The sequence below is a fragment of the Streptomyces sp. NPDC057280 genome (assembly GCF_042668605.1).
GTDB lineage: Bacteria > Actinomycetota > Actinomycetes > Streptomycetales > Streptomycetaceae > Streptomyces.
In genome coordinates this window covers 1-115,343 of record NZ_JBHUYR010000012.1, presented here as the reverse complement: position 1 = coordinate 115,343, position 115,343 = coordinate 1, and the positions used below count along the sequence as shown (strand labels likewise).

Annotated in this window: 53 protein-coding genes and 7 pseudogenes (1 of these 60 running past the window's edge); 41 read left to right on the top strand and 19 right to left on the bottom strand. The window is 71.1% G+C overall.

What is annotated here, in order from left to right; all coding sequences use genetic code 11:
* The 3 genes in view from ACFUO4_RS40255 to ACFUO4_RS40245 are tightly spaced (at most 34 nt apart) and all read left to right on the top strand, a layout consistent with a single transcriptional unit that may run on beyond the window.
* A protein-coding gene (locus tag ACFUO4_RS40255) for a hypothetical protein (protein WP_383494708.1) crosses the window boundary here: on the top strand, positions 1-5,227 show its 3' portion. 2,270 nt of this gene lie to the left of the window's left edge; the window shows 5,227 of its 7,497 coding nt (coding positions 2,271-7,497); its start codon lies off the left edge, out of view; it ends in the stop codon at positions 5,225-5,227.
* 34 nt (positions 5,228-5,261) lie between these two features.
* A complete protein-coding gene (locus tag ACFUO4_RS40250) occupies positions 5,262-8,468 on the top strand; it encodes a hypothetical protein (protein WP_383494705.1) in 3,207 nt (1,068 codons plus the stop codon).
* Complete coding sequence (locus tag ACFUO4_RS40245; RefSeq protein WP_383494702.1) at positions 8,468-11,590, top strand: hypothetical protein; 3,123 nt, start codon at positions 8,468-8,470, stop codon at positions 11,588-11,590. The genes ACFUO4_RS40250 and ACFUO4_RS40245 overlap by 1 nt, the downstream gene beginning before the upstream one ends.
* Before the next feature lie 7 nt (positions 11,591-11,597).
* On the opposite strand, the gene ACFUO4_RS40240 is transcribed toward ACFUO4_RS40245, so the two are convergent.
* The gene (locus tag ACFUO4_RS40240) at positions 11,598-11,867 is read right to left on the bottom strand and encodes a hypothetical protein (protein WP_383494699.1); all 270 of its coding nucleotides are present in this window, start codon (positions 11,865-11,867) and stop codon (positions 11,598-11,600) included.
* Between the two features lie 414 nt (positions 11,868-12,281).
* On the opposite strand from ACFUO4_RS40240, the gene ACFUO4_RS40235 reads away from it, so the two are divergent.
* The 3 genes and pseudogenes from ACFUO4_RS40235 to ACFUO4_RS40225 form a co-directional block, all read left to right on the top strand.
* Positions 12,282-15,926 carry a hypothetical protein gene (locus ACFUO4_RS40235; RefSeq protein ID WP_383494696.1) on the top strand — a complete coding sequence of 1,215 codons (3,645 nt, stop codon included), beginning with the start codon at positions 12,282-12,284 and terminating at the stop codon, positions 15,924-15,926.
* A complete protein-coding gene (locus ACFUO4_RS40230; RefSeq protein WP_383494693.1) occupies positions 15,916-21,921 on the top strand; it encodes a toxin TcdB middle/N-terminal domain-containing protein in 6,006 nt (2,001 codons plus the stop codon). The genes ACFUO4_RS40235 and ACFUO4_RS40230 overlap by 11 nt, the downstream gene beginning before the upstream one ends.
* Positions 21,922-22,035: 114 nt before the next feature.
* Positions 22,036-22,652, top strand: a pseudogene (locus tag ACFUO4_RS40225) (transposase family protein); the annotation flags it as partial.
* Here ACFUO4_RS40225 and ACFUO4_RS40220 read toward each other — a convergent pair.
* Positions 22,589-23,059, bottom strand: a pseudogene (locus ACFUO4_RS40220) (cytochrome P450); the annotation flags it as partial. The pseudogenes ACFUO4_RS40225 and ACFUO4_RS40220 sit on opposite strands and share 64 nt — an antisense overlap.
* Positions 23,060-23,924: 865 nt before the next feature.
* On the opposite strand from ACFUO4_RS40220, the gene ACFUO4_RS40215 reads away from it, so the two are divergent.
* Positions 23,925-24,086, top strand: a complete 162-nt coding sequence (locus ACFUO4_RS40215; protein WP_383494689.1) for a hypothetical protein — start codon at positions 23,925-23,927, stop codon at positions 24,084-24,086.
* A gap of 104 nt (positions 24,087-24,190) precedes the next feature.
* Here the strand turns inward: ACFUO4_RS40215 and ACFUO4_RS40210 are convergent, their stop codons facing one another.
* The gene (locus tag ACFUO4_RS40210) at positions 24,191-26,083 is read right to left on the bottom strand and encodes a hypothetical protein (protein WP_383494686.1); all 1,893 of its coding nucleotides are present in this window, start codon (positions 26,081-26,083) and stop codon (positions 24,191-24,193) included.
* 106 nt (positions 26,084-26,189) lie between these two features.
* Positions 26,190-26,330 (bottom strand): hypothetical protein, encoded by a 141-nt coding sequence (locus ACFUO4_RS40205; RefSeq protein ID WP_383494683.1) that lies wholly within the window; start codon positions 26,328-26,330, stop codon positions 26,190-26,192.
* Between the two features lie 119 nt (positions 26,331-26,449).
* On the opposite strand from ACFUO4_RS40205, the gene ACFUO4_RS40200 reads away from it, so the two are divergent.
* Positions 26,450-26,614 carry a hypothetical protein gene (locus ACFUO4_RS40200; RefSeq protein ID WP_383494680.1) on the top strand — a complete coding sequence of 55 codons (165 nt, stop codon included), beginning with the start codon at positions 26,450-26,452 and terminating at the stop codon, positions 26,612-26,614.
* A gap of 577 nt (positions 26,615-27,191) precedes the next feature.
* On the opposite strand, the gene ACFUO4_RS40195 is transcribed toward ACFUO4_RS40200, so the two are convergent.
* Positions 27,192-27,839, bottom strand: coding sequence for a winged helix-turn-helix transcriptional regulator (locus tag ACFUO4_RS40195; RefSeq protein ID WP_383494677.1), 648 nt, complete (start codon positions 27,837-27,839; stop codon positions 27,192-27,194).
* Between the two features lie 128 nt (positions 27,840-27,967).
* On the opposite strand from ACFUO4_RS40195, the gene ACFUO4_RS40190 reads away from it, so the two are divergent.
* The 3 genes from ACFUO4_RS40190 to fxsT (ACFUO4_RS40180) all read left to right on the top strand — a co-directional run bounded on the left by ACFUO4_RS40190 (position 27,968) and on the right by fxsT (ACFUO4_RS40180) (position 31,731).
* Positions 27,968-28,633 (top strand): DUF998 domain-containing protein, encoded by a 666-nt coding sequence (locus tag ACFUO4_RS40190; protein ID WP_383494674.1) that lies wholly within the window; start codon positions 27,968-27,970, stop codon positions 28,631-28,633.
* Positions 28,634-28,726: 93 nt separating this feature from the next.
* On the top strand, positions 28,727-28,936 hold the full coding sequence (locus tag ACFUO4_RS40185; protein WP_383494671.1) for a DUF4287 domain-containing protein: 210 nt from the start codon (positions 28,727-28,729) through the stop codon (positions 28,934-28,936).
* A gap of 221 nt (positions 28,937-29,157) precedes the next feature.
* Positions 29,158-31,731, top strand: a complete 2,574-nt coding sequence (fxsT, locus tag ACFUO4_RS40180) for an FxSxx-COOH system tetratricopeptide repeat protein (protein ID WP_383495014.1) — start codon at positions 29,158-29,160, stop codon at positions 31,729-31,731.
* 86 nt (positions 31,732-31,817) lie between these two features.
* On the opposite strand, the gene ACFUO4_RS40175 is transcribed toward fxsT (ACFUO4_RS40180), so the two are convergent.
* The 5 genes and pseudogenes from ACFUO4_RS40175 to ACFUO4_RS40155 all read right to left on the bottom strand — a co-directional run.
* On the bottom strand, positions 31,818-32,045 hold the full coding sequence (locus ACFUO4_RS40175; RefSeq protein WP_383494668.1) for a helicase associated domain-containing protein: 228 nt from the start codon (positions 32,043-32,045) through the stop codon (positions 31,818-31,820).
* A 517-nt stretch (positions 32,046-32,562) separates the two neighbouring features.
* A complete protein-coding gene (locus ACFUO4_RS40170) occupies positions 32,563-34,119 on the bottom strand; it encodes a hypothetical protein (protein ID WP_383494665.1) in 1,557 nt (518 codons plus the stop codon).
* 224 nt (positions 34,120-34,343) lie between these two features.
* Entirely contained in the window at positions 34,344-34,949 is a 606-nt protein-coding gene (locus tag ACFUO4_RS40165) for a hypothetical protein (protein WP_383494662.1), read from the bottom strand.
* Positions 34,950-35,352: 403 nt separating this feature from the next.
* Positions 35,353-36,009, bottom strand: a complete 657-nt coding sequence (locus ACFUO4_RS40160) for a hypothetical protein (RefSeq protein WP_383494658.1) — start codon at positions 36,007-36,009, stop codon at positions 35,353-35,355.
* A 669-nt stretch (positions 36,010-36,678) separates the two neighbouring features.
* A pseudogene (locus tag ACFUO4_RS40155) lies at positions 36,679-36,843 on the bottom strand (transposase); the annotation flags it as partial.
* A 627-nt stretch (positions 36,844-37,470) separates the two neighbouring features.
* Between ACFUO4_RS40155 and ACFUO4_RS40150 the strand changes: the two are divergent.
* A complete protein-coding gene (locus ACFUO4_RS40150; RefSeq protein WP_383494655.1) occupies positions 37,471-38,319 on the top strand; it encodes a hypothetical protein in 849 nt (282 codons plus the stop codon).
* A 305-nt stretch (positions 38,320-38,624) separates the two neighbouring features.
* Here the strand turns inward: ACFUO4_RS40150 and ACFUO4_RS40145 are convergent, their stop codons facing one another.
* On the bottom strand, positions 38,625-39,131 hold the full coding sequence (locus ACFUO4_RS40145) for a hypothetical protein (protein WP_383495030.1): 507 nt from the start codon (positions 39,129-39,131) through the stop codon (positions 38,625-38,627).
* Between ACFUO4_RS40145 and ACFUO4_RS40140 the strand changes: the two are divergent.
* The 5 genes and pseudogenes from ACFUO4_RS40140 to ACFUO4_RS40120 all read left to right on the top strand — a co-directional run bounded on the left by ACFUO4_RS40140 (position 39,055) and on the right by ACFUO4_RS40120 (position 45,421).
* Positions 39,055-40,310 (top strand): annotated as a pseudogene (locus ACFUO4_RS40140) (IS701 family transposase). The gene ACFUO4_RS40145 and the pseudogene ACFUO4_RS40140 sit on opposite strands and share 77 nt — an antisense overlap.
* Before the next feature lie 2,073 nt (positions 40,311-42,383).
* Positions 42,384-42,950, top strand: a complete 567-nt coding sequence (locus ACFUO4_RS40135; protein WP_383494652.1) for a hypothetical protein — start codon at positions 42,384-42,386, stop codon at positions 42,948-42,950.
* Positions 42,884-43,324 carry a hypothetical protein gene (locus ACFUO4_RS40130; RefSeq protein WP_383495011.1) on the top strand — a complete coding sequence of 147 codons (441 nt, stop codon included), beginning with the start codon at positions 42,884-42,886 and terminating at the stop codon, positions 43,322-43,324. The genes ACFUO4_RS40135 and ACFUO4_RS40130 overlap by 67 nt, the downstream gene beginning before the upstream one ends.
* Before the next feature lie 121 nt (positions 43,325-43,445).
* Positions 43,446-44,195, top strand: coding sequence for a transposase family protein (locus ACFUO4_RS40125; protein WP_383494649.1), 750 nt, complete (start codon positions 43,446-43,448; stop codon positions 44,193-44,195).
* 683 nt (positions 44,196-44,878) lie between these two features.
* Positions 44,879-45,421 carry a hypothetical protein gene (locus tag ACFUO4_RS40120; protein ID WP_383495027.1) on the top strand — a complete coding sequence of 181 codons (543 nt, stop codon included), beginning with the start codon at positions 44,879-44,881 and terminating at the stop codon, positions 45,419-45,421.
* Here the strand turns inward: ACFUO4_RS40120 and ACFUO4_RS40115 are convergent.
* Positions 45,327-45,902 (bottom strand): pyridoxamine 5'-phosphate oxidase family protein, encoded by a 576-nt coding sequence (locus tag ACFUO4_RS40115; RefSeq protein WP_383494646.1) that lies wholly within the window; start codon positions 45,900-45,902, stop codon positions 45,327-45,329. The two genes, ACFUO4_RS40120 and ACFUO4_RS40115, sit on opposite strands and share 95 nt — an antisense overlap.
* Before the next feature lie 155 nt (positions 45,903-46,057).
* Here ACFUO4_RS40115 and ACFUO4_RS40110 point away from each other — a divergent pair, with 155 nt between their 5' ends.
* Complete coding sequence (locus tag ACFUO4_RS40110) at positions 46,058-46,450, top strand: winged helix-turn-helix transcriptional regulator (protein ID WP_383494643.1); 393 nt, start codon at positions 46,058-46,060, stop codon at positions 46,448-46,450.
* A gap of 82 nt (positions 46,451-46,532) precedes the next feature.
* Here the strand turns inward: ACFUO4_RS40110 and ACFUO4_RS40105 are convergent, their stop codons facing one another.
* Positions 46,533-47,285 (bottom strand): SDR family oxidoreductase, encoded by a 753-nt coding sequence (locus ACFUO4_RS40105; protein WP_383494640.1) that lies wholly within the window; start codon positions 47,283-47,285, stop codon positions 46,533-46,535.
* A 475-nt stretch (positions 47,286-47,760) separates the two neighbouring features.
* Here ACFUO4_RS40105 and ACFUO4_RS40100 point away from each other — a divergent pair, with 475 nt between their 5' ends.
* Positions 47,761-47,946 carry a hypothetical protein gene (locus ACFUO4_RS40100; protein WP_383494637.1) on the top strand — a complete coding sequence of 62 codons (186 nt, stop codon included), beginning with the start codon at positions 47,761-47,763 and terminating at the stop codon, positions 47,944-47,946.
* Positions 47,947-48,553: 607 nt separating this feature from the next.
* Here ACFUO4_RS40100 and ACFUO4_RS40095 read toward each other — a convergent pair.
* A pseudogene (locus ACFUO4_RS40095) lies at positions 48,554-48,877 on the bottom strand (calcium-binding protein); the annotation flags it as partial.
* A gap of 310 nt (positions 48,878-49,187) precedes the next feature.
* Between ACFUO4_RS40095 and ACFUO4_RS40090 the strand changes: the two are divergent.
* The 3 genes and pseudogenes from ACFUO4_RS40090 to ACFUO4_RS40080 all read left to right on the top strand — a co-directional run bounded on the left by ACFUO4_RS40090 (position 49,188) and on the right by ACFUO4_RS40080 (position 51,229).
* Positions 49,188-49,385 (top strand): toxin-antitoxin system HicB family antitoxin, encoded by a 198-nt coding sequence (locus ACFUO4_RS40090; RefSeq protein WP_383494634.1) that lies wholly within the window; start codon positions 49,188-49,190, stop codon positions 49,383-49,385.
* Positions 49,382-49,678 (top strand): hypothetical protein, encoded by a 297-nt coding sequence (locus ACFUO4_RS40085; protein ID WP_383494631.1) that lies wholly within the window; start codon positions 49,382-49,384, stop codon positions 49,676-49,678. The genes ACFUO4_RS40090 and ACFUO4_RS40085 overlap by 4 nt, the downstream gene beginning before the upstream one ends.
* 357 nt (positions 49,679-50,035) lie before the next feature.
* Positions 50,036-51,229: pseudogene (locus ACFUO4_RS40080) on the top strand (IS30 family transposase).
* Positions 51,230-51,398: 169 nt separating this feature from the next.
* Here ACFUO4_RS40080 and ACFUO4_RS40075 read toward each other — a convergent pair.
* Positions 51,399-53,231: a BTAD domain-containing putative transcriptional regulator gene (locus ACFUO4_RS40075; RefSeq protein ID WP_383494628.1), complete on the bottom strand. Its 1,833-nt coding sequence runs from the start codon at positions 53,229-53,231 to the stop codon at positions 51,399-51,401.
* Between the two features lie 322 nt (positions 53,232-53,553).
* Between ACFUO4_RS40075 and ACFUO4_RS40070 the strand changes: the two genes are divergently transcribed.
* The 7 genes from ACFUO4_RS40070 to ACFUO4_RS40040 all read left to right on the top strand — a co-directional run bounded on the left by ACFUO4_RS40070 (position 53,554) and on the right by ACFUO4_RS40040 (position 96,852).
* Positions 53,554-54,072 (top strand): hypothetical protein, encoded by a 519-nt coding sequence (locus tag ACFUO4_RS40070; RefSeq protein ID WP_383494626.1) that lies wholly within the window; start codon positions 53,554-53,556, stop codon positions 54,070-54,072.
* Positions 54,069-56,198: a PfaD family polyunsaturated fatty acid/polyketide biosynthesis protein gene (locus tag ACFUO4_RS40065; RefSeq protein ID WP_383494623.1), complete on the top strand. Its 2,130-nt coding sequence runs from the start codon at positions 54,069-54,071 to the stop codon at positions 56,196-56,198. The genes ACFUO4_RS40070 and ACFUO4_RS40065 overlap by 4 nt, the downstream gene beginning before the upstream one ends.
* A gap of 75 nt (positions 56,199-56,273) precedes the next feature.
* The gene (gene fabD, locus ACFUO4_RS40060; RefSeq protein WP_383494620.1) at positions 56,274-57,134 is read left to right on the top strand and encodes an ACP S-malonyltransferase; all 861 of its coding nucleotides are present in this window, start codon (positions 56,274-56,276) and stop codon (positions 57,132-57,134) included.
* A gap of 5 nt (positions 57,135-57,139) precedes the next feature.
* Positions 57,140-69,541 (top strand): SDR family NAD(P)-dependent oxidoreductase, encoded by a 12,402-nt coding sequence (locus tag ACFUO4_RS40055; protein WP_383494617.1) that lies wholly within the window; start codon positions 57,140-57,142, stop codon positions 69,539-69,541.
* Between the two features lie 3 nt (positions 69,542-69,544).
* Positions 69,545-81,748, top strand: a complete 12,204-nt coding sequence (locus ACFUO4_RS40050) for an SDR family NAD(P)-dependent oxidoreductase (protein WP_383494614.1) — start codon at positions 69,545-69,547, stop codon at positions 81,746-81,748.
* Entirely contained in the window at positions 81,745-95,769 is a 14,025-nt protein-coding gene (locus tag ACFUO4_RS40045) for an SDR family NAD(P)-dependent oxidoreductase (protein ID WP_383494611.1), read from the top strand. Before ACFUO4_RS40050 ends, ACFUO4_RS40045 begins: the two co-directional genes overlap by 4 nt.
* A gap of 3 nt (positions 95,770-95,772) precedes the next feature.
* Positions 95,773-96,852, top strand: a complete 1,080-nt coding sequence (locus tag ACFUO4_RS40040; protein ID WP_383494608.1) for a MupA/Atu3671 family FMN-dependent luciferase-like monooxygenase — start codon at positions 95,773-95,775, stop codon at positions 96,850-96,852.
* Positions 96,853-96,912: 60 nt separating this feature from the next.
* On the opposite strand, the gene ACFUO4_RS40035 is transcribed toward ACFUO4_RS40040, so the two are convergent.
* Positions 96,913-97,668 carry a thioesterase II family protein gene (locus tag ACFUO4_RS40035; RefSeq protein ID WP_383494605.1) on the bottom strand — a complete coding sequence of 252 codons (756 nt, stop codon included), beginning with the start codon at positions 97,666-97,668 and terminating at the stop codon, positions 96,913-96,915.
* A gap of 216 nt (positions 97,669-97,884) precedes the next feature.
* Here ACFUO4_RS40035 and ACFUO4_RS40030 point away from each other — a divergent pair, with 216 nt between their 5' ends.
* From ACFUO4_RS40030 to ACFUO4_RS40000, 7 genes are all read left to right on the top strand, one after another.
* Positions 97,885-99,708, top strand: coding sequence for a non-ribosomal peptide synthetase (locus ACFUO4_RS40030; protein ID WP_383494602.1), 1,824 nt, complete (start codon positions 97,885-97,887; stop codon positions 99,706-99,708).
* A gap of 36 nt (positions 99,709-99,744) precedes the next feature.
* On the top strand, positions 99,745-100,227 hold the full coding sequence (locus tag ACFUO4_RS40025) for a hypothetical protein (protein WP_079312434.1): 483 nt from the start codon (positions 99,745-99,747) through the stop codon (positions 100,225-100,227).
* Between the two features lie 51 nt (positions 100,228-100,278).
* Entirely contained in the window at positions 100,279-101,064 is a 786-nt protein-coding gene (locus ACFUO4_RS40020; protein ID WP_079312436.1) for a thioesterase II family protein, read from the top strand.
* Between the two features lie 74 nt (positions 101,065-101,138).
* Positions 101,139-101,624 carry a GbsR/MarR family transcriptional regulator gene (locus ACFUO4_RS40015; protein WP_059193297.1) on the top strand — a complete coding sequence of 162 codons (486 nt, stop codon included), beginning with the start codon at positions 101,139-101,141 and terminating at the stop codon, positions 101,622-101,624.
* Positions 101,621-102,529 carry an ABC transporter ATP-binding protein gene (locus ACFUO4_RS40010; protein ID WP_079312438.1) on the top strand — a complete coding sequence of 303 codons (909 nt, stop codon included), beginning with the start codon at positions 101,621-101,623 and terminating at the stop codon, positions 102,527-102,529. Before ACFUO4_RS40015 ends, ACFUO4_RS40010 begins: the two co-directional genes overlap by 4 nt.
* Positions 102,519-103,310, top strand: a complete 792-nt coding sequence (locus tag ACFUO4_RS40005; RefSeq protein WP_383494596.1) for an ABC transporter permease subunit — start codon at positions 102,519-102,521, stop codon at positions 103,308-103,310. The genes ACFUO4_RS40010 and ACFUO4_RS40005 overlap by 11 nt, the downstream gene beginning before the upstream one ends.
* Positions 103,311-103,443: 133 nt before the next feature.
* Positions 103,444-104,106: a YitT family protein gene (locus ACFUO4_RS40000; RefSeq protein WP_079312442.1), complete on the top strand. Its 663-nt coding sequence runs from the start codon at positions 103,444-103,446 to the stop codon at positions 104,104-104,106.
* 105 nt (positions 104,107-104,211) lie between these two features.
* Here ACFUO4_RS40000 and ACFUO4_RS39995 read toward each other — a convergent pair.
* A pseudogene (locus ACFUO4_RS39995) lies at positions 104,212-105,144 on the bottom strand (IS256 family transposase); the annotation flags it as partial.
* 374 nt (positions 105,145-105,518) lie between these two features.
* Between ACFUO4_RS39995 and ACFUO4_RS39990 the strand changes: the two are divergent.
* The 5 genes from ACFUO4_RS39990 to fxsT (ACFUO4_RS39970) all read left to right on the top strand — a co-directional run bounded on the left by ACFUO4_RS39990 (position 105,519) and on the right by fxsT (ACFUO4_RS39970) (position 112,057).
* Complete coding sequence (locus ACFUO4_RS39990; RefSeq protein WP_128112382.1) at positions 105,519-105,821, top strand: hypothetical protein; 303 nt, start codon at positions 105,519-105,521, stop codon at positions 105,819-105,821.
* A gap of 618 nt (positions 105,822-106,439) precedes the next feature.
* A complete protein-coding gene (locus ACFUO4_RS39985) occupies positions 106,440-107,204 on the top strand; it encodes an IS5 family transposase (protein ID WP_383494592.1) in 765 nt (254 codons plus the stop codon).
* Positions 107,205-107,594: 390 nt separating this feature from the next.
* Positions 107,595-108,329, top strand: a complete 735-nt coding sequence (locus ACFUO4_RS39980; RefSeq protein ID WP_383494589.1) for a Crp/Fnr family transcriptional regulator — start codon at positions 107,595-107,597, stop codon at positions 108,327-108,329.
* Between the two features lie 148 nt (positions 108,330-108,477).
* On the top strand, positions 108,478-108,996 hold the full coding sequence (locus tag ACFUO4_RS39975; RefSeq protein ID WP_383494586.1) for a hypothetical protein: 519 nt from the start codon (positions 108,478-108,480) through the stop codon (positions 108,994-108,996).
* Positions 108,997-109,210: 214 nt separating this feature from the next.
* Complete coding sequence (gene fxsT / locus ACFUO4_RS39970) at positions 109,211-112,057, top strand: FxSxx-COOH system tetratricopeptide repeat protein (protein ID WP_383494582.1); 2,847 nt, start codon at positions 109,211-109,213, stop codon at positions 112,055-112,057.
* A gap of 45 nt (positions 112,058-112,102) precedes the next feature.
* Here the strand turns inward: fxsT (ACFUO4_RS39970) and ACFUO4_RS39965 are convergent, their stop codons facing one another.
* Entirely contained in the window at positions 112,103-114,592 is a 2,490-nt protein-coding gene (locus ACFUO4_RS39965; RefSeq protein ID WP_383494580.1) for a Helicase associated domain protein, read from the bottom strand.
* A 120-nt stretch (positions 114,593-114,712) separates the two neighbouring features.
* On the bottom strand, positions 114,713-114,904 hold the full coding sequence (locus tag ACFUO4_RS39960) for a hypothetical protein (RefSeq protein ID WP_079310428.1): 192 nt from the start codon (positions 114,902-114,904) through the stop codon (positions 114,713-114,715).
* Positions 114,905-115,343: the final 439 nt, after the last annotated feature.

Below are 115,343 nucleotides of genomic sequence, written 5' to 3'. Positions count from 1 at the left end.
CGCGCTGCGCCAGCAGACGGGCTCGGCGACCGGCGACCTCGGCCTCGCCCCAACCACGGCCGCGGTGAACGAGAACCCTGAGGACGGCGTCGTCGACTTCCTCCTCAGCGTCACCTACGACCCAGCCACGCACCAGCTCGCCGAACGTCTCTCGATCGGTGCCGCGCCCGAGGACCGTAACGGCCTGCTGCAGATGACCAACTCTCGCAGCGGCTCCGGCAGCAGCGCGGAGAACGTCTTCAAGGACACCTTCGGCGCCCTGCTGGTGATGGCGCCGGTGATCAACACCGCCGCGGCCGCCGTTGACCCCGGCAGCGCCGGCGACTGGGTCGCGGTCGGCGTCAGCCTCGCGGTTCCTGCGGCGGTCGGCGCACTCGGCGTCTTCAAGACCGACAAGGTCACGCTGTACGGCGGGGAGCTCAAGCTCCGCCAGAATGTCCCACCCGATGAGGCCGTCGCGTTCACCGACGCGGGCGTGACCTTCGACTACAGCGTCGAGTTCGGGATCGAGATCGAGCAGCTCGACATCGCGACCACCAAGCCGCTGAAAGTCCGCTACCGCGCCGTCGGGTTCAACCTGCGCTTCGCCGACGGCATCCGCTACCAGCCGATCTTTGACACCTCCAAGGGCTACGAACTCGACCTGTCCGACCCCGGCCTGTTCCGCCTCCCATCGCCGCTCGGCGACCTGCTGAAGATCCTCAGCGCACGAATCGCGCGCGTAAACCCGCTGACGCTCGAAGTCGACCTCGGCCTGAAAGTCGATCTCGGTGTCGTCACCGTTGACCGCTTCAAGGTCCGCTGGCCGCTGGACCCGCTGGGGCCTCCCTCGATACTGCCGAGCGGTGTCAAACTCGACATCTCCAATGTGCTCGTCGGCTCGGGCTACGTGAACATCATCGAGCCAGCGCCGAACGAGACCGGCGAGCTGTCCGGAGGAGGTTTCGAGGGCACCGCCGACGTCAGCCTCGTCCCGCTGAAGCTGCGCATCAGCGCGAGCCTGGGTGTGCGGATGCTGAACATCGGCCAGCGCAAGGCCGTCGCGGTGTTTGCCGGGCTGATCGTGGAGCTGCCAGCGCCGATCCCACTCGCCCAGTCGGGGCTCGGCATCTTCGGATTCAGCGGCCTGTTCGCAATGCACTACAAGCGCGACGAGCGCCCACCGGACGGTACGGCAGTCGGCCCCGCGCTCCGATGGTTGATCCGGGCCGAGGGCGAGCCAGCAAGGCTCGTCGTCGAGGGCGACACCCTGTGGGTGCCAGAGCTGGACCGCTGGAGCGTCGGCGCCGGAATGATCCTCGGCACGACCGATGGGTTTGTGCTCAATCTGCGCGGGATGCTCGTGCTGGAGCTGCCGGGCCCGCGCATCCTGATCTTCATCAAGCTGCAGATCGTCGCCGAGGTTCCCAGTCTCGGCGAGGGCGGGCTCGATGTCGGGATCCTCGGCGTGATCGACCTCGACTTCGCGCGCAAGCAGCTGACGGTCGGGTTGATCGCCGACCTCGGTCTCGGCGAGGTCCTGCGCGTAACCGTGCCGACGGAACTCTTCGTCAAGCTCGACGACCCGCGCATCTGGCACTTCTACCTAGGCAAGCACACTGCACCGGCGACCGCGCTGGTGCTTAACCTCGTGCGCGCCTCTGGCTACTTCATGATCGAGGGCGACCGGATTGAGGACTGGCAGGGCACCGACCCGCCGACCGACCTGCCCGGCCTGGCGCTCGCCGCAGGGCTGGAAGCCTCGATCGTACTCGGCGACGAGAGCGTCGGCCTGTACCTGCGGGTGGCTGCGGGAGCGCACCTCGGGATCTCCTTCTCGCCCGTCCTGTTCCTGGCTGGTCGCGTTTTCCTCGAGGGCGAGCTGCGGTTGTTCATCGTGAGCATCGAGGCACGCGGCGATCTACAGGCGCAGGTGCTGGTCGAGTCGCCGGATCACGCGCGGACATTCATCGACGGCAGGATCTGCGGCAAGGTCTCATTCTTCTTCTTCAGCGTCGAGGGCTGCGTCCGGCACTCGATCGGTGTACCGGTGACCGATCCACCGGCCGCCGACCTGGTCAAGAACGTCTTCCTGCAGAGCCACGCGCCGGTGCTCACTGCGGGACAGGGCGGCGACCGGCCGATCGACGCCAGTCTCGGCGACGCTGCGCGAGACGCATCGTCCGGTCCGACCGTGCCGATCGACACCGTGCCGGTGATCCAGTTCGGTGCCTCGCCGCTGGTAGCCGGCGCGACAAGCTTCACGACCGCGATCCCGGGCTCGCCGCAACAGACCGCCGACGGCTTCATCTCAGTCGGCGGCGACCGCGAGGTGCGCTACGACCTGCGGCAGATCTCCCTCTCGCCGCCACTGCCCACCGCGCCAGGGCTGCCGCCTGCCACTTGGCGGACCGAGCGCGCACCCAACCCGAACAGCGCGGACACCTCGATCGACCTCGCCCTGATGTCGCGCGCCCCCACCGTCGCGGAGCGTGCGCTCGAGCGCTCCACCGACCTCGACGCCTCGATCACGCGGCGCTGGAGCGCGCTGTGCGACCCCGTCGCGCCACCGACGTGCATCCTGTTCACATTCTGCGGCCAGCCGCTCGGACCGTCCGGCGAATCCGGCGAAGGCTGGACGCTGCACGGCACCCCCGCACCCGACCCACCGGGCACGAGCCGGAGCGCGCCCCCGGACACGCGGCTCGAGGTGGACGAACCCACTCCAGCCCCGGCCAGCCACCTACTCGGCGTCGTGCTGGCCGACGCCGGCCTCGGGATGACCGTCCCCGCCGAGATCATCGGGCCCAACGTCGAGGTCACCCCGCCGGACGACCCACCACCGGAAGACCGCACCTGCATCACATTCCCACGCAGGCCCCCACAGCCGGGCGCCAACCCACTAGTGAACCCCGGCGCACGCTTCACCGTGTTCGACCACGCCGGCGCACTGGAGCCGGACACGCACATCCAGACGATCGCGGGCATCACCGGACTGCGGGTCGGCTTTCGCACCGACATCGCGCTGGACGAGCCGAGCCCTCTGGTGGAGCTCGAACTCGTACACTTCAGCTCACCGGCCAAGGTGACCGCGATCGGCGCTGGCGGAATGTCGCTGGTGACCATGGCAATGACGCCCGACCAAGCGACGCTGCAGACACTCGTGCTGCGGACCAGGATCACGACGCCAATCGCACGCGTCCGCATCGACGCTCCGCAGAACGAAGCACTGCTCCTGCGCGTCTGCTTCGCGACGCCGCCGCAGGGCCTGAAACCGTCGAACGGCCGCTCACCCGCGCTGCGCACTCGGCGGGTGCGCCGCGATGCGCGCGCGGCCCGGCTCGCGGCCGAGTTCCGGTCACGCCAGGCGGCGCGGCAAGCGCTGGAGGCGGCTCTGCTAAGCGAGCGCCGCGCCGCCGCCGCGCTCGCTGCGCCGCCGGGACTGGCCCGCGCCGCGGCGCCCAGGGCGGTGGGAACCACGACACCCGATACCCGCCACTGCTTCCGCGCGCTCAAACTGCCCCTGCGGGTGGAGACCAAGCGCCAGGACCCACTCAAGCCGGAACGCGAAGCGCGTAAGCAGGCCAAACGGCTCGGCGACGACCGCTGGATCGTGCTGCGCACGGGCCGCGCCGTCGCCGTGACGCTGCTGCTCGCCGTCGAGAAATCCCTGCTCACACAGAGGGGTCTGCTCCTGGAACAACTTGCCCCTGACGGGGCGGTACTCGACTCGCGGCCGGCCTCCGGCCTCGGCCCCACATTTGTGACCGGGACGACGACCGGCCTGCCCGCCGACTGGCTAGACCCATCTGGGACCTGGCTTTCCCATGTGGAGCCGGTCGCGGCGTTCCTTGCCGACCCCGCCTTCGCCGGTCTCATCCGCGTCGTAGTCACCGTCAAGCCTTTGGAGGAGTGCGACCGGCTGCGCTTGCGCGTCCCTGCCAAAGCTCCTGTGGTACCGCCGCCCGGCGTGCTCGTCGGAGTCGTCCAGGTGTGCCCACTCGCCGAACAGGAGCGCGTCGCGACCGACACCGAGATCCGCAGCGGTCAGATCAAGACGCTCGTCGACTACCTCACGGCGGGTACGCCGGTGCCGCTGCTCAAACCGGACACGCCGTACACGCTCAGCGTCCGCTACGACGTCAGCGCCCGGCTTGCTGGCGGCTCACCCTCCAGCCAAGGGCAGCGCACACAGTCTTTCCGTTTCCGCACCGACGGGAATCCGCCGCCACGGCTGGACCCCTGGGTCCTCGGGACCACGCCCGACGACGAGGAGCGCTTCCACTTCACGGATGACCCGCTGAAGCTCGTCTTCAACGATCTGGCCGTCGTGCAGCTCTACGCCGCCTACGGCCGAAAGCTGCGCTTCGTCCTGCGTTCCGCCGATGGCGTGCCGATCCCCACTCACGAGATCGCCGCGCTCGACCCCGTCGAGGCGGGGCTCAGCTCGCCCTACCGTGAATTCCTCGAGGGCATGGTCGCGGCCGGCGAACTGCCGTGCGGGGGAAAGGCCACGGCGCAGGCGCACGGGGCGTGGACGGCACCAGTCCCGCTGCGCCCGCTCATGGACTACACCCTCGACGTCGAGCTTGACCCCCAGCCGCCCGCCCCGCCGGCCACGCAGGCGAGCACACCGCTGTTCCGCCGCACCTTCACCACGTCACGCTTCGCGTCGGTCGCAGCACTCGCCGACGATCTGCGCGGGCGGCGCATCCGCCATCGCGCGCTCACAGCGCGGATTGCCGGACTGCCGACCGACGCCGTGGCCGTGGCGAGCGACGAGGAGCTGCAGGCGGCGCTGATGGCTGCGGGCGAGCAGGCGCTGCCGGCCCCAGCCGAGGGTGGCATCGTCGTCTACTGGGCGCAGCGAGCGAGCAAGACCCGTTTCACTCCGCACGCGATCCTGATCGACGCCGCCGAGCCGCTGTGGCGAACCCGCCAGGAGCCACGGCTGGAGACCGTCCCGGACCAGCTCGACCCGGCCTACAAGCGCGTCGTGCCGACGGAGGTCGACGCCCTGCGACTGGTCGAGCAGGGTTCGGCGGCGGTCGCTAGCTTCGTGCACTCGCCCGGGGGCGCACGCACGCTGGCGGTTCTTGCCGACGCGGCCGTCGGCACCTCGGACACGCTCGTCTCCATCGCCGCTGAGCGCCCGGCGTCGACGCTTTTCGGACTCGCCCAACGGACCACGACGGTGCTCACGCTCACTCTCGGTCCCCAAGCCCCGTGGGAGACTGACGATGCGTAGGGTTTTGCCCAGCCTGTTCGTACTCCGCGGGGGCGTGCTCGACGGTACCCGCGAGACGGGACGCGCGCAGAAGGCCATCAAGGTCCAGCAGGCGCACCAGAGGGGGGCGGACCGGCCTGACATCGCTGGTGAACCGGTCGCGCTCCGCTGGACTACGCACCCTGACCTCGGCTTTCCGCGGCGCCCGTTCGAGGTCTGGCGCCGCCCGCGCAACGAGAAGACGTCGACGCGCCTGGGTTCGGGCAGGCCCATCAACGTCTCGAGCACGCCCCAGCTGATCACGTGGACTCAGGGCGAGATGTATGATGTACAGTTCGACGCCAACCCGCTCGCGGGGTCCGCGTTGGTCGTCGAGGCGCTCGACCTGGCCTTCCATGTGATCCCCGGCCAGCGGATCGAGTTCACAGGCGCAGCTCGTGGCGCGTTCCGCTGCCCGGGCATCGCGGCGCTGCGCGTGAGCGGCAGCGGCGCGGTCGCCGACGTGCGTGGGAACACGCAGCACGCTGTTGCTAACGCAGCCGACTGGGAGCGCCGCCAGGTCGTCGGGCTGCCCTTCGACAAGGGCGAGATCGCCCTGCCGGACTACGACGCGCTCGACCAGGGTTATGAGACGCCGTCGCTGAACGGGCTGGAGGCAGCGCTGATGCGGCTCGACATCGCGCGCACGTTGCGGCTGCCGCTGCCGCCCACCGGCGTTGCCGACATCCCGACGCCCACGTGGGACGGGCCGGACCCGGCCGGGTTCCTGAATTCGCTGCGCACCCTGTCGCCTGCCCTCGTCCGGCTGATCGGCGACTGCCTGGCCGGGGCCGACGACACGGACCCGCTGCGCATGCAGGTTCTCTTCGAGGTCCAGGCGACGCTGCCGGGCATCCGGCAGATGGACATCCCGGGCGGCAGGGGAACCGACCCGACGGTGATGGAGCTGCCCGTTGTCGCGATTAGCATGCTGAGCGCGGGCAGCGACTCCGAGGCCGCCAGCGCGCTCGGCTATGGCACGGTCGAATTCTGGGAGCACAGCGAGGTCGGCCAGAGCGAACTCGTCTATCCGCCCGGCGCGGTACGCACGCGCTTCGACTACATGGTCACGGCGTCGTACATGGTGCCGTTCCAGGGCTCGCTCGATCTTGCTGCGCTCACGCAGCTTTTGCCGCCCCCGGCGCCCCCCAGCGCTCTGCAGACCGCGCACCTGCAGCGTAACCGAGCGCCAGCGATCGACAAGGCGGCCACCGAAGCGGTGCAGGTCTCATGGGCGCTGTCGGAGCTTCCGGCCGGCTTCGGCGTCCTGCGCAGCCTCGGGCCCGGCGACGCGGCGATCCTCAACGCGCCGCGCAAGGCCGGCGGCCACGACCCGTTCATCCCGCAGCGCCCCGATCCCGTCGACGGTGTCCCGCCAGCTGGCGTACGCACAGTCTTCACCGATCCGGTGTCGGTGCTCCCACTGAACGGGTCGGCCACCACGCGCTACATGGCGCTGGCGCTCGATGTGTTCGCGCGTTGGTCGCCGTGGCGGCTCATCGCGTCGACCGCCTCAGCCGACCCCGTGCAGGTGCCCGGCCTGGTCGCCGCCGACCTGAAGACCGACGTCATGGCGCGCACCGGTCGGATCGTGCCCGGCACGCTGGAGGTCGACGTCGTGTGGGACTGGTCGGACCGCTCCCCTGACCGGCTCCACCTGACCGGGAGCTTCATCGGCGCCGCCGCGCAGCCGCCCGCCTCCGCACCGACATCGGTGCCGTTCGGCCCGGGCGGTCCCGTCGTCATCCGCTTCACCGCTACGGGGGCGCCGTTCATCGACTCCGGCCACACCGGCACGGTCTCTCTGGTGCCGCAACCGACCCCAGGACCAGGGCTGACACCGCCGGAGGGAGACCGGCGCCAATACCACCTGCGGCTGACGGGGCTCTCGTGCGACTTTACGACAGCCGGCGAGGTCGCCTTGGCGGTCTGGGTGCACGGAGCCGAGACCGTGCGACCTACCGAGCTGAGTGCGCAGTCGGACCCGCGCGTGGCTCGCGCGCCCGACCCGATCCCGCCCCCGCCACCGGTACTACCCGCGATCGACCTGCAGTGGACCGCGCTGCCCGACGCGACCGGGCGGGCCCGGGCTGTGCTCACCTGGCCCGATGTCGCCGGCGCAACGGGCTACATCGTGTGGGAGGCGACCGAGGCCGCGCTGCGCCGTGCTGTCGCGCCCGGCGTCGCCGATCCGCCACCGACTGATGACGTGCTCACCCGCGCGGGCGCCCTGCGCGCACTCGTGACCGGCTCGGCCGACGCGCAGGCACGCAGCCTCATCGCGTTTTCCCGAGTGCGTGACCGGCCGTTCGCCGAGACCCGGCTGGAGCTCGCGCTGCCCGGCGCCGCCGATTCGCTCTACGCGTACCGGGTCTCGGCCGTCACGGCCGCCAACGTGGAGTCGGCGCGCTCGGACACCGTCGCACTGGTCGCGGTACCGCGCCGGATCGTGCCCGGCCGGCCGACCCTGATGCTGCGGCCGGCGGTAGGCGGCGGCGTCGATGTGATCGCCGTCCCAGGCCGCGGACCGCGCCTGGCCGGCCTGCGCGTGCACCGGGTGCGGCGTGCGGGACTGGCGCAGGAGACTGGGATGATGGGACCGGCCGCGATCGCCGAGTCCGATCCGGGCTGGCGCGCCGTGACGGTCCCACGACGGCCGGGCGAAACTACCGGCGATAGCGGGCTGGCGGTCACCGATCCGGTCGAGGCCAGCTGGTACCCGTACCACTACCGCGTCGTGGCCGTCGGCCAGGCCGACCCGCCGAACGGCGGCATCCCGGGCGAGTCCGACCCGTCGGCCGTCGCGAGCATCGTGCTCGCGCCCACCGCCGGGCCCATGCTGGACAGTGTCGACGTGGCGGTGAACGCGAACAACCGTGTCGTACGCTTCCGCACCGATCTGCCGGTCCGCGAGAGCCCCGTCGGCCAGGCCCGGATCACCGTGATCCGGATCGCCGCCCCCACGCCGGGCGCACGCCTGGAACGGACGGCTGTCCTCTCGGTCGCACCGCAGGACGTACAGCAGGGCGCACTCCTCGAGCCCCTTCCCTCGCCCACCGCGGCACAGCTCGCGGCCATGCCGGAGATCCGGCGCGGCGCACCGGACGCGCAGGGACGCTGCACCTACTCGGTCCGCGTGCGCACCGACCTGACGGCCGGAGTCGTCGTGGTCTGCGATCCGCTCGGGCGCAGCCTCGAACAGACGCTGCCGGAGGTGACGTGATGGGCGCGCTCGAAGAGACGATCAGCAGCGTCGGGATCGCAGCGTGGGGCAGCTCGATGCCCGTGATGAGCCCGACCTGGACGGACGGGACCCAGCCCACCGCCGACGAGGCCGGGATGGCGCTCACGCTGGGCGGCGGGAGCTGGCGCGCCCCGCTCGCCGGCACGGTGGCCGTTCCAGCCGCTGGGCGTGCACTGCCGCTGACACTGATCGGTCCGGGCGGCGGGCCGCTACCAACCTCGGGCGTAGTGGTGCTGACGTTCGACCGGCGGGCGTATCTGCGGCTCGCGCACCTTTACGCGCAGGTACTCGAAGACCCTGCGGGCGCGCGGGCCGAGCGAGCCCGCGGACTCCCCTTCCGTCCGGTGCCACTGCACGTGTGCTACACCGCCGATGGCGGGACGGGCGGGAACATCGCGGCCGGCGGCGATCTTGGCGTGCGCGGCAGCTGCACGTTCCATGACGCTTCCGGGCTGCCGATCGACCCCCTCGCGGTCGCCGCCGCGTTCACCGTGCTGATGACCGCGCACAACACGCTGCAGGGCCGCCCGCTCGGCGCGGCGTTCGACGCGAGCCACCAGGTGTCCCAGATCGCCGCGCTCGCCGGGACCGCCGATGTCCGGCTTCGGCTGGCCGACCACGCCGGCCGTCCCCACGACGGCACGCAACTGCAAGGAATCACTGGGGTGAACGCGCCGGTCGGGCTGTTTACTCTCGACAGCGGCCTCGCCGGCACCGTGAGCAAGGCCCCCACCAGCGGGGCTTTCCCGGCCGAGGCGCGGCGCCTGCTGCGCCTCGGCCCGGCCGGCACCGGCACCTTGGGAGAACAGTTCACGCCACCCACCGCACCCGCCGGGGTGACACTCACACGAGACTTCTTTTCACTCTGCGTCACTGATCTCGGCGGCTACCTACGCGGCACACCCGACCCCGACTGGGACGGCACCAAGGTGCACCCCCAACCCGAGGTACGGCTCGACGAGGCGCTGACGCTGCTTGTCGACGGCAACGACGTACTGGCGTCTGCCGCCGCCGCGCTCGCCGGCACACCCGTCGAATCGCACGTGGTCGCACAGGTGATCGACGGCGCCTTCCCCGTACCTGCGATGCGCGGAACTGCCGCACACTGGCCGGGGTTCCCGGCCACGACCGGTACCGCGGCGTCCGCCGGCCCCATCCCCGTCGGCCTGCGGACGGGCTTCGCCATGACCGCAGGCTTTCTCTCCGACGGCAACCCGGCGACCGCCGACGTCGATGTCGTGGTGACCCTCTCCCGACTGCCTGAGGAGGCGCACGTACGGCTGTACCCACGCGTTTTTCTACCCGACGCACGCGAGGCGCGCGGCGACGGCGCCGCCGGAATCGCGCGCAGCGGCTCGCTGACGCTTCTGCTGCGCGACCCATTCCGGCTACGCGTGGTGGGCCTCCCCGATTCCGCTGTAGTCCTGCCCTCGCAGGCCCGGCTGGTGGTCGACGTGATCGTCGTCAAGCGAACTGGCGAGGCGCGCATCTTCGGAGCCGTGGCGGTTGATGTCGCGGCGCCGTCGCCCCGCGCCGTCGCCCCCGCGCCCGCCTCGAATCCGTTCGCCGCTGCGCCGCGACGCGGGATCTCCAACGCCGGCGTGCTCGGCCTGCGCGGCCCGGCCATCCCAGCGGGAACAACGGACCTCCTCGGCGTGATCACCGCATTGTCCGGCGAGGGGCAGCCGCGCGACGCGTCGCGCTTGCCGACGATGGCCCATCGCGAGCTCATCGTCGCCGGCCAGACCAGCGGCATCTGGCGCGCCGTGCTCAGCGGCGGCCGACTCGAATCCGAGCTGCACTCGGCCTCGCCGCGGCTCGGCGCCCCGGGCGGCCTCGGCGGACGCGAAACGCAGGCGGTGGGAGTCGCGGCGGACGGCGGACGACTCGCGTGGGATCTCGGGCGCGCTGCCTTCCGGCGTACCACGCGCTTCGACAGGCGCATGGGGGAGATCGCCAACGCGCGCTGGGACCAACCTTCGGTGGCCACCTCGCCCCTCGGAACCATGGCCGGCGTGGCGCTGCAGACGACTGCGCCGAGCTGCGCAACGCCCGAACTTGCGGTACTGCGCGCAAGCGGCGCGATCGACCCCGACTCGACAACACGGCCGCAGAGCTTTGACGATCTCGTCGACTGGCTCGAGGACAACCTCCTTTCGGCCGGCGTGCCTTTCGGCACGCAGATCATCGACGCGCTGAAAGGGCTCAAGGACGATGACACGCTGTCGGAGTCGACACGCGAGAGGCTGTTCGAGGAAGCTGAACGCGAGGTGATGACCTCCGCCTATGGCCGCCGCGACACCCAGTGGGCCCTCCTCGACGCCATCGTCCGGGCCCGTCGGTTTATCTACATCGAGACCCCCGGGTTCGCACCGACGCAACGCGACTACGCCGCCACGGGCGATCCCATACCGCCCTACGCAGCCGACCTCATCGCCGCACTCGCGAGCCGTCTGAATGCCGCGCCCGGCCTGCATGTGGCGATCTGCGTGCCACGCGACCCGGACTTCGCGCCCGGATACGAGCCAGCCGCCGCCTACGAAGCCACCGCCCGCCGGACCGCCATCCTCAGACTGCCCACGGCATCCTCACCCGATACGTCACGCGTCGTCGCGTTCCACCCCGTCGGCTTCCCTGGGCGCCGCAGCCGCCTTGAGTCGACGGTTGTGATCGTCGACGACGTATGGGCTCTCGTCGGCGCCTGCACACTTCGCCGCCGCGGACTCACACTCGACGGCTCGACCGACGTGGCGCTCACCGACATGGAGCTGGAGGAGGGCGTCTGCCCTTCGCTGCGAACCTTCCGCCGCACGCTGGTGGCGGATCGGCTGGGCATCCCGGCCACGTCCGCGAGCACGTTCGGGTTCATGCCCGATCCGCGCTTCGTACGACTCGATGACGGGATCGAGATGATCGGCGTGATCCGCGAGCAACTCCTGGCCGGCGGTCTCGGGCGAATCGAGCGGCTCTGGACAGGCGTCACGCCAGGCACCACCCCCATCACGCCGCTCGACCAGCGCCTCGCCGACCCCGACGGCGAGGAGTTCGACCTCCCAGGAATCCTGGCGCTCGCCACGATCGCCGCCAACTCCGGTTTCTGAACAGCGTTTACCGTCCAGCATCGGAGCCGAATACGCAGGGGTCCAAGTCGAGCCGGAAAAGAGGATGGCGCCGCCGCCGTTCCTCGAATTCCAGGTGCGTCGCGATCGCCCGGATCGGAATCTGCTTGACCCAGGGCAATCGGCAGATCTTCGCTCGGCCCTCTACACAGATCGCCAACGTCTGCTGGAGGGGGCCATTGACCGTGTCGGAGGTGCTCGCGGTGGCATCTTTGGCCGGTGCCGACCCGAGCGAGACCGTGGCCTGCCGCCCGTCCATCCGTAACAGGCACTCTCCGTTGGCTCGATGTTGCATGAAGTGTCAGTTCGCGGGCGGGCCCTCCCGCCGTCCGGAACGGTGCCCCATAGGCAGGCGCGTCTGCCTCGACAAGCTCCGAGTCAGCCGGGACGAGTGCTGCGCCTATGTCTGCCGTCAATTGCGTCCTGCGGTCCAAACCCTGACGGACGCTTCGTGCCGCAGCCCTCCCTCGAATCACCGGCGGTGACCGGTCCGGTCGGGTGAGCCGGCCGTGGCGAGCACCACACGCCGCTCGATGCGCAGGCAGGATGAGGTGCCTCGAATACGTCACCGAGCTGATAGCCGTTGTTGCGCAGCACGAGCAGAATTGCCGGAACTGTCGCTCGCCGCGCTGCGGCGAAGTTTCGCCAAGCCGACATGCACCAGGGGGATTTGATGCCGAACGTCATTGCCGGGGCCGTGCGGTCGATGCCGGTGTTGCGTGAGCGGGAGGTACTGCTCGCCGATGTGGGCCGGCTCGGGTCGGGGCGCGCGTCGGACGCGGCGCGCGCGTCCCTCGCCGAGATCGAGCTGGCCGTGCAGGGCGCGGATGCTGATGCCCAGCGAGGCTCGTACGAGGCAGCCCTGCTGGGATACCAACGGGCACGCGCATTGGTCTATCGGCTGCTGCATCCGCCGTTCGACGTCTCGCAGTGGCTCCGGGATCGGTACGCCGTCGGGCTTCCGACCGGAGCGGAGGTCGAGAAGGCGCTGCTGGTGACCGGCGCGCTGATGCTGCGGACCCTTCAGCCGGAATTCGCGGAGTCTCCCGCTCTGATCAAGGATGCCGTGGCGGCTCCGCTGGGGGAGGCACTGGGCCGGTACACGGAGTCGGGATATCACCGCGAGGCCACCGGGGACGTGCTGCTGGAGGCTGCCGCTCAGCAGACGGTCACGCTGATCGCCGACGGCAAGCCCGAGCAGGCGGTGTCCGTGACAGAGCGGGCGCTGCGGGCGGCGTCCGGGCACAGCACCACGCCGCACGCGCTGTCGAGCACGTACCTGAACCTGGCCGCTGCGCTGCTCCAAGGCGGTGCCCCGGACAAGGCCCGGCAGGTCGCGGCCAAGGCGGCCGAGGGTTTCGGCTCCGTGGGCGACCAGGTCGGTCTGGTACAGGCTTTGCACGCACAGGCCGTCGGCGCGACAGCCGCCGGTGACACCGGCGCCGCCCGAGAACTGTTCGCGCGGATCGACGCCGTGCTTGAGCAGAAGCACGGTGAGCGTTCGGCGGTCCACGGCGAACCGGGTCCCGACGGGCACCACCTGGCGGGCGAGGCGGGCGGCGTCGAGACGCGGTCCGCGGTAGACGATGTCGTCGAGGACCTGACCCAGCTGCGGCTGGGCGCGGACGCGGCGCGGCCCGCGTTTGCCGTACGCCCCGGGTCCGGCCGGGCCGATGTGGTCTCGACGGCGCTGATCGGACGCAATGGCCGCGCGCCCGAGGTGCTCGACCCGGCCCGTTCGCACGACGTACACACCCTCGCGCTACGGCTGCCCGGCCGTGTCGACGGGTGGCAGATCATTCCTGCGGCGAGCCGGGCCGAGCAGACGGTCGCCTCGCAGCCGTGGAAGGTCGCCGTCCCGGTAGGACAGGGGCTGGCCGAGTTCTCCGTGGCCGTCGACACCGACGAGATCGCGACCCGGCTCACCCAGCTGGTCTACGAGCCGCGCGTGGCCGCCGGCGGTCTCCTCGCCCTGCGCCTGGTGGCCGCGGACGCGTCCAGCACCGCCGCCTATCTCACCCACCTCTACTGCTACGCGCTGCCGTTGCGCTGCGCGGACGTCGAGCACGCCCTCGGCCTGTACCGGCAGGCGGAGGAGGGTTATCTGGAGGCCGCCGCCTACAGCTATCTCAACCCCGACACCGAGGCGGTCGCCCTGTGGGTGCGCCTCGCCCGCAACGCGTTGGAATGGGGCCACACCTGTTACCGGGCCGAGGACTTCGCCGGCGCCGAGGCGCAGTACGGCAAGCTGGTCACCGAGGACTCCGCCGTGCCCGATGCCTCACCGCTGTACACCGTGTCAGGCCTGACCGCCCCCGCCGACCTCGCGCGCGGCATCATCGCGCACCTGGGCGACCGGCCGCTGCCCGAGAAGCAGTCGGAGATCACGCAACTCCTGCTCAACGCCCTGTCATACCTGGGCCAGCTGGCTGGCGGACTGGATTTCTACGGCCTGCTGCTCTCGCCGATTCACACCTTCGAGTACCTCCAGAGCGTCGCCCGCGGCTTCGCCCAGGAGGCCGTCCAGGCCGAGCGGGAGTACGTCAACTTCCGCAGCCGGGAGCAGCTCGAGGCGGCTACCCGGCGGGACCTGGAGACGACCCGGGCGATGGCGCGCGCCGAGGCCCAGGGACGCCAGGAGCAGTACCGCGCCGCCCAGGCCGACACGACAGCCGCGCAGCGCGCACTTGAGCTGGCGATCCGGCGTCGCGACGACTCCGTCGCACAGCGCGCGGACTACGCCGCCGCCAGCTGGACCCAGATCTGGTCACAGGCCGCCGCTACCGCCCAGGGCATGGGCTCGGACTCATGGTTCAACGAGATCAGCGAGCTGGCCGACAAGCTCGACCGCGGCGAGTCGATCAGCGGCCCGCGCGGCAAACTCGCGGCCGCCCACACCTTCCAGGCCGGCCGCCGCAATCGTGAGTACGAGCTGGCCAAGATGGCTGACGGCATCACCGAACTGAACGCCGCGATCCCAGTCGCCCAGGCCCAGGTCGATTCGGCGCAGCACGCGGCCAAGGCGGCCGAGATCGCCTGGCAGGCGGCACTGCAACGGGCGCAGCTGGCCGACGCGGCGCTGGCCGCCTTCGACGCCAACGAGTTCACACCCGAGGCCTGGTCAGCGATGGCAGACATCATGCGTGACATCTCCCGGGACTATCTGTGGCGGGCGATCCGGATCGCCAAACTGATGGAACGCGCCTACAACTTCGAGCACGACACCACGCTGCTCGTCATCAAGGACCAGTACGGATTCGCCGTGGCAAACGCGGCCGGTGCCGACGCGGTCCTCCTCGGCGGCGACGGGCTGCTCGCCGACATTGACTCCTTCACCTACACGGCCATCACCACGACCCGGCGCAAGCGCAGCAGGATCAAGGACGTCATCTCGCTGGCGACAGAGTTCCCGGCGCACTTCGAGCAGTTCCGGCGCACCGGTCTGCTCTCGTTCGAATCCGACCTGTATGAGTTCGACCGGCTGCACCCGGGCTTCCACCAGCAGCGCATCGAGGCAGTGGAGCTGGGGTTCGTCGGCCTCGTACCGGAAGAGGGACTCAACGGCACCTTCTCCGCGGGCGGGGTGACCCGCTACCGGCAACGCGACGGCGGCACCGGTGCGCGCGTGCACGTGGTCGACACCATGGCCCTGTCGGACTTCGAGCTGCGCAACGACCTGTTCCTGTACGGCGCGGACACCGGCGTGCGCGGGCTGTTCCAGGGCCTGGGGCTGGGCACCACCTGGGAGCTGCGGCTGCCGCGACGCAGCAACGACTTCGACTTCGCCCGGATCGTCGACGTCCACCTCGTGGTGTACTACACGGCTGAATTCGACCCCGCGCTGCGGGACGCGGTGCTGGCCGGGCCGTCCCGCCCCGGCGAGTTGTCGGCCGTACGCACCGTCAACCTGCGCTACGACGCACCGGATGCCTGGTACGGCTTCTACCGCGGCGGCATCGTGGACTTCACACTCGACCCGGTCCGGATGCCTGCCAACCAGCGTGAGTTCACCACCGCGTCGGTACAGCTGCGGGTCCAACCTCGCCCCAGTGTCGACCCGGCCGCGGTGACGCTGAAGGTGACGGCACCGGGCCAACCCCCGGTCGATGTCACCACCGACGCGGATGGGGCGGTCGATCTGACCGCGGCTCTGCCCGCACTCGTCGGAACCAGCCCGCTCGGCAGCTGGCGGCTGGAACTGACGGGAGGCCCCTCGGTGACCGAGAACGGCGTCGTCCGGCCGGACCGGCTGGTGTCCGCGCAGATCGGCCTCGAATACTCCTTTACCTACCCCACGGAGGTTCGAGATGCGTGGTGACTCTGGCCTCGGGCAGGTGGCACTCCCCGCCGCGGGAGGCGGAGTGGCACCGCTCGGCGATCGCTTCCAGCCCGACCTCGTCCGTGGCAGCGGCAGCTACGCGGTGTCGCTGCCCTGCCCGAAAGGGCCCAATGATCTGCGGCCGACGCCATCGCTGACGTACTCGACCGGTTCGGGCAACGGGCCGTTCGGGCTCGGCTGGCGGCTGGAACCCCTGCGCATCGAGCGCCGTACCGACCGCGGTCTGCCCGCGTACACCGACAGCGACGAGTTCACCATCGGCGGCGCGGACGTCCTGGTCCACGTTGGCGGCGGAGTGTACCGCCCCCGCACCGACACCCAGCACTGGCGGATCGAGCGGCTGCCTGGCACCGACCCCGCGCGTGGCTGGCGGATCCAGGACGGCCGGGGCCGCACCCAGTTGCTCGGGACGTCCGAGGCGTCACGGGAGACAGGCCCGGGCGGCGAGGTGTTCGGCTGGTGGCTGGCCGAGGAGGCCGACCCGGTCGGCAACGCCGTGCGCTACGACTACCTGGGCGACGGGCAGCGGTTGTATCCGGCGGCTCTGCGCTGGTCGGTGTGGGCCCTGGAACTCTCCTACGAGCCGCGCCTGGACGTGCTGCGCTCGGCCCGTGCGGGCTTCCTGCGGACGACCGCGCTGCGCACCCGCGACATCGCGCTGCACTGCACCCGCTCCACGGATGCCCAGCCGCTGCGCACCTGGCGGCTGGAGTACACCGAGGCCGCGAACGGAGCATCCCTGCTGCACCGGATCGAACTGTCCGCGGGCGAGGGCGCCGAGCGGATCGCGCACCCCCCGCTCACCTTCGACTACGCCCCCTTCGACGCCGCCGACGCCACCGTGGACCGGATCGGGGCGCTGCTGCCGCCGCCTCCGGTCGGCGACCCGGGCACCCAGTTCGTCGATCTCGACGGCGACGGACTGCCGGATGTGCTCCAGCTCGCCGAGGGGACCGCCCGGCGCTGGCACAACAACGGCGACGGGGCGTTCGAGGGCCCCTACCGGCTGGCCGCGTTGCCCTCCCTCGTCTCCCTGACCCGCAGCAATGTGGCACTGGCTGATCTCGACGGGGACGGCCGCGCGGACCTGTTCGCCGTCGACCAGCCCACCTCGCTGACCTTCCGGGCCGACGGCCGCGGCGGCTTCGAGGACCTGCCGCAGACCTTCGCACAGCGCCCCTCCCTGCGGCTGGCCGACCCCGCGACCCGGCTCACCGACCTCGACGGCGACGGAGTCACCGACCTGCTATGGACCGGCCCGGACGCCTTCGTCGCCTTTCGGCACGAGCAGGGCCGGGGCTGGCGGGAACCGGCGGTCATTCCCCGGGTGCGCGACCTCGACACCTTCCCCGATGTCCGCTTCGGCGAGCGCGGGGTACGGCTGGCGGATCTGACCGGCGACGGCCTGCAGGACATCGTGCTGCTGCGCAGCGGCCAAGCGTCGTACTGGCCGGCACTCGGCGACGGCCGCTACGGGTCTCAGGTCTCCCTGGCCGGTGCGCCCGTGCTGCCGGCGGGGTACCGGGAGGAGCAGCTGCATCTCGTCGACGTCGACGGCGACGGCTGCGCGGACGTCGTCTACTTCGGCGACGAGGGGACCACGGTCTGGCTGAACCGGTGCGGCAACGGATTCGCGCCACCGGCGACCGTGCCGATCGGACCACCACCGGGCCGCCGGGTGGTAGCCGCCGACTTGTACGGGGACGGGCGTCCGGGGTTCGTCTGGGACGGCGGTGCTGCGACCGGGGACAGCGGCTACCGGGTCCTGCGGTTCGCCGCCGCGAGCCCAGCACCGTATCTCATGTCGCAGGTGGACAACGGCATGGGCGGCCGTTCCCGGATGCGGTACGAGAGCACCACCGCGATGCGGCGGCGGGACGGGGCGGACGGACGCCCGTGGAGTGGGGCGCTGCCTCTCGTCGTCCATGTACTGGCCGCGTTGGAGCACACGGACCAGGTCACCGGCCGGGTGACCGCCAGCGCCTTCCGCTATCACGACGGCGTCTGGGACGGGCCGAACCGGGAGTTCCGCGGCTTCCGTTCCGTGACCGTGGACGGCGGTGACCCCGGGCTACCGGTACGCCAGGAGGTCAGCTTCTTCCAAGGCGACCCGGACCAGCCGGACCTCGTCGAGCGCGCCAGACAACGGGCCCTGGCCGGCAGCCCGGTCGGCACTGAAAGCCTCGAACGCGACGGTGCCGGGTGGCGGACGCTCCAGCGCTCGACCCAACGCTGGGACGCCCGGCTCGAACACGATGGCGGCGCGTCGGAAAGCGTCTGGTGTCCGTTCGCGGCCGAGATCGAGACCCGGGAAGTGGGCGCCCCGGACCGGGTGGAGCGCACCACCTACGGCGACCTCGACCCGTACGGCAATGTGACGTCACAGGTGCGGGAGAGTTTCGCCGACGGTACCGACCCGAGCGAGTGGCTGCGCACCGAGGAACGTACGCAGTGGGTGGCGGCCCCGGCCGACCCCGCGGTCGGCCGCTGGCTCGTGCACCTCCCGGCCCGGGTGACGGCGCTGGCGGGCGACGGCAGTCCCTTCGCCTGCCGGATCACCCGCTACGACGGGCCCGGCTTCGAGGGACTGCCCGTCGGTCAGGCCGAGGCCGGGCTATCCACGGCCACCTGGGAGGCCAGGCTGCTTGACTCCCGCACTCCTGCGGACCACTTCGGCGCCACTGATCCGGCCGACCTGGGCTACGAACGGGTGGAGGGGCCCGCGCCGGGGTGGTACGCCCGCGCCGAGGCCGTGCGTCGCGACGCACGGGGCAACCCCGTGGAGATGCGCGATCCGACGGGCGCCGCGACCCGTACGACGTACGACCCGGACGGGGTGTTTCCGCTGGCCACCACGGACGCGGCGGGACACACATCGACGACCGACTTCGATTTGCGCTCCTGCGAGCCTGCGCGCACCGTCCTGCCCGGCGGACGCACGAGCCGCTCTGAGTTCGACCTCCTGGGCCGGCTGATCGCGGTGTACGAGTCGCCGTCCGGTCCAGACGGCACGGAACAACTGACGAAGGCATGGGCGCTGGACACCGCCAACGTGCCAGGATCGATCACTTCCTACGCACCGTCCGCGCCGGGGGCGCAGCGCGCCCAACTGCTGGCGGCCGACCCGATGACGCTGCCGGAGATGGCCGGGGTCTCGGTGGCCCGGATCTTCCACGACGGCTTCGGCAACCCGCTCGTCACCGCGAGTACCGTGCCCGGCCTACCTGGCACCCCGTCCCGCGCCGCACTCACCGACCGGGTCGTCATGGACGGCCGCTCGCTGATCGTGGCCCGGCTCGCCCCCGCCTTTGCCACGGACCTGAGCTGGCCCGGCGTCCCGTCACCCGAGCAGCTTGCCCACCCCTCGACCCAGCACACGCGGTACGACTCCGCCGGGCTGGTCACCTCGATTACGGACCCGGGCGGGGCGCAGTTCACTGCCCTGCGTGCCCCGTTCACCATCGAACACCGGGAAGGCGGGCAGCTGACCCGCACCGAGCGGTACGACGCCCGCGGCCGGCTCACCGCGGTGCTCGAGCAGGTGGGTGACAGCACGGTGGCCGAGCACCACTACACACTCGACCCCGACGGCCGCATGGCGGTGCTGCGCGACGGCACCGGGGCGGAGGTGGCTGGCTGGGTGCACGCGGGGCCGTCCGAACCGGTACGGATCAGCCACCGCGACGCGGGCACCCGCCGCTACCTCCGTGATGCGGCGGGGCGGCTGGTGCGTCAGACCGGAGCGGACGGCGCCGAACTGCGGTACACCTTCGACGTGCTGGGCCGGGTCACGGCCGTGGATCACACCCCCGCCGCAGGTGGAACGCCCGTACGGGTGCGCGAGGTTGTGTACGACGCCGACCCCGACCCCGCCCACCCGTCCACCGGGCGGTTCCTCGACGGACGGGTCGCGGTACTGAGGGAGGGGGCTGCCGGATCGGCCGTCACCTTGCGCTTCGCCTACGACACCGCGGGGCGCCCTGTGACGGAGGAACAGACCATCGATGGCGAGACGCTGACCCTGCGCCGGGAGTACGACCTCCAGGGCCGACTGATCGCGCTGACCTATCCGGACGGCGCGCGGATCGGCTACCGGCTGCACGCGTGCGGTGCTGTCCTCGCCGTCGAAGGGTTCGCCGACCACGCGGAGTACGCGGCTGACGGTGCGCTGCTGGCGTACCGGCTGCCCGGCGGGGGCCGCGTGGAGACTCCGCGCGACCCGCTCTCCGGTCGCCTGACCGCGGTCCGCGCCATTCCGGCGGGCGGTGCACCGGTGCAGCGCGCCCTGGAGTACACGTACGACGCGCACGGCAGCATCACCGAAATGCTGGACATCGCGCCGGACGGCAAGGAATTCAGCGAGTTCCGCTACGACGGACTGCACCGGCTCGTCGGCGCCGGGGTGCGTGCCGGGGGTCCGGGTGGCGCCCCGGTACGGCTGCACGCCTACACGTACGACCTCGCTGGGAACCTGCACACGTTCGGCGACGCAGGTGGGGCCACGCTCGACTACACGGACCCCTCCCACCCCGGGCGGATCACCTCGGTGGTGCGCACCGGCGCGCCCGCCGCATCCGTCACCTACGGCGCCCGCGGCGAGGTGACCGCACACGGCGGGTTGAGCGGACTGCGCCTTGACGCCTTCGATCGGCTGGAGCAGGCCGAGACCGCGCTGCCGGGCGGCGGAGGGACGACGGCCGTCGGTTTCCGGTACGACCCGCAGGGCCGTCGCGTGCTCAAGGAGGTGCGTGACGGGTCCGGGACGCTCACCGCACGGACCCGGTATCTGGCCGGGTTGTGGGAACAGTCCGCGCAGCGCACCGTCCGGCATGTGTTCCTAGGCACCCAGCTGCTGGCCGGAGTCGAAACCCCGGCAGGTGAGGCGGCGACCACCCGTTTCCATCTGTGCGACCACCACGGGACCGTGGTGGCGGCTCTGGACGCCGCCGGAGCTGTCCTCGTCTGGCAGCGGTACGCCCCGTTCGGTGCGGCGCTCGCGACCGGCCTGGGTCCTGGCGGCGCGGGCCGCTACCTGGGCCGCGAGCCCGACGCGGAGCTGGCGCTGCTCCAGCTCGGTGCGCGCTGGTACGACCCGGCACTGGGGCGTTTCCTGTCCGCGGACTGGTATGTGCTGGAGCATCCGGGCAAGGTGGTGCGGCTGCCGCAGGGCTTCGCCGTGTACGCCTACGCGTTGAACAACCCGCTCTCCTTCAAGGATCCGTCCGGCCTCTGGTTCGGGATCGACGACCTGATCGTGGCCGCGGTCGGCTTCGCCGTCGGCTTTGTCACCGGCCTGGTCTATGGCCTGGTGAACGGCCAGGGCTGGGGCAGCCTGCTGACCGCCCTCGAGACCGGGCTGACCACGGCTGCCGGTGCCTGGCTGGGCTGGACCGTCGCAGGCCCGCTCGGACTCGCGATGGGCGGGATGAACGGACTGATCTGCGGCCTGCACGGGGTCTACGACTGGTCCAGCCCGTCCGGGTGGCTCGCCTTCCTGTCCGACTCCACCTGGAACCTGATCGGCACCTCGCTGGGCAACGTCGTGCACGTGATCAATCTGTTCTACAAGGACGCGAACTACCGCGAGGATCTCAGCCGACGCCAGAACCGCAACGTCTACGAAGGCGGCTTCGCGCTCAAGAAGGACTTCGCCTTCACCCAGGGCAACGTCATCTCCAACGCGGGTCAAGGCGGCAAGGGCATCAACGCGTCGTTCATCGCCAACCACGAGGAGCTGCACATCACGCAGCAGCGGATCTTCGGCCCACTGTTCCAGGGCACCTACATCGTGTGGGCCGTCGGCGGTGTGATCGTCGGCAGCGTCGTGTGGCTCTGGCACACGGACACCGGCGCCTCCGGCCTCGGTAGCCTCATCGAGACCGCGGCCTACTACGACAATCCCTTCGAGTACTGGGCGTACAAGAATGACAACAACTGGCCCCCAGCCGGTGCCAACCCCACTCTCGCTTACTGAGCCGTTTCAGAGTGGCCACTGAACGGGTGTGCCCGGTGGTGTGCGCAATGCACGAGGCTCCCGTGCCGTTGAGGGAGGTGTTCGTCGTCTCAACTCATCGGCGCAGGAGCCTCGTTGGTTGCCTATCCTGGCGCACTCGATCTGCCACACGCCTTGGTCGCGTGGGTCACCATGCTTATCGTCACCCGCGAGGGTGAGCGCTGCTGCCAGCTCCCGCCGCACCAGCGTGCGCTGGTCGGCCTGGTGTACCTGCGTCGGCACGGCACCCTCGCCCAACTGGCTGCCGGCTTCGGCATTTCCGTCGGCACCGCTCACGCGTACACCACCGCAGTCATCAATCTGCTCGCCGACCGCGCGCCCGGCCTGCTGCGCGCCCTGCGCGAGGCCGACCCCGACTACGTCCTTGTTGACGGCACGCTGGCGGAGTGTGACCGGGTCGGCGACGCACGCGCCGACTAATTCCACACTGCTGGCACGGCGTGGACGTGCAGGTAGGCGCTCCTGCGTCGGAGGGTTACACCAGGACGGGAAGGGATACGAGTCCGCGGACGAGGCGGGTGTGGCGCCACTGCAGCCGGTCGGCTGGTTCGGCGAGCCGGATGTCGGGATACCGGTTCAGTATCGCTCGCAGGGCGATGTCCGCCTCGGCCTTGGCCAGGGGAGCGCCGACGCAGCGGTGGATGCCGTGGCCGAAGCTGAGGTGGGCGGTGGCGTCCCGGTCCAGGTCGAGCAGGTCCGGTGACGTGAAGCGGGCCGGATCGCGATTGGCGGCTCCGAGGGCGATCAGTACCGGGGTGCCGTCGGGGATGTCGGTACCGCCGAGTGTGATGGCTTCGGTGGTGAACCGGAAGGTGGCGGTGCTGACGGGGGAGTCGAAGCGAAGCAACTCGTCGAGTACGGCCGTGACATCGTGCGGATTCTTGCGGAGGTGATCCAGCCCGGTGGGGTGTTGGAGCAGTGCGAGGGTGGCATTGCCGAGGAAGTTGGTGGTGGTCTCGTGCCCGGCCACGAGCAGCAGTACCGCCAGGGAGACCAGTTCCTCTTCGCTGAGACGGTCGTCTCCGTCGCGCGCCGAGATGAGTCCGTCGAGGAGGCAGTTGCCGGGGTTCAGGCGCTTGGCGGCGATGAGGGTCGTCATGTAGTCGGCCAGGGAATGTGAGGCCGCGTCGATGGCGTCGGGGTTGCCTGCCGTGAACAGCTCTGCGGACCAGCGCTGGACGTCGGGTCGGTCCCCCGCGGGTACTCCGAGCAGTTCGCAGATCACGATGACCGGCAGCGGCACTGCCAGGCCGGCCACGAAGTCGAACCGTTCGCCGACGGGCCACTGATCCAGCAACTCGTCGGTGACGCGGGTGATGAACGGGCGCAGCTGTGCGACGGCTCCACTCGTGAACGCCTTGGTCACCAGTTTGCGTAGCCGTGTGTGCTGGGGTGGATCGGTGGCGAGCATGGTGTGTGCCACCGCCGGGTGCAGTCGACGCCGTGACTCCTCGCCTGCGAAGAACGCGGCTGTGTCCTTCGAGAGCCGTGCGTCGCCGAGGGCTTCCCGGGCTTCCGTGTAGCCGGTGACGAGATAGCTGGGGTGACCGCCGGATCCCGTGGGCAGGGGCTGCACGGGGCAACTGGACCGCATGGCCGCGTAGGTGGGGTAGGGGTCCTGGAGGAAGCGGGGGTCTTGGCTCAGGTCGGTCATGCTTTCAGGCTGCAGCCGGCTCCGGCTGGCCGTCATCCGCGACACGCCCAACACAGCTCCCGCAGGCGTCGGTTGGTCGGTTGCCGGCAGGAGCAGGAGCCGCTTCGTGTCCGCGCGGGGGTGCTTGCGGGAGACGGCCTTCGCCGACGGAAGGACGACTCGTCGGCGAACCGGTCGGTCTTCGAGGCGGGCGGCGCGGCCTTCGCAACCACCGCTTCGAGCGCCGTGGCGCCTGGCTCCGTTCCAGCGCCGAACGCGGCCTGGGCCCCAGATCGGGAGAGCCCTCGTGTGGGCCGGCCCTGACAGTCACGTGCGCGTCTTCGATGCCCGCTCCGGACAAGCCCTCACCTACGGTTCGCAGGAGCGGGCCGCCGTCATGGCCGAGGCCGACCTGTTCCTCACGTGCCTTGTCGCGGAACAGGAATTCTGGCCGGGCGACGACCTGCTGGCCCCAGTCTTCCGTCAGGTGTGAGCCCACCGCTTGTCGGCGTACACGTGATGATGCCCAGCCAAGCGCGCGGCGCCGGAGGACGGTCTGCATGATGTCTTCGGCCAGTCGGCATCACGCCCGTTGAATCAGGTTCTCCGTAGGACTCGACCTGCGCCGGCGGCGACGGTGGTGGCCAGCAGCCAGCCGGTGCCGATGAGGACGATCCCTGCCCACTGTGTGGCCCCGGTCGGCTCGTATGCCCGTTCCTGGCCGAGGTCGACCAGCGGCAGCAGGAGATCGAGGGTGTAGATGACCGGCTGGAAGCGGGGGTATGGGCCGCCGCCCACGGGTTCGGGGTGCCAGCTCGCGAAAAGCGCGGAGCCGGCGGCGAGCAGGCACACCAGCAGCCATACGGCCCGCAGCGGGCGGTATCCGTAGCCGACTGCTGCGTCCTGAAGGAGGCTCCACAGTTTGGCGGGGAACGCGAGGGTCGGCCGCAGGTTGCGCTGCTTGGCGACCAGGACGGTCCGGGCGTCGGCGTCACGGCCGTGGCGTCGGTAGACACCGGCCAGTTGCTCGTAGGGCTGGGGCTTGAAGCCCTCCTGGTCCCGCATCAGCCAGGGCAGGCGTTCCGTGGCGGGCAGGGTAGGACGCAGCATGTCGTACACGGTGCCGTCCAGTCTGAGGGACGTGGGCCAGTTGGCGGGGATGTCCCGGATCAGCATCACTTTGGTTCGGCTGAGGGAAACGTGTCCCTTGGGGGACTCCGCGAATTGCAGGGACAGTTGGGCCGCGGTCGTGCCTCGGCAGGCGAGGGCTTCCTCTGCTCCGGCCGCGTCCAGGATCGCCCCGTGGAAGGACACGTAACTGCGGACCGTGGCATTACTGATGCCGACCCTGCCGCGAGCGGTGAGACCGCGACCGAGGCGTGCCACCCCACCGATGTCGATCCCGTTGGCGCTCAGGGCGTCCGAGTCGCCCCCGGGTGCCGTCAGTTCGGCCCCGTCCAGCAGGAGCGAGCCGCCGATCCGGGCGTCGCACAGGTCGAGTGTGCCGTGCGCGGAGAGGCCGTCACGGCAGTCGAGGTCGCCGCCGACGTGCGCGCGGGCCGCCGTCAGTGCCGTACCCGCGGGGTGGTTCAGGCGGGCGCCTTTGAGGACGATGCTGCCGCGTATGGACGTGTCCGCGAGGGTGATCGGTCCGTCGACGACGAGTCCGCGCTCGGCCTGGATGTCGCCGCCGACCTGGGCGCAGCCGAGGTGGAGGGCGTAGTCGCCCGCGTCCAGGCCGGGGCCGGTGAGGGTGGCGTCGAGGAGTTCCAGCGACGCCCCGATCGATGCTCCGCAGAGGTTGACCGTTCCGGCGCAGGAGAAGCCGCGGCCCATGTACAGGCCGCCGCCGACGGTGAGTTCGGACATCTGGAGATTTCCCCGGGGGGTGCTGATTGTCGCTCCCCGGAGGATGAGCAGGTCCTGCACGCGGGCATTGGTCAGGTAGAAGGTGCCTGCGCAGTCCAGACCGGTCGCCGACAGGGATTCGTCCACGGCGACGGACCGGGCATCGATGGCGGCTTCCCCGGGACCGGGGCGGACCTTGGTGCCGTCGAGGAAGAGATGGGTGCCCACGGTCAGCGAGCGCAGGTCCAGGGTGCCGCTCGCCGTGCAGCGGGTGACCTTGAACTCCCGGGCGGTCCGAGCGCTGTGCGCTCGCAGCCCGGGAAGCCGGCACTCGTCGAGTTCGAGCGCCTCCACCTGTGCACCGTCCAGGCGCGGCGCCTGATCTAACCGGCAGCGCTGCAGCCGTACGGCCCCGCCTACGGCGGCCTCGGACAGGTCCAGCTCCCCGCGTATCCGCACGCCCCGCAGCCGGAGCCGGGCCAGGTGGCCCGAGCGCGGGGGCGGCGCGGTCAGCAGCAGCTGGCGTACGGCCTCTCCCCGTACCTCCGGCACACCCTCGCACCACTCGCCGCACCGATAGGCCTCCCACATCCGGCACTCGCCCTGATCCCACCCCGCCGGCGGGTCGTCATCGTCCGCCACCCAAGTCCCCCTCTGTGCAGTGACGCCGATCGAGTACCACGTTGCTGCCCACGCGGGGGAAGAAGTATCCGGGCTCCGTATACCGGGCCTGCGTCCGCGGCCCGTGCTATGGGAGTACCGGGTCGGCGTCCCACACCGACACCTCGGTCAGGTCGCCTTCGCTGCGCAGGTCGACAAGGAGCGGGCCAGGCGCGTACTTCACCGCGTTCGTCACCAGCTCGCTGACCGCCAGCAGGGTCTCGTCCATCGCCCGCTGAGATACCGGCAGACCATGCTCGGACTGCACCCGGGCCAGGAAATCGGCGGGCCAGGTGCCGGGCCTGGGCGATCTTGACGTCGTGCCCGGCCAGGGCCAGGTTGGTCTGTATGGGCCGTTCAGAAGGCAAGGAAGCCCCCTTGCCCACCGGCATCTGCTTCGTCACGATCGCCCGCGCCCCCGTTCACATCACCCACGTCTACCCCTGGTCTGCCTTGACAGGTCACTCCCGGACCAACGCCAATGTCGAGCTGACGCCGGCCGACATCCCGTAGTGGGTGGCCTGTTGTGGGGTCCTGCCGGGCCGCTCGCTGACGCGTTGAAGTGGGGTAAGAACGCCCGTGTGCGCTGGCCGGTAGGTCAGGAACGCATCGTTCGTCTGGCGGGTGTGCCCCGGCTGGACGGTCAGGGATGCCTGGTCGTGGCCTTCCTGGGCGAGGGGACGCGTCCGACCGGGTGATGCCGTGACAGCGCCTGGCTGGGGTGTGCGGCGGCGGTGAGCCTGGCGGTGTGGACGCCGAGAGACTGTCCCCCCAGGACGGGTGCAGGTCGAGCTGGTCGATGACGGCGAGGATGTCGGCGACGTACGCAGTGCGGCTCACGTCATGCGGGAAGCACTCGCTGGCGCTGTGGCCGTGCTGGTCGACGGCGACCACGCGGTAGTGAGGGTGAACGGGCTGGGCGACGGTGTCCCATTCGCCTGCGTGGCCGGCCCAGTCCGTGCAGGAGGACAGGAGGGCGCCGGACGGTCCTGGGGCGTCCCGGTTGCGGCGGGGCGGGCGCCATCGCGTTCCCCGGTGTGTTCGAGTCGGGTCGCCGGGCTGCTTCCGGCGTTGTCGGAGGAGGTGTTGGTCAGAAGCGGAACATTTCCGCGAACCGGTCGAGGAGAGCGGGGTCGCCTTCCACGCGCACGCTGCCGTCGGCGAGTACGTCGGCGGGGGTCTTGCTGCCGCTCATCAGCTCGCGGACGGGGTGGCCGGACAGCCGCTCGATGACCAGGTCGGGTGTGGGATTCGTCCCGGGGCTGACAGTGAGCGAACCGTCGGTGATCTGCAGGCAGATGGTGAACTCGCCCATGCGGGCCTCGAAGCCGACGGTGGTGCCCTGGGCCTGTTCGGGTCGGAAGGCGGTGCGGAAGGACATGGCCACCGCTTCGGCGGTGATGGCCTCGCCGGGGCGGGGCTCGGTCATCGTCCTCGCGCCCCAGCGGCCCAGCGCGACGAGCGCCGGTTCGAGATCCCGACCGTATTCGGTGAGCTCGTAGACGACCGCGCGCTCGGGGTGCGGCAGTGCGCGGCGGGTGGCCAGCCCTGCCTCTTCGAGTTGCTTCAGGCGGGTCGAGAGGATGTTGGTGGGAATGGCGGGCAGGCCCTTGCGCAGGTCCGTGAAGCGCCGCGGCCCGTTGAGCAAGTCGCGGACGATCAGCATCGACCACCGCTCGCCGACCATCTCCATCGCGCGGGCCAGGCCGCAGAACTGCTTGTACTCCCGAGTCGCCATGATGCAAATCCTATCTCAAAGTTCCATTGACAAAGTGTGCTTGCAAAAGACAAGCTCACTTCGTTTTCGGCGGCGAGTGGATTCCCCTCTGGCCGCCTGCTTCAGCCATGACCAGGAAGGACCCCTTGATGACGCAGACACTCGACGCGGCGGCCGACCGCGACATACGCCTGGCCCGGCCGGTTCCCCGGCTGCCTGCGGCCGCCGGCATCGCGGCAGGCCCGCTCTTTCTCGCGGCGGGCCTGGCCCAGGGGCTGGCTCGGGACGGCTTCGACTTCACCCGCAACGCTCTGAGCCAGCTCAGCCTCGGCACCTATGGCTGGATCCAGATCACCGTCTTCCTCCTCACCGGCCTGCTTGTCGCCTGCGGCGCGATCGCCATCCGCCAGGCCCTGCACGATGCCCCCGGCGGCACCTGGGCGCCTCGGCTGCTCGGCGCGTTCGCTGCCTCCTTCCTGCTCGCCGGGGTCTTCCGCGCCGACCCGGGAGCCGGCTTCCCCGCCGGTGCGCCCGAGGACCGGGTTACCTCGCTCAGCGCACACGGCGCGATCCACCTGCTCAGCGGCGCCGTCGGCTATCTCGCTCTGTGCGCCGCGTTCCTCGTGCTCGCCCGGCACTTCGCCGCCCACCGACAGCGTGGCTGGGCGCTCGCCGCGCGGCTCGTCCCGGTCGGAGTCATCGCCGGGTTCGCCGCCTCCGCCACCACAGTGGCGGCCTTCACCGCCGGAGCAGGACTCGGCCTGCTCGGCCTCAGCGCCGTCACCGCCCGCCTGGCCTTCCCCACGCGGCGCTAGGGACCCTGCTCCGCCGCCCGCCGCCCGCCGCCCGCCGCCCGCCGCCCGCCGGCACCACACCCAGACCACCACCGACCGACAGGAGACGTCCGCATGACCGCACCAGCCAAGGGGCCCGCCAGCTACTTCCCTGCGATCGAAAAGAAGTACGGCCGCCCGATAACGGAGTGGAAGGACCTCATCCGCACCTCACCGCTGACCAAGCACATGGAACTCGTCACCTGGCTCAAGACCGAGCACGGCCTGGGCCATGGCCACGCCAATGCACTGGTCGCGCACACGCTGGCCAACGACACCAGGTGAGTTGTCAATGCGTTGCCGGGCGTCGAACACAAGGCGTTGACCGTCCCTGCTACGCCAGGGCTGCCGGGATCGATGTCCTCCAGCGGCGCCATACGGGACGATGACATCCCCCCGCTGAAACTCGCCCTCTCCTGGACAGGGGGCGGTGAAGTCCGGGTCCGGGTGGGCGCCTGCGCTCTACGCTGGGTGGTTCAGCGCGTTGCGGGTGGTTCGGGGGCGTGATGGAGAGCGGTGCGGGGGCGTGTGACGCTGTGTCGGGTGGAGTCTGGTTCATCAGTCATGCGGGTGCGGATCGTGCGTGGGCAGAGTGGATCGCCTGGCAGCTCCTCGAGGCCGGCCATGAGGTGGAGCTGGATTGTTGGGACTGGGGTACGGGCGACAACTTCATCCTGAAGATGAACGCGGCCTTGGAACAGGGTCGGATGCTGGCCCTGTTCTCGCCTGCGTACTTCGAGCCGGAGCGGTTCACGACCCCGGAGTGGACGGCGATGCTGGCCCGGCAGCAACAGATCACCCCGGTAAGGATCGCGAAGTCGGCGACCCCGGCGATCTTGAGTACGTTCATCGTCACTGATCTGTTCGGCCTGGATGAGCAGACTGCGCGTGATGCCCTTCTGCGTGCGGTGAACGGTCCGTCCCGGCCCGGGCGGGCGCCGGGCCGGCCGCCGGGGATGCTGTCGCGGATTGGTGGTACGGGCCCGCGTCTTCCGGGTTCCTTGCCCCGGGTGCGGAACCTGCCTGCTCGGAACGCGGCGTTCACCGGCCGCGACAGCATGCTGGTGCACCTGCGGGAGGAGTTGGCGTCCGGGCAGCGAGTAGCGGTGCAAGCCCTGCATGGCCGCGGCGGGGTCGGCAAGACCCAGCTCGCCCTCGAGTACGCCTACCGCTTCGCCGGCGAGTACGAGGTCGCCTGGTGGATCGCCTCGGAAGACCCGACCCTGATCCCCGACCAACTCGCCCAGCTGGCCACCCGCGCCGCCATCGCACCCGCGGGCACACCACCGGCCGCTGCAGTCGAGCTGCTCCTGGCGGAGCTGGGAATGATGTCACGCTGGCTGCTGGTCTTCGACAACGCCGAAGCCCCCGCCGCATTGGCTCCCTATTTGCCGGGTGGGGGCGGGCATGTGCTGGTCACCTCCCGTAACCCGCACTGGCACACCCACGCTGCCCCGTTGGACGTCGACGTGTTCTCCCGTACGGAGTCCGTTGCCCTGCTGCGCGCCCACGGTGCGACCCTGGACGACACTGACGCCGACCGTCTTGCCGCAGCTCTGGATGATCTGCCGCTGGCGCTGGCCCAGGCGGCCGCGCTGCGCACGCTCCATGGCCTGTCGGCCGCCGACTTGAGAGCCGAGCTGGCCCGCAGTACAGCCGAGGTGCTGGATGAGGGACCGCCGGACGGCTACTCCGTCTCGCTGGCCGCGCAGGTGCGCCTGACCACCGCCCGCCTGGCCGCCGAGCATCCCGGCGCTGCCGCTCTGCTGACCGCCCTGGCCCTGCTGTCCCCCGAACCCTTCCCCGCCACCACGTGCGCCGGCCGTCTCCCCGACGACGCTTCCTCACCACTGCGGGCGGCCGTCGCGGGCCGCCTGGCCGTCGGCAAGGCCTTGGCTGCGATCGGACGGCACAGTCTGGCTCGGGTGCAGGACGGCACGGTACAGGTGCACCGTCTTACCCAGGCCGTGCTGCGTGATCAGCTCTCCCTCGACCAGCTACCGCAGGCGGTCGGAGATGTCGAAGCCCTCTTGGCCGCCGCCCACCCCGGCGCTGTTGGCGAGCCCTCGACGTGGCCCGGCTGGCAGGTGTTGCTGCCCCACCTCCTGGCTGTCGACCCGGCCCGGCTCACTACCAAGGCGGGACGGGATGTGGTGCGCGCGGCGTGCTGGTATCTGATGGACCGCGGCCAGGCCGGTCCCGCGCGGGACCGCCTGGAGGAGTTGTACGCGGCTTGGTCCCAGCAGCTGGGCCCGGATCACGACGGCACCCTGTGGACCGCCACCTATCTCGCCCGCGCCTACGGCGACACTCAGTACCCCGAGCGGGCCCTCACCCTGGACGAGGACACCCTCGAGCGGCGTCGCCGTCTCCTGGGTGAGGACCATCCTCACACCCTGGGCGCGGCGTCCAACCTGGCGGTCCATCTGGCAGTGTTGGATCGGGTGGGGGAGGCGGCGGCGTTGGGTGAGGAGACGCTGGCCCGGCAGCGGCGGGTGTTGGGTGAGGAGCATCCCGACACCCTGCGCACGGCGTCCAACCTGGCGATTCGGCTGGCAGCGCTGGATCGGGTGGGGGAGGCGGTGGCACTGGGTGAGGAGACGCTGGCCCGGCAGCGGCGGGTGTTGGGTGAGGAGCATCCCGACGCCCTGCGTACGGCGTCCAGCCTAGGGAGTGGGTTGGCGGAGATGGGTCGGGTAGGGGAGGCGGTGGTGCTGGGTGAGGAGACGCTGGCCCGGCGGCAGCGGGTGTTGGGTGAGGAGCATCCCGACACCCTGCTCACGGCGTCTAACCTGGCCGCCCATCTGGGGGAGGCGGGCCGGGTGGGGGAGGCGGTGGTGTTGGGTGAGGAGACGCTGGCCCGGCAGCGGCGGGTGTTGGGTGAGGAGCGTCCCAACACTCTGAGCACGGCGTCCAATCTGGCGGTCAGTCTGGCAGAGGCGGGTCGGGTGGGGGAGGCGGTGGTGCTGGGTGAGGAGACGCTCGCCCGGCGGCAGCGGGTGTTGGGTGAGGATCACCCTGACACTCTGCAGTCTGTTGAGGCGCTGGAGTGGATCAGAAGGTGGCGCGCTGAGGATTAGGAGGTTCCATCCCCAGAGAAGTGCCCCCGCCACCACTTCTACGGCAGCCTGCTTCTCCTCCCAGCCGTGCTTCTCTTCCCAGCCGTCTACCAGCGCACCCCCAACGCGATCAGCGCATCGTGTCGTTCGGCGCTGAGCTTGTCGGCGCGGCGGCGGGCGTTGGAGATGAATGACCCCAGTCCCACAAGCTCTCCGTCGACGTCTTCGCGGTGCTGGCGGGGTACCCGCAGATGCCCTTCGCGGGCGTGGAACTGGCGGGCGGCGGCCGTGTTCCGCTCGCACAGTTCACCCTGCGACCTGCGTACCGGCCGCATTTCAGGCTCCGCGGCGTCAGGATCCACTCCGTGGCTTTCCAGCAGGTACTGCTGCGCCGGGGGCAGCTTGTCATCAAGGTGGCGATTTTCCCGGTCCCCTCCAGTCCCAGAAACAGCAGATGCCTGCGTTTGTGCTCCACCCGCCCCCGGGGAGGGACTGTCCCCACAATGAGGATTTATCCTTGCTGATCCGCCCAAGCTCGCCCGCACGGGCCAAAGCACACCTGCCCCAGGCCGCCGCGACAAGTTGAAAGACCAGTACAAAGAAACAGGTCGGCCCCCTGCGGGTCTACCTGCTGCTTGGGTGCGCCTCCCTGCTCGTGGATCGATAGAGATCGCCGACGAGGCATTCGCACACATCTTCGCCCCGCCTGGCCAGCAGTTCAACTATGCCGAGGTCCGCGCGATCGCGAAATCAATCGTCGACGCACACAGGCAGGTGGGCACAGCCGCGCAGCGGCCCAACTACTCACCTTGCCCGTTCCTGGCAGCTCGAGTCGCGGTCGCCGTGCCGGTGTCACCGGAAGGCCATGAATTCGGTGCAGGTGTGGGAGCCCGGGGCCTCACCGATCGGTATCAGGCGTACGGCGGACAGCCGTATTTTGAGGGGCTGTTCGGCGGCGGATGCCAGGACGGCCGTGCCGTCGGCGTCGCCTATTTTCAGGTAGGGCTGTTCTGGGTCGAGCCTGCCGCCGTCGGCCGGCACCTTCTCGGCAGCGTCGATGGGGAGGACGCACACCCACTCCGGGGCGACTCCGAAGCCGCCCGGAGCGTCAGTCTCACTGGAGGCGGCGTTGGCGGCCTCCATGCCTGCGTTGACGGCGGGCAAGTAAGCGAACTGCCAGGCCCCGATGAGCAGGCACCACACAGAGAGCAGGGCAAAGGCGGTGTAGGCCATCCATCGTTCGCGGATCATGAGGTGCAGATGCTGGGCCAGCCCCAGCAGCGCCGGCGCCAGGAGCCAGAGACTCATCGCTCCCAACACCGCCAGAGTGGACTGGAATTGGTCCCAGGCGGGGATCTGGATATCCTCGACGTCCACGTGCAGTTCGTTGAGATAGAGGGTGGTCTGCCACAGGCCGACGGACGGCACCAGGCCGGGGATGAATGGCAGCAGAGCCGGCAGGAGCCAGGGCAGCGTGCTGCGCAACGGCGCAGTGCGGAAGAGAAGACTTAAGCCCCGCAGGATGAACAGCCCGGTCAGCAGGATGAGCAGCGCGTACCCGCCGGAGAAGACATCGGGCGCGTACGCCTCAAAGGCCCAGCCCATGTTCGCCCCGGTCAGGAAACTGCCTGCGCCGATAACGGCCAAGGTCAAGACGAGACCCGCCGGCGGCATACCAGGTCGATTGCGCCGCAGCCTGATCGCGGCGACGGTCACGGCGCCCAATGCCACCAGCAGGAAGAACCAAAACCGTGCCTGTGCCACAGACGTGTGATCGTTCTGCGTGACCGCCACGCCGACCGCAAGGAGGACGATCATGCAGTGGCTCAGGCCCGCCAGGAGATGTCTGCGCGGCCCGCCCGGGTGCCGACCAAGCCCGGACGCCTCACGCCACGACGGTCGCACCCGTGCATCCGCCGGGGTGGCGGCGGTTCCGGGCAGCGGCCAGCGGGCGAGAGCCAGCGCCTGCGCCTCGGTGTTCGCCCGTGTCTGACGACCGGTGCCGCGGGTTTCCGCCACCCGGCGGCGCAGCAGTTCGAGCCGGCCGCTCCCCACGGGGGTGGGTGGGCCGGCCGCGGGCCGGTAGACCGTCCAGTGCGGACGGAGGTCGGGCTCACCGCGTACCAAATCCACTGCCGTGACGGTCAGTTCGAGCTTGAGATGTTCCGCGAGGACCTCGAGTCGCTGACGGGCACCGCTGACCGCGCGGTAGGCGGAGCCGGGAAAGCGCACCTCCACGGTGTAACGGGCATAGCCCGCGGTCAGCGTGGAAAGGCCGGTCGGCACGTGCGACTCGACGACGAGCCACCCCTGTTCATCCACCGAGTCGGTGAAGAGCTTTTGATCCGTCACGGTACCCTGCACCGTGACGGAAGCGACGGCACGCTGGTCCCAGCGAACTGCAGCCATGGGCATCCTTGTTGCGAGAGGAAAGGGCGCACCCCACCGGCAGCTGGCCTGCAGATGGACCTCGTCTGCCCTGGGCCCGCTGATGTTCACACAGCAGGTCCGGATCTGGTCGGTGTGGGGCGTATCGGGGAGCGAGAGTTGTAGGGTGCTGGTGCCGGCAGGGTGGCTGGCGAAGATCAGCAAGGTGATGGCTGCGGTGCCGAGCAGGAGTGCCGGGGGCGTTGTCAGGTGGCCGGGTCTGAACTGCCGCACGATGGTGTCTGCTTCGCGGCAGGCACAGCCTGCTGGGTCATGAAATGTGCGTTTTGCATGTGGTAGTAGGCGTTGTCCGTGTCGGCGTCTCCGTCGTCCACCTTCATCAGGTCGCTTTCACTGCGCACCCAGGAGTCTCCTTTCGAGTCCGTGAACGAGGTCAGAGGATGGCGAAACAGGAGATCCTCACGCGACAGTTTGTGCTTCTTGAGGACGCTGTTCCAGTGGCCCTTCAGGTCGAGGAAGTCCACATCGACGACGAGCTCAGTGCACGGTCCCACTGATTCGAAGGCAACCCCTCCGCTCCCCAAGACGAGACGACCGCCCTGGCTGGTATGGCTGTCCTCAACGGAAAAGACAGCGAGCACCTGGGAAACAGGATCGGGCGACCGGTTTGCCACATGGATTCGCGGCGCGCCGTCTGGTCCTTGATCCAGCCAGGCCGCCGTGCGCGTGGCCTGACTGCGCGCTTGTTCTTCGGCTGCCTCCTTGGACTGGTCAAGTTGATCTGCGGCGACCTGGGCCTGCACGAAGGTTGCCCACCCGGTGAAGGCAAGGGTTGCGATGCCGATGACCACTCCTACAATCGTCGCGACGCGGTTCCAGTCGCGGGAGTGGGCCGGTGTGTCAGAGGGGTTTGCTGGCCGTGGCTGTGGTTCCCTCACGTGAGCTTGACCTCGCTGCGGCCTTGGCCGTGCCGGGCGGATCCTCGTTCGCCGCTGCCCTGGCGTGATCATGTGTGTCTACTCCTGCTGGGCGTCCGCCTCACCGCGCGAGGCTGGATTCCGATTTCTTGAACGCATGAGCCGTTCGGCCATGGGCCGCGGTCTGCTCCTATACCTGCAGGGCGTCCCGCCCGCGCCCCTCACTCACCCGTTAAGCCAGTCCGGACGCGTAACTCCTAAGACCCACAGGCTCTTTGGCCCGCCCTGACGTGTCACGGCAGGAAGAACAGGAGAATGGCGGTGTATGTGCTGGTGGTCAGGGTCGAGGCGTAGGCCTCCCAGGCGCGTGTGCCGTGGGACGACCCGGCGTCGGGATGCCGTGTGCGCAGCGCGCTGGCGACCGAGGCCACGACAGTGAGAGCCAGACCTTGTTGAGAATTACCGTATTGGCCGCCGCCGTCCCTGCTGAGCGATGAAGCCCGCTGGCCCGGCGCACGGTACCTGCGAGCACGGGAAGAACACCGAATTCCGCTACGCGTAATGCAGTGCCCTCACGCTGCGAAGTGATCCATTCCGCGGATCTCCAGGCTCCATGGTGAGGTGAGTTCGCTGGGTGGGTGGCCCAACTGTCGCCGAGAGCCAAGGCGGTGAAAAAGACTCCGAGAGATCCGGCTATTCCGGTGATGAGCTGCAAGAGAAGCCGGGCGTGAGGCAGGGCGAGCGAGGCAAGGATTTCGAACGCGGCGACCACATCGACAAGGGCAATCACGACCGAGACTGCAGCGAACATGATCGCTGGCGTGAGGTTAGGCGTGAGGGATTGCTCCGCGCCGATTGCCGCCAGAGCAATGACTCCGATGATGTTGCCGATCACTGTGACGACGAGGAGTCCTGCCGAGAAGGCGAGGGCCTGACCGCCACTTGGATCATCCGGAGGAATCGTGAACACGATGATGACTGCGGGCACGGCCAACGCCCCGAGGGTTCCTACGATGGGAGCGTAGCCGACTGCACCGCGCCGGGCGTCATATTGACCCTCCGCGGACTCCACAGACGTGGAGGGCGTACTGCCCAGAGGTAGAGCAACAGCCGTTCGTCGAGCCGTATTTCTGCTCGCAGTGAGGGCGATCAAACCGGTTGCGGCGATTGGGGCGAGGATTTGTTTCCCGTATCTCACGCGCCCCCCTGACGATGGTCCGACGAGGCTACTAAACTACCCGCAGGCCAGCCCGGAAGATGCCGAACTGTGATGCGCTGATCGCCCGCCACGACCCAGGCGCAGGCGGGTCGAACTGCGTGAATCACGAGCGCAGCGGGCGCGAAACGGGCCGTCGGGGCTGGGCGGACTCGGACGGAGTGGGTGGTGTCTGGGCGGGAGTGGAACTCATGTGTCGCTCCAAGGGTGTTGGTGTGTCGGATGCTCGCTCCACGGATCCGTTTCTCCCAGGTGCAGTCCGCGTGGCCGCCGGCGAGGTCTGCGACGACGCGGCTGGTCTTGGCGAAGCGGAGGGGGCGCCCTGGCGGACGGCGAGGTGGCCCAGGGCCTGAGCGATGATGTGTCTTTCCAGCCACGGTCACTCGTGAGGCCGGATCGTCGTGGCATGAGCCACGGACATCCACGGAGTGCCCAGCGGTTCCAGTGTCAGTGCAATGCTGTGAGCTGCCGATCGGTGATGAGGCAGCAGGCAAGTCTGGGCAACGCTTCGTGGATGTCGGCTCGCCGTTCCCAGCGGATGCGTAGGCGGCGGAAGCCGTGCAGCCAGGCAAAACTCCTCTCCACGACCCAGCGGTAGGTGCCCAAGCTGTTGGGCAGTGGCCTGGAGGGGGGGCGGGGATCTGTGCGGCCTGCCAGGAGGGTGTTGCAGGCGAGGGCGCATCGCCGTTTTTCCAGTGGAGGGCTGAGGTGTGGTCCTTGCTGAACAGGGCTTTGTCCAGGGCGCCTTGGATGTTGTTGCGGGCCAGGTCGGTGGTGGTGGCTGGGAGCAGGGCGAGGGCTGCGGAGGCGAGCAGGAGGATGCGTACGCTGTCGCCGGGCACGGGTCCGACGCCGGGGAGAAGGGGGATGAGGAGCCCGGCCGCGACGAGTACGGCCGGGCCGGTGAGCCTGTTGGCGGCACGAGCCTGCATCGGCCGCTGTTCCTCCAAGCGGCGGTTTTCCAAGGGGCGCACCGATTCCACGCTTCCGACGCGAAGTGCGGACGGAGGGAAGAGACTCCGGTCGCACCCAGCCCTGTTCAGCTATGGACCCGTCCTGGCAAGGTTCCTTGGCATGTCCTGGAGGGTGTTGAGCAGCAGGAAGGCAGTCGCCCGCTACGCGAGGGCGAACGCAGCCGTCGAGGCCTTGGAGGCCGACCTCCGAAGGCTGGGACTACCGCCGGCGCCGCTGCGCGTCAGGGCGGCCTTGCGCAGTGGCGTCTGGCTCCAGGAGCGCGTGGTGGAGAGCCAACCTGCCGTCTTCACAGTCTGCACTCTTTTTGGTTTCTTTATCTGCGTTTGTACTCAATCACCCGAATCGCCGGCCGGGCATGGTGGGCAGCTGCGGCAACCTGAAGAGATTTGGGGTCTTCTCACCGGCTCTTGGTCGATGCCCTCCGTCAACACGATCAACATCGCCGCGACGTTGCTGCTTGCCACCGTGCTGGTGGCCTTGCTCCGCTCGGCGGGTGCCCCACCCTCAACTCGGACGAAGTGGATCGACGGCGCCGCGCGCCAATTGTTCCCCGTTGTGGTCATCAAACGGGCGGTATACCGCTGCACCGATACTTACAGTCGCGGCGCACGCCGTGCCGACTCCGCCCGGGCGCTGGCAGGAGCTGTCAGGGTCACCTCCCGCACGGTGAACCGCATGCATCGCACCTCGCAGCGACTGCCCGTTCGCTCCCATCGCCGCCGACAGCTCAAGCACCATGCCGGTCTCGTCGTGGCAGCATTGCGCCAGGCCGAGGCGCGGATCGACGTCGAGGGCGCGGCAGCGATCCCCGAACTCGCACGCCTCCTGATGAAGATCGCCGACCGGTACGTCCAAGGTCACCTCGGGGCACTCCTTGACGACGAGGAGCTGACGGGGCTGGAGGCCGTACGCGACTGGGAGGCACTTCGGATCGCTGCTTTCGTGGTGATCACCGTCGGGTCAGCAGCGACGGTCAGCCAGATCGGCTTATCCGAATCGACGAGGGACTACGCCATCGGTGCGTGCGGGATTCTGGCCTCTGTGCTGTTCTTCGGCCCACGGGCCCGGCGGGGACTGGACCTGCTCAGCCAGATCCGGGGCGGGCAGGGCTGAGGTCAGCGTCAGGTGACGGTACGACGGGCGACATCGGGCGACCGCTGCGCATGGCACGGCTCGGGTCATGGATCGCGAGGTTCTGCTTGGGATGATCGGGCCGGACTCAGACTGACCCGGCGAGCAGGCGGCACGAGTGCTGACCAGCTTGTGGTGGTCTGTTGCGGTGGCGGACCGGAGCTCCGGAACGCGGTCCATCGTCGGACAGGCCAGAAAGCGGTCCGGTACCCACGGAAGGTACCGAGTTGCCGACTGCGCTGATCAACTCTGGGGCCTGTCCGGGTGGGGGCTGTTGACACTGCGTCCTATTTCACGTTGCCCGCGAAGATCGTCTTCGGCAGCTCCGTCGACGGCGTCAACTCCACCTGTAGATAGTTCTCATCCTTCGGCATCTCACACGCCACCGTCGCCTTCGCCGTCCGCCCCGGCCGCAGCCGGATTGAGGGTAGTCCGTGCAGCTGGTCGTCGAAGATCTGCTTGGACTCCTGGCTTTCTTCGCCGGAGTAGCACATGAGGTAGCCGGTCCCGGCGTCCAGGGCCGACTCGGACTCGTTTTCGATCTTCACGGTGAACGACACGTACGGCGTGTCCGCCGGCGCGGCGTTCGCCGACGACGTGCCGCGTTGATAGTCGGACAGCGTCACCTCCACGCCGCTCTCGTATACCGCCCTGTCCTGCAGCCCCCTGACCTTCGGTTCGGTATTCGCCGGCGTCGGCTCCTGTGCTTTCCTGGTGATGAGCGTGTCGTCCGACGGCGCGGAACGCGACGAAGGGCTGCTCGGGCTCCCACTGTCATCGCGGGTCTGCACCACGATGATCGCGGTGGCGACGATCGCGGCGATGACCGCTGCAGCCGACCCGATGATGATTAGTAGGGCTTCGTTAGGTCTGTGCGTTTGCGCTGATCAAGAGCATGTTGGGTGTGTGGACGCACATGAAGTGAACCGGTTACGCATCGGGCTGGTGCTGTTCGTGGAGGATGTGTTCGCCTCGGTGCCGCGCAAGGATCAGCGGGCCAGGGGTGAGTGTTATCTGCGGGGGCTGATGCTGGATGGTCGGCGCAAGTCGATCCAGCCGATGGCCGAGCGGCTGCCGGACGGGAACATGCAGGCCCTGCAGCAGTTCGTGAACCAGTCGCCGTGGGATTGGCTGCCGGTGCGGCGGCGGATCGCCGAGCGGCTGGTGAAGGTGATCCAGCCCGAGGTGTGGGTCATCGACGATGTGTCGTTACCCAAGTGCGGGCGGGCCTCGGTAGGGGTGGCCCGGCAGTACTGCGGGGCGCTGGGCAAGCGGGCCAACGTCAGGTCGCCGTCAGCGTGCACGCCGCCACCGACATGGCCTCCTGCCCGCTGGAGTGGGAGCTGTTCCTGCCCGAGGAATGGGCCCATGACCTGCCGCGGCGCACGGCTGCGGGGGTGCCCGAGGAGGTGGGGCATGTGACCAAGCCCCGCCTGGCGTTGGGGCTTTTGGAGCGGCTGGCCGGCTGGGTGGGGTCGGTGCCGGTGCTGGTGGCCGATGCCGGTTACGGCCGCAGTGTCTGCTTCCGCCTGGCCCTGGAGGAACGCGGCTGGTCCTACGTCATGGCGGTCGACCCGAAGGAGGTCGCCCGCCCGGCCGGTGTTGTCCCGCATTGGCCGCCCTACCAGGGGCTGGGACCGCCCACGCTGCCGCGCTATCGCGAGCCGGCCCGGCCTCTGCACCAACTGATCGATCCGGACCTGCGCTTCGAAACCGTCACCTGGCGCCAGGGCAGCAAGGGATCGATGACCTCGCGTTTTGCGGCGTTTGAGGTGCGGCCCTCAGGCAAGGAAGCCACCCGCGCCGCCCAGGAAGGTGCCGGCGGGCGCAGCCGGTGGGACGGCGTGCTGCCGTTGCGGACCCTGCTTATCGAACAGCCCGAGACGGCGCCGGAGCCCACCGGTTACTGGATGACCAACCTGCCCGCCACCACCCCGATCGCCGACCTGGTGCGCCTTGCGAGGATGCGCTGACGCATCGAGCACGACTACCGCGAACTCAAGCACGGCCTGGGCCTGGACCACTTCGAAGGCGGCACCTGGCGCGGCTGGCACCACCACGTCACCCTCGTCACCGCCGCACAAGCCTTCCTCACCCTGCGGCGTTACAACCCAAAAGCCCCCACGCCAGCCTGAGCCTCTACCAAGTCCTCGACGCGTTACAGGACCTCCTGCTCTGCTGGAACGGCACCTGCACCACCTGCGGCCGCCCCCTCACCAGAACGAGAACCTAACGAAGCACTACTAGGGAGGGGGCGCCAGATGCGACAAGCGAATGTCTGGCATGGCTGCCATCCGGAAACCGCATGAGGCCAGTCCCGCCGCGCCCCGGAACCCGCGCAGGTTACGCGCCTCAGAGGGGGTGACGGCGGCGGGCGGGGTGAGGGAGGCTCTGCCTCGCGGCTCCCGACCGGGCCGCTCTATTGCACGCCGTGCACCGCTGCCTACGTGTCCTTGCATCCCGCCGCGGCCATCTCGGCCGTGGACTCTGGCTTGCGGCTGTAGTCGGTCGTCCCGCTGCGACGCACTCCATGACCGGCAACTCCCTCGCCTTCACCTGACCGTCACCGATCCCCAGGGGGCGCCGATCTGACGGTCGGCGCCCCCTCACTCATGCTCGTACTCCCCACCCTCCCCACATCATCCAAGACCGGTTCAAATGTGGAAGAAGATCGACTCTGGCCGATTTCACGAATCCTCATCAAGTTGGCGTCACGCTCGGGATCCGGGGGCTTCTTCCGCGCCTTGGTGCGCTGGAAGGTGACACCCCGGCGGGCCTGCAGATTACGTAATGCCTTGTGGCCGAGACGGTGCGAGCGGTTTGATCTGCGATTTCATGCCGGGCTAGGGTGCTGCGCCACAGCAAGCTACCGCGCGGCGAACCACTTTTAGGCTGGCCGAGCTGGCGAGGCAGGGACATGGGCACCCTCGTCACGTCCTTGCACATGTCTGAGCTGAACTTCGAGATACCGGCCAAACCCAGGAGACGAGAGGGCTGTTGATGAGGCGTTGGGCGCGGGGCACGAGCTGGAACAAGAACGGCAAGCAGGCCGCCGCGCTCCTAGCGCTCGTGGGATTCCTTGCCCTCTCCCTGTGGCTCGGTGATGAGGTGTGGACGCTGGCCGAGTACTGGCCAGGGTCCGGCATCGGATTCGGCGTCACCATCGGCGTGCTGCTCCCGCTCACGTTCACCGCGGCCAGGCGCTCTTTCGGGCGGGCTTCCTCGGACGGGAGTACGTATCAGCCCCGGGCAGCCGCTGCTGGCATCGCGTATGGGACAGTCGCCCTGGTGTGCGCGCTGGCCGCAGCACGCGCGATCCCTGGAAAGGGCTCCCCGCCCTCGTGTCGCAGTGAATGGCAGCCATGCTGGGTGGATCACCTGTATCCGGGGGCCTTTCTTGCGACACTGGGCAGCTTTGCCGCGACGGCGGCACTCATCCATTGGCTGCCAAGCCGGATTCCTCATCTGCGCGCCCGATACCGCCGGTAGCCGCCGAATACGGCGGACCGAGAAGAAAGGACATCGGCAACCCTCACCGCGCGTCTGTCCCGTGGTCTGAAGCGCCCTGCAACCGGCGCGAGGCCGAGCGCCGGTGCACATGCGCCGAGCTTTCGGTCCTGCTCACGCGGTGGCGAGAAGACCAGTTGCACCTACGACTCCCAGGATCGCCTCACCTACGCTCTGGAAGCCGACTCGGCCGGCACCCGCACGGCGTCCTGGCTGTACTGCTTCGACAAGGCCGGCAACCTCACCTCCCAGGGCGGCACCGCCTCCACCTGCCCGGGCAGCACGGTCTTCACCTACAACGACGCCAGCCAGCTCACCGGGCAGAGCGGCTCCCTCACGCCGTGGTCCTACGACAAGCTCGGCAACGAGAAAGCCGGCGGACGCATCGCCGCGTCCGCGCGCACGAACGAGACCTGGACGGACTACAGCCAGCTCTCCGCCATCACCATCGGCGGCACGGCCTACGACCTGGTCCACGCCAGCACCGACAACTCCGAACGCACCAAGCTCGGTTCGACCTGGTTCCACCGCGCGTGCAGATGCCGGAGCCGGACAGCGCGGTCGCGGATCTGAGCGGCGCACTTCGGTTCTGGCATCGCGACGTCCGCGGCATCATCGAGCTGATCCAGTCGCGAGGCCTGGCCTTCCACGGGCTGCGCAGTTCGGCGGGTGCCGGCCCGAACCGGATGCTCGCCGCCATGGCCTGCGCCCTCACCCCGCCCGGGCAGCGCACCATCGTCGAAAACTCGCCCGAGGCGGTCGACGCACTGCGGCCCCGCGCCGTACGCGAGCTGCCCGACATCGGCACCCGCACCGCCACCCTGCTCGCCGAATACGGCCTGCACACCATCGGGGACATCGCCGACGTCCCCCACCTCACCCTGCAGCGCCTGCTCGGTGCCCGGCCCGGCCGCACCCTCCACGACCGCGCTCACGGCTGCGACACCCAGACCGTCGACCCCACCCCCACCCCGGCCAGCATCGGCGCCGACCACCGTTTCCCGCGCGACGAACTCGATCCCGCCGCCCACGGCGCGCCCTGCTCGCCCTCGCCGACGACCTCGGTGCCCGCCTGCGTACAAGCGACCAGATCGCCCAAGGGGTGAACTGCACCGTCCACTACGCAGACCAGAGCGCCACCCGCCGCAGCCGCTCCCTGCCCGAAGCGACCTTCCCCACCGTGCTCCTGGCACGCGCCGCATACGCGGTGTACGAATCCCTCGGACTGCAGCGCGCCCGGGTCCGCAGCATCGCCCTGCGCGCCGACGCCCCACAGCCCGCCGCCAACGCCACCCGACAGCTCACCCTCGACAACACGGACGACAAGCCCCTCGCGCTCGAAGCCGTCGCCGACCGCGCCCGCGCCCGCTTCTGCCACGGCGTGCTCTACCGGGCCTCACTCGCGGGCGCCGCGCGCACACCGCAGGAAGGGTTGCAGCCACGAGGCGGCAAGCGACATTCCACGTTTCACCGAATTTGATCACTGAGCTCTTTCAGTGTGGCCACTGATCGGGTGACGGGCTCGATGCCCGCAACGCACGAGGCTCCCGTGCCGTTGGGGGAGGTGTTCGAAGTCTCAACCCATAGGCACAGGAGCCTCGTTGGTTCCGTATTCTGCCGCACTCGACCTGCCTCACGCCCTGGTCGAGTGGGTCACCATGCTCATCGTCACCCGCGAGGGTGACCGCCGCTGCAAACTTCCACCGCACCAGCGTGCCCTGGTCGGCCTGGTGTACCTGCGCCAGCACGACACCCTCGCCCAACTCGCCGCCGGGTTCGGCATCTCCGTCGGCACTGCCCACGCCTACACGACAGCCGTCGTCGACCTGCTCGCCGACCGCGCCCCCGGCCTGCTGCGCGCCCTGCGCGAGGCGGATCCGGACTTCGTCCTGCTCGACGGCACTCTCGCGGAGTGCGACCGGGTCGGCGACAGCCGGGCCGACTTCTCCCACAAACATCGCCGACACGGAGTAAACGTGCAGCTAGTGACCGACCCGGTCGGGAGACTGCTGTGGATCTCGCCTGCTCTGCCCGGCCGCGCGCACGATCTCACCGCGGCCCGCACCCACCGGATCATCCGGATCTGCGAACGCCAGGGCGTTCCCATCCTCGCCGACCGCGCCTACATGGGAGCCGGCCCCTGGGTGACGACACCCCTCAGACGCCCGCCGGGCCGTGACCTCACGCCGACCCAGCAAACCGTCAACCGCGCGCTGTCGGCGGCACGCGCACCGGTCGAGCGCGGCGTCGCCCGCTTGAAGTCCTGGCGCATCTTCCGCAGGTCCCGGTGCAGCCCGAATCGAATGTCGTCAATCGCCGCGGCCGTGCTCACTCTGGAGCGGCAGCGCTGAAAGACCTCACTGACTTCCAAAAATGGTGGTGTGACGGACCTTTCGCAGTCACGGAGGCCGCGCCACCGTGTGGTGCACCAACACCTCTGGACAAGCTTCGGTGATCAGATCATCATTGTCTTATGTTCCAGCGGGGGGAAGCAGAGCAGAATCAAGCTGTAGCGCGACGAATGAAACAGTTCTTCGATGGCCTCAGTGAGGAGACGCGAGCGCGCCCGGGCCGCGTCGCAACGGAGTACGGAAAATTCTTCCTCTTCCGATCAATTAACGGACGCTTCACTCTGAGGGACCAGAAGAGGCACTCAAAGTCTCGATTCTACGTTGGCCTATCCACCAGAAATGAAAATTTCGCCGACCTCACCAAGCGTGTGACACTAATCTCGGACACGCTCCTCCTATCTCATGACTGGAGAGGGCACTGGCATGAGTTGCGTGGTGGGCGCGAACTAGACGGCAGGACGTTTGTCTCCCCTAATGGCAGACCGTACTCCGCGGCAGATATTGCCCGATACGACATCACACGCTACGGAATGCACTGTCCGAGTCTGAAAAGCCTTGGGGGCTGGCTACTCGAAGCTGAACCTTTGCTGCGCGCAGGTCTCGCCTGGTACCTCCCTAGCTACTCAACTACCACTCAGACCGTAAGACATGGAAAGCCTCAGCCAGTTCAGCGCCCAAAAAACATGAAGGCCATCGACTATCTCATCCGTGATGGCCGAGCAATCGCGACCTCTCACGCACACCCAGACAAAAATCGATTCGTTCGCCCGGTGCTGGAAGTCGATCTACCCTTCATCGCGAACGTCTCCCTTCGAGATTTCAGCAAAATTACGATTGACGAATTCGACTCATACAGGCGTTTCAGGGTATTCCTTCGCAGAAAATTACTGACTCTCGACGACGCCGTAAACGCGGAGCAGTCAGACTTCGCCCTCCTGGAAGCAGGGCAGGAGATCGAGTACGAGGTGCTGAAGATTAAGGACCAAATGGATGCGGCTCGACATTCCAGAGCTTTTGCGGCTACAGGCGCCTCCCTCGGTACGGTATGCGCAGTACTCGTAGCTGTTTGGGCTCCGGCGCTGGAACAATACCTCACCGTTCTCGGCGCGAGTGGCGGAATTTGGGGGGCTATCAGCTCCATCGCCGCTGATAGTAAAACTCGCGAACTAAAACAGAATGACTGGCACTACGTGTGGGCACTGCAAAATTCGTCGCGTCATCACTGAACCCGGTTCTCAAGGCGAACGATGCGCGTGTTTGGTTCCTGCAGTTTCTGGCCGCCCACCAGGTTACTGCCGGCGCCCCCGGCGGCGTGCCCGAGACCGCTGCGAGCGTCCGGCCGCTCCGGTGCGGCGACCGTGCTCCAGAAGTCGTGCGTGACGATCGCGGTAGCCAGCTTGCGCTAACGCCCCGCAGTTCGGCGACCTGCTGCTGCCCGGAAACCGTCCAGCCGGGGGAGTCCGGACGGCCAGGCGCCGTGGCGAGCCAATAAGGGCCGATGATCTCGGCCTTGCCCTCCACCGTGGCCCAAGACCAGCCGGCGCGCGCGGTCGCCGCGAGCCGCGGGCGGGCCCTGAGGCTGTGGAGTTTGGCCTTGCCGGCGGTCACGAAGGCGACGACGCTCCCGTCGCCGAGCGGGTGGGGCATGACGGCGAGGTTGACCACTGACGCGTGCACGGCACCGTCCGCGCGCAGGGTCGAGACCACTCCGAGGCCTTCCGAGGAGCCGGCCAAAGTCTGAGAGTCGTGAAGCGTAGTCGTATGCAGCTGCAGTCCTGTGGTCTGCCCGCCGCCTGCTCACGTTATCGGTTCGAAAAACATACGGACTACACTGGCAGCAGCCCGGGAAGAAGGAGGCGGCGGTGACGGCAAGCGAGTTCGACATCTTCGCGAGTGACGGGACGCGCGTCTGCTCGATCGCCGATGCCCTCGAACTCGTCGGTGACCGATGGTCACTGCTGGTGATCCGGGAGCTCGGCTTCGACGTGCGCCGCTTCGACCAGATCCAGTCCCGCACCGGGGCCCCGCGCCAGATGCTCGCCGCTCGCCTGCGCAAGCTCGAGGACGTCGGCATCATCGAGCGCAGCAAATACCAGGACCGGCCGGTGCGCTACGAGTACCTGCTCACCGCTGCCGGCCGCGAGCTCATCCCGATCCTGTCCATGCTGCGGCAGTGGGGAGAGCGCAACGCGCCGCCCCGTATCGCCGGCGACGGCCTGCCGGCCACTGCGGCCACGCCCGTCGAAGCCGGCTGACCCCTCCCATCTGGCACGCAGGCGCGCCGCCACCACCGAAGTCGTCGGGCCCCCGCCCGGGGGCCCGACGTCGAGCCGGTCCTCAGGCGGGGAGGAAGGGCTCGTCGTAGCGCGCGGCGTCCCTGGCACCGAGGACGTGCTGGGCGACGGGCCCGATGGGAACGCGCAGCGGGACGGTGTCCGCCTCAACGAGGTCCGCGAGAGCGGATGCCACCTGTTCGGGAGTGCTCATCATCTCCGGCGGAATGCCACCCTCCAGCAAGGCCGCGTAGGGGTCGTCGTCCAGGGCGTACGTGGTCATGTTGTCCAGTGCGCCGGAACTGATGGGTCCGGGCTCGGCGAGCGTGACGTCGATGCCCAGCTTGGACAGCTCGATGGCGAGGCTCTCGCCGAATGCTTCCAGCGCCCACTTACTGGCCGCGTACGCGGAGTTGCCCGGCAAGGCGATACGTCCGCCCATGCTGGAGACGAACAGCAGGCGGCCGTTGCCACGCCGGCGCATCTGAGGCAGCAGTGCCTGCACGACGCGGATCGCACCAACGGTGTTCTGGGCGTACAGCCGCTCGATCTCATCGAGCGGGCTCGCCTCGACGGCGGCACGGAAGATCACAGCCGCATTCGAGATCAATGTGTCGACCTCGCCAGCCTGCTCGACAACGGCATCCACGCTGGCCTGGTCGGTGACGTCCAGGCGCAGACGCTCCGCGACACCGAGGCCGTCCAGGGTGCGCGGGTCGCGGGCGGTGGCCACGACGCGGTGGCCACGCCTGGCCAGCTCGGCAGCAGTGGCCCGGCCGACACCCTTCGAGGCGCCGGTGATCAGGATCGAAGTCATGACGTGCTCCTTGTTCGCACTGCGGGACATGCCCTCGGGCCGCCCACATCATGGCGAGTTCGATTTTCGAACTCTATAGTGAGTTCCGTTTTCGAACTCTCCTGTGGAACGGTACCCCAGTGAGTCAGAAAAGTGAACTGACTCGTGGACTGCTGCATGCCGCACCCGCACGGGGCAGCTCAAAGGACCTCCACGACCTGGTCGGCACCCCCTTCGCACCTGCCGGACCCGCTAGGGCGCCTACAACATCACCCGCCACGGTGCCGGGACAAAACGCGCCCCGATCAACGACGAGGATCTGCGCGAGCTCCCGTTGCCGACCGCGAAAGCCATCGAGATCCCCGGCGCCGAGCAGAGCGAGACCCTCGCTTGCTGCGGCAGGCCGCCCGGGGTTCCGTAGCAGGGGATCGCGTCATCAGCTCGAGACGCGTTGTTGAGCCCGGGCTGTGCCTGCGTAGTCCGGGCTCTGCTTCTGGTGCTGCCGGACGCAGTCCGGCCCGTCGACCTGTTCGAACTCCGGGCGCACAGTGCCCCCGGCACCCGCCTCGTGGTCGCCCACCCTGAGCACCTGCGTCGCCTGGACGTCCTGGAGCAGTTACGGCACGCCCGCCCGGACGTCACCGTCCACGACACTGCAGGCCACAATGCATGCCGTACCTGAACTCCTCCCCGTCCCGCCTGTTCGCCCGTCCTGACTCCGGCAGTGACAAGAGCCAGCGACGGCGTCGGTTCTCTGCGCACAGCCCAGGTTGTGGTGTCACACTGGCTGTGTGCCCGTCAGGCTCCCCCGTCTTGGCGGGCACAGCCGCACCCTGGCCCGATGTGCGGGCCGTGCTCAGTCGCGTCGGGCAGCTCAGGCGGGGCGGTGTGGGGAGGCAGAACACGCATCGGTTGGTGGCGTCGGTGCGGCCCATGCAACGTTGGCAGGTGCCGCGTTCGAGAACCGGGCCGCGGCCGTCGGCGCAGCCAGGGCAGGTCATCACCGGTTGCTGGAAGTCGAAGCTGTTCACCCAGCCGCTGTCTTCGGCGACTTTGCGCGCCATCTGGGAGACCTCGTTTGCGGAGCGCTGTTCGCCGTCGTCGCCGGTCTGCACCGCCAGGTAGACGGCGGGGCACCTGAATCGACCGCATAGCGTGAACACTGGCAGGAGGAGGCGTCCGGGTCAGGGATGAGACCGGCCCGGCAGCCCGGGTAAGCCTCCGGACCCGCCGCGCCGGGGCTCGCAGGTCGGCGCGGTCAGGCACGGGATGCTATTACGGGGAGGGTTCTACCTCACGTCGACATAGTCGCCGGTGGCGTTGATAGCGGGGGTGGTCGTGGTGCTGGGGAATGCGTACCGGTAGTAGCCGTCGGCGGTGGCCTCGACTGTGGGCTTCAGCTCGCCGGTGCTGGTGGTCGTGACGGTCTTGAGGGTGGTGTAGGTGCTGCTGCTCTTGGGCCGGTACTGAAGTCTCACGCTCTGGCCGCTGTAGCCGGCGGCGTACTTGTGGGTGTTCCAGTTGGCACGGGAGAGCTTGCCGGTGACGGTGAGGGTCTTGCCCTTCGTGACGGGTTCGGGGGCCGCGATCGCGGTCAGCTTCGACTTGCGCTGGACCCTCACGGTCGCGTAGGAGTCGACGGCGGTCTGGTCGCGGTCCTTGGAGAAAGCGCTGGCGTAGATGTGCCAGGCTCCGGCCTTCGCATTGGACACGACGTTGGTCATGTCGCGGGTGTCAGCCGTGTAGGTGTTCACGGCGCCGGGACAGGCGCGGACGGCGGTGAACCGGCCTCAGTGGTGAGGGGCCGGTGACCGCGGTGACGCTGTCGACCTTGCTCAGCCGCCGGGGACCGTCGCGTCCGGTGTAGGTCCCGTTTTCTGCCACTGCTTTACGCCACCATCGACTGGTGGCTAGCCTGATGTCATGACGGTAGACATGACGCTCCGCATTCCCGACGAAGTCGCCCCTTCGATCCGGGCCGGTGCCGAGGCGGCCGGCATGAGCCTGAACGCGTACGTGGTGCGTGCCGCCCGCCGTCAGGCCACTCTCGACGCTGCGCACCAGCTCGCGGCGCTCGGTCTGGGCGATGATCTGGCGGGCGAAGGCGACGCCCTGCGGTGAGGCGCGGTGAGATCTGGACGCTGCCCGACGGCCGGGACGTTCTGATCGTTTCTTTGACCGGCTTGGAGGAGGCATACGGTGCGGTCCTCGCGATCGTCCTGCACCCCTCGGGCCGCTACCCTGACACCGCCATGTCCGTTGTGGTGGGAGATCCGGTCCCGGCGACCGCGGTCGCGGTCAACCTCCAGCAGCTGCGTACCACGCGCTTCGGCGGGGCGAGCTGCCGCGGCACGGTCCCTGCCGAGACCATGGCCCGCGTGGACCAGGCGCTGCGCGCCGTCCTCGATTTGTAGCCGCCGGTTTTGAGCGGCGGTGCCCACGTCCTGTGCCCGAGGTGATGACGCCTGGCTGCTGGCCGGATGTTCTGCGGCCGCCCTGGTGACGGCGCACACGGTGCCTGCCGAGTGGGACAGGGCCACAGCACCAGTTGAGCATGCCGGGTCGACGATTGCGTCGACCAGTACATGGCTGCTAGAGCTCGCGTTGGTTGTGGCGCTGGGCCTGATGGGCCGCTGGCAGCCGCCGGGGGGTACGGCGGATGCCGTGGTTTATCACTCACGGGCATTTGGCTTCGAACGCGTCTTCTGGCTCCAGGGGAACGGCTTGGGTTCTAGAGGTGGTTGCAACACCTGACCCTCGGGGTTGTTGCGATGACCAGGCCGCGTCGGAAGCCGAAGAAGCCCGGACCTGCGCCGTTGGCAGACAAGCGTCATCAATACCTTCGTCTCATGGCGCAGGGGATGAGCAACTCGGCCGCGTGCCGAGAGGTGGGAATCAACCGCAAGACCGGGAACCGCTGGAGGTACAGAAGGAAGATCGTCGACAGGGCCGGCAACGTGCGCGTCTACCTGCCGATCACCGAGGTCCGGGAGTCCGACACGGTCTCCGAGCGGTTCTTGTCGGAGGACGAGCGGATCGTCATCGCCGACCTGTTGCGGGCCAAGAAATCCTTGCGCTCCATCGCCCGGGAACTTGGCCGGAACCCGGCCACGATCAGCCGCGAGGTGCGCCGCAACCGTGACCGCGTACCGGCAAGTACGCCCTCTTCCAGGCCCAGCGCCGGGCACCCGTACGCCGCGCCTGCCCCAAGGAAGGGAAGATACGGCGCGACCCGGAACTGAAGGAGTTCATCCAGCAGTGCCTGGACCGCCGTTGCAGCCCTGAGCAGATCTGCCAGGCCCTGCGCACTGCCCTCCCGGACGAACCCGACCGCCACCTCGCGCCCGAGGCCATCTACCAGGCCATCTACCTGCCGCACCGCGGCGGCCTGGAGCGCACAGCCGGCACCCTGCGCACCGGCCGACCCGCGCCACTCGGTTTATCGACCCGGGAACGCTGGTCAGCCACCGTCCGGCGGAAGTTGACGACCGCGCCGTCGCCGGGCACTGGGAAGGCGACCTCATCGTCGGCACCGCCAACCGCTCCGCGATCGGAACCCTGGTCGACCGCACCACCCGCTACGTCAAGCTCTTCCACCTCCCCGACAGTCACTCCTCCGAGAACGTCCGCGACGCGCTCCTGCACGCCTTCGCCGACCTGGCCGCCGGACTCGCCCACGCACTGACCTGGGACCAAGGCAGCGAGATGAGCCGTCACGACGAGTTCACCCGCGCCACCGGCATCCCCGTCTACTTCTGCGAACCCGCCAGCCCATGGCAGCGCGGCTCGAACGAGAACACCAACGGCCTGCTGCGCCAGTACTTCCCGAAGAGCACCGACCTGTCCGTCTTCAGCGCCGAGGACCTCGCCTTCGTCGCGCCGAACTCAACAGCCGCCCCCGCAGGACCCTCGGCTGGCAGACCCCCGCCGACCTCTTCGCTCAGCTCGTCGCAGCACTGGAATGATCACCGTGTTGCGATGATCGCTGGAATCCGCCTCGGTCCGCCGGGGCCATAAGACTCGTTCGAAGCCAGTGACGGTGTTCACCGCCCCCAGCCTGAACGGCCCGTGGACCGTCCCGGACGATCCACGGTGACGGGCTGGCCTTCGAGCCGGCCCGGCATCGGTGCCCGGTCAAGGTGCCAGCGGTGTCGCGCACGCGTTCGCGCGGATCGCCGGCCGATGGGCATCCGGCGGCAGGGAAGGGACTGTGCTCTGTGGCGGCGCGGGACGGGTCGGCCGGGCGGCGTGTTCCGCGGCGTAGCAGCGGACCAGGTGGTGCACGACGTACCCCTGTGGCCCGTCCTCGGACAGCAGATGCTCCCGGACGAGGACGCCCAGCACCCGTTCCGCCTCCGCCGGTGTGCAGCGGGCGTGCGCGGCGAAGTGTTCCGCGCGGAACGAGGGGGAGGGGACGGAGCCCAGACTCGGGAGGAGCCGCTGCGCCTCGGTGGGCAGGGACGTGAAGGACGAGTCGAGCAGGGCCCGTACCGAGATGGTGTCGGAGGAGTCGGTGCGCAGTACGTTCAGCGGTGAACACGCGTCGAGTTGCCGGGCCGTGGTGGCCAGGGGGGCTTCTGGGCGCAGTTGGAGTCGGGCGGCGAGTACCTGAAGGGCGAACGGCAGTCCTGCGCAGGCCTCGGTCAGCCGGGCGGCGGCCTCCGGTTCGGCTTGGGTCCGGGACGGGCCGAGGAGCAGCCGCAGCAGTTCGGTGGACTCCGGTGTGGTGAGGGCGGGCACCGTCAGGCGTTGGGCGTGGTGGTGGACCACGAGGCGGTCCAGGCGTCTGCGGCTGGTGATCAAGGTGGCGCACCCCTGTCCGCCGGGCAGCAGGGGTTCCACCTGCTCGGCGTCGGCGGCGTCATCGAGCAGCAGGAGCAGGCGCCGCTGGGCGACGACCGACCGCCACAGCGCGGACAGTTCGTCCCAGTCGCCCGGGTGCGGGGTGACCGAGATGCCGAGCTGGCGCAGACAGCGGGCGAGCGCGGTCGCGGGGTCGAGCGGCGGCTGGGGGCCGCTGCCGTGCAGGTCGACGTACAACTCGCCGTCCGGGAACTGCGCTCGGGTACGGTGCGACCAGTGCAGGGCGAGCGTGGACTTGCCGACGCCCGCCAGCCCTTCCAGGACCAGCGTTCGTCTCTGGCTGGATCTGCTCGTCAATAATTCATCAAGCAGGCGCAGTTCTGTGGAACGGCCGGTGAACGTGGGGCAGGCCGGGGGCAGTTGGGCCGGGCGAGCGGCCGCCGGGATCCCTGGGCCGGCTTCGGTGAGCGGGGCGGAAGGTTCCGCGGCGGTGCCCGCCATGGCGGTCGCCCGGAGCAGTTCCTGGTACAGATCCTGCGTGGCGGGACTGGGGTCGAGGCCGAGTTCGTCGGCGAGGAGCCGGCGGGTGTGGTGGTAGCGGGCGACGGCCTCGGCGCCGCGGCCGCATCGGTGCAGGGCCGTCATCAGATGGCGCAGGGAGGCCTCGTCGTAGGGGCGTTCGGTGGCGATGGCTTCCAGTTCCGGCAGGAGCGTGAGATGCCGTCCGGCCCGTAGCTCGGACGCGTGGCACTCCGTCAGGGCGGAGGTCCGCTCGTTGGTGAGGGCCTCGCGCACCGTCTCCACCCAGGGGCCCGTGAGTCCGAGCAGGGGCTCGCCCTGCCACAGACCCAGCGCGGCGCGGTAGTGCTCGGCGGCGAGCGCCGGTTCGGACGCGGCGACCGCGCGGGCGGAGGCGACGAGTCCGCGGAAGTGGTGCAGGTCGACATGGGAGGGGCAGACCTGGGCCATGTAGCCGCCCGCGGAGTGGACGATGGCGGGTACTTCGGGCTCCGCCGGGAGGCGGGGCAGTAATCGGCGGATCCGTGCCACGTAGCTGTAGAGGACCGCGCGGCCGGTGGCCGGTGGCGCGTCGTGCCAGACCCGGTCGAGAAGCGCGTCGACCGGGATGACGCGGTTGGCGTCTATCAGGAGGGCGGCCAGCACGCACTGCTGTTTCGCGGGGCCGAGTCTGATGTGACGGACCCCCTGGCGTGCGGTTATGGCGCCTAGCAGGCGAAAGCTGAAGTCAATGGACACAGCCGTTCCTTCGTCTGTCGTGGGGGGACTGGATCACCGCGCTCATGAGAACACGTGGCCGAGTGTCTCGGTAGGAGGCCTTCGCCCCCGCAGGGTGTGAAGCGCATGTGATCAGCCATTGCAGATTTCTGTCAGGTTCGTTCCAGACCGGTCGGACATGATGTGGCGCACCCACTGGAAACCAGTGCGGGCCGACCCGGGCCACCGCCCGAAGGGATGGGGGATACCTATGGGAACCGATGCGAACGAAGCCGGCGACGCACTGGCCGGTCTCACCGCGGCCGAGCGCATCATCGTCGAGGGAGTCGCCGACTACTACTGGCGCAACGACGGCATGCCGCACGAACGGGGCCACGTCATCGGCTGGCTCATGATCAGTGACCCGGTGGAGCAGACCACCGCGGAACTCATCGACCGGCTCGGCACCACGCGCGCGGCCATCGACCGCGTCGCCGACCAGCTCGTCCCGGCCCGAGTGGTCCTGCGCAGGGACATCCCGGGCACCGACGAGTACGCCCTGCACATGAACGACGAGTCCTGGCCCAACGCTGTTCTCGACGTCTTCGCCAACATCCCCGAGTTCGACCGCATCCTGCGCGACGCGCAGGAGACGCTCAAGGACGAGGACCCCGAGCGCCGGCAGCGGCTCGACCGCACCCAGCATCTCTTCGGCTTCATCGCCCGGGAGATCCCCAACGTGGTGACGACCTACGCGGAGCGCGAGAAGACCGCCACTCTGGGCGGGTGATCGCGGGCAGTGACGCCCGCGGTCGGCTGATCCACCAGCCGGTCTCACCCGAACCGGACATCGTCCTGCGCCTCGCCCGGCCCGAACCGGGCGAGGGGGACGGCATCCGCCAGGACCGCCTGCGGGTGCTCGCCCCCGAGGAGCGACAGCGCGCCGAAGGCTTCCTGCGGTCCGCCGACCGGGACGAGTACATCCGCGCCCACTGGCTGCTGCGGCACGCGCTGTCCGAGGGAACGTCCGTGCCCCTCGAGGACTGGGACTTCACCCGGGACCGGTACGGCAAGCCTCGCATCGCCGAACGCCTCGGCGACAGCCGGGAGTTCAGCCTCTCGCACTCGGCGGGTGTCGCCCTCGTCGCGATCTCCGCGGGCAGGCCGGTCGGAGTGGATGTCGAACGGCTCGCGGACGACGATCCCTCCCCGCTGCGCAGCTGCCTGACGCCCGCCGAGCAGACAACGCTGTCAGCTCTGCCGGGCCCGGACCGCCATCCCGCCTTCGTCCAGCTGTGGACGCTGAAGGAAGCCCTCGCCAAGGCCATGGGTCTCGGACTGCGTCTGCCGTTCGGGGACGTGGACTTCACCTGGCGGGACGGGCGTCCCGTGCTGCGCCCGACGGCCTCCGTCCCTGAGCCCGAACTGTGGACCTGCCACCGCCTTGACGCCCCCGTGGGGCTGCGCGCCGCGCTCTGCGTACGCGGGCCGCGTCCCCGTGGCCGCACCTATCCGAGGAGTTCGCGCGAGATGACCACCCTGGACGGGTTCGCACCCGCCGGCGTACGGCAGGCCGACGGCGAGGCGCTCGGCAGCGCCGCGTTCCGCCGTCGTCACGGTGTACGCCTCGCCTACGTCAGCGGCTCGATGTACAAGGGGATCGCCTCCGCCGCGCTGGTCGCGAGAATGGGCCGGTCGGGGCTGCTGGGCTACTTCGGCACCGGCGGGCTGCGCCCCGAACAGATCGACGAGGCCATCGCCCTCATCCGTGCCGAGGTCGGTGCGGACGGGCCGTTCGGCATGAACCTGCTGGCCCATCCGGACCATCCGCGCCGGGAGGAGCAGACGGTCGACCTCTTCCTCGCCCGCGGCGTCCGGCGCGTGGAGGCCGCCGCTTTCCTCCAGCCCAGTGCGGCCCTGGTCCGCTACCGGCTCTCGGGCGTGCGTCGGCGCGACGACGGCTCCGTGGCCGTGCCGAACAGCGTGCTCGGCAAGGTCTCGCGGCCGGAGTCCGCCCGGGCCTTCCTCGCACCCGCCCCGGCCCACCTGGTGGCGGCCCTCCTGGACAGCGGCGCGCTGCGTGCGGAGGAGGCCGCGCTGGCACCGTACCTGCCGATGGCGGACGATCTGTGCGTCGAGGCGGATTCCGGCGGGCACACCGACCAGCGGCAGTTGATCACCGTGCTCCCGGAGATCGTCCGGCTGCGCGACACGGCCGCGGGCGTCGGGCATTCCGTGTGCGTCGGCGCGGCGGGCGGCCTCGGCACCCCCGAGGCGATCGCGGCGGCCTTTCTGCTGGGCGCCGACTTCGTGCTGACCGGCAGCATCAACCAGTGCACGCCCGAGGCCGGCACCGCCGACGACGTCAAGGACCTGCTCCAGTCGGCCGGCGTCCAGGACACCATGATGGTTCCGGCGGGCGACATGCTGGAGATCGGCGCCCGCGCCCAGGTGCTCGGCAAGGGGCTCTTCTTCCCCGCCCGCGCCAACAAGCTCTACGACCTCTACCGGCGCTACGACTCCCTCGACGCCATCGACGCGCCCACCCGCCGCCAGCTGCAAGAACGTATCTTCAGGCGGCGCTTCGAGGAGATCTGGCAGGAGACCGCCGCCTACTACGCCACGCGCGACCCGGCCGAACTCGCACGCGCGGACGCGGACCCCAAGCACCGTATGGCGCTCGTCTTCAAGTGGTACTTCGTGCAGTCCACCCGGCTCGCCATGTCCGGCAGCAGCGACCGGCGGGTCGACTACCAGGTGGCCTGCGGCCCGGCGATGGGCGCCCTCAACGGCTATCTCGCCGGCACCGAGCTGGAGGACTGGCGCGCCCGCCATCCCGACACCCTCGCCGACCTGCTGATGACCGAGGCCGCCCGAGTGCTGCGGACCCGGCTGGCCGCTCTGGTCCGCACCTGAGCGACCCGGCCGTCCCGCCGCCCGTCCGGCCCCGCGCGCCCCGCCCGCGCCTACCTCTTCTCGGAGGGACCCGTCATGACCCTTGTCCACCTCTTCCCCGGCCAAGGCGCCCACCGGCAGGGCATGGGACGCGAGCTCTTCCCTCGCTACCCCCACCTGGTACGGCGCGCGGACGCGCTGCTCGGCTACTCGATCGAGGAACTCTGCCTGGACGCACCGGCGGACAAACTGGCCGACACCCGCTACACCCAGTGCTCGCTCTACGTCGTCGGCGCGCTGGGCTACCTGGATCTCGTGCGGGAGAGCGGCGAGGTGCCCGATGTCGTGGCCGGGCACAGCCTGGGCGAGTTCGTCGCCCTGTTCGCGGCCGGCGCCTACGACTTCCTGACCGGCCTGGAGGTGGTGCGGCACCGTGCCGAGGCCATGGCCAAGGCCGGTCCTGGCGCGATGGCGGCCGTGATCGGGCTGTCCGAGGAGCAGGTGCGCGACGTGCTCGCCGCGCACCCGGAGGTCGACATCGCCAATCTCAACGCCCCCGCCCAGATCGTCGTCTCCGGCGCCGAGGACGCGGTCCGGGACGCGAGCCGCACGCTCGGCACCCACGCCGAAGCCGTGATCCCGCTCCGGGTCAGCGGGGCGTTCCACTCCCGCCACATGGCAGCGGCCGCCGAGGAGTTCGGCCGGGTCCTGGACCGCCACCGCCTCGCCCCGCTGCGCATTCCGGTCGTCGCCAACACCACGGCCCGGCCGCACACCGACGACCGACTGGCCGGCGAGTTGAAGCGGCAGCTCACCTCGCCGGTGCGGTGGACCGACTCGGTGCGCTACCTGCTGGAGCTGCCGGCCCCGCACCTGCGCGAGGTCGGCCCCGGCCAGGTGCTCACCGGGCTGATCGAGAAGATCCGTGACACGGCGCCGGTCGGCGCGGAGAGGTGACCGAGGTGTCTTCGAGCGAGTTCCGCATCACCGCAGAGGACATCCGGCGCTTCGCCGCCGCGAGCGGTGACGCCAACCCCCTGCACACGGACGCCGATTACGCCGCCCGCACCTCCTTCGGCCGCCCCATCGCGCACGGCGCGCTGGTGACCCTGTACGCCCTCGCGGCCCTGCCCGCCCGGCGCACGCCCCGCCGCCTGACCGGGATCGCCGCCCGGTTCCACGCGCCCGCCTATCCGGGCCAGCCCTACCGCCGCGCCGTCGAACGCACCGAGGACGGCTATCGCGTACGGGTCATGGACGGCACCAGACTGCTGCTCGACCTCACCGTCACCGCCGCGGCCGGCCGCACCTCGGCCGACGCCCCGGCGGACATCCCCGGTCCCCGGCGCACGACCGCCGCGACCATGACCGCCGACCGGGCACGGCCGGGGCGCCGCCACCGGGCCGGCTGCCCGGTTGCCGCCGACCAGTGGCGCGAACTGCTGACGGACATCGGCGCCCACGCCGCCGGAATCTCCGTCCGCCAGGCCCTTCCGCTGGGGTGGGCCAGCTATCTGGCGGGCATGGAACTGCCCGGCCGGGACGCGCTGGTGTCCGGCCTGACCGTCCACTACGACGGCGCGGACAGCAACAGCAACAGCAACAGCGACAGCGACAGCGGGGACAGCAGGGCGGCCGGCGGCGAGTGGGAGGTGGCCTCGGCCGACTCCCGCTACGGACTGATCGACCTCGCCGGCACACTGCCCGGACTCGGCCGTGTCGAAGTGCGCGCCCTGGCCCGGCGTGCGGCCCCGCCGTCCGACGTGGGCCGGCTGCGCGAACTGCTCCCGGCCGGCGAACCCGGAGCCGGCCGCACGGCGCTGGTGGTCGGCGGCAGCAGGGGGCTCGGCGCGAGCCTCAGCCAGGCCCTCGCGCTGGCCGGATACACCGTCTACGTCGGACACCGGCGCAGCGCCGACGACGCCGGACGGGTCCGTGCCGACCTCGGCGACCAGGCCGGCCGCGTGCACCTGCTGCCCGGCGACGCCGCCGATCCCGCCTGGGCCGAGGCCGCCCGCGACCGCATCCTCGGCGCACACGGGCACCTGGACGTACTGATCCTCAACGCCTTTCCACCGGTCACCGCGCTCGCCCTGGAACCGCAGACCGACGAGCGCGCCGCCGACTACCTGCGCGACGCCCTGCGACTGGTCAGGGTCCCGCTCGCCGCGCTGCTGCCCCCGCTCGCCGCGGCGGCCGGACAGTTGGTCGCCGTCTCCACCGCCTGGGTCGACTCACCGCCACCCGGCTGGTCGCACTACGTCAGCGCCAAGCTGGCCTTGGAGGGCCTGGTACGGGCCGCCGCCGCGGAACACCCCGAGCTGGCCTGCACCGTGCTGCGGCCGGGACGGATGCCCACCGCGTTCTCCGACTCCGTCCTCGACGCCGAGCCCGCCCTGGCAACCGAACAGGTCGCGGCGACGGTGGTCGCCCGGCTCGGCACCGCGTCCGAGCGCGGGCAGGTTGCCGTCGTCGACCGCTTCGACACCCCCGGTGCCCAGGAGGCACCCCAGCAGAACACCGGGTGCCTGGTGGTGGCCGCCACCTTCACGACCGACCCGCTGCACGAAGGCCTGCGCTCCTGGACCTCCCGCCTGGACCTCGGTCTGGAGCCCGTGTTCGCCGACTACGGCCAGGTCTTCCAGCAACTCCTTGACCCGACCAGCGACATGGGCCGCAACCGGACCGGCTGCAACCTGATCCTGCTTCGCATGGAGGACTGGCTCGGCGACGACCCCGCGCGGACCGTCGACGAGTTCACCGGCGCCGCGGCCGGATTGTGCGCGCGGTCCGCCGTACCGCTGCTGGTCCTGCTGTGCCCCGATGCCCCGCGGTCGGACGCCGCGGCGACGGCGCCGCTGCGCGCTCGGCTCGCCGAGGGCCTCGCGGCGGTCGCGGGAGCGCATCTGCTCGACGCCGACGAGTGGCGCGGCGGCGGCCCCGCCCTCGCCGCGACGCACGACGCCGGACGGCTGCGCATGGCGCACATCCCCTACACCGCCGCCGGATACGCCGCCCTCGCCACCGCCGCCGCCCGGGTCACCCGGGCCGCGCTCGTCCCCGCCGCCAAGGTCCTGGTGCTGGACTGCGACAACACCCTGTGGAGCGGTGTGCTGGCCGAGGACGGCCCGCACGGCGTCACGGTCGAGCCCGGACACCGCCGACTGCACGAGTGGGCCCTGGAGTTGCGGTCCCGCGGAGTCCTGCTCTGCCTGGCCAGCAAGAACGAGGCGCGGGACGTCGCCGAGGTGCTGCGGCTGCGCGAGGACATGCCGCTGGGCGAGGAACACCTGACGGCGCGCCGCGTCGACTGGGAACCCAAGCCCGCCAACCTCATGAGCCTCGCCCGCGAACTCGACCTCGGTCTCGAATCGTTCGTGATGATCGACGACAACCCCGTCGAGATCGCCGCCCTGCGCGCCGCCTGCCCGCAGCTGCTCGCCCTCACCTGCCCGGCCGACCCCGCCGACCTGCCCGCGTTCCTGGACCGCGTCTGGGCCTTCGACCGGCTCCAGGTCACCGACGAGGACCGCCGCCGCGCCTCGTTCTACGAGACGGCCGGCCGACGCCGAGAGCTACGCGCGTCCTCCGCCACGCTCTCCGACTTCATCCGCGACCTGGACCTGCGCATCGAGGTCCGCGAGGCGGCGGGCGACGCCCTCACGCGGGTCGCCCAACTCACTCAGCGCACCAACCAGTTCAACATCGCGCCGTTACGGCGGCAGGTGTCCGAGCTGCGCGCCCTGCTCGCGGACGACCCGTCGCTGCGCTGCCGCACCGTCCGGGTCGCCGACCGGTTCGGCGACTACGGCGTCGTCGGCGCGGCCCTGCTGCGCACGGAGGGGGAGGTGGCCGTCCTGGAGACGTTCCTGATGAGCTGCCGTGTGCTCGGCAAGGGGGTCGAGCACGCCTTCCTGGCCCGGCTGGCCGAGGAGGTCCGCGACAGCTGCGCGCTCCTGCGCATCGTGCACCGGCCGACCGAGCGCAACGCGCCCGCACGGCGGTTCCTGGACTCGGTGGCCGGCGACCCGGTGCGCGAGGAGGCCGACGGGTCGGTGGTGTACGAGCTGCCCGTGGAGGCGGCCGCCGCCGTGACGTTCAGGCCCGAGACGTTCCCGGAGGAGCCGCAGGAGGAGCAACAGGCCGCCCCCGTACGGCCCTCGGCGCATCCCGGGCACACCGCACTCGTGGAGATCGCCGAGCGGGTCGCGGCCGCGGACCCACCGGTCGCCGCAACCGACGCACCCGCCCCGTCCGGTACCGAGCCGACCGGCGCGGGCGGACAGGGCACGGCGCTCGCACGGATCGTGGAGGTGCTCTCCCGCACCCTCGGTGTGCCGGCCGCGACCCTGGACGCCGACACCACGGTGGAGCGACTACGGCCCTCCTCCCTGGCCGTCGTGGACGCCACCGTCGCGCTGGAGCGGTGGTACGGCGAACTGCCGGCCACGCTGCTGTACGAGCACCGCACGCTCGGCGCCCTGGCCGACACCCTGGCCGCCCGGGAACACCCCGCCACCCCGAACGCCCGGCCCACTCCCGTCCCCGGCACGGACGCCCCGCGGACCACGCCCGTCGCGGCGCGCGCGACGCCACCGCGCGACGCCCAGGACGCCGTCGCCGTCATCGGCCTGGCGGGACGCTATCCCGGCGCCCGTGACATCGACGAGCTGTGGGACAACCTGCTCGCCGGACGGGACTGCGTCGGTGAGGTGCCGGCCGAGCGCTGGGACCACGACGCCCTGCACGACCCGGACGGCGGCCCCGGCCGCACCTACTCGCGGTGGGCGGCCCTCATCGACGGCGTCGACGAGTTCGACTCCCTCTTCTTCGGCATCGCTCCCGCCGAGGCCGAACTGATGGACCCCCGCCAGCGGTTGTTCCTGGAAACCGCCCACCAGGCACTCCAGCACGCGGGCTACACACCCGCCGGCATCGGCCGCGACACAGGGGTGTACGTGGGCGCGATGGCCAACGACTACGGCCTGTTCAGCTCCGTGGGCGCGCTCACCGGGGACAGTCCCTATCCGTGGGCCGAGGGTTACCAGATCGCCAACCGGGTCAGCTACCTCTTCGACTTCACCGGCCCGAGCCTCACCGTGGACACCGCCTGCTCCGCCTCCGGCACCGCCTTGGAACTGGCCTGCGGCGCGGTACGGCGCGGTGAGGTCGGCGCGGCCGTGGCCGGTGGCGTCAACCTGGTGCTGCACCCGGCGCGGCACGTGCAGTACGCGCAGATGGGCATGCTCTCCCGAAGCGGCCGCTGCCAGGCCTTCGGCGCGGGGGCTGACGGTTTCGTGCTCGGCGAGGGCGTCGGCGCCGTGGTGCTCAAGCGGCTCGACCGGGCGCTGGCCGCCGGTGATCACGTGCACGGCGTGATCCGCGCCGCCGTCGCGGGCTCCGACGGGCGGACCAACGGATTCACCGTGCCCAGCCCCACGGCCCAGGCCGAGTTGGTGCGCCGTGCGCACCGCGCCGCGGGTGTCGAGCCCGGTTCCATCGGCTACGTCGAGGCCCACGGCTCCGGTACCGCGCTCGGCGATCCCATCGAAGTACGCGCCCTGACCGAGGCGTTCGGCGCGCAGACGGAGCCCGATGCCCCGTGCGGCATCGGAAGCATCAAGAGCAACATCGGCCATCTGGAGTCCGCCGCGGCGGTGGCAGGCCTCACCAAGGTGCTGCTCCAGTTGCGTCACCGCACGCTGGCACCGACGCTGCACGCGGACCCGGTCAACCCACGCCTCGACCTCGCCCGCACCCCCTTCCTCATCCAGCGCACTGCTGAGCCGTGGCAGGCCCGCGGCGGTCCGCTCCGGGCCGGACTCAGCTCGTTCGGCGCCGGCGGCGTCAACGTCCACCTGGTGGTGGAGGAGGCCCCGACGCCGCCTGCCGACAGCGCGGATCACCCCGCCGGGCCCTGTCTCGTCGTACTCTCCGGCCAGGACGAGGCGGACGTACGGGACTACGCGGGCCGGCTGCGCGCCGCTCTCCTGGACGCCCCGGACCACCGTCTCGCCGACATCGCCTTCACCCTCCAGGTCGGCCGGCCGGGACGGGACGTACGGATCGCCTTCCCCGCCGCGGACCGCCCCCGCTTGCACGCCGCGCTCGAACGCATCGCCGCCGGGCACCCCGAGGACGTGCCCGGCCTGGTGAGCGGGCGGCTCGGCGGACAGCCGGGGCTCGGCGACCTGTTCGGCGCGGGCCCGCAGGGCACGGCCTTCCTGCGGGAACGGATGCGCGCCGGGGACCTGACCCAGGCCGCCCGGCTGTGGGTGCACGGCGCGGAGCTGCCCTGGGCCGACCTCGCGGAGCCCGGAAGCCGCCGCATACCGCTTCCCCCGACGCGCTTCGCACCCGTACGGCACTGGCTGCCTGACCGCCTCACGGCATCGCTGCTGCCGGGCGGGGTGAGCGCGAGCGACGAGGGGCGGCCCGCGGCGGTGCCGTCGCCCGGCGGCGAGGCGGCCGGGCCGGTCGTGGCGGGGACGGACACCGGGCCCGGGTACGAGACGGTGCTCTACCGCTCGGCGTGGGTTCTCGCCGGTGCCGCGCCCGTCCTGGCCGTCGACGTCGGGCTGCTGGTGGTGACGGTCGGCGCCGAGGTGCCGGGTTCCGCTCCCGATGCGCTGCCGGCCGGCGTGCGGGTGCTGCGCGCGACGGACGCGGACGCGGTGACGGGGCTCCTGGACTCCGGTGCGGACCGGATCGTCGTACTGGATGTGCGTCAGTTCGGCGGTCCGCCGCTGTCGCTGGAGGCGGCGGCCGAGCTGCCGCTCGCCCTCGCCCGCTGGTCGGCGCGGACCGGGCGCCCGGTCGACTGCGCCGTGGTGTGCCGACCGGGTGAGCCGGCCGCGGTCGCGCTGGACGCGCTGGGCCGGTCCCTGGCCCTGGAAGGGGTGCGATTGCGGCTGGGCCGGATCGAGGTCGCCCAGTCCGGACTCCCTCCGCTGTCCGGTCTGTTGGCCGAGGCGCTGGGCACGGACCGCGAGGTCCGGGTGGACGGGCGACGACGCTGGACACCGCGGCCCGAGCCGGTGCGGACGGTGACCGCGCAGCCGTCGCGCCAGGACACCGGGGGCAGGGGCGCCGTCGTGATCACGGGCGGGTCCGGCGGGCTGGGACGGATCGTCGCCCGGCATCTGGCCGAGCGGCACCGCGTCGACGCCCTCGTCCTCCTCGGCCGCTCGCCGGCTTCCGCCGACACCGAGCGGCTCCTCGCCGACCTCGCACGGCACGGGACGCGCGCCGAGTACGCGCGGGCCGACATCACCGACGAGGAGTCCCTGCGCGCCGCCCTCGACCGCGCCCGCGAACTGGGCGCTGGGCTGCGGGGAATCGTCCACGCGGCGGGAGTGCTGGAGGACGCCCCCCTGGCCGGCAAGACCGCCCCGTCCCTGCGCCGGGTCCTGGCGCCGAAGACGGACGGCACCCTGCTCCTGGACCGCCTCACCAGCGCCGACGACCTGGACTTCCTGCTGCTGACCTCGTCCTTCGTCGGCTGGACGGGCAACGCCGGCCAGTGCGACTACGCGGCGGCCAACCGCTTCCTCGACGCCTTCGCCGCACAGCGCGAGCAGCTGCGCCGACGCGGCCTGCGGCACGGGCGCACCGTCTCCGCGGCCTGGCCCCTGTGGCGGGACGGAGGCATGCGCATGCCGCAGGACGTCATCGAACTCACCGCGGCCACCACAGGACTTCGGCCCATCGCCACCGAACAGGCGCTGCGCGTCCTGGACGAGCTGCTCACGGTCGAGTCCGGCGCGTATCTGGTCGGCCACGGCGACCAGGCCCGGATCAGCGCCGCGCTCGGCGGCGCCGGCATGGACACGCGGGCGGCGGGGGACCGGGCGACCCGTGAAGCGGTCCACGAGCAGGTCGCCGCCGAGGTGCGCGCCCTGCTCAAGCTGCCCGCCCAAGCGCTGCGCGCCGACGACCGGTTCGGGGACGTCGGCATGGACTCGGTGCAGACGGTCCGGCTGGTCAACCGGCTCAACGAGGTGTACGGGCTCGCCCTGACACCGGTGGCGGTCTACGAACACCCCACGGTCGGGGAGTTGAGCCGCTACCTGACGCAGGCTCACGGGGTCGCCGCCGAGCCGGTGTCCCCACCGCAGGCGCCTGATGCCCCCGACGGCACGCCGGAACCGCCCGCCGCCACCGGTGCGGAGCCCATCGCCGTCATCGGCATGGCCGGGCGCTTCCCCGGAGCGGACGACGTGGACGCGTTCTGGGCGAACCTCCTCGCCGGACGGGACTGCGTCAGCGACGGCGCCGCGGACACGCCCGGTGAGCGGGTCGGCGGCTCGGTGCGGGCCTGGGCGGACGGGACCGGCCCACAGGGCGGGTTCCTCGCCGACGTGGACGCCTTCGACGCGGAGTTCTTCGGCATCTCGCCGCGCGAGGCCGCGCTGATGGACCCCCAGCAGCGGCTGTTCCTCCAGGCGAGCTGGCATGCCATCGAGGACTCCGGACGCGATCCGCGCACGCTGGCCGGCTCCCGTACGGGGGTCTACGCCGGGGCGACCCTCAGCGACTACACCGAACTGCTCGCCCGCAGCGGCGACAGCGCGCACCCCCATCTCGCCACCGGCAACGTGCACAGCGTCATCGCCAACCGCGTCTCCCACCACCTCGACCTGCGCGGCCCGAGCGAAGCGGTCGACACCGCGTGCTCCAGCTCGCTGGTGGCCCTGCGGCACGCCGTCGCCGCGCTCCGCTCGGGCGACTGCGACCTGGCCCTGGCCGGGGGCGTCAACGTGTTGCTCTCGCCCACGTACTTCGCGTCGCTGGCGGGCGCCGGGATGCTCTCCGCGACCGGACACTGCCACACCTTCGACCGGGCCGCCGACGGCTATGTCCGCGGCGAGGGCGTGGCGGTGGTGCTGCTCAAACCGCTGGCCCGGGCGCTCGCCGACGGTGACCCCGTGCACGCCGTACTGCGTGGAATCGCCGTCGGCCACGGCGGCCGGGCGCACTCCCTGACCGCGCCCCGCCCGTCCGCCCAGGCCGAGGTGGTCACCGCCGCGCTCCGGGACGCCGGGGTGCCCGGGCATGCGCTCGGTTACGTCGAGACGCACGGCACCGGCACCGAGCTGGGCGACCCGATCGAGATCGAGGGGCTGCGGATGGCCCTCCGCGGTACCGGCTCCGAGCCCGCCGACTGCGTGCTGGGCGCGGTCAAGGCCTCGATCGGCCACCTGGAGTCGGCCTCCGGCATGGCCGGGCTGATCGCCGTGGTGCAGGCCCTGCGCCATCGCACACTGCCCGGCACACCCCTCCTGAAGGAGGTCAACCCGCACATCGACCTGTCGGACGGCACCCTGCGGCTCGCCACCGCCCCGGAAACCTGGGAGCGGCGCGCACCGCGGCAGCCCCGGCGGGCGGGCGTCAGCTCGTTCGGCTTCGGCGGCACCAACGCCCACGCCGTCCTGGAGGAGGCGCCGGAGGGCGTTTCGGCCACGCCGTCCACCGACCACGGCCCGCAGATCGTCACGCTGTCGGCCACCGACGACGAACGGCTGCGCGCCTACGCCGCGCGCCTTTACGACTTCCTCGCCGACAACGGCACCCCGCTGGCCGACCTCGCCCACACCTCCCGCACCGGGCGCACCGAACTGCCGGAGCGGCTGGCGCTGGTCTGCCACGACACCGCCGAACTGCGTGCCCTCCTGGCCGACTTCCTCGCGGGGCGCGAGACGGCCGCGCAGCCCGCACTCCCGGGCCCCCTGGCCGAGGCGGTGCGCGAGTGGACGGCGGGCGGCAGCGTCGACTGGTCCCTGCTGTTCCCGCGGGGCGGGCGGCGCGTCCGGTTCCCGCTGTACCCCTTCACCACCAGCCGGCGGTACGGCCCGCCAGGTGCCGCGGGCACCGTCGGCGAGGACAGCGACGTCCACCTGCCGGAGGCGCGCGACCCCCGGCCCGCCCCGACGCTGGTCCGGTACGAGCCCGCCCTGTTGAGCCGTTCCTGGCAGCCCGTGCAGCCCGTGCCCGCCACCCCCACCGGATCGCGTCCCGTGTGCGTCCTCCTGCTCGGCCGCGACACCACGCTGCCGGTGACCGCCGCCCTGCCCGGCACCGACACGGTCGAGTGGATCGTCGTACGGGAGCGATCCGCGCTGCCCCGGCTCGGCCGGGACGAACACGAACTCGAACCGGACGACGGCCCGGGGGGCCGGGCTCTGGGCCGGCGGCTGCGCTCGCTGCATCCCCGCCTCGACGCGGTGGCGGACCTGACCGACCTGGCCGAAGGGCGGGCGCCGACCGGTCAACTCGGGCGCGTGGGCATGTTGCAGGCCCTCGTGGCGCCGGCCGAGGGCCGTGCGCTGCGGCTGCTGCACCTCACCTCCGGTGCGGCCGGCTCGCCCTTGGCCGCCCGCATGGCCGCACTCGTCCGCTCCCTCGGGGCGGAGTACTCCCACGTGTCCGCCACCACGGTCACCTGCGACGCGTCCGCGGACGACGGTGAGGCCCTGCTGGGCCTGGTGGCGGCCGAACTGGCCCTGGCCACAGACGAGCCCGAGGTACGGCTGAGCGGCGGCCGACGGCTGGCGCCCCGCCTGGTCCGGGTGGCGCGGGCGGCGCCGGCGCCGGTGCGCGTCGATGCGTCGCGGAGCTATCTGATCACCGGGGGCACCGGCGGGCTCGGCATGGCCGCCGCCCGGCGACTGGCCGAACGCGGCACGCGGCGGCTGGCCCTGCTCGGTCTGCGCCCGCTGCCGCCGCGCTCCGCCTGGAGTGCGGGCAGTTCCGACCCACGCGTCGCCGGACTGCTGGAGCTGGAGCGGATGGGCGTACAACTCCTGCTGCACTCAGGTGAGTTGACGGACGTGGCCGGTCTGCGGGCCTTCCTCGACCGAGTCCGCGAGGAACTCGGGCCCGTCGGGGGAGTGTTGCACTGCGCCGGGGCCGTCGACCGCGCGACGCCCGCGTTCGTCCACAAGGACCCGGACTCCGTACGGGCCGTCTGGCGGCCCAAGGGGGAGGGGACGCTGACGCTGCTGACCGAGCTGCGCGAGGACGCACCGGAGTGGATCGTCCTGTACTCCTCGCTGTCGGCCGCCCTGCCGGAACTGGCCGTCGGGCTCACCGACTACGCCGCCGGCAACGCCGTCCTGGACGCCGTGGCCGCCCAGCACTCCGGCTCCGGCCGGATCCTCTCCGTGGCCTGGGGAAGCTGGGCCGGCGCCGGCATGGGCGAGGTGCGTGGCCCCCGGTACGCGGAGCACGGCTTCGCCCCGCACACCGTCGAACAGGGCCTGGACCTCCTGGAGGCCGCCCTGGCATCGGGCCGCTCGCACTGCGTGGCGGCCGCCGTCGACCCCGCCGTATGGCCAGTACCCGACCCCGACCCCGGACCTGAGGAAGCGCCCATGCCCGAGCCGGACCCCGACGGTGCCTTGCGGCCGGCCGTCGCCGAGGCCGTCGCCCGACTGCTGGCCCGCGCCCTGCTGATGCCGGCCGAGCGGATCGGCCCCGACACGCACTTCACCCGACTCGGCGTCGACTCCATCCTGGTGGCCGCCATCGTGGCCCAACTCGAAGAGCTCGTCGGGGAGTCGCTGTCACCCTCGCTGGTGCTGGAGTACCCCACCTGCGCCCAACTCGCCGCCCATCTGTGCGCCGCACACCCCACGGGCACGGCCCGCTGGATGCGCGAGGAGTCGGGGGCCGAGCGGCCGCGGGCGACCGTGGCCGCCCAGACGGACGGGGCGATCTCCGCCACCGGACCCGCCCGCGAGACACCTTCCGACCTGGTCGCCGTCATCGGTGCCGCGGGCCGCTACCCCGGCGCGCCCGACCTGGAGCACTTCTGGCAGCTGCTGCGGGACGGCCGCAGCGGCATCACCGAGGTGCCCGCCTCCCGCTGGGACCACCGGCGGCTGTGGGCCCCGCAGCCCGCGCCGGGCCGCAGCATCAGCAAGTGGGGCGGGTTCCTGGACGGAATCGAGGAGTTCGACCCGGAGTTCTTCGGCATCGACCCCGCCGACGCGAGCCACGTGGACCCGCTGGTGCGGCTGTCGCTGGAGACGGTCGAGCAGACGCTGCGCGACGCCGGCTACTCCCGCGCGGAGGTCGCCGGGCGGCGGATCTCCTTCTTCATGGGATCCGGCACCAGCACCTACGGCAGCCGGGTGGCCGTCCCGCACCGCAACACCGTCACCGGCCTGAACCAGAACTTCATCGCCGCCCACGCCGCCCACGTCTACGACCTGCGGGGCCCGCACGTCACCGTGGACAGCGCCTGCTCCTCGTCGCTGACCGCGCTTCAGCTCGCCCTGCGCGCACTGGCCGCCGGTGACTGCGAGGCGGCGCTGGTCGGCGGCGGCGATCTGCTGCTGGACGAGACACCCTTCCTCAAGCTGAGCGCATCCGGCGCGCTGTCCCCGGACGGTGCCTGCCACGTCTTCGACGCCGCCGCCAACGGCATCGTGCTGGGCGAGGGGGTCGGGGCGGTGCTGCTCAAACCGCTCGACCGGGCGCTCGCCGACGGCGACCGCGTCCACGCGGTGATCGAGGCCTGCCTGACCAACAACGACGGCCGCACCATGGGGCTGACCACGCCGAACCCCCAGGCCCAGGAGGAACTGGTCGCCGACACCCTGGCCGCGGCCGGAGTCGGCGCGCAGACGGTGACGTACGTCGAGGCGCACGGCACCGGCACCATGATCGGCGACCCCATGGAACTTCAAGCGCTCACCCGCGCCTTCCGGCGCACGACGGACGCGGTCGGCCACTGCGCGGTCGGCAGCGTGAAGTCCAACCTGGGCCATCTGCTGATGGCCGCCGGGATGGCCGGCCTGCACAAGGTGATCCTCTCGCTCGTCCACGGCACCATCGCGCCCACCCTGCACTGCGAGCAGCCCAACCCGCGCTTCGCCTTCGACACCTCCCCGTTCCAACCGGCCCTCACCGCGCAGCCCTGGACACCGGAGTGCGGTGTGCGACGGGCGGGGCTGAGCGCCTTCGGGTTCGGCGGCACCAACGCCCATGTGCTGCTGCGCGAACTGCTCCCCGAGGAGCGGGAGCGGTATCACCCCCGCCGCACACCCCTCCCGCCCGCCCCGTACCGCCGAACCCGGCACTGGCTCGACCGGCCGGCGCCGCCGACGTCGCGTCCGGCGGCCCGCACACTGCTCGCGCTGGAACCGGAACCCGGTCTGCCCGTCGCCTCCGTCCCGCCGGTGCCGTCCGTGCCGTCCCAGACCGGTCCGGGCGCGGCTGCCGTGCCCCCGCGGCCCGACCGAACCCCGGACCCCGCCGACGTGCCCGCCTACGCCGGCCCGCTCGAACCCGAACCCCGTCCCCGGCCCGCCGGTGCGGTGCGCCGACCCATGCTCGAACTCCACGAGGAGCTGACCTGACCTATGTCGACCGTGGTTGATCCTCGCTTCGAAGCCGATCAGCACCGACTGGCCGGCCGACACCTGGTCACCAGCGTCACCGCCCAGGACGAGATCGTGCGCGGCCACCTCGTGCACGGCACGCCCGTCCTGCCGGGCGTCTTCTTCCTCGACCTGGTCCTGCGGCTCCTGCGACACGCGGGCGTGGACCCGGCCGCGGCCGAACTGCGCCGCTGCCTGTTCATCGCACCCGTGGTGGCCGCCGGCGACCGGGACCGGCAGCTCCAGATCGCCGTGGACTCCCCGTCCCCGCAGGGCGTGCTGCCGGTGACCGTGCGCAGCAGGCCGGTCAGCGCGGGAGTCGTGCTCGACGAGGCCTGGGAGACCAACTTCCAGGCGGAGATCCGGCTTTCCGCCCCCGAGGCGGCCGGGCACGTCGACACCGACCGGCTCAAGGCCGCGGCCGACCAGATCTGCGACGCCGACACGCTGTACGCCTTCGCCCGCCAAGTGGACATCCACCACCGGGACTTCATGAAGGTGGACGGCACCGTCTACCGCGGCGACGGGTACTCCCTCGGCGATGTCCAGCTCGGCCCGGACGCCCAGGAGTACCTGGACCACTTCCACATCCACCCGGTCACCCTGGACTTCTCCACCCTGGTGCCCTTCCTCCAGTTCGAGCCCGGCCAGCGGGAACAGGCCGCGCGCCCCTTCATCCCGATCTACATCGAGTCCTTCCGCGCCTACGCCCCGCTCGGCGCCGCGGCACAGGTGTTCGTGCCGCGGGTGGAGCAGCGCGAGCTGGACGCCGAGACCGTCACCGCGGACCTGCACATCTGTCACCCGGACGGCAGCGTCGTCGCCCGCATCACCGGGTTCCGCGCCAAGCGGGTACGCAGCGCCGACCTCATCACCCGGCTCGCCGAGGGCGCCGCGGCCCCCGCGCAGATCCCGACCGCGCCGCGCCCGCCGAAACCGGCCGACCCGCCGGCCGCGGAAGGACAGCGCACTCTGGAGACGGCCATCAGCGACCTCGTGGCCGAGGCGCTCGGCAGCGGCGACGCGCCGATGGACCAGGACCGGGGCTTCTACGACCTCGGTCTGGACTCGGTGAACCTGCTCACGATCGCCGTATCGCTGGAGAAGCTGCTCGACACCGAGCTGTACCCGACCCTGCTGTTCGAGTACCCCACCGTGAACAGCCTGGCCGCCCATCTGCGGGGCCAGGGACACACACTGCCCGGCGGCACCCCCGCCCCACAGGAACCGGTCGCCGAGCAGCCCCCCGCCCCGCGGACCGAGACCCGGGCGGCACACCGCCCCGAACCGGCGCCGCACGCCCACGACGAGCCGATCGCCGTGGTGGGCCTCGCCGGCCGCTACCCGGGCGCCGCCGACATCCGCGAGTTCTGGCAGGTGCTGCGGGACGGCCGCGACTGCGTGAGCGAGGTGCCGCCCGCGCGCTGGGACCACACGCCCTGGTTCGCGCCCGGCCGGCACGTCAGCGGCAAGACCCACGGCAAGTGGGGCGGATTCCTCGACGGCGTCGAGGACTTCGACCCGCTCTTCTTCAACATCTCCCCGCGCCAGGCCGAGTTGATGGACCCGCACGAACGGCTCTTCCTGGAGACCGCCTGGCAGACCGTCGAGGACGCCGGATACACCCCCGAGCAACTGGTCGGGCAGACCGGCGGCGCGGTCGGCGTCTTCGCGGGCGTCATGTGGAACGACTACCAGCTGCACGCCCTGGAACAACTCGCCCGCGACAACCCGCAGATCGTCGCCTCCACCTTCTCGCTGATCACCAGCCGGGTCTCCTACGCCTTCGACTTCCGCGGCCCCAGTGTCTCCCTGGACACCGCCTGCTCGTCCTCGCTGACCACCATCCACCTGGCCTGCGAGGCGATCCGGCGCGGCGAGTGCCGGGCGGCGCTGGCCGGCGGGGTCAACCTCTCCCTGCACCCCTTCAAATACCTTCGGCTGGCGGAGAACAACCTGCTCTCCACCGACGGCCGTTGCCGGGTGTTCGGCGAGGGCGCCGACGGCTATGTGCCCGGCGAGGGAGTCGGCGCCGTGCTGCTGCGCCCGCTGTCCGAGGCCGAGGCGGCCGGCGACCACATCTACGGCGTCATCCGCGGCTCGGCCGTCCAGCACTCCGGCCGCACCAGCGGCTTCGCCGTGCCCAGTCCGGACGCGCAGGGCCGCGTGGTGCTGGAGGCGCTGCGCCGCGCCGACGTCGACGTCGAGACCATCACCAGCATCGAGGCGCACGGCGCCGGCACCACCCTCGGCGACCAGATCGAGATCGCCTCCCTCACCAAGGCCTACCGCCGCTCCACCGACCGGCGCGGCTTCTGCGCGGTCGGCTCGCTGAAGTCCAACGTCGGCCACCTGGAAGCCGCCGCGGGCATCGCCGCCCTCACCAAGGTGCTGCTGTCGATGCGGCACGGCACCATCGTGCCCACGCTGCACACCGAGCGGCTCAACCAGGAGATCCCCTTCGACGACAGCCCCTTCTACGTGGCGCGGGAACGCCGGGACTGGCCCCGGGTCCTCGACCCGCGCACCGGACGGACCGCGCCGCGCCGCGCCGGGATCAGCGCCTTCGGCTTCGGCGGGGCCAATGTCCACATGGTGCTGGAGGAGTACCGGCCCGAGGGCGGCGTACCGTCCGAGAGGCCCGCCGGAGCGCAGGTCGTCCCGCTGTCCGCCCGTACGCCCGAAGCCCTGCGGGTACAGGCCGACCGGCTGCGCCGGTTCCTGAGCGAGGAGCCGGACCTGCCCTTCGCCGATGTCGCCCACACGCTGCGCACCGGCCGCCGCGCCCTGGAGCACCGGCTCGCCGTGGTGGCCCACGACAACGCCGAGCTGGTGGACCTGCTCACCGCGTACGCCGCCGGACACGCCGACCCCGCCCGGGTGTTCACGGGCCGCCCCGGGCGCGACGGCGGCGGCCGCGCGGACGGCACCGACCCGGCGCGGACGGCCGCAGCGTGGGTCCGCGGCGCGGACACCGACTGGGCGACGCACAGCGGACGCCGGGTGCCGCTGCCGACGTATCCCTTCGAGCGCAAGCGGTGCTGGATCCCGATGACCGACACGGCTGCCCCGCGCCCGGCCTCCGGCGAGGCCGGCGGGGTGACGGACGCGCCGGGCCCGTCAGCGGACGGTGTCGGCCACCCGGTCGGTACGGAGCCGACGGTTCCCGCCGAGGTCTCCGGCACGGAAGCCGTGTCCGCGGCCTCGGCCGCCCCCGCCCCTGCCCCCACCGCCGTACCGGACGGCCTGCTCGTCTACGAACCGGTGTGGGCGCGGCAGGACCTCGAGGGCGGCACGCTGCCCAACGGCGTGCTGCTGGTGCTGGACGACGACGCCGGGCGGGTCGCCGACCTGCGGCGCAGGGCGGCGGCCCGGGTGGTGGCGGTGCGCTCGGGGACGGAGTTCGCCCGGACGGGCGCCGACGAGTTCACCGTCGATCCGACCTCCGAGCAGGACCACCGGGCCCTCGCCCAGACGCTGCGCGCCGAGGGCGCCGATCCGGCGGCGGTCCTGGACCTGTGGCCCCTGACCGCGTCACTCGGTCCGTCGGCGGCGCGCGAGAGCGCCTTCGCCCTGGCGCGTGCCTGGCTGACCTCGTGCACCGCCACTGTGCCCATGGTCTACGCCTACGCCTCGGACGGCGAGGACCCCGAGCACGCGGCCGTGGGCGGCCTGGCCCGCGGCGTCCGGCGTGAACAGCCCAAGCTGGCGCTGAAGACGGTGTGCCTGGACGCGTCCTTCGGTGTCGTGGAGCAGTGCCGGGCGGTGCTCGACGAGGCCGTGGCCTGGCAGGACATCGAGGTACGGGTCCGTCGGGCGGGACGCGAGGTGCTCGGCTTCCGCCGGGTGACGACCGCCGCCGCATCGGACGTCCCCCTCGCCCGCGACGGCGGCACCTATCTGATCACCGGGGGCGCCGGCGGCCTGGGCCGGTTGGTGGCCCGCCGACTGGCCGAGCGGGCACGCGTACGGATCGCCCTGCTGGGCCGGTCCGGACATGGCGCGCAGCAGTCCGCGGCCGTCGCCGAACTCGCCGCGCTGGGTGCACAGGCCCGCTACTACCCCTGTGACGTGACCGACCACGCCGCGGTGGCGGACACCGTGTCGGCCGTCGTCGCCGACCTCGGCCCGCTCACCGGTGTCCTGCACGCCGCCGGAGTGGTCGAGGACGGGCTGCTGCTCCGCAAGGACATCGCGGGCATCCGCCGGGTCATCGCGCCCAAGATCGCCGGCACCCGTCTGCTGGACGAGGCGACCCGGGACGCCCGCCTCGACTACTTCCTGCTGTTCTCCTCCACCACCTCGGTGCTCGGCACCATCGGCACCACCGACTACACCACCGGCAACCGCTACCTGGACGCCTTCGCCCACCACCGCCAGGACCTACGGGCCCGCGGAGAACGCCACGGCCGCACCCTGTCGGTCAACTGGCCCCTGTGGGCGGACGGCGGCATGCGGATCAACCCCGCCGTGGAGCAGCCGGTGCTGGAGGTGAACGGCCTCGAACCGCTGAGCACCGACGACGGTCTGGCCGCGCTGGAGTTCGCCCTCGGGCACCCCGCCGCCCAACTCGCCGTGTTCCGTGGGGATGTGGAGCGCCTGGAGCACCGCCTCACCCTGCACCACGACACCCCGGCCGCCGAGCGCGCCGGGGTGGACGCCGACGCCCTCTGCCAGGAGCTGGCGGGCATCTTCGCCGACGTGCTGAAGGTGCCGGTCGAGGACCTCGACCCGGAGGAGGACCTCAGCGACTACGGCGTGGACTCGATCGCCGCCATGCGTGTCCTGGACGTCGTCGAACAGCGCTACGGCACCGCCGTCGTGCCGTCCGTGGTGGCCCGGCGCCGCACCCTGCGCGCGCTGGCCGATCACCTGGCCGGTGAACTCCCGGCCGTCCGCGAACCGGTCACACTGCCGGACATCTCCGGCGGGGCTCCGCAGGCGGCTGCGGCACCCTCCACGACGGCGGCCGCAGGACCGGGGCCCGTCGGCGAGCGGCCGTCGGCGTCCGGGCGGATCGCCGTCGTGGCCGCGGCGGTGCGCGTGCCGGGTGCCGCCTCCGTCGAGGAGTTCTGGCAGAACCTCGTCCGTGGCATCCACTCCGTCTCCCGTACACCTGCCGACCGCTGGTCGCCGGACTGGTTCGACCGGGCCGACCCGGACGTCGTCGAGGCCGCCCGGTGGGGCGGGTTCATCGAGGGGATCGACCGGTTCGACGCGGAGTTCTTCGGCATCAGCGAACAGGACGCCGCCTGGATGGACCCCCAGCAGCGGCTCTCCCTGGAACTGGCGCAGGAACTGCTCGACCGGGCCGGCTACGCCCGCAAGGAACTCGCCGGGGAACGTGTCGGCGTCTTCCTCGGCGTGGGTGCCAACGACTACGTCCGCCGCAACTGCATCGGCGGCCCGCCCACCACCCCGCAACTGCTGGTCAGCGCCCTGCCCAACATGGTGGCGACCCAGATCAGCCACGTGTTCGACTTCCGTGGCCCGTCCCTGGCCGTGGACACGGCCTGCTCGTCCTCGCTGGTCGCCGTCCACCAGGCCGTGCAGAGCCTGCTCGCCGGCGAGTGCGACTACGCGGTCGCCGGCGGCTGTGAACTGCTCCTCGATCCCTTCGTCTATCTCGGCCTCGGCCGTGCGGGGGTGCTCTCGAGGGACGGCCACAGCCGGGTGTTCGACCGCGAGGCCACCGGCACCGTGCCGGGCGAGGGGCTCGGCATGGTGCTCCTGAAGACCGAGGAGCAGGCCCTGCGCGACGGCGACCAGGTGCTCGCCACCCTGCTCGCCTCCGCCGCGAACAACGATGGCCGCACCCTCGGCCTGACCGCGCCCAGCCACGAGGCGCAGACCGAACTGCTGCGCACCGCGCTGCGGGCGGCCCGCGTCGACTCGCCCTCGATCGGCTACCTGGAGGTCAACGGCTCGGCCAGCCGGTTCGGCGACCCGATCGAGATCCACGCGGCCGCCGAGGTCTACCGCGGCCTCGGCAGCGAATCCCAGCACTGCGCCGTCGGCTCGGTGAAATCCAATGTGGGCGCGCTGCTGCACGCCGGCGGCATCGCCTCCCTGGTGAAGACGGTGCTGGCCGTCCAGCACGGCTATCTGCCCGCCACCCTGCACTGCGCCGACCCCCACCCCCGGCTCGGCTTCGAACGCACTCCCTTCTACCCCGTCACCGCCGGCCGCCCCTGGCCGGAGACGACCGGAAGCCCGCGTCGCGCGGCGGTCTCCTCCTTCGGGTTCGGCGGCACCAACTGCCACGTGGTGCTGGAACAGGCCCCCGAGGGGCACACCCCGCGCCGCAATCCGCTCGCCCTCACCCGTTTCGACCGCAGGCGCCGGTGGATCACCGCCGGCGCGGGCAGCCCCGGCAGCGACCTGCCGCCGGCCAGCGGCCCTCGCGCGTACGGCGAGCCGCCCGCGGCCCGCACCGGTCCGGACACCGCCACTGCCGCGGAGGCGAACCCCATGACCTCGGGCGATCCCGTCCTCGACGCCGTCACCGACCACCTCGACGAACTGGTCCGCGAAAGACTGGGCACCCCGGTCCCGCCGGACCGGGCCGGATTCCTCGACCTCGGGCTCACCTCCGCCGATCTGATGGCCCTCAACGACCGCATCGAGAGCGACCTCGGCTGTGCGCTCGTACCGACCGTCTTCTTCCGCCACCCCGACGTGCCACAGCTCGCCGCCCACCTGATCGCGGAGTTCCCCGAGCAGACCGCCCGCCTCGCCCGGACCGCTCCGGCGCGACAGGCACCGGGACCGGTCGGCGTCGCGCGGGCGGAGTCGGCCACCGCGGGACAGACGGTCCCGGCACGGCCCGCCGACCGTCCCGCCGACGGGGCCATCGCCGTCATCGGCATGGCCGGACGCTTCCCCGGCGCCCGCGACACCGCCACGCTCTGGCAGCGCCTGCTGAACGGCGACGATCTCGTCACCGACGTCCCGGCGGACCGCTGGGACCACCGGGCCGTCTACGACCCGCAGGGCGGGGACGGCCGTACCGACTGCCCGCGCGGCGGATTCCTCGCCGACGCCGACAGCTTCGACGCGGCGCTGTTCGGCGTGTCCCGCGACGAGGCGCAGGCCATGGACCCGCAGACCCGGCTGCTGCTGGAGGTGCTGTGGGAGACCGCCGAGGACGCCGCGGTCGCCGGCCGGCTGCGTGGCTCCGACACCGGGGTGTTCGTCGGCCGCTCCTTCCGCGACCACGAGGAGGAGATGATCCGCGCCGGGCACGCCGAGGGCCCGTACGCGCCGATCGGCACGGCGGTCTCCATGTCCGCCAACCGGCCCTCGCACTTCTTCGACCTCAGCGGCCCGAGCCTCACCGTCGACACCGCCTGCTCCGGCTCGCTGTACGCCGTCCACCTCGCGGTGAACGCGCTGCGGCGCGGCGAGTGCCGGATGGCCCTCGCCGCCGGAACCAACCTCATCCTCACGCCCCGGCACTACACTCAGCTGTCCGCGATCGGCGCCCTGTCGCCGAGCGGCGCCTGCCACGCCTTCGACGAACGCGCCGACGGCTACGCGCCCGCCGAGGCGGTCGCGGCCGTCCTGCTCAAGCCGCTCGCGGACGCCCTGCGCGACGGCGATCCGGTGCACGCGGTGATCCGGGGCAGCGCCGTCAACCACGGCGGTCGTGCGGGTTCCGTCACCGCCCCCAACCCGGCCCGGCAGACGGACCTGTTGCGCGCCGCCTGGGCCGACGCGGGCATCAGCCCCGACACGATCGGATACCTCGAGGCCCACGGCACCGGGACCAAGCTCGGCGACCCCGTGGAGGTCGACGGCCTCACCGCCGCCTTCGCCGAACACACCTCCCGGACCGGCTTCTGCGTCCTGGGCACCGCCAAGGCCCACCTCGGCCACACCGAGGCGGCCGCCGGCCTGACCGGGCTCGTCAAGGCGGTACTGACCGTCCGGCACGGCGTCCTGCCCGCCCTGCCCGGTTACGCGCACCCCAACCCCTACTGCGCGCTCGACGGCGGGCCGTTGCGCGTCAACCGGGCCACCGAGCGGTGGGAAACGGCCGCCGGAACGCCGCGCCGGGCCGGAGTCAGCTCCTTCGGCTTCGGCGGGGCGTACGCCCACGTCGTCCTGGAGCAGGCCCCGCACGCCCCGGAGGTCCGCGTGCCGGCCGACGGACCGATGGTGTTCGCGTACTCCGCCGCGGACGACGACCGGCTGAGGGAGGTGATAGCCCGTCAACGGAGCTTCGTCGCCGACTCGGACGTACCGCTCGCCTCGATCGCCGCGACGCTCCAGCACGGCCGCTTCCCGCTCCCCGCCCGGGCCGCCGTCGTCGCCGCCGACCGGCGCTCGCTCCTTCGCGGCCTGGACGAACTGCTCGCCACGGGGCTGACGGGCGACCGGGTGCGGCTCGTCGGCGGCGACCCCGAGGACACCGCCGCGGGGGCTGCCCGCCGCTGGACGGACGGCACCACCGACACCTGGCCGGCGCTGCCGGAGGCGACGGCTCGACGGGTGTCCCTGCCCACGTACCCGTTCGCCCGCGAGCGCCATGCACTGACCATGCCGCCGGACACGCCCGGCCGCGCACCCGCGCCGGGCTCCGGACGCGCCCCCACCAGCCTGCCCGCCGCGAGCAGCACGCCCGACGCCGCGTCAGGGTCCCTGCCACCGCGGACACAGGGCACCACGCCCGGCACCTCCCGCGGTGCGGTCTCCGCTGCCGCCGCGGCGGAACAGGCCGCCGACGCCTGGCTGCGCGACGCCTCCTACGACGGCCGGAAGGTCGCCGAGGCCCTGCGGGGGCTCGGTGTCACCGCCGGCCGGATGCTCGACGCCGACCTGCGGGCCCGGCTGGGCCGTGACCCGTTGGCGCCGGGGGCGCTGGAGACGCTGGCCGCGGACCCCTCGTACGAGCGGCTGACCCGGGTGATCGAGGGGGTGCTGCGCCGCAGCCGCGCGGCCGATCCGAGCCCGTTCGCGGCGGGGGAACTGGACGCCCTGCTCGCCCGGCACCCCGAACTCTCCGCCCACGTACGCCTGGTGGCCGAGTGCCTGCCCGCCCTTCCCGACGTGCTGGCCGGCCGGGTGGACCCGCTGGAGCTGTACTTCTCCGGCGACCACCCGGACGTCCTCGCGGACATCTACCGGGGCAACGCCATCGCCGACCACTACAACGAACTCGTCGCCCGTGCCGTGCACGGTTTCGTCGCCGCACGGCTCGCCGCCGAACCCGGCCGGCCGGTGCGGATCGTCGAGGCGGGCGCGGGCACCGGAGGCACCACCGATCGGGTGCTTCAGCTCCTCGCCACCCTCGGCCAGGACGTCGCGCGCGTCGACTACCGTTACACCGATGTCTCGGCGTCCTTCTTCCGCGCCGCCGAGCAGGAGTTCGGCGGCCGCGGGGTGCCGTTGCGCTTCGACGTGCTGGACCTGGAGTCCGATCCGGCGGCACAGGGCTTCGCGCCCGGCTGCGCGGACCTGGTCCTCGCCGCGAACGTCGTGCACGCCACCCGGCGTGTCTCCCGCAGCCTCGGCCGGCTGCGCGGCCTCCTGGCCGACGGGGGAGTGCTGGTGCTCAACGAGGTCACCTGCAATCTCGACTACCTGGCCCTGATGTTCGGGATGATCCCGGGCTGGTGGGCGTTCGAGGAGCCCGCCGAACGGCTGCCCGGCGCCCCGCTCCTGGACGTCCCGCGCTGGCGCACGGCACTGGGGACGGCGGGATTCGAAGGCGTGCGTGCGCTCGGCGCCGCGGGTCTGCCGGAGGACGAGCTCGACCAGTCCGTGCTGCTGGCGGCGGCCACCGGGCAGGTACCCGCCCAGGCAGCGGCCTCCGGGACGACGACCGCCGCGGAGGCGGCGGTGTCCGGGCCCGCGCGAGGCGCCGGCGCCGCGGACGGCTTGGCCGACCATCTCGCGGGCGTCTTCGCGGAGTTCCTGCGCGTGCCCCTCGCCGACATGGACCCCGCCGCGACCTTCGACCGCTACGGACTGGACTCGCTCGGGGCGATCCAGCTGGTGCGCAGGCTGGAGCACGACTTCGGCCCGCTGCCTAAGGTGCTGCTCTACGAATGCACCACGCTCGACGCTGTGGCCCGCTATCTGCGCGAGCACGCTCCCGACGCCTGCGCCCGCATCACGGTCATCGCGTCCGAGCCCCCCGCACCGCCGCAGCGGGAGCATGAGCCGGCGATCACCCACAACTCGGCGGTCACCGACGATCCGGTCGTCACCGACGATCCGGTCGTCACCGATGAACCGGTCGTCACCGATGAACCGGACGTCACCGACGACCCGGTGGTCATCGTCGGCCTGTCCGCCCGTTTCCCCGGCTCACCCGACCTGGACACCCTGTGGCGCAATCTGCGCGACGGCGCCGACCTGGTCACCGAGATCCCCGCCGAGCGGTTCGACTGGCGGCGCATCTTCGGCGACCCGGTGCGCACCCCCGGCCGCACCAACAGCAAATGGGGCGCCTTCATCGACGGCGTGGCCGAGTTCGACGCCGCCTTCTTCGGCATCTCCCCGCTGGAGGCCGACCTGATGGACCCCCAGCAGCGGCTGTTCCTTCAGGCGGCCTGGGCGGCGGTGGAGGACGCCGGGCACAGCCCCTCGTCACTGCGCGGCACCCGCACCGGCGTGTTCGTCGGCGCCACCTCGCACGACTACGACGGTCACCTCACCGCCCTCGGCCGCGACCGCGAGGCGCACTCCAGCAGCGGCCTCGCCCACTGCATCATCGCCAACCGCGTGTCGTACCTCATGGATCTGCACGGGCCGAGCCAGTCCGTCGACACCGCCTGCTCCAGCTCCCTGTTCGCCTTCCACGCCGCCGTCCAGGCGATCCGCGGCGGCGACTGCGACCAGGCCATCGCGGGCGGCGTGCACCTGCTGCTCACCGAGCCGCTGTACGTCGCGCTCGGCCAGACCGGCATGCTGTCGCCCACCGGACGCTGCCGCACCTTCGACGAGTCCGCCGACGGATTCGTCCGCGGCGAGGGCGTGGCCGCCGTGCTGCTCAAGCCGCTGAGCCGGGCCCTCGCGGACGGTGACACCATCCACGCGGTCGTCCGGGGCAGCGGCACCGGCCACGGCGGCCATGTGCAGTCCCTCACCGTGCCCAACCCGGCCGCCCAGGCAGGCCTGGTCTCCTCCGTGCTGCGCGGTGCCGGCGTCGACCCCCGCACGGTCAGCTACGTCGAGGCGCACGGTACCGGCACGGTCGTCGGCGACCCGATCGAGGTGCGAGGGCTGCGGCTGGCCTTCGCCGAACTCACCGGTGAGCACGGCGAGGTGAGCGAACCCTGGTGCGGTCTGGGCACCATCAAGTCCAACATGGGCCACCTCGAGGCGGCGGCCGGCATCGCGGGCCTGGTGAAGGTCGTCCTGGCGATGCGGCACGGGACCCTGCCCGCCAGCATCCACTACCGACGGCCCAACCCCCTGCTGGAGTTGGAGGGCAGCCCCTTCCACATCGTGGGCGCCACCCGGCCCTGGGACCGGCTCAAGGACGCCTCCGGCCGGGACGTGCCGCGCCGGGCGGGCATCAGCTCGATGGGCTTCGGCGGCGGCAACGCCCACGTCCTGCTGGAGGAACCGCCCCCGCGTGAGCCCGCCGCGAGCGCACCGTACGGACCCCGGCTCTTCGTGCTCTCCGCACGCGACGAGGACCGGCTGCGGGCGGCGGCCGGGCGTCTGAGCGAGTACCTGGCCGGTCACCAAGTCCCCCTGGACGACCTGGCGTTCACCCTCCAGGAGGGCCGTGACGCGATGACCGCACGGCTGGCACTGGTCGCCGCGGATCAGGACGGGCTGCGCGAGCAGCTCGACGCCTACGTCGGCGGCCGGTCCGGCCGCTACGTCACCGGGACGGCTGCACCGGGCGCCACACCGCCGGCGGGGCCCGCACCGGCGGACCCGCTGGAGTGGGGCAGGGCCTGGACGGCCGGCGCCGACATCACCTGGTCCGCGTTGCGCGCGCCGGGTACGTCCCCCCGCCGGGTCTCCCTGCCCGGCTACCCCTTCGCCCCCGAACGTCACTGGGCTGACCCCGCGCCCGGCGGTGCCGTGGAGCAGGTGCCCACGGTGCCCACGGCGCCCGACACACGGCTTCAGGACGTCCTGGAGGCCTTGCAGCGCGGCGAGTTGACGGTCGACGAGGTCGACCAGCTGATGGCCACGAGCGAGAACGGATCCCACGCATGAGCGCCGACTCCGCATCCCCGCAGGAAGGTTCCCTCCGCCGCAGCATCCTCGCCCGGGTCGACGCGGGCGACCTCACACCCGCCGAGGCCGTCGAACTGCTCAAGCCCGACGGACACCGCCTGGCCCTGTTCCGCTCCCGGTGGTCGCCCCGATCCGCGACCCCGGCCCCGCCGTCCGGGGCGGCCCGAGGGCTGGCGGTGGTTGCGAGCGACGCACGGTCCCTCGCCGCCGCCCCGGCCGGAGCGCTCCGTGTCGCCCTCGGCCCGGCAGAAGGGCTGCCCGAGGACGCCGTAGGCGTAGCCGACCAGGCCGACACCGCGGCGTGGGCGGCCCTGTGGGCGGGGCGCCGCGCCGCGGGCGATCCCGTACGCCAGGCCGTGGTCCTGGTCGACGTGGCCGCCGAGGACGCGGAGCACGCGCTGGACCCGGTCTTCGCGGCCGTGAAGGCCCTGATCGCCGACCGGCAGGGTGGCCCGCTGGACCTGGCCTGTGTGGTCGCCGGGCCCGGCCGCGAGACGGTGGCCGCGGCTCTGGGCGGGTTCTGCCAGATCGCCGGATTCGAGGACCGGCGCGTGCGCGCCGTCGCCATCGAGGCCCCGGACCTGCCCGCGGGATGGGCCGGGGCCGAGGACGCCGTCCGTCTCGCACTCGACGAACTCTCCCTGGCCCGGCCGGGATCAGCCCAGGTGCGCCGCGACCGGACCGGACGTGGCGTGCGCGATGTCGAGCCGGTCGAGGCCCCGTCCATCGACCGGCCGGTCTTCCGGCGCGGCGGCACCTATCTGATCACCGGCGGCGCGGGCGGTATCGCGCTGCGCCTGGCCGAACTGCTCGCCTCCCGCCACGGCGCCCGCTTCGTCCTGATGGGCCGCTCCGAGGCCGGCGAGCGGCAGCGCGCCGCCTGCGCGCGCATCGCCGAACTCGGCGGAGAGGCCCGCTACATCAGCGGCGACGTCCGCACACCCGCCGACGTCGAGGCAGCCGTCCGGCTGGCCGTGCGGGAGTTCGGCGCGTTGCACGGCGTGCTGCACTCCGCGGGCGTCAACAACGACACGTACGTGGTCAACAAGGACCCCCGTGACGTGCTCGCCGTGACCGGCCCCAAACTCGCCGGCGCCCGCAACCTCGACCTGGCCACCGCCGACCTGTCCCTGGACTTCTTCGCGCTGTTCTCCTCCACCGCCGCCTACCTGTGCATGGCCGGGCAGAGCGACTACGCCGCCGCCAACCGGGGTCTGGGCGGGTTCGCGACGGCCCGCGAGGCACTGGTGGCCCGGGGCGGCCGCAGCGGACGCACCGTGTCCCTGTGCTGGCCGCTGTGGAGCGGCGGCGGCATGGATCTGGAGGCGAGCGACAAGCGGGTCCTGCGGGAACTCCAGGGCATGGTCGCCATGCCTGCGACCGAGGGCCTGACCGCGCTGGAGGCCGCCCTGCGGGGCGAGGGCCCCGAGTGGCTCGTCGTCTACGGCGACCCTCGGCAGGCGGCGGAGTTCATCGCCGGACGCATGGCGGACCGGACCGTCGAACCCGCCCCGGATGCCGAACAGACCCACAGCACCGCCGACTTGACCCCCGACGTCGAGCGGTGGCTGCTGCGGCTGGTGTCGGACACGGTCCGACTGCCCGCCGGACGGCTGCGCCGCGACCAGGAGTTCGCCACCATCGGCGTGGATTCCATCCTGATCCGCAAGCTCACCACCGTCCTCGAGGACGAACTGGGCCCGCAGCCCGTCACCCTCTTCTTCGAGTACCGCAACGTGGCCGAACTCGCCGCCCAGCTGATCCGCACCCACCGGGCCGAGTTGGCCCGTCGCTTCACCACGTCGGTGCCGGCGGAGCAGGCTCCGGCTCCGGCGCGCGTCCCGGCGCCGGAGCCCGCGCCGTCGTCGGACGCCATCGCGGTCATCGGCCTGGCGGGACGCTATCCCGGCGGCGAGGACCTGGAGGAGTTCTGGCGTTCGCTGTCCGAGGGCCGCGACTGCGTCGGCCCGATCCCCGAGGACCGCTGGGACCACTCGACGTACCACGCGCCGGGCGGCCGTCGACCGGGCCTGGCGTACGGCGACCACGGCGGCTTCCTGAACGACGTGGCCCGCTTCGACGCCGCGTACTTCAGCATCTCCCCGCGTGAGGCCGAGCGCAGCGACCCCAAGGAACGGCTCTTCCTGGAGGTCGCGGCGAGCGCCCTTCAGGACGCCGGCTACTCCCGGCGGCTGCTCCAGGCACGCACCCGCGACACCCGAGGCCGACACGCCGTCGGTGTGTTCGTCGGCGTCACCGGCTCCTCGTACGGGCTGCTGGGCGCGGAGGAGTGGGGCCGAGGCAACCGCGTGATCGCCCCCGCGATGGACTTCTCGGCGGCCAACCGGCTGTCGTACTGGCTGGACGCGCACGGGCCGAGCATGGTCGTGGACACCGCCTGCTCCGCCTCGCTCACCGCGCTCCACCTGGCCTGCGAGAGCCTTCGGTCGGGGGAGAGCCGGATCGCCGTCGCCGGCGGCGTCTGCGTCAACGTCCACCCCAGCAAGTGGGTGGTCCTGTCCGAACTGCGGATGCTCGCACCCGGCGGCCGCTGCCGGGCCTTCGGCGCGGGCGGCGACGGGTTCGTGCCTGGCGAGGGCGTGGGAGCCGTCGTCCTCAAGCCGCTGTCGGCCGCGATCGCGGACGGCGATCCGATCCGCGCCGTGATCCGCGGCACCGCCGTCAACCACGGCGGCCGCACCAACGGCTACACCGTGCCCAGCCCGAAGGCACAGGGCTGGGTGGTCGCCGACGCCCTGCGCGCCGCCGGCGTCGACGCCCGCGACATCGGCTACGTCGAGGCCCACGGCACCGGCACCCCCCTCGGCGACCCGATCGAGGTGGAGGGACTGCGCCGGGCCTTCGGCGAGTACACCGACGCCACCGGCTTCTGCGCCCTCGGCTCGGTGAAGTCCAACATCGGGCACACGGAGTCGGCGGCGGGTGTCGCCGGACTCACCAAGATCCTGCTCCAGATGGAGCACGGCACCCTCGCGCCCACACTGCACTGCGACGACGTGAATCCGGCCCTGGACCTCGCCCGCACCCCGTTCGTGCTGCCCCGCGCCGCCCGCCCCTGGCCGTCGGCCGAGGGCCGGCCGCGGCTGGCCGCGCTCAGCTCGTTCGGTGCGGGCGGCGCCAACGGCCACGCGGTGGTGGAGGAGTACGTGCCCGCCCCGGTCTCCGAACCAGCCCCGCCGGGTGGGCCCGAACTGATCGTCCTGTCCGCCGACACCGAGGAGCAGCTGCGGACCGCGGCCGAGCGGCTGGCCGACCGGTTGAGCAGGCCCGGCGCCGACGCCCTGCGGCTCGCCTCGGTCGCCGTCACCCTGCAACAGGGCCGCGAGCACCTGGCTCACCGGCTCGCCCTGGTCGCGCACAGCGTCGGCGAGATCGCCCCCGCACTGCGCGATCACCTCGCGGGGCGCGAGGTGCCCGGCCTGCTCACCGGGCGCGCCCAGCCGGCCGCGCCGGGCGAGGAGAACCCCGACCGGTTACGGCAGTTGGCCCGCAGCGGCTCGGCCGACAGCCTCGCCCGCGCCTACACGGCCGGCGCCGACATCCCCTGGGAGCAGGCCGACCGGCCGGGTGTGCGGCGTGTCGCCCTGCCGACCTACCCGTTCGCGGGTGGACGCCACTGGATCCGTACCACCGCCCCCGCCGCCCGGGCCGAGCCGATGGCAGCGCCCACCGGGGCAGCGGCGCCCGACACGGTCACGGTCTTCCTGGATCCCGCCGACCCGCTCGTCGCCGACCATCTCGTCGACGGGCGCCGGATCGTCGCGGGCGTCCTCCAACTGGAGCTCGCCCGCGCCGCCGCCGGGGCGCACGCACCCGCGGCCCTGAGGGACGTGCGGTGGCGGGTGCCGCTGGAGGTCGCCGAGGGCGGCACGGACGTACGGGTGGTGCTGACCGAGGGCCCGCACGGAACGGCGTACGAGATCACCACCGGCGACGGCGGCACGCGGACCGTGCACAGCACGGGCACGGTGGTCACCGGGGACCAGGAACCGGCCGGAACGCTGCCGTTGGACGCCCTTCGGGCCCGCTGCCGCGGCAGCGTTCCCGGCGACCAGCTGTACGCGCGGGCAGCCGCGGCGGGCCTGGCGTACGGGCCCGCGTACCGCCGAGTGCGCACCCTGCTGCGCGGCGACGGTGAGGCGCTGGTCGAACTGGAGCCGGGCGATGCCGCCGGCGCCCCGGGCACCGTCCCCGCCGGGCTGATCGACAGCGCCCTGCACGCCGTCCAGGGCATCCTGCCGGAGGCTCTCGCCGCCCGCGCCCCGGTCCCGGCGACGGCCGGGGTCGTTCGGCTGCTCGGCGACCCCACGACCGCCCGGCATGCCCACGCCCGGCTGCTGCGCGCGGACGACACCAGCGCCCGCTGCCAGGTGGTCGTCGCCGACGACAGCGGCCGACCGGTCCTGGTCCTGGACGACTTCACCGTCGCCGCCCGCCCCGGCGAGGCCCCCGTCAGCTATCTCAGCCCGCGCTGGACCGCGATCGAGACACCACCCCGCGGGGAGGGGACGCGGGGCCGAGCCCTGGTCCTCTCCACCCCCGACGACTTCCGGCTGGGCGCACGGCTCGCCGAGCGGTTCCCGGGCGCGCTGAGCGCCGACCTGAGCCGGCTCGACGCCGCCACCGATCTGCGGCGTCTGCTCGACGAGGCGGGACCCGAGCCCGATGTGTACTTCCTCGGCGGTGTCGACGCCGCCCGCTACAGCCACGAGGACCTGACCCACCTGGAACGCAGTCAGCAGCACGGCGCGATCGCCCTGTTCCACCTGGCGCGCGCCCTCGCCACGGCCCGCTCGCGCGGAGCCCGGCTGACCGTGGTCACCAGCGGGGTCCAGCAGATCGACCCGGCCCGCCCCGCGCGCAACCCCTTCGCCGCCTCGCTCATCGGCCTGACCAGGTCCCTGGCCCGGGAACTGCCGTTCCTCAGGACCGGACTTCTCGACCTCGATCCGGACGAACTCGCCTCACATCAGGACGACTTGGGCGGCGAGGCCGGGGCCACCCTCCTGGACGCGGTCACGTCGGCCGCCACCGAGGGACCCGTCGCCGAGCGTGCCCTGCGAGGCGGGGTACTGCTGGAGTGCGAGCTGAGCCCGGTGGAGCTGCCCGCCGTCGACGAACAGGCCCTGCCGCTGCGCGAGGGCGGCCGGTATCTCGTGCTCGGCGGAGCGGGCGGGCTCGGCTCGGTGATCGCCCGTCACCTCGCCGAGCGGTACGGCGCGCGCCTGGTGCTCGTCGGGCGCCGGCCCGCCGACGCGCTGCCCGAGGGATACCTCGACGGGCTGCGCCGGGCCGGCGGCGAGGTGCACTACGCATCGGCCGATGTGGCCGACGCCGACGCCATGCGCCGGGTCGTCAGGACGGCGGACAGCCGTTTCGGCGGCCTCGACGGTGTCATCCACTCGGCGTTCGTCCTCGCCGACCGCACCCTGGAGCGGATGGACGAACACACCTTCCGGGCCGTCCTCGACCCCAAGGTGCGCGGAACGGCCGTACTGGAGCGGGTCCTCGCCGACCGGGAGCTGGACTTCGTCGCCCTGTTCTCCTCCGCCATCTCCCACACCGCCAACGCCGGCCAGGCCAACTACGCGGCCGGATCCACCTTCCAGGACGCCTTCGGCCGCTACCTGGCCACCCGGCTGGGCCGTCGGGTCCGCCTGTTCAACTGGGGGTTCTGGGGCGAGAGCGGTTCGGTCGCCACCGACGCCTACCGGACGCGGATCAGCCGCTCAGGAGTCGAACCGCTCACCGACGAGCAGGGCCTGGCAGCGTTCCGCCGGGTCATGGCCGCCCCGGTCACCCAGGTCGCGCCGATCCGGCTCAGCACGCCGCCCACCGGGGAAGTGCGGCGCCTCGCCCCGGTCTCCGGTTCCGACCTGGCCCGCGCGGCGGGCCATGGCGCGGCGGACACCCTGACCGGCGCGGACGCGCAGCCGCTGCCGGGCGGCGACTATTTCGACCGGGTCGAGCGACTCGCCCGCCGGCAGATCATGGACGCGCTGCGGGGCCCCGCCGGACTGCGGGCGGGGGAGCGGACGGAACCGGACCGGCTCGCCGAACGGCTGGGCATCGTCCCCGGCCAACGTCGCCTGCTCGACGCCGCGTTGACCGCACTGCGGCACGGTGGGCACGTCACCGCCGAGAATCTCGTCACGGACACCGGTGAGGACGCCAGTGCGCTGCGCGCCGAGCTGGCAGCCGCGTACCCGCACAGTGCGGGCGCTCTGGAGCTGATCGGCGACTGCGCGGCCGCGCTGCCCGATGTGCTCGCCGGCCGCCGCAGTGGACTGGAGGTGCTGTTCCCCGGTGGCTCCGACCACCGTGTGGCGCCGCTGTACCACGACGACCCGAGGTCGGCGTACTTCAACGCCGCCTGCGCGGGCGCGGTACGGGCGGCCGTGGCCCGCGTGCTGGACGCCGACCCCGCCGCCCGGGTGTCGGTGCTGGAGATCGGGGCCGGGACCGGCGGCACCAGCCGACCGGTCCTCAACGCCCTCGCGCCGTACGCCGACCGGATCGGCTACGACTACACGGACCTCGCCACCGGTCTGGTGCGCCGCGCGGAACAACGCCTGGGCGCCGATCACCCGTTCGTCCGCTTCCGGGTGCTGGACATCGCAGCCGAGCCGGAGCCGCAGGGCTTCGCCGAGGGCGGCTGGGACGTGGTGCTCGCCGCGAACGTCCTGCACGCCACCCCCGACCTGCGCCGCACCCTCGCCCACGCCCGCCGACTGCTGCGGCCGGGCGGTGTGCTGGTGCTGAACGAGGCCACCCGGGTGCTCGACTCCGTCAACGTCGTCTTCGGGCTGACCGACGGCTGGTGGGCGTATCGGGACGGTGAACTGCGGCTGCCGCACTCGCCGTTGCTCAGCCCCGGTGCCTGGCGGGCCGTGCTGGCCGCGACCGGGTTCCGTGACGTTGAGGCGTACGGCGTGCCCGGGGTGCCCGTCGCGGAGTCGGGTCAGCACATCGTGATCGCCGAGCGGGACGCGTGGGCGACGGTCGGCCGGGGGAGGGCGACTCCGGTTCAGGCGGCCGCGCCGAACGACACACAAGAAGCAGCATCTCCGGCCCGTCCGGCGCGGGCCGGGACGGACGACGTGCACCGCAGGGCGGTCGTCTGGCTGACCGAGGCCTTCGCCGAGAGCCTGCGCATGCGGGCCACGGACCTGGACCCCGACGCACCGCTGGAGGTCTACGGCGCCGACTCGCTGATCACCATGGAGATCGCCGACCGGGTCGAGCGGGAACTCGGCGCGGTCACCGGCCCGTTGCCGTTCATCGGGGGGACGATCGGTTCCGTCGCCGAGACGCTCGTCGCGTCGGGAAAGTTCACGGGTGAGGCTTCCGGGACCTCCACGCAGCCCGTCCCCGTTCAGGAGCCCGTCGCGACAGGACAGGCCACGGCCTCCCCGGCTGCCGGGGGCCGGCCACCGGCCACCGACGACCGGCGCCACGCCACCGCGCGGCGTACCGCCGCGAGGCCCGATCCGTCCGATGCCGTGCACCGTCCTGAGCCCGTGGCCGTCGTCGGTGTCGCGGGCCGCTATCCCGGCGCCGACGACGTGGAGGCCTTCTGGGAGAACCTCCGCAGCGGCCGGCGCAGCCTGGACGAGGTGCCCACGGAGCGCTGGGCCACTGCCGAGCACCAGGACGCGCCCGGCCGTACCCCGCACCGCTGGGGCGGTTTCCTGCACGGCGTGGATCTGTTCGACCCGCTGGTGTTCCGGATGTCGCCGCGCGAGGCGGAACGGACGGATCCGCAGGAGCGGCTGTTCCTGCGCTGCGTCTGGGAGGCCCTGGAGGACGCCGGCAGCACCGCGGCGCGGCTGGCCGCCCAGGCCGAACCCACGGGCGTCGGGGTGTTCGTCGGCGTGTCCGGAGCCCCGTACCAGCAGCTCGCCCTCGAACGCTGGGGCCGAGGGCACCGGGAGGCACCGCCCTCCGGCGCCTGGTCGGTGGCGAACCGGGTCTCGCACGTGTTCGGATTCGGCGGGCCCAGCCTGGCCGTGGACACCGCCTGCTCGTCATCGCTGACCGCACTGCACCTGGCGTGCCAGGCCCTGCGGGACGGCGACTGCGAGGCGGCCGTGGTGGGCGGGGTCAGCCTGATCCTGCACGCGTCCCACCACCTGGCCCTGTCCGCGGCGACCATGCTGTCCTCCGACGGCCGCAGTCGCGCCTTCAGCGCCGAGGCCGACGGATTCACCACGGGCGAGGGCGTCGGCGCGGTGATCCTCAAGCCCCTGCGCGCCGCCCTGCGCGACGGGGACCGGGTACACGCCGTGCTGCTCGCCTCCGGCGCCAACGCCAACGGGCCCGAGGGCGCCTACGCGTCCCCCGACGGCGCCGCTCAGTCGCGCCTGCTGCGCACCGTGCTCGACCGGGCCGGACTGGGGCCGCACGACATCCAGTACGTGGAGGCGGCCGCGTCCGGATCCCCGCTGTCCGACCCGCTCGAGGCGGCCGCCCTCACCGATGTGTACGGCGGCGCAGGGCGCTGCCTGCTGGTGGGCTCCGTCAAGCCCGCCATCGGCCACCTCGAAGCCGCGTCCGGCATGGCCCAGTTGACCAAGGTGCTGCTCCAGCTGCGGCACGGGCGCCTGGCGCCGACCCTGGACTGCGATCCGGTGCGTGACGGGGTCGAGGGGGCGGGGCTGCGCCTGGTCCGGGAGGAGACCGAGTGGGTCCGGCCGGCCGATGGTCCGCGACGGGCCGCGATCAGCGCCTTCGGTGCCGGCGGCGCCAACGCGCACGTCATCGTCGAGGAGGCGCCCCCCGTTCCCCCGCGCGCGGTCGGTGACCCCGGACGCCCCCAGGTGATCGTGGTCTCGGCGAACCGGGAGGAACAGCTCCGCGTCGCCGTACGACGGCTGCGCGACCGGCTGGTCGCCGCCGGCCCCGCGCTGCCGCTGCCGGGCGTGGCCCGCACCCTCCAACTGGGCCGCGCCGCCTTGCCCCACCGACTCGCGTTCGTCGCCGACGACACCGCCGCGGCCGTGGCGGCACTGACCGCCCATCTCGACGGCCACGGCACGGAACACGGCGTGCTCACCGGCCGCGCGGGTCGCACCGCGCGTCCCTTCCACCGAACCGACGATGTCGCGGCGCTCGCCGCCGCCTGGGTCTCAGGCGAGGACGTCGACTGGACCGAGCAGGACCGCGACCAGGAACGCGCGGTCGTCTCGCTGCCCCACTATCCCTTCGCCGAGGAGCGTCACTGGATGCCCGACATACCGGCACCGCACCCGACTTCGGACATCATCGCCACCGCCGCCGTACCGCATCCCGCGCCCGACACCCGGGCCTCGCACACCGCGGTGCCCCAGCTCACGCCCGACACCCGGCCCGCCCACGCCGTCGTACCGCCCGGCCCCGCCCCGGCCTTCGACCCCGCGTCCGTGGCGCGCCCTGCCGCGGCGTCCGCCGAGCGGGTGCGAGCCGCTGTCGTGGCCGCGATCGGCGAGGTGCTCGGGGTCAGGGCCCAGGACCTCGATTTCGCCGACCGGCTCAGCGACTACGGCTTCGACTCGGTGAGCGTGATGACGCTGGCCGCTCGGCTGGAGGCCGATCTCGGCGTCCCGGTCAGCCCCACGGCCTTGTACGCGGCACCGGATCTCGCGGGGCTGGTCGAGCTGCTCGCCGTGCCGCCGTCGTCCTCGCCGGTGGCCACGCAGGATGCGCCGGTGGCAGCCACGCAGGCCGCGCCGGTGGCAACGCAGGCCGCGCCGCGGACCCTGATCGACGAGCCCGTAGCCCGGCTTCGCTCCGGCGCCGGCGCGGTAGCGGAAGTGCCGCGCACCGGACCGGAGCCCGTGGCGATCGTCGGCATGGCCGGCGCGTTCCCCGGCAGCCCCGACCTGGAGTCCTTCTGGGCCAACCTCGTCGCGGGCCGGGATCTCGTCGGCACCGTCCCGGCCGGGCGGCCGGAGGCGAGTGCGCCGGGCGGGACCGGTGGATTCCTCAGCGACATCGATCACTTCGACGCCGAGTTCTTCCGTATCTCGCCGCGCGAAGCACGGTTGATGGATCCCCAGCACCGCCTGTTCCTCCAGGCGGCCTGGCACGCCGTCGAGGACGCGGGGCACGACCCGCACCGCCTCGCCGGCAGCGACACCGGAGTCTTCGTCGGTGTCGCGTCCTCGGAATACTCCCAGCTGCTGCTCTCGCGCGGTGTGCCGGTGGACGGGCAGATGGCGACCGGCAACGAGCACAGCATGCTCGCGGGCCGCCTGTCCTTTCTGCTGGACCTGCACGGCCCCAGCGAGCCCGTGGACACGGCCTGCTCCAGCAGCCTGGTGGCCGTCCACCGGGCGGTGCGGGCCATTCAGGACGGCGACTGCTCGGCGGCCCTGGTCGGCGGCGTCAACCTGATCCTCAACGCCAACGGCTACGAGGCGTTCGGCAGTTCGGGCATGCTCGCCGGTGACGGACGCTGCAAGACCTTCGACCATCGGGCCGACGGCTACGCGCGCGGCGAGGGCGTCGGAGTGCTGTTCCTCAAACCGCTCAGCCGGGCGGAGGCCGACGGCGACAGTGTCCACGCCGTGATCCTGGGCAGCGCGGTCAACCACGGCGGTCGGGCCACCTCCCTGACCGCGCCCAACCCGGCGGCACAGGCGGCCGTGATCGGCGCCGCGCTCAGGCGGGCCGGTGTCGGAGCCGACACCATCGGGTACGTCGAGGCGCACGGGACGGGCACGCCGCTCGGCGATCCCATCGAAGTGCAGGGCCTCACCCGGGCGTTCCGCGACCACGGCTGGGACGGCACGGGCCGTCGTTGTGCCCTGGGTACGGTGAAGACCAGCGTCGGTCACCTGGAGACCGCGGCCGGCATCGCGGGTCTGATCAAGACCGTGCTGGCGATGCGGCACCGCATCCTCCCGCCGCTGCTGCACCTGGAACGTCCCAACCCGCTGCTGGAACTGGAACGCACCCCCTTCCACCTGGTGGACGCGGCCATGCCCTGGGACCGGCACTCCACCGGGGACCACGAGCTGCCGCGCCGTGCCGGGGTCAGCTCCTTCGGTTTCGGGGGCGCCAACGCGCATGTGGTGCTGGAGGAGTACTCAGACCGGCGGTCCGCTCCGGCCGCGAGCGGAGCGCAGCTGATCGTGCTGAGCGCTCTGGACGAGGACCGGCTCGGCGCGTACGCGGCCCGGCTGCTGGACCACACCCGGCGCGTCCTGATGCGGGGCACCGACGGGGACGCCGCGCTGGCCGACCTGGCCTGGACTCTTCAGACGGGACGCTCCGAGCTGCCCAGCCGACTGGCGCTGGTGGTGTCCTCCCTGCCCGAACTGGCCGCGGCCCTGGAGGCCGTGGCCGACGGCACACCAGGCGAGCACCTGTTCCGCGGCCATGCCGGTGTCTCGGCCGACGACCTGGCCCTCGCCGACCCGGACCCGGCGCGCCTGCTGGCCGAGGGCAGGGAAGAGGGCCTGCGGCGGATCGGGGCGCTGTGGGTCCGCGGCGCCCGTTTCGACTGGCCCGCGCTGCACGACGGCGGCCGTCGGCCCGTCCGGCTCCACCTGCCGGCCTATCCCTTCGCCCGGCAGAGCCACTGGCTGCCCGAGACGGCCACGCAGATTGCGGGCACGGTCCCGCTGCCCGCGGTTGCCGCGCCGGAACGCACGGCAGCTCCCGCCCGGACAGCGCCGCTGCCGACGCCCGAGCCGCCGGCCTCGAGGCCCGTGCCGACGCCGGCCGCAGAACCGCTGGCCGCAGAACCGCCGGCCCCGTCGCCGGCCGCAGAACCGTCGGTCCTGTCGCCGGCAGTAGAACCGCCGCCCCTGAAGCCCGTGCCGACGCCGCCCTCGGAGCCCTCCGCCGTGGAGCCTGTGCCGACGCCTCGGGCACCTGTGACCGGACCGCCCGCCGACGCCGTGCAGGACCTGCGGGCCATCATCGCCGAGGGGGTCGGCATGCCCGCCGAGAGCCTCGACATCGATCGGGACTTCGCCTCGTACGGCATCGACTCCATCGCGGCGCTGCGCATCATGCAGCGCGTCCAGGCGCACTTCGGCGACGACGTCCCGATGGCCGCCATCTTCGAGTACGCCACCGTCAGCAAGCTCGCCGCACACCTGGCCGAGGAGGGCCTCGCGGCGGGGCGGGCGCCCGATGCCGCGGCCGCGGGCGAGATACCTGGCGGGCGCACGGACGGTGCCCGTCCGCCGCTGCCGTCGCCCGCTCCCGAGCCCCCGGCCACCTGCAAGGTCTTCACACTCGCCGACCCGGTCGCCCCGGACGCCACCCCGCTCTTCGCCGTCCACGGCGGCACCGGCGAGCTGAGCTGGCTGACCTGTCTGCTCGACGGCCTCGCCGACGGGGGAGCCGTCCTCGGTGTCCAGGCGCCCGGGTTCGCGACCCGGACGCCCGCCGCCGGCCTGTCGATCGACGAGCTCGGCGGCGAGTGCGCGGCGGCGATCCTCAAGACCCGGCCGGTCGGGCCGTTCCGGCTGGCCGGGCACGCCGCGGGAGCGCTCGTGGCGATCGAGACAGCCCGTGCCCTGGCTGGGCAGGGGCACGAGATCGAGCGGCTGACCCTGGTCGACCCCGCCGCCCCGGGCCGGGACGAGACGGGATCGCCGTCCGATCACCTGCGGGCCACCGCACTGGTTCTCGGCGAGGCCTGGGGGGCCCAGGAGTCCTTGGGACAGCGGCTCACGTCGGCCGGCACCGCGGCCGAGGCCGCCGGTCTCCTGGCGGAGCTGGCCGAACCGCCCCTGCCGAAGGAGAAGCTGACCGCCTGGCTGGCGGCCGCGGGCACGTGGCACGCCGCGCTGGCCCGGGCCGCCGCCGCGTACGCGCCGGCGCCCGTCACCGACGTGGCCCGCACACTGGTCGTCACCACCGCCGATGCCGGGCCTGCCGACTGGCAGCGCCTGCTGGTGCCACCGCCGCGCGTGCTCGAACTCCCCGCCGGTACAGGCCTGTTGAGCGATCCCGCCGTCGTCACCCAGCTCCGGGACGCCGACCGGGACGTGGTGATCGGGTCAGGACCGGGTGCGGACAGCGAGGTGGAGCCGGACGCCACGGACGAGTCCGTCGAAGCCGTCGAGTTCGACACGGCCGACGAGGACGAGGGGGCCCACCTGGTCACCGTCAACGGCGGCGGCCGGCGCCCGGCCACCTTCTGGACCCACCACCTCTTCGGCGACGTCAGCTACTGCGTCTACCTCTCCCGCCACCTGGGCCCCGACTACCCGGTCTTCGCCCTGGAACAGGTCGACTACGAACTCGCCTTCCGTTCCTTCGACGACATCCAGCAGATGAGCTCCGCCTATCTGGCCGCGCTCCGGGAGCGCCGGCCGCACGGCCCGTACCGGATCGGCGGCTGCTCCTTCGGCGGTGTGGTCGCCTACGAGATGACCCAGCAACTGCTGGCGGCGGGGGAGGAGGTGTCGCACCTGTACCTGGTGGACCCGCTGATGCCGGGCACCGGCGCGTGGGACGGTGTGGACGCCAGCGGGATCGAGGAGAGCGAGGGGGAGAACCTGGCGCTGATGCTGATCGGCAACTCGGCCTGCCAGTTGTGGCGGGTGGACGAGCAGATCGGCGTCGAGAAGCTGCACGGCCTCACGCTGGACGAGCAGTTCGCCACGATGGCCGAGCACGTCGTCGCGGGCTCGCCCGCCACGCTGGCCCACGACCATGTGCTGAAGCTGATGCGCAGCAAGTGGGACGTGCTCCAGCTCAACGGCAAGCTCCTCGACGGCTACCAGGCGGTTCCGCTGCGCGCCCCGGTGGACGTCACCGTCTTCCACGCGCGGCGCGGCTTCTCCGCGGAGGGCAACCCGTTCGGCATGCCGGCGATCCCCCGCACCGACGGGGACACCAGCAACGGGCTCGCCGGGCTGGTCCCGGAGCGTGATCTGACCGTCCATGTCATGGACGCCGACCACTTCACCATCGTGCTGGAGGAGAACCTCCAGAAGATCGCGGGCCTGCTGCGGCCCTCACTGGACGGGGAGTGACCGATGGAGTTCAGCGTCTACTTCTTCGCCGCGGACGACCGCCAGTCCCCGCGTGACCGCTACCGGTTCATCCTCGACGTGGCCCGCTTCATCGACACTCGTGGCTTCCGGGCGATCTGGGTGCCCGAGCGGCACTTCCAGGAGTTCGGCGGCAGCTTCCCCAACCCCTCGGTGCTGGCCGCGGCCATCGCCGCCGTCACCGAGCGCGTCGAGCTGCGGGCCGGCAGCGTGGTCGTACCGCATCACCACCCGGTGCGGATCGTCGAGGAGTGGTCGCTGGTCGACCAGCTCTCGGCCGGTCGGGTGGGGCTGTGTCTGGCGACCGGCTGGCACCGCGGGGACTTCGTGTTCCAGCCCGGCCACTTCGCCGACCGGCGCGAGTACACCCTCGACACCGTCGACACCCTGCGTGCGCTGTGGCGAGGGGAGGAACTGCCCTTCCCCGGGCCCGAGGACGGCACGCTGACGGTGCGCACCTTCCCCCGGCCCCACCAGCCGGAGCTTCCCCTGTGGTTGGTGCACACGTCCAACCCCGCCACCTGGCTGGAGGCCGGCCGCCGCGACCTCGGTGTCCTGACCCTGCTGGACAGCTGGGAGCGGCTCGCGGACAACATCGCCGCCTACCGCAAGGAGCGGGCCGCCGCCGGACTCGACCCGGCGGCCGGCACCGTCACCGTGGGCATGCACACCTACCTCGGCGACGACGAGGACCGGGTGTGGGACGTCGTCAGGGATCCGGTACGCCGGTACCTGTCCACCTTCCTCACCCAGAAGCGGAGCGACGACGGCGCCGCCGCCATGTCGGACGCGGAGCAGGAGCAGCTGGCCACGCTGGTGGCCCGGGACTTCTACGACCGGCGTTCCCTGCTGGGTACTCCGGGCAAGTGCGCCGAGGTGGTCGAGCGGCTGGCCGGCATCGGGGTGGACGAGGTCGCCTGTCTGGTCGACTTCGGGCTGCCGTTCGCCGACGTACTGGCGGGCCTGCCGCGGCTGGACGACCTGCGGCGCGCCTGCGGGCCCACCGCCGGGCGCACCCAGTCGGCGTCACCGGCGCGTCGGCTGGGCGGCTACTACGACCAGTGATCCGTCGTCCGGACACCACGGTGCCCCCGCCCGGGAGGACGGGGGCACCGGGTCCGGAAATCAGCCGGCCTGTTCCACCATAAGTTTCACCACCGATTCGCGGGAGGTCTGGAAGAAGAAATGGTCGCCCGGTAGCACGTTGAGGGTGAATTTCCCCGACGTGTGGACCTGCCATGCCTCCAGGTCGGTAATTCTGCATTCCGTGTCGGATTCCCCGCCGAAGGTCGACACTGGGCATTCCAGTGGAGTTTCCGGAAGGTATTCGTAGGTTTCCTCGACGGCCACGTCGGCACGCATGGCCGGAACGTACACCTCCTGCATTTCCGCATCGGTGCGCAGCGCCTGCGGAACGCTGTGGCAGCGCTCGTCCAGCGCGTTCAGGAAGCGTTCCACGGGCAGGTCGTGGATGGGCGCGTAGCGCGACGGCAGGTGGGGTGCGGGCTGCGCGCTGACGGCGAGCAGGGCGGGCAGCCGGCCGTGCTCGCGGCGCAGCCGACGGGCGACGTCGAAGGCGATCAGTGCGCCCGAACTGTGCCCGAAGAGGACGAAGTCGCCGGTCAGAGCTTCGGCGCAGGCGGCGGCAGCGGGGCCGGCGAGTTCGCTCATCGTGGTGGCGAGCGGTTCCTGACGGCGCACTTCGCGGCCCGGCAGGCGCAGCATCCACAGGTCGACGTCGGCGGGCAGTTGATCCGCGAGGCCGTGGTAGGCGGCGGTGCCGCTGCCGGCCCAGGGCACGGCGAGGACGGTCAGCCGGGGATTGCTTCTGCGCCCGGCGCGGAGAAACCAGCGGTCGGGGTCCAGCCGAAGGGAAGTCATGCAGCGAAATGATAGAGCAGTTCTGGTGGGTGTCGGTCAAGAGAATCGAGAATGTCTCGGACTGCGGGCGTCGCGGCGCGGGCGGGTGCGGGAATTTCGTCAAGACTTATTCCGCGGTATTGATCGGAGGCGACGGCATGGCTAGTGTCGGGATGCGACAGAGATTCACGAAGCCCTGCGCGGCCCTTTTCTCGCGGCCGGAGGAGGAATTTCTTCATGCGCGCTCTCAGCGGTGACGTCGACGCGGACCCGAGCGGCCCGTCGACACTGCACGGACTGGCGCTGGCCCAGGCCCGACAGCGGCCGGACGCCGTCGCCGTCCGGCACGCCGGGCGCGCCACCACCTACCGGGAACTCGACGACCGCAGTGCGGCCCTGGCCCGCGTGCTCCTCGACCGCGGTCTCGGCCCCGGCGAACTGGTCGGGGTGTCCATGGCACCCAGCGACCACATGGTGGTCGCCGTCCTCGCCGTACTGCGGGCCGGGGCGGCCTACGTGGCCGTGGACCCCGCCTACCCCGAGGAACGCATCCGGTTCATCCTGGCCGACAGCGGCGCCCGGACGGTCCTGGTGGACGAGGCGTCCGCCTGGGTGCCCGGCCTGCTGGACCTGGAGGAACTGCGCGCGGACCGGTCGGCCGAGCCGCGTGAGCCGACCCCGCTGCCCGAGGTGGACGCCTCCCGGCTGCCGTACCTCATCTACACCTCCGGCTCCACCGGACGCCCCAAGGGCGCCATGAACCGGCATGCCGGAGTCGCCCTGACCATGCGGGGCCTCGCCGACGCCATCGGCCTGGAGGACACCGACCGGGTGCTCCAGGTGTCGTCGCTCAACTTCGACCTGTCCGTCATCGAGATCTTCGCGACCTTCGCGGCCGGCGGCGCCGTCGTCGTCCCCCTCGCGGCAGAGCGCACCGACCCCGGCGCGCTGCTTGATCTGCTGAGCGCGGAGTCGGTGACCGTGTGGTCCTCGGCGCCCGCCCTGCTGCGCCCCCTCACCGACACCGCCAGGCGACGCAGCGGGTCACTGCCCGAGGCGCTGCGCACGGTGGTGCTGGCCGGTGACCGCTTCCCGCCGGTCATGGCCGCCACCCTGGGTGAACTGGGCCCGTCGGTGCGGGCGTTCAACGTGGCCGGCATGACCGAGGTGTCGTGTTGCAGCACCGTCTACCCGGTGCGTAAGGAGGACGCCGAACGGGACGCGATCCCCTGGGGCCACACCCTGCCGGGCCACACCGCCTACGTCCTCGGCACGGACGGCCGGCCGGTCCCGCGGGGCGAGCGCGGCGAGCTCTACATCGGCGGGGCGGGCGTCGGCCAGGGCTACTGGCGGCGCCCGGAGCTGACCCAGGAGCGCTTCGTGCCCGACCCGTTCGCCGAGGCGCCGGACGCGACCATGTACCGCACCGGGGACCTCGCGGCCGTCCGGCCGGACGGCGGCATCGAGTTCTTCGGCCGGCTGGACGGCCAGGTGAAGATCCGCGGCGTCCGGGTGGAGACGGGGGAGCTGGAGACGGCCCTGGAACAGCACCCCGACATCCGTGAGGCGGCCGTCGTGGCCCGGCACGACCGCGTCGGCGAGGGGTTCCTGGTCGGCTATGTCGTACCGGAGCCCGGACGGCTGCTCACCGCAGCCCAGTGCCGCGAGCACCTGGCCCGGACGGTTCCCGCCCACTCCATACCCGGCCGGTTCTTCTTCCTCTCCGGCATCCCGCTGCTGCCCAACGGCAAGGCGGACCGCTCGGCCCTGCCCTTCCCCGAAGAGCCCGCGGCACCCGCCGCCGAAGCCCCCGCGGCGCACGACGCACTGGTGACGGCGGTCATCGGGGTCTGGGAAGACGTGCTCGGCCGCCAGGGCATCGGCGCGCACGACGAGTTCAGCGAGATCGGAGGACAGTCGCTGGCCGCCATGGAGATCGTCGGCCGCATCCGCGAGGGCTGGGGCGCGGCCACCGGCCTGGCCGCCTTCCTGGACCACTCGACGCCGACGCGCTACGCGGCGCACCTGCGCGCGGCCGGCGCCGTGGCGCCCGAGAACTGACACACCCGCAACCCACCACCCACGAAGGGCTTTTTCGTGACCACAGCGAACGCCATCCCCGCCGCCGAGCGTGAGATCGTCACCCGGATCGGCGCCTACTACGAGAAGGACGGCATGGCCGCCGACCGCGGCGAGGTCATCGGGTATCTGCTGATCTCCGAACCGGCACGGCAGCTGGCCAGCGAGATCAGCGCCAAGCTCGGCATCCCCCGCGACGCGGTCGACAAGATGTCCGACCAGCTCGTTCCGGCGGAGTTCCTCATCCGTGAGGAGGCCGAGGACGGTGACTACTACCTGACGCTTCAGGACGCCACCTGGCCGCGGGTCATCCAGCACACCTTCCTCAGCTGGCCGAACTTCCACGAGACCATGGCCGAAGGCCTCAAGGCCCTCGAGGCCGAGGGGGCTTCCGCGGAGCGGCTGGCCCGGCTGCGGAACATGGAGAAGCTCTTCGGTTACCTCGCCCAGGAGATGCCGGCGCTCTGGCACCGCTACGAGAAGTCAGCCGCCGTTTCCTGACCGGGCCCTCGGCCGGTCCGGCTCGCGCACGCACACAAGGGGGAGTTCACCATGCAGACACCGGCTCCGATCACCCGCCCGGCGGTCGATCCCAGGTGGGTGCTCCGTCCGGAGCCCCGGGACGGGGCCGCGGTGCGCCTGCTGTGTGTGCCGTACGCGGGTGGCGGCACCACGGTCTTCCATGGCTGGGCGGCCGGACTGCCCGACTGGATCGACGTGTGGCTGCTACGGCTGCCGGGCCGCGAGGTGCGGCTGCGGGAGAAGCCCCGCACCGACCTGATCCGCCTGGCGCGCGAGGCCGCGGACGCTCTGGCACCCGGTCTCGACGGCCCGTTCGCGGTGTTCGGACACAGCCTCGGCGCGCTCATCGGCTTCGAGGTGGCCCGGGAACTCCGCCGCCGTCACGGACTGGAGGTGTCCCACCTGACCGTGTCGGCGCGCGGCACCCCGGAGATCCCGCAGTCGGAGCGGATGTCCCACCTGCTTTCGGACGAGGAGTTCCTCGACGCGCTGGACCGCCGCTTCCGCGCGGTGCCGCCGCAGATCCGCCAGGACCCGGAGATGCGGGCCCTCTACCTGCCGGTGCTGCGCGGTGACATCGCCATGCTGGAGACCTACCGCTACCGCGCCGAGCGGCCGCTGCGATGCGCGATCACCGCGCTGTCGGGCAGCGAGGACCAGGAGGCGCGCGAGGAGGACATGCGCGGCTGGCGCCACCACGGCGCCGGCGGATTCACCCAGCACACCTATCGAGGCGGGCACTTCTTCCTCCAGGAGCACCGGGCCGCCCTGCTGGGTCTGCTGGCACAGGATCTCGCGCGCACCGTGGTGCCCTGACCTGCTCACTCGTACGGGTGGCGGAGGTTCCGTTTGTCTTGTCAGTTCAGTACGTTCGGAATACGCTGAACGACATGGCAATCACACACGACGAGGCCCTGCGCTTCGCCGAGGACGTGGCTCTGTACTTCGAGCAGGACGCCGGTCTACCCAGGATCACCGGCCGCGTCATCGGGTGGCTGCTGATCTGCGAACCGTCGGAGCAGACGGCGGGGCAACTGGTGGAGACCCTGGGCGCGAGCAAGGCATCGATCTCGACATCGACCCGGCAGCTGATGCAGGCGGGCCTGGTGGAGAAGGTGTCCGTCCCCGGAGACCGGCGTACGTACTACCGGATCAACGACGAGGGGTGGGTCGCCTCGGTCTTCGAGCGCCTCGCCGCCGTCACCAACATCCTCAAGGTGCTGGACAAGGGCAGCGAACTCCTGGCGCACGAGTCCCCGGCGCGCCGGGCACGCCTGGAGAACGTGGCCGACCTGTACCGGTGGATGCAGAGCGAACTGCCGCCGTTGCTCGCTCGCCACCGCGAGCAGCGGCTTCACGATGGAGGAGAGAAGTGACCTTAGCGGCGATCGAGACGACGGGTCTCACCAAGCGGTATCCCGGGGGCCGCGGCGTCGCAGACCTCGATCTCGCCGTCCGGCGCGGGGAGATCTTCGGTTTCCTCGGTCCCAACGGGGCCGGGAAGACGACGACCATGAAGATGATCCTGGACCTGATCCGCCCCACCTCCGGCACGATCCGCGTCCTGGGCCTCGACCCCGTGGCGCAGGGCGCGGAACTGCGTGCGCAGATCGGCTACCTGCCCGGCGAACTCGTCCTGGAGGGCGCGGAGAACGTGGGCGAACTGCTCGGGTTCTTCGCCCGGTTACAGGGCCACGTGGACCCCGCCTGGGTGAGCGAGCTCAGTGAACGCCTGGAACTGGACCGCACCCGCAAGGTGAAGAACCTGTCCAAGGGCAACAAGCAGAAGGTCGGCATCGTCCAGGCCTTCATGCACCGACCCGCACTGCTCGTGCTCGACGAACCCACCAGCGGCCTCGACCCCTTGATGCAGCAGGTCTTCCTCAACCTCGTCACCGAGGCCAAGGCCGCCGGGCAGACGGTCTTCATGTCCTCGCACATCCTCAGCGAGGTCCAGGAGGTCGCCGACCGGGTGGCCATCATCAAGGACGGCCGTCTGGTGACCGTCGGCACCGTGGAGTCGCTCCAGCGGCAGGCCGTCAGCCAGGTGGAGATCCGCTTCGGTGAATCCTTCAGGACCGAGGAGTTCACCGGACTGGCCCACGTCGGCGGTGTCCGCGTCGAGGGGAACACGCTGCACTGCGTTGTCGACGGCAGTGTCGACGCCCTGATCAAGCAGGCGGCCCACTACCGCGTGGACGCGCTGTTCTGCCACAAGCCGGACCTGGAAGCCATCTTCATGGACGAGTACGTCAAGGAAGGCGCCCCCGTTGTCCACTGAACTCCCCGTTTTCGGCAAGGCGATCCGCGACCAGCGGCGCGGACTGCTGCTGTGGGCCCTGGGCATCGCGGTGGTCATGGCCATCTACACCTCGTCCTACGCCCAGGTGAAGGACCAGGGCGACGCCCTGGACTCGATCCCCTCGGGCATGGCGGGCGCCATGAACTTCGACGACCTCACCAGCGGCGCCGGCTTCCTCGAAGGCACGGTCTTCGGCCTGCTCGGACCGCTGCTCCTGCTCATCTTCGCCATCTCCACCGGCACCCGCGCCATCGCCGCCCCGGAGCAGTCCGGGGTGCTCGACCTGTACCTCGCCTACCCCGTCACCCGTCGACGCCTCGGCCTCGAACGCTTCGGCGCGCTCCTCGCCGCGCTCGTCGCCCTCACCCTGCTCATCGCTGTCGAGGTGACCGGCCTGGCGTCCTCGCAGGACATGAACGTCCCGGCCGGCAATGTCATCGCCGGCGCGGTCCAACTCGGCCTGCTGGCCCTGTTCTTCGGCGCACTCGCCCTGTGCGTCGGAGGCGTCACCGGCAGCAGGCCCGTCACCCTCGGCGCGACCAGCGCCGTGGCCGTCGGAACGTACGTGCTGAACGCGATCGCCTCGCAGATCGACGGCCTGCACTTCCTCCAGCGCATCACCCCCTTCTACTGGGCGCAGAGCACCCACCCGCTGCGCGAGGGCCTCTCCCTCGGCGCCGTGATCGTCCTGCCCGCCGCGACCGCGGTCGTACTGGCCCTCGGAATGCGGTCCTTCTCCAGGCGCGACATCAACAGCTGACCCGCGCCGCACCAGTCGCCCACCGCGCGTTCCCGTTCAAGACCCTGCCGGGGCCGGAGCCCTTTCCAGGCCCCGGCAGGGCTTGCAGTGCTGCCCACCTGCCGTTCGCCCGACCCTGTGGAGGTACGCGTCCATGGCAAGGTCAGTGATCTCACACCTGCGTGGTTACGACCGCTCGCAGTACGCGGCATATCTGGCCGGTTGCGTGATCTTCTCCTACGGAGCCTCGTGCTTCATCGCCGCGGACCTGGGCACCGACCCGCTCGACGTGTTCGCGCTCGGTCTGCTCGAACACCTGCCCCTGACGATCGGCATCGCCCAAGCACTCTTCGCGGCCCTGTGCATAGCCATCTGGGCCACGTGGAATCGCCGCCGCCCGGTGATATCGCCGTTCGTGACCTTCTTCTTCTGCGGCAGCCTCATCGACATCGCTCGCGCCGCCGACCTCGCCGAACTGCCCGTGCCGAACACCGTCCTGATGCTCATCGGCAGCCTGCTGTGCGCCTACGGATCCTCCCTGATCATCATCAGCGGCATCGGCATCCGGGCCATGGACCTGATCGCCATCAGCATGACCGAACGCTGGCGCCTGCCGTTCTGGGCCGCCAAGTCCAGCACCGAACTCGTCCTGCTGGTGAGCGGCTGGCTGCTCGGCGGACCGGTCGGCATCGGCACGGTCTGCTTCCTCGTCGTGGTCGACCTCCTCGTCCAGCCCCTGATGCGCCTGAACGGCACCGTGCTCCGCCTGCGCAACGCGGGCATCCCCAGCCTGAGCGTGGCCGAGAGCCGCGCCTGACGCGGGACACCGAGTGTCGATACGTCAACCGGCGAAGATCGGCGCGCCGCCGCCAAGGCCGCCGAAGGAGCGAAGCCGCCAGGAATCGGCATCCCGCACCCCCAGTCACCCCTCACACGGCAGCTGGTTCGCTTCCGGTTGCGGAGTGATCTCTGGCTCGGGCGAGGTCGGCTGGGTGGTGAAGAGCTTGGCCATGGAGGCTTCGGAGAGGTAGCGGCGGTCGAAGACCTGCCATTCGTCGTGGAGTTCGGCCAGCACCGCCGCGGCGAGCCGGTCCAGGGCAGCAGGGTTGGGAAAGCCCTGGACGACGTCGGCCCGCCGTTTGATCTCCCGGTTCAGCCGCTCCAGCGGGTTGGTCGACCAGATCTTCTTCCAGTGCGCCGACGGGAAGTCCGCGAAGGCTGTGATGTCGACTGCGGCGTCCAGCAGCATCTTCTTGACCTGCGGGAACTGTCGTCCGAGCATGTCGAAGCCAACGTCCAACTGGGTGCGGACCTGTTCGGCGGTGGTCTGCGCGAAAATGGTGCGGATGGTGGCCGCCACCATCTGCCCGGAACCCCTTTTCGATCACGGAGAACACGTCCCGGACGAAGTGAACCCGGCAGCGTTGCCAGGCCGATCCGAGGAAGACCGTGCGAATCGCGGCCACCAGGCCGCTGTGGCTGTCGGAGATGACCAGCTGGACATTCTCCAGGCCACGGGCCCGCAGACTGCGCAGGAACTTCGTCCAGAACGGCTTCGATTCGCTGTCACCGACCTCCCCCACTCTCGGCTCCGCTCGAGCGGGGGACCCCCATGCCCGAGGATCTCGCGGTGCCCGGTGGCCGAGATGCCGGTCGCGATGACCACGGCCTGCGAGGCGATCCGGTGATTCACCCTGGCCTTGTAGTAGGTGGCGTCCAGGAAGACGTAGGGAAAGACGGTGTGATCCAGCGGACGTTCCTTGAACGCCACGAGTTCTTCGTCGAGTTCGCCGCAGATCCGCGACACCTCCGAGTTGGAGATCCCGGAGTCCGAGCCAAGTGCCTTGACCAGGTCAAGGGCTTCCGCAGGAAGGGGCTCACTCGGCTGGGGGCGCGGCGGGCGCTCGCCGTCGATGGCCTCGACTCGTGCCCGTACTGTAGGCCGGCTGCGAAGGTCGGCATTCTGGACTGAGCACGCCGTGACCGGCGCGGCTTCTGGCCGCAGCCCGGCGTGACCTTTCGCAGCGCAGTCCTCGACGAAAAGCGACGTCCGGGGATATCGCTGGCCTGGCTCAGACGCGGTCTTTCGCGATGTCCCGCACTGGACCGTCGCAGCCGTAGGCTCCGTTTCATTTGAACGGGGAACGTTCTGGAGCCCGGTGGCAGCGGCTGCCGAGCTGCGGGACCATGATTTTGGGGCTCATCACACTCATCGCTGGGAGACGAGCCATGAAGACCAAGCCCGCATGTGGGCCGCAGCGCGACCCCGAATTCTTTGAAGAGATCGATAAACTGTTCGCCAAGTACCCTGAGGCTGCCAGTAGGTACGCGGTGAGCTGTCTGCGGTTGGAGACCGTAGTCCTGAAGATCGACTTCGAAAGGCAAGTTGGCGTCTCACGCGTTGAGGACGGCCGGATCATTACCGAGTTCCACGACCGCGACGACGACATCGTTCGCCTCTATCGCCACACCAGATGCTGCCAGTATGTACACGGCTACGAGTGCGTGAGGCTGTGCCCCATAGACGAATAACAGGATCCGCTTCCGCCCGCTAGCCGCGGCGTCCGCTCGTTCGGCTCCTGGTCGGGCTCCTGATCCCGCTTGTGGTCGGGCTTGTGGGCGGGCTCGTGACTGGGTTCGCGATCTGGCTCGCGATCGGGATCATGTTGACTGGGGAGACAGCATGGAGCGGCGGAGTGATAGCCAAGAACTTTCTGGCACTGCGGCGCCAAGTTCCGTGGAACTTGATGACCTTCCTGCAGGATGCACGTGAGCACCGTGGTGTGCTGCGGCGGGCCGGGGCGGTCTACGAGTTCCGCCACCTGGACCTTCAACGCCACCTTGCTCAGCAACCCTGTCCCCCCACCACCTGAGCAACACCCGCTGGATCGTCCGCGGCTGCGGCGCTGCGCTCCCCCGCCGGTGCCGGAGCAGGTCGTGCCGAATCGTGTGCCGGCAGCGGCGCATAGCTCTTGGCCGGGCCCGTCGTCTCGCGCGGCAAGGCCGGCTGTGAGGCTTGCGCTCTTGCCAATTGGCGCAGTGAGCCTTTTCCAACCTCCTGTGTGGGTTGGGCAGTTGGCCTGACAAACGGATGAAGCCCCTGGTAAATGGGTTTTCGACCAAGAGAACCGTCTCCACCAGAGGCTTCGAATGCTTGTCTACCCGTCCGGCGTCGACGTGTCCGGCTCTACCCTGCGCTTCCTCGCGGCTCGCCTGAGGAAACACCGTCATGCTCTCGGAACTCGATGGCGGCGCCTGGGCACGGGCCGACAGGCCCTGCTCACTCTCACCCACCTGCGCAACGGCCAGCCCTACGCCCAGCTCGCGGCCGGTTTCGGGATCGGCACCACCACCGCCTACCGATACGTCACCGAGGCCGTCGAACTCCTGGCCGCACTTGCCCCCACGCTCGCCGAGACAGTACGGGCCGCATCCATGAACGCATACCTGATCCTTGACGGAACGCTGCTGCCGATCGACCGGATCGCCGCCGACCGGCCCTTCTACTCGGCCAAACACAAGAAACACTGCATGAACGTGCAGGTCATATCCGACCCGAAGGGCCGTCTCCTATGGGCTTCACCAGCCCTGGCCGGCGCCGTCCATGACATTCGGGCCGCACGCGAGCACGGCATCATCGACGCCCTCGCCCAGGCCGGCATCACCTGCTGGGCAGACAAGGGCTACCAGGGCGCGGGCGGCACGGTCCGCCTCCCATACCGCGGCCGGTGGGACCGTCTTGCCACCGGCCAGCAGGCTGTCAATCGGTCCCATGCGAAGGTGCGGGCACTGGTCGAACAGGCCATCGCTACCCTCAAGTCCTGGCGTCTCCTGCGCAAGCTCCGCTGCTCGACAACCCGCGTCACGAGCCTCGTCCAGGCCGTCCTCACCCTCCATCTGGCCAGCTCAGACTAGGGACGGAAAAGGCTCATCGTGCCCAGTAGGGCACGCGGGGCGAGGTGCGCTGCCCGGCCGACGGGGATGCAGCTCAGGCGAGGGCATCGAGACGGTGTGACAGGAACCCCGCCATCGCGCGGACCCCGATCCCGATCGCGTGCTCGTCGGCGGCGAAGTCCGGAGAGTGGGGGAGCCCGTTGATGCCCGCTTCCGGGTTGGCGACGCCGAGGTTGTAGCCACGATCCAGCCGTTGGTGCCGAGCCTGTAGGCGTCGACTTTCCGGAGGTCGATGAGTTGCACGTGCGGACACCGCGCCTCCGCCCCTGTGACAGACCGTCACCACGACACCCCGCGGGGCGCGCGCCCCGCGCTGTACGCCCCCGCCCGCGCGTCGAAGGGGGTGTGAGCATGCCTCCCGCTCTCGACATCGCCCGCACCACCGACCTCTACCAAGGCCACGAGGACAAGCCCAAGGGCAGCTTCGTTGAGCGTCTTCCGCCCGAGGTCTGGCACCGTCTGCTCCAGACCGGCCTGCACAGCCGCACCTTCGAGCGGGACGACGTCCTGCCGATGGGACCCCAGGCCCCGTACGTCTACATCCTGTGGGAGGGCGTGGTCCGCCAGGACCGCTACCCGCTGGGCCGCGGGGACAACATTCCCTCCATCACCCGCTTCCGCGGCCCGGGCCAGCTGGTCGGCGAAGCCGCCCTCCTCTCCCAGGCCGACACCGTGGCCACGCGCTGCCTGACCCGCACCGTCGCGATCCCCTGCGCCGCCCGCTACTTCGCCGCTCTCATCGAGCGCCGCCTGCCCCAGGCCCGCCACGCCCTGCTGTGCAGCCTGGAGGACCGAAACCGCAGCGACGAAGCCGTCTACGCGATGGCGATCCGCCCGCCCCTGGAACGCGTCTCCCGGCTGCTGGCGCACCTGGCCGACACCGCCGGCATCCCCGACCCCGACACCGCCGGGCACATCGTCATCACCGGCCCCGGGCAGAAGGACATCGCCGCGGCCCTCCAACTGGCCGTCTCCACCACCGAGAACGCGCTGCGCACGCTGCGCCACCACGGGGTGATCGAGGCCCGCTACCGGCAGTTCGTCGTCCGCGACGTCGACGCGCTGCGCCACTTCGTCGGGGCCTGACACCACCCCCGACAGTGCTCTTCCCGCGAGGGCCCGCCCTACCGGCCTCGGCCCGCCCGGACCCACCACTCTTCCCCCGACGTCGCACACTCCGTGCACCCCTGCACGGGATCGGCGTCTCCCCATTCATGGAACGGACCCCCGACAGATGATGACCACCATGCTGGCGATCGGCACGGGCGCCGGCACCCTCGCGGTGTCGACCGTCTCCGCGCTCACCGCCGGCATCCTGGGCACTTACAGCCTGCTGCACCACCAGCAGGTCTTCGCCTGGATGCGCAGCATCCGCCGCACCGACCAGTCGAACGCCGAGCTCGACAAGGTCGACCAGTGGCTCGCCGACCTCTACAAGGCGCAGTGCCGCCTCGCCCACAAGCCCTGCCGCAGCGAGGACTTCGAGGACGTCACCCAGATCGGCACCATGCTCCGCGGAGTCGCCGACCACGCGCCTGCGATCTCCTCTGAGCTGGCCCGGGTTCTCGAGCGCATCGAGGAGTACGTCGACACCGCGCTGCCCGAGCCCGTGCCCGGCCCTACGGCGAAGATCCCGGTGCTGGAGCACCGCACGCAGTTGGTGAAGGCGATGAAGCAGGAGAGTGCCCGCGGCGAGTTGGCCCGGTCCGTGGTCGCCGCCCAGCAGAAGATCACCCAGCTCAAGCGCGGCTGACCACACGTCACGAGGTGAGGTAGAAGCCGCTGTCAGGCCATCCTCGCAGCGGCACCGGATCCGTCGCCACGGCCAGCCACGCTGGTCTCGGATCCGGTGCCGTGGGGAAAGCTCGCCTCACGTGGACGGAGCGCCTTGAAGTCCGGGCCCGGGTAGGTGAATGCGCTCTACGCTGGTCTATCCAGTACGAGCAGCGTGGTGTCGGGGGACAGCGATGAGCACGGCGATGGGGGCGTCTGACGGCACGTCGGACAGGGTGTGGTTTATCAGTCATGCGGGTGCGGATCGTGCGTGGGCGGAGTGGGTCGCCTGGCAGCTTCTCGAGGCCGGCCACGAGGTGGAGCTGGACTGCTGGGACTGGGGCACGGGTGACAACTTCGTCCTGAAGATGAACGAGGCCTTGGAGCAGGGGCGGATGGTGGCCCTGTTTTCTCCTGCCTACTTCGAGCTGGAGCGGTTTACGACGCCGGAGTGGACGGCGATGCTGGCCCGGCAGAAGCAGATCACCCCGGTCAGGATCGCGAAGACCCCCATACCCGCGATCCTGAGCCCGTTCATCGTCACTGATCTGTTTGGCCTGGATGAGCAGACTGCCCGTAACGCCCTGCTGGGGGCGGTGAAGGGTCCGTCCCGTCCTGTCCGGGCGCCAGCGCGTCCGCCGGGGATGCTGTCGAGGATCGGTGGTACCGGGCCGCGGCTGCCGGGATCCTTGCCGCGGGTGCGCAACCTTCCGGCACGCAACGCGGCGTTCACCGGCCGCGATAGCCTCCTGGTGCAGCTGCGGGAAGCGCTCGCGTCCGGGCAGCGCGTAGCCGTGCAGGCCCTGTACGGCCGGGGTGGGGTCGGTAAGACCCAGCTTGCCCTGGAGTACGCCTACCGGTTCGCCGGCGAGTACGAGCTGGCCTGGTGGATCACCTCAGAGGACCCCGCGCTGATCCCCGACCAGCTCGCCGCGCTTGCCGCCCGTACCGGGATCGCGCCCGCGGGTACAGCACCGGCCGAGGCGGTGGAGCTGTTGCTGGCTGAGCTGGGTGGGATGTCCCGCTGGTTGCTGGTGTTCGACAACGCGGAAGACCCCTATGCTCTCGCCCGGTTCTTGCCTGGTGGTCCTGGACATGTGCTGATCACCTCCCGCAGCCCGCTGTGGAGCACCTATGCGGTTCCCGTCGACGTCGACACGCTCTCCCGGTCTGAGTCGGTGGCCCTGCTGCGCGCGCAGGGCGCGGTCCTGACCGACGGCGACGCCGACGACATTGCCTCCACCTTGGGCGACCTCCCGCTCGCGCTCGCGCAGGCGGCCGCACTGTTGGCCAGGGGCCTGTCGGCGGCGGGTCTGAAGGAGGAGCTGGCGGCGAACCTGGTGGAGGTGATGAAGCGCAACCCTCCGCCCGGCTACCCGGCCGGTCTGGCTGCGCAGGTTCGCCTGACCCGCTCCCGCCTCCAGGCGCAGCATGCCGGGGCGGGAGCGGTGGTGGATGCGCTGGCTCTGCTGGCCCCCGAACCCTTCCCCCTGACGTTTTGTGCAGGCCGGCTTCCCGAGCAGGCCTCCGTGCTTCTTGGGGAGGCGGTGGGTTCGCGGTTGGCGGCGGTGGACGTGGTGGAGGCGATCGCCCGGCACGGTGTGGCCCGGATCCAGGACGGCACTGTGCAGCTGCACCGTCTCACCCAGGACCTGCTCACCGGTCAGATGATCCGCCCTGAACGCGATCAGGCGTGGGCGGATGCCGATGCCCTCCTGACCGCAGCCGACCCCGGTCATCCGGGGGATCCGCGGTGGTGGCCGTCCTGGCAGGTCCTGCTCCCGCACGCCCTGGCCCTCGACCCCGCCCAGCTCACCACCAGCCAGGGACGGTATGTGGTGGGCAGGGCCTGCTGGTATCTGATGGAGCGGGGGCAGCCCCGCCCGGCCCGGGAGCGGCTGCAACGGCTGTACGACGCCTGTTTGCAGCAGTTGGGCCCTGACCATGACGACACGCTGCGGGCCGCCCATAATCTGGCCCGCGCCTACAGCGACACCCGGGACTACGAGCGCGCCCGCGCGCTGAACGAAGACACCCTTAACCGCCGCCGACGCCTCTACGGAGACGAGGACCCGCAGACTCTGGCCAGTGTCGTCGCCCTTGCCATCCGGCTGCAGGCGCTGGGGCGGCACGAGGAAGCCCTCGCCTTGGAGGAGGAGACGCTTGCGGTGCAGCGTCGGGTGTTGGGAGCAGAGCATCCGGACACGCTGATCACGGCGTCCAACCTGGCGATCCGTCTGGTGGGTGTGGGTCGGGTGGGGGAGGCGGTGGTGTTGGGGGAGGAGACGTTGGCGGTGCAGCGGCGGGTGCTGGGTGTGGAGCATCCGTCCACGCTGATCACGGCGTCCAACCTGGCCATCCGTCTGGTGGATGTGGGTCGGGTGGGGGAGGCGGTGGTGTTGGGGGAGGAGACGTTGGCGGCCCGGCGGCGGGTGCTGGGGGCGGAGCATCCGGAGACGCTGATCACGGCGTCCAACCTGGCCAACCGTCTGGCGGATGTGGGTCGGGTGGGGGAGGCGGTGGTGTTGGGGGAGGAGACGCTTGCGGTGCAGCGGCGGGTGCTGGGTGCGGAGCATCCGGACACGCTGCGCACGGCGTCCAACCTGGCCAACCGTCTGGCGGATGTGGGTCGGGTGGGGGAGGCGGTGGTGTTGGGGGAGGAGACGTTGGCGGTGCAGCGGCGGGTGCTGGGTGCGGAGCATCCGGAGACGCTGCGCACGGCGTACAACCTGGCCGTTGATCTGGCGGATGTGGGTCGGGTGGGGGAGGCGGTGGTGTTGGGGGAGGAGACGTTGGCGGTGCAGCGGCGGGTGCTGGGGGCGGAGCATCCGGAGACGCTGCGCACGGCGTCCAACCTGGCGATCCGTCTGGGGGATGTGGGTCGGGTGGGGGATGCGGTGGTGTTGGAGGAGGAGACGTACGCCCGGCGGCGTCGGGTGTTGGGTGAGGACCATCCCGACACTCTGAAGTCTGTTGAGGTGCTGGAGTGGCTCAATGGGCTGCAAGGCGAGGATCTGGAGGAACGCGCTTCGGGGGAGTGACTCCGTCTCCTTCCCGCAGCAGCATGCTTCCCCCTCCCCGGGTGTCTACCAGCGCATGCCCAAGTCGGTCAGTGCCTGGCGTCGTTCGGGGCTGAGCTTGTCGGCCCGCCTTCGGGCGTTGGAGATGAACGACCCGAGTCCGAGCAGTTCGCCGTCGACGTTCTCGCGGTGTTGGCGCGGTACGCGCAGGTGTCCTTCGCGGGCGTGGAACTGGCGGGCGGCGGTCATGTTCCGCTCCCACAGCTCATCCTGCGACCGCCGCACTGGCCGCACCTCTGGTCCTGCGGCGTCAGGGTCCACCCCGAGGCTTTCCATGAGGTACTTCTGCGCCGGGGACAACTTGTCCCACCCGGCGGCCTGTCCGGCGATCCACACGGCCAGGTCCTCGCCCTGCACCACCAGTTCACCCGCCTTGCCGGGCAGCGGGCCCCCGGCCTGGACGTGCCGGAGCAGCAGCCGATGACAGCGTGCCCAGCTGATGTCCCACTCCGGGCACCATCCGGGATCGATGTCCTCCAGCGCCTCCATACGGGCCTGTGACAGCTCCCCGGCGTACGACAGGCCGGTTTCCCCGTTCGCGCGGCGTGCGGCGTTCTCACGCGCCTTCTTGGCCCCGGCCCGCTGATTCTTGAGCCAGGTGCCTAGTGCATGGCCATCCCACACCACGGAGTTGCCAGGCAACAGGTGGTGGTGCACGGCGGCGTAGTCGCGGGCGACGGCGAGGCCGGCCTCCCACGCGGAGGCGTGCACGGACCAGACCATGCCGAGGTTCTCCAGCTCCGTCACGCGCGACGCTTCCAGGGTTCCCGCGCTGTAGTACCGGCGTTGATCAGCGACAAAGACCCCCAGCGGATGCCCGCCGACACCATCGGGCCAGTCGTCCGGGGTGACGTACGTGTAGGGCACGCGCAGCTCGATGTTGCCGGTCTCGCGCAGCCAGCGGGTGGCGGCCTGGATGCCGCGTCGCCAGTACGCCTTTTCGGGGTCGATGACCCGCAGCCGCACGAACTGGGCGAGGGCGGCCGGGTCTCGTTCCTCGGTGAACCGCAGCACTCCCGCCGCCGCGGCACCCACCGGCGGAACGAGATCCGCCTCCTGGCCGTCCTCCCCGTCAGCGTCCTGCGCCAAGCCCTCGACGTCCTCGTCCTCGGAGCGCCAACTCCCGTTCCGCAGGCGGGGATCAGCAAGTGCCTCGATCGTCTCCGCATCGTGCGCCCGCAGGGCTCCGAGGACCTTACTGAGGGTGCCATAAGCATTCGAAGTCAGCAGCTCATCCGCATCCTCGTCCGGTCCGAGGAATACCGGAACGATCAGCGTGGCAAGTTTTCCGCGCCCGGGATGCAGCCGCAGGGCACGCCCAACCATCTGTACGATGTCGACCATTGAGCCGCGCGCATCCGCAAATAGGACTGCGTCACACTCGGCTGTATCGACGCCTTCACCCAAAACGCGAACGGATGAAAGCACCCGCAATTCGGCCCGCACATCCCGGCCCTCAAAGGCCGGTCCTCCGAGGAAATCTGAGGCGAATTCATCCAGCACCGTACGGCGGTGTCCGGGGGCGTGCTCGCCGTACAGCCAGTCTGCCCAGACCTGGTCTGCTGGCGGGTAGGTGTCGGGGTCGTCCTCAGTGAGCCGGCCCGCAGTCACCGGTACCGCGGCCGCCATCGCCTCCGCCTCGTTCACCCTGCTGTGGAAGGACAGCACGCGCCGGAAGCGTTCCTCGACCGCGGCCCGCATCAGCCCGGTCTGCACGGCGGCCAGGCGCGCTCCGCGTACGGCGTCTGATCCGGTTTCCTCGCTGGTCATCGCGGCGTACAGGTCCGGGTCGCGGATGTCGAGGCACAGCACCTGGTACGGGGCGACGATGCCCCGCCCGATCGCCTCCGACAAGGTGAGCTTGTACGCCACCGGACCGAACACCGGCGACCCGTCCTCCATCGACGCCACCAGGCGAGGCCGCTCACCCTCCGCCTCCCACACCCGCGGCGTCGCCGTCATGTACAGGCGCCGCTCGGCAGGGAGCTGCGCCTGATCGTGCACGGCCGCCCACGGCTTCATGCCGTCACCACTGGTCCGGTGCGCCTCATCCACCACCATCAGGCTCCACACCCCCAGCCCGGCCGTGTGCGCGCGTTGCAGGATGCGCAGGCCCACCGATGCGTAGGTCGCGAAGACCGTCACGGTCTCCAGCCCCTCCACCCACGCCACCAGCTCGTCAGGATCAGTCGTGCAGGGCAGGCCCTGGCTCTCCTCGGCCCGCAGTGAGCAGACGCCGATCATCGCGCCCGTCCGGCCCGCCCGCCGCCAGGCGCCGGCCATCTGCGTCAGCAGGTCCAGCGTCGGCACCACCACCAGCACCCGACGAGCAGAAAGACGACGCGCAGACTCCGCACCGATCAGGCTCTTTCCGGAACCGGTAGCGGCGATTACCTGCGTGCGCAGACCCTCGGGCGGCATATGGCCACCGGCCGGAGTCCCGAGAATGCGAACGACGCTATCGACGGCCTCAGCCTGATGCGGACGCAATTCCATTTGAGCCACAATGCCTCACATTCCCGGGTCTATTCAGAGGGAATCCCATCTCAGCCCAGATCCCATCCGAGTTCCAAAATGACACCTCACTCGCGTGAGCGGTTATAAGTCGATGCGGCTCTACCTGGGACGACTGGCGTCTTCTTCGTTCCATATCGAGATCACGTGCCCCTCACCATACTGCTCGATGACGATTGCTCGGGCTTCACTCAACGACGAAGCCATCAGCCGCAATTGAATTTCCGGCTGGCCAGCGATCTCAATAAGGCCGACGTACTCGCGCTTCGGCTCGCCCAGCTCGGCGTTCATCATGTCTCCCGTGGATTACCTATAGGTCAAACAAAGCCATCACGCAGCCTGCGCGATGAGGTACTCTGTCATCATCCCAGACTCAAGCCGGTCATAAGACTGACACACCAGATCTCTCGGGGAAGGACCGAAAGTGGTCGGGGTGGCCGATTCCGGTTCAGGAATGAGGGTTTGAAGGTGCGTCAGGCTGGTGCCCCGCAAGGGTGGCTGACGCTGCACCACAAGCGCACCCTCCCCCTGTAGATGCCGCTTTTCTGACAGGCCCGGAGGGCATGTCAGGTTCCGTACGGGACTGCGGAGCAGGCCGGTACGGAACAGTCCCGGCCGCAGGCCGGGACCCCGGGATCACGGAGTGATCCCGGCAGGCGGAACGGAGTTCCGCCCCTTCCGCGCGCAGCGCGGGAACCGCCGCGTAGCGGCGGCGCGTCGTGTCTGCGGAGCA

What these genes read in the sequence shown, in the direction of transcription:
- ACFUO4_RS40245 (WP_383494702.1), top strand. Translation starts at nt 8,468, where the DNA reads ATGGGCGCGCTCGAAGAGACGATCAGCAGCGTCGGGATCGCAGCGTGG.
- ACFUO4_RS40240 (WP_383494699.1), bottom strand. Translation starts at nt 11,867, where the DNA reads ATGGACGGGCGGCAGGCCACGGTCTCGCTCGGGTCGGCACCGGCCAAA.
- ACFUO4_RS40235 (WP_383494696.1), top strand. Translation starts at nt 12,282, where the DNA reads ATGCCGAACGTCATTGCCGGGGCCGTGCGGTCGATGCCGGTGTTGCGT.
- ACFUO4_RS40230 (WP_383494693.1), top strand. Translation starts at nt 15,916, where the DNA reads ATGCGTGGTGACTCTGGCCTCGGGCAGGTGGCACTCCCCGCCGCGGGA.
- ACFUO4_RS40205 (WP_383494683.1), bottom strand. Translation starts at nt 26,330, where the DNA reads ATGGACGAGACCCTGCTGGCGGTCAGCGAGCTGGTGACGAACGCGGTG.
- ACFUO4_RS40200 (WP_383494680.1), top strand. Translation starts at nt 26,450, where the DNA reads ATGGGCCGTTCAGAAGGCAAGGAAGCCCCCTTGCCCACCGGCATCTGC.
- ACFUO4_RS40195 (WP_383494677.1), bottom strand. Translation starts at nt 27,839, where the DNA reads ATGGCGACTCGGGAGTACAAGCAGTTCTGCGGCCTGGCCCGCGCGATG.
- ACFUO4_RS40190 (WP_383494674.1), top strand. Translation starts at nt 27,968, where the DNA reads ATGACGCAGACACTCGACGCGGCGGCCGACCGCGACATACGCCTGGCC.
- ACFUO4_RS40185 (WP_383494671.1), top strand. Translation starts at nt 28,727, where the DNA reads ATGACCGCACCAGCCAAGGGGCCCGCCAGCTACTTCCCTGCGATCGAA.
- fxsT (WP_383495014.1), top strand. Translation starts at nt 29,158, where the DNA reads ATGGAGAGCGGTGCGGGGGCGTGTGACGCTGTGTCGGGTGGAGTCTGG.
- ACFUO4_RS40175 (WP_383494668.1), bottom strand. Translation starts at nt 32,045, where the DNA reads ATGCGGCCGGTACGCAGGTCGCAGGGTGAACTGTGCGAGCGGAACACG.
- ACFUO4_RS40170 (WP_383494665.1), bottom strand. Translation starts at nt 34,119, where the DNA reads ATGGCTGCAGTTCGCTGGGACCAGCGTGCCGTCGCTTCCGTCACGGTG.
- ACFUO4_RS40135 (WP_383494652.1), top strand. Translation starts at nt 42,384, where the DNA reads ATGCCGGAGCCGGACAGCGCGGTCGCGGATCTGAGCGGCGCACTTCGG.
- ACFUO4_RS40120 (WP_383495027.1), top strand. Translation starts at nt 44,879, where the DNA reads ATGAAGGCCATCGACTATCTCATCCGTGATGGCCGAGCAATCGCGACC.
- ACFUO4_RS40105 (WP_383494640.1), bottom strand. Translation starts at nt 47,285, where the DNA reads ATGACTTCGATCCTGATCACCGGCGCCTCGAAGGGTGTCGGCCGGGCC.
- ACFUO4_RS40090 (WP_383494634.1), top strand. Translation starts at nt 49,188, where the DNA reads ATGACGGTAGACATGACGCTCCGCATTCCCGACGAAGTCGCCCCTTCG.
- ACFUO4_RS40070 (WP_383494626.1), top strand. Translation starts at nt 53,554, where the DNA reads ATGGGAACCGATGCGAACGAAGCCGGCGACGCACTGGCCGGTCTCACC.
- fabD (WP_383494620.1), top strand. Translation starts at nt 56,274, where the DNA reads ATGACCCTTGTCCACCTCTTCCCCGGCCAAGGCGCCCACCGGCAGGGC.
- ACFUO4_RS40050 (WP_383494614.1), top strand. Translation starts at nt 69,545, where the DNA reads ATGTCGACCGTGGTTGATCCTCGCTTCGAAGCCGATCAGCACCGACTG.
- ACFUO4_RS40045 (WP_383494611.1), top strand. Translation starts at nt 81,745, where the DNA reads ATGAGCGCCGACTCCGCATCCCCGCAGGAAGGTTCCCTCCGCCGCAGC.
- ACFUO4_RS40040 (WP_383494608.1), top strand. Translation starts at nt 95,773, where the DNA reads ATGGAGTTCAGCGTCTACTTCTTCGCCGCGGACGACCGCCAGTCCCCG.
- ACFUO4_RS40035 (WP_383494605.1), bottom strand. Translation starts at nt 97,668, where the DNA reads ATGACTTCCCTTCGGCTGGACCCCGACCGCTGGTTTCTCCGCGCCGGG.
- ACFUO4_RS40030 (WP_383494602.1), top strand. Translation starts at nt 97,885, where the DNA reads ATGCGCGCTCTCAGCGGTGACGTCGACGCGGACCCGAGCGGCCCGTCG.
- ACFUO4_RS40020 (WP_079312436.1), top strand. Translation starts at nt 100,279, where the DNA reads ATGCAGACACCGGCTCCGATCACCCGCCCGGCGGTCGATCCCAGGTGG.
- ACFUO4_RS40015 (WP_059193297.1), top strand. Translation starts at nt 101,139, where the DNA reads ATGGCAATCACACACGACGAGGCCCTGCGCTTCGCCGAGGACGTGGCT.
- ACFUO4_RS40000 (WP_079312442.1), top strand. Translation starts at nt 103,444, where the DNA reads ATGGCAAGGTCAGTGATCTCACACCTGCGTGGTTACGACCGCTCGCAG.
- ACFUO4_RS39990 (WP_128112382.1), top strand. Translation starts at nt 105,519, where the DNA reads ATGAAGACCAAGCCCGCATGTGGGCCGCAGCGCGACCCCGAATTCTTT.
- ACFUO4_RS39985 (WP_383494592.1), top strand. Translation starts at nt 106,440, where the DNA reads ATGCTTGTCTACCCGTCCGGCGTCGACGTGTCCGGCTCTACCCTGCGC.
- ACFUO4_RS39980 (WP_383494589.1), top strand. Translation starts at nt 107,595, where the DNA reads ATGCCTCCCGCTCTCGACATCGCCCGCACCACCGACCTCTACCAAGGC.
- ACFUO4_RS39975 (WP_383494586.1), top strand. Translation starts at nt 108,478, where the DNA reads ATGATGACCACCATGCTGGCGATCGGCACGGGCGCCGGCACCCTCGCG.
- fxsT (WP_383494582.1), top strand. Translation starts at nt 109,211, where the DNA reads ATGAGCACGGCGATGGGGGCGTCTGACGGCACGTCGGACAGGGTGTGG.
- ACFUO4_RS39965 (WP_383494580.1), bottom strand. Translation starts at nt 114,592, where the DNA reads ATGGAATTGCGTCCGCATCAGGCTGAGGCCGTCGATAGCGTCGTTCGC.
- ACFUO4_RS39960 (WP_079310428.1), bottom strand. Translation starts at nt 114,904, where the DNA reads ATGATGAACGCCGAGCTGGGCGAGCCGAAGCGCGAGTACGTCGGCCTT.